At 47.7% G+C, this 115,343-nt stretch carries 104 protein-coding genes (1 of these 104 only partly in view); 37 read left to right on the top strand and 67 right to left on the bottom strand.

All coding sequences use genetic code 11. From position 1 onward, the window contains the following. From OM95_RS01655 to OM95_RS01645, 3 genes are all read right to left on the bottom strand, one after another. Positions 1-893: the 5' portion of a hypothetical protein gene (locus OM95_RS01655; RefSeq protein ID WP_041869565.1), read on the bottom strand. The gene continues 34 nt to the left of window position 1, outside the view; only the first 893 of its 927 coding nucleotides appear in the window; the start codon lies at positions 891-893; the stop codon falls past the left edge of the window. A gap of 1 nt (position 894) precedes the next feature. Continuing rightward, entirely contained in the window at positions 895-1,710 is an 816-nt protein-coding gene (locus OM95_RS01650) for a TIGR02147 family protein (RefSeq protein ID WP_291515434.1), read from the bottom strand. A 320-nt stretch (positions 1,711-2,030) separates the two neighbouring features. Next, positions 2,031-2,558, bottom strand: a complete 528-nt coding sequence (locus tag OM95_RS01645; protein ID WP_041869561.1) for a hypothetical protein — start codon at positions 2,556-2,558, stop codon at positions 2,031-2,033. Positions 2,559-2,874: 316 nt separating this feature from the next. Here OM95_RS01645 and OM95_RS16995 point away from each other — a divergent pair, with 316 nt between their 5' ends. After that, on the top strand, positions 2,875-4,731 hold the full coding sequence (locus tag OM95_RS16995) for a methyl-accepting chemotaxis protein (RefSeq protein ID WP_291515433.1): 1,857 nt from the start codon (positions 2,875-2,877) through the stop codon (positions 4,729-4,731). A gap of 15 nt (positions 4,732-4,746) precedes the next feature. Here the strand turns inward: OM95_RS16995 and OM95_RS01635 are convergent, their stop codons facing one another. Next, complete coding sequence (locus tag OM95_RS01635) at positions 4,747-5,631, bottom strand: vWA domain-containing protein (protein WP_291515432.1); 885 nt, start codon at positions 5,629-5,631, stop codon at positions 4,747-4,749. 345 nt (positions 5,632-5,976) lie between these two features. On the opposite strand from OM95_RS01635, the gene OM95_RS01630 reads away from it, so the two are divergent. Beyond that, complete coding sequence (locus OM95_RS01630; RefSeq protein ID WP_291515431.1) at positions 5,977-7,524, top strand: hypothetical protein; 1,548 nt, start codon at positions 5,977-5,979, stop codon at positions 7,522-7,524. Between the two features lie 70 nt (positions 7,525-7,594). On the opposite strand, the gene OM95_RS01625 is transcribed toward OM95_RS01630, so the two are convergent. From OM95_RS01625 to OM95_RS01605, 5 genes are all read right to left on the bottom strand, one after another. Then, on the bottom strand, positions 7,595-8,620 hold the full coding sequence (locus OM95_RS01625) for a cytochrome-c peroxidase (protein WP_041869555.1): 1,026 nt from the start codon (positions 8,618-8,620) through the stop codon (positions 7,595-7,597). A 99-nt stretch (positions 8,621-8,719) separates the two neighbouring features. Next, complete coding sequence (locus OM95_RS16990) at positions 8,720-15,628, bottom strand: Ig-like domain-containing protein (protein ID WP_291515430.1); 6,909 nt, start codon at positions 15,626-15,628, stop codon at positions 8,720-8,722. 192 nt (positions 15,629-15,820) lie between these two features. Next, positions 15,821-16,150, bottom strand: coding sequence for a KH domain-containing protein (locus OM95_RS01615; RefSeq protein ID WP_041869553.1), 330 nt, complete (start codon positions 16,148-16,150; stop codon positions 15,821-15,823). A 123-nt stretch (positions 16,151-16,273) separates the two neighbouring features. Continuing rightward, positions 16,274-17,095, bottom strand: coding sequence for a TIGR02147 family protein (locus OM95_RS01610; protein ID WP_041869552.1), 822 nt, complete (start codon positions 17,093-17,095; stop codon positions 16,274-16,276). Continuing rightward, positions 17,095-17,745, bottom strand: a complete 651-nt coding sequence (locus tag OM95_RS01605; protein ID WP_041869549.1) for a hypothetical protein — start codon at positions 17,743-17,745, stop codon at positions 17,095-17,097. The genes OM95_RS01610 and OM95_RS01605 overlap by 1 nt, the downstream gene beginning before the upstream one ends. Before the next feature lie 350 nt (positions 17,746-18,095). Between OM95_RS01605 and ileS the strand changes: the two genes are divergently transcribed. The 4 genes from ileS (at position 18,096) to OM95_RS01585 (ending at position 24,317) form a co-directional block, all read left to right on the top strand. Further along, on the top strand, positions 18,096-21,272 hold the full coding sequence (ileS, locus tag OM95_RS01600) for an isoleucine--tRNA ligase (protein WP_041869546.1): 3,177 nt from the start codon (positions 18,096-18,098) through the stop codon (positions 21,270-21,272). Further along, positions 21,272-22,009, top strand: coding sequence for a tRNA (N6-threonylcarbamoyladenosine(37)-N6)-methyltransferase TrmO (tsaA, locus tag OM95_RS01595; protein ID WP_041869544.1), 738 nt, complete (start codon positions 21,272-21,274; stop codon positions 22,007-22,009). The genes ileS and tsaA overlap by 1 nt, the downstream gene beginning before the upstream one ends. 190 nt (positions 22,010-22,199) lie before the next feature. Then, positions 22,200-23,213: a hypothetical protein gene (locus OM95_RS01590; RefSeq protein WP_291515429.1), complete on the top strand. Its 1,014-nt coding sequence runs from the start codon at positions 22,200-22,202 to the stop codon at positions 23,211-23,213. A 9-nt stretch (positions 23,214-23,222) separates the two neighbouring features. Further along, positions 23,223-24,317, top strand: coding sequence for a DUF2914 domain-containing protein (locus OM95_RS01585; protein WP_041869538.1), 1,095 nt, complete (start codon positions 23,223-23,225; stop codon positions 24,315-24,317). Here OM95_RS01585 and OM95_RS01580 read toward each other — a convergent pair. The 5 genes from OM95_RS01580 to OM95_RS16980 form a co-directional block, all read right to left on the bottom strand. Next, a complete protein-coding gene (locus tag OM95_RS01580; protein ID WP_041869535.1) occupies positions 24,314-24,592 on the bottom strand; it encodes a PilZ domain-containing protein in 279 nt (92 codons plus the stop codon). The genes OM95_RS01585 and OM95_RS01580 overlap by 4 nt on opposite strands. 91 nt (positions 24,593-24,683) lie before the next feature. Then, positions 24,684-25,109, bottom strand: a complete 426-nt coding sequence (locus OM95_RS01575; protein ID WP_041869532.1) for a hypothetical protein — start codon at positions 25,107-25,109, stop codon at positions 24,684-24,686. Continuing rightward, a complete protein-coding gene (locus OM95_RS16985; protein ID WP_291515428.1) occupies positions 25,109-25,858 on the bottom strand; it encodes a 3D domain-containing protein in 750 nt (249 codons plus the stop codon). The genes OM95_RS01575 and OM95_RS16985 overlap by 1 nt, the downstream gene beginning before the upstream one ends. A gap of 133 nt (positions 25,859-25,991) precedes the next feature. Beyond that, positions 25,992-27,269, bottom strand: a complete 1,278-nt coding sequence (locus OM95_RS01565; protein ID WP_041869530.1) for an aminotransferase class I/II-fold pyridoxal phosphate-dependent enzyme — start codon at positions 27,267-27,269, stop codon at positions 25,992-25,994. Between the two features lie 72 nt (positions 27,270-27,341). Continuing rightward, positions 27,342-27,896, bottom strand: a complete 555-nt coding sequence (locus OM95_RS16980; protein WP_291515427.1) for a HutD family protein — start codon at positions 27,894-27,896, stop codon at positions 27,342-27,344. A gap of 164 nt (positions 27,897-28,060) precedes the next feature. On the opposite strand from OM95_RS16980, the gene OM95_RS01555 reads away from it, so the two are divergent. Together OM95_RS01555 and OM95_RS01550 are read left to right on the top strand one after the other, a co-directional pair. Continuing rightward, positions 28,061-28,597, top strand: a complete 537-nt coding sequence (locus tag OM95_RS01555) for a TetR/AcrR family transcriptional regulator (RefSeq protein ID WP_041869528.1) — start codon at positions 28,061-28,063, stop codon at positions 28,595-28,597. A gap of 204 nt (positions 28,598-28,801) precedes the next feature. Further along, the gene (locus tag OM95_RS01550) at positions 28,802-29,149 is read left to right on the top strand and encodes an RNA-binding protein (protein ID WP_041869525.1); all 348 of its coding nucleotides are present in this window, start codon (positions 28,802-28,804) and stop codon (positions 29,147-29,149) included. Between the two features lie 51 nt (positions 29,150-29,200). On the opposite strand, the gene OM95_RS01545 is transcribed toward OM95_RS01550, so the two are convergent. After that, positions 29,201-29,440: a hypothetical protein gene (locus tag OM95_RS01545; RefSeq protein WP_041869523.1), complete on the bottom strand. Its 240-nt coding sequence runs from the start codon at positions 29,438-29,440 to the stop codon at positions 29,201-29,203. A gap of 119 nt (positions 29,441-29,559) precedes the next feature. Here OM95_RS01545 and OM95_RS01540 point away from each other — a divergent pair, with 119 nt between their 5' ends. The 3 genes from OM95_RS01540 (at position 29,560) to OM95_RS01530 (ending at position 31,996) form a co-directional block, all read left to right on the top strand. Continuing rightward, a complete protein-coding gene (locus OM95_RS01540) occupies positions 29,560-30,762 on the top strand; it encodes a tetracycline resistance MFS efflux pump (RefSeq protein WP_041869830.1) in 1,203 nt (400 codons plus the stop codon). Positions 30,763-30,877: 115 nt separating this feature from the next. Continuing rightward, positions 30,878-31,495, top strand: coding sequence for a hemolysin III family protein (locus OM95_RS01535; protein WP_041869522.1), 618 nt, complete (start codon positions 30,878-30,880; stop codon positions 31,493-31,495). A gap of 75 nt (positions 31,496-31,570) precedes the next feature. Then, on the top strand, positions 31,571-31,996 hold the full coding sequence (locus tag OM95_RS01530) for a hypothetical protein (protein ID WP_041869519.1): 426 nt from the start codon (positions 31,571-31,573) through the stop codon (positions 31,994-31,996). On the opposite strand, the gene OM95_RS01525 is transcribed toward OM95_RS01530, so the two are convergent. Both OM95_RS01525 and OM95_RS01520 read right to left on the bottom strand, forming a co-directional pair. Continuing rightward, on the bottom strand, positions 31,993-32,517 hold the full coding sequence (locus OM95_RS01525; RefSeq protein ID WP_041869516.1) for a cytochrome b/b6 domain-containing protein: 525 nt from the start codon (positions 32,515-32,517) through the stop codon (positions 31,993-31,995). The two genes, OM95_RS01530 and OM95_RS01525, sit on opposite strands and share 4 nt — an antisense overlap. Before the next feature lie 23 nt (positions 32,518-32,540). Continuing rightward, positions 32,541-32,801 (bottom strand): PepSY domain-containing protein, encoded by a 261-nt coding sequence (locus OM95_RS01520; RefSeq protein ID WP_291515426.1) that lies wholly within the window; start codon positions 32,799-32,801, stop codon positions 32,541-32,543. A 161-nt stretch (positions 32,802-32,962) separates the two neighbouring features. Here OM95_RS01520 and OM95_RS01515 point away from each other — a divergent pair, with 161 nt between their 5' ends. Beyond that, entirely contained in the window at positions 32,963-33,559 is a 597-nt protein-coding gene (locus tag OM95_RS01515) for a CoA pyrophosphatase (RefSeq protein ID WP_291515425.1), read from the top strand. Positions 33,560-33,974: 415 nt separating this feature from the next. On the opposite strand, the gene OM95_RS01510 is transcribed toward OM95_RS01515, so the two are convergent. Together OM95_RS01510 and OM95_RS01505 are read right to left on the bottom strand one after the other, a co-directional pair. Further along, positions 33,975-34,925, bottom strand: a complete 951-nt coding sequence (locus tag OM95_RS01510) for a hypothetical protein (RefSeq protein WP_041869507.1) — start codon at positions 34,923-34,925, stop codon at positions 33,975-33,977. Positions 34,926-35,015: 90 nt separating this feature from the next. Further along, the gene (locus OM95_RS01505; RefSeq protein WP_041869505.1) at positions 35,016-35,861 is read right to left on the bottom strand and encodes an NAD(P)H-hydrate dehydratase; all 846 of its coding nucleotides are present in this window, start codon (positions 35,859-35,861) and stop codon (positions 35,016-35,018) included. Between the two features lie 26 nt (positions 35,862-35,887). Here OM95_RS01505 and map point away from each other — a divergent pair, with 26 nt between their 5' ends. From map to OM95_RS01490, 3 genes are all read left to right on the top strand, one after another. Next, positions 35,888-36,643, top strand: coding sequence for a type I methionyl aminopeptidase (gene map / locus OM95_RS01500; protein WP_041869502.1), 756 nt, complete (start codon positions 35,888-35,890; stop codon positions 36,641-36,643). 249 nt (positions 36,644-36,892) lie between these two features. After that, positions 36,893-37,288 carry a hypothetical protein gene (locus OM95_RS01495; RefSeq protein ID WP_041869499.1) on the top strand — a complete coding sequence of 132 codons (396 nt, stop codon included), beginning with the start codon at positions 36,893-36,895 and terminating at the stop codon, positions 37,286-37,288. Positions 37,289-37,482: 194 nt separating this feature from the next. Further along, a complete protein-coding gene (locus OM95_RS01490) occupies positions 37,483-37,995 on the top strand; it encodes a MarR family transcriptional regulator (RefSeq protein WP_041869496.1) in 513 nt (170 codons plus the stop codon). Between the two features lie 59 nt (positions 37,996-38,054). Here the strand turns inward: OM95_RS01490 and OM95_RS01485 are convergent, their stop codons facing one another. Further along, on the bottom strand, positions 38,055-39,266 hold the full coding sequence (locus OM95_RS01485; RefSeq protein WP_041869493.1) for a hypothetical protein: 1,212 nt from the start codon (positions 39,264-39,266) through the stop codon (positions 38,055-38,057). Positions 39,267-39,466: 200 nt separating this feature from the next. On the opposite strand from OM95_RS01485, the gene OM95_RS01480 reads away from it, so the two are divergent. The 3 genes from OM95_RS01480 to OM95_RS01470 are packed head-to-tail and all read left to right on the top strand — an operon-like array spanning position 39,467 to position 41,381. Beyond that, positions 39,467-39,769, top strand: coding sequence for a hypothetical protein (locus tag OM95_RS01480; RefSeq protein ID WP_041869490.1), 303 nt, complete (start codon positions 39,467-39,469; stop codon positions 39,767-39,769). Between the two features lie 53 nt (positions 39,770-39,822). Then, positions 39,823-40,722 carry an SAM-dependent methyltransferase gene (locus OM95_RS01475; RefSeq protein WP_041869828.1) on the top strand — a complete coding sequence of 300 codons (900 nt, stop codon included), beginning with the start codon at positions 39,823-39,825 and terminating at the stop codon, positions 40,720-40,722. Continuing rightward, a complete protein-coding gene (locus tag OM95_RS01470) occupies positions 40,698-41,381 on the top strand; it encodes a PilZ domain-containing protein (RefSeq protein WP_041869488.1) in 684 nt (227 codons plus the stop codon). Before OM95_RS01475 ends, OM95_RS01470 begins: the two co-directional genes overlap by 25 nt. Before the next feature lie 2 nt (positions 41,382-41,383). Here OM95_RS01470 and OM95_RS01465 read toward each other — a convergent pair whose 3' ends face one another. Continuing rightward, on the bottom strand, positions 41,384-42,157 hold the full coding sequence (locus OM95_RS01465; protein ID WP_291515424.1) for a hypothetical protein: 774 nt from the start codon (positions 42,155-42,157) through the stop codon (positions 41,384-41,386). An 85-nt stretch (positions 42,158-42,242) separates the two neighbouring features. Here OM95_RS01465 and OM95_RS01460 point away from each other — a divergent pair, with 85 nt between their 5' ends. After that, positions 42,243-42,902, top strand: coding sequence for a hypothetical protein (locus OM95_RS01460; RefSeq protein ID WP_041869487.1), 660 nt, complete (start codon positions 42,243-42,245; stop codon positions 42,900-42,902). Here OM95_RS01460 and smpB read toward each other — a convergent pair. Genes smpB through pal form a run of 6 tightly spaced genes read right to left on the bottom strand, consistent with a single transcriptional unit; the run spans position 42,847 to position 46,672 of the window. After that, the gene (smpB, locus tag OM95_RS01455; protein ID WP_041869486.1) at positions 42,847-43,299 is read right to left on the bottom strand and encodes an SsrA-binding protein SmpB; all 453 of its coding nucleotides are present in this window, start codon (positions 43,297-43,299) and stop codon (positions 42,847-42,849) included. The genes OM95_RS01460 and smpB overlap by 56 nt on opposite strands. Continuing rightward, entirely contained in the window at positions 43,296-44,123 is an 828-nt protein-coding gene (rsmA, locus tag OM95_RS01450; RefSeq protein ID WP_041869484.1) for a 16S rRNA (adenine(1518)-N(6)/adenine(1519)-N(6))-dimethyltransferase RsmA, read from the bottom strand. The genes smpB and rsmA overlap by 4 nt, the downstream gene beginning before the upstream one ends. Further along, positions 44,120-45,157 (bottom strand): tRNA (adenosine(37)-N6)-threonylcarbamoyltransferase complex transferase subunit TsaD, encoded by a 1,038-nt coding sequence (gene tsaD / locus OM95_RS01445; RefSeq protein ID WP_041869481.1) that lies wholly within the window; start codon positions 45,155-45,157, stop codon positions 44,120-44,122. The genes rsmA and tsaD overlap by 4 nt, the downstream gene beginning before the upstream one ends. Positions 45,158-45,160: 3 nt before the next feature. After that, positions 45,161-45,835 (bottom strand): tetratricopeptide repeat protein, encoded by a 675-nt coding sequence (locus tag OM95_RS01440; RefSeq protein WP_041869478.1) that lies wholly within the window; start codon positions 45,833-45,835, stop codon positions 45,161-45,163. Beyond that, positions 45,832-46,143, bottom strand: a complete 312-nt coding sequence (locus OM95_RS01435; RefSeq protein ID WP_041869476.1) for a DUF4398 domain-containing protein — start codon at positions 46,141-46,143, stop codon at positions 45,832-45,834. The genes OM95_RS01440 and OM95_RS01435 overlap by 4 nt, the downstream gene beginning before the upstream one ends. Before the next feature lie 22 nt (positions 46,144-46,165). Beyond that, the gene (gene pal / locus OM95_RS01430) at positions 46,166-46,672 is read right to left on the bottom strand and encodes a peptidoglycan-associated lipoprotein Pal (protein WP_041869473.1); all 507 of its coding nucleotides are present in this window, start codon (positions 46,670-46,672) and stop codon (positions 46,166-46,168) included. 120 nt (positions 46,673-46,792) lie between these two features. Between pal and OM95_RS01425 the strand changes: the two genes are divergently transcribed. Together OM95_RS01425 and OM95_RS01420 are read left to right on the top strand one after the other, a co-directional pair. Then, positions 46,793-49,735 (top strand): PD40 domain-containing protein, encoded by a 2,943-nt coding sequence (locus tag OM95_RS01425; RefSeq protein WP_041869470.1) that lies wholly within the window; start codon positions 46,793-46,795, stop codon positions 49,733-49,735. Positions 49,736-49,940: 205 nt separating this feature from the next. Beyond that, the gene (locus OM95_RS01420) at positions 49,941-50,453 is read left to right on the top strand and encodes a hypothetical protein (protein ID WP_041869467.1); all 513 of its coding nucleotides are present in this window, start codon (positions 49,941-49,943) and stop codon (positions 50,451-50,453) included. Between the two features lie 45 nt (positions 50,454-50,498). On the opposite strand, the gene OM95_RS16975 is transcribed toward OM95_RS01420, so the two are convergent. The 4 genes from OM95_RS16975 to OM95_RS01400 form a co-directional block, all read right to left on the bottom strand. Next, complete coding sequence (locus tag OM95_RS16975) at positions 50,499-58,238, bottom strand: hypothetical protein (RefSeq protein WP_291515423.1); 7,740 nt, start codon at positions 58,236-58,238, stop codon at positions 50,499-50,501. Between the two features lie 120 nt (positions 58,239-58,358). Continuing rightward, on the bottom strand, positions 58,359-58,796 hold the full coding sequence (locus OM95_RS01410) for an SRPBCC domain-containing protein (protein ID WP_041869464.1): 438 nt from the start codon (positions 58,794-58,796) through the stop codon (positions 58,359-58,361). A 59-nt stretch (positions 58,797-58,855) separates the two neighbouring features. Further along, the gene (locus tag OM95_RS01405) at positions 58,856-59,080 is read right to left on the bottom strand and encodes a hypothetical protein (protein WP_291515422.1); all 225 of its coding nucleotides are present in this window, start codon (positions 59,078-59,080) and stop codon (positions 58,856-58,858) included. Between the two features lie 21 nt (positions 59,081-59,101). Beyond that, on the bottom strand, positions 59,102-60,040 hold the full coding sequence (locus OM95_RS01400; RefSeq protein ID WP_041869460.1) for a DUF2802 domain-containing protein: 939 nt from the start codon (positions 60,038-60,040) through the stop codon (positions 59,102-59,104). Positions 60,041-60,198: 158 nt separating this feature from the next. Between OM95_RS01400 and OM95_RS01395 the strand changes: the two genes are divergently transcribed. Further along, entirely contained in the window at positions 60,199-61,410 is a 1,212-nt protein-coding gene (locus OM95_RS01395; protein ID WP_041869458.1) for a hypothetical protein, read from the top strand. 50 nt (positions 61,411-61,460) lie between these two features. Here the strand turns inward: OM95_RS01395 and OM95_RS01390 are convergent, their stop codons facing one another. The 15 genes from OM95_RS01390 to OM95_RS01320 all read right to left on the bottom strand — a co-directional run bounded on the left by OM95_RS01390 (position 61,461) and on the right by OM95_RS01320 (position 75,514). Beyond that, positions 61,461-62,663, bottom strand: a complete 1,203-nt coding sequence (locus OM95_RS01390; protein ID WP_041869456.1) for a pyridoxal phosphate-dependent aminotransferase — start codon at positions 62,661-62,663, stop codon at positions 61,461-61,463. Between the two features lie 14 nt (positions 62,664-62,677). Then, entirely contained in the window at positions 62,678-63,160 is a 483-nt protein-coding gene (coaD, locus tag OM95_RS01385; RefSeq protein WP_041869455.1) for a pantetheine-phosphate adenylyltransferase, read from the bottom strand. After that, positions 63,153-63,728, bottom strand: coding sequence for a 16S rRNA (guanine(966)-N(2))-methyltransferase RsmD (rsmD, locus tag OM95_RS01380; RefSeq protein ID WP_041869454.1), 576 nt, complete (start codon positions 63,726-63,728; stop codon positions 63,153-63,155). Before rsmD ends, coaD begins: the two co-directional genes overlap by 8 nt. Then, positions 63,725-64,078, bottom strand: a complete 354-nt coding sequence (locus tag OM95_RS01375; RefSeq protein WP_041869452.1) for a response regulator — start codon at positions 64,076-64,078, stop codon at positions 63,725-63,727. The genes rsmD and OM95_RS01375 overlap by 4 nt, the downstream gene beginning before the upstream one ends. Before the next feature lie 3 nt (positions 64,079-64,081). Further along, on the bottom strand, positions 64,082-66,004 hold the full coding sequence (locus OM95_RS01370) for an ATP-binding protein (RefSeq protein WP_041869450.1): 1,923 nt from the start codon (positions 66,002-66,004) through the stop codon (positions 64,082-64,084). A gap of 34 nt (positions 66,005-66,038) precedes the next feature. After that, complete coding sequence (locus OM95_RS01365; protein ID WP_041869448.1) at positions 66,039-66,722, bottom strand: hypothetical protein; 684 nt, start codon at positions 66,720-66,722, stop codon at positions 66,039-66,041. Next, positions 66,709-68,175: a glycosyltransferase family 9 protein gene (locus OM95_RS01360; RefSeq protein WP_291515421.1), complete on the bottom strand. Its 1,467-nt coding sequence runs from the start codon at positions 68,173-68,175 to the stop codon at positions 66,709-66,711. Before OM95_RS01360 ends, OM95_RS01365 begins: the two co-directional genes overlap by 14 nt. A gap of 56 nt (positions 68,176-68,231) precedes the next feature. After that, the gene (locus OM95_RS01355; RefSeq protein WP_041869446.1) at positions 68,232-69,806 is read right to left on the bottom strand and encodes a glycosyltransferase family 9 protein; all 1,575 of its coding nucleotides are present in this window, start codon (positions 69,804-69,806) and stop codon (positions 68,232-68,234) included. Continuing rightward, the gene (locus tag OM95_RS01350; protein ID WP_041869444.1) at positions 69,806-70,417 is read right to left on the bottom strand and encodes a hypothetical protein; all 612 of its coding nucleotides are present in this window, start codon (positions 70,415-70,417) and stop codon (positions 69,806-69,808) included. Before OM95_RS01350 ends, OM95_RS01355 begins: the two co-directional genes overlap by 1 nt. A gap of 2 nt (positions 70,418-70,419) precedes the next feature. After that, entirely contained in the window at positions 70,420-71,469 is a 1,050-nt protein-coding gene (locus OM95_RS01345; RefSeq protein WP_041869442.1) for a tetratricopeptide repeat protein, read from the bottom strand. A gap of 145 nt (positions 71,470-71,614) precedes the next feature. Further along, positions 71,615-72,040, bottom strand: coding sequence for a hypothetical protein (locus OM95_RS01340; protein WP_041869440.1), 426 nt, complete (start codon positions 72,038-72,040; stop codon positions 71,615-71,617). A gap of 19 nt (positions 72,041-72,059) precedes the next feature. Further along, the gene (gene fliS, locus OM95_RS01335) at positions 72,060-72,455 is read right to left on the bottom strand and encodes a flagellar export chaperone FliS (protein ID WP_041869438.1); all 396 of its coding nucleotides are present in this window, start codon (positions 72,453-72,455) and stop codon (positions 72,060-72,062) included. Between the two features lie 38 nt (positions 72,456-72,493). After that, entirely contained in the window at positions 72,494-73,861 is a 1,368-nt protein-coding gene (fliD, locus tag OM95_RS01330; protein ID WP_041869436.1) for a flagellar filament capping protein FliD, read from the bottom strand. Between the two features lie 172 nt (positions 73,862-74,033). After that, complete coding sequence (locus tag OM95_RS01325) at positions 74,034-74,408, bottom strand: flagellar protein FlaG (RefSeq protein ID WP_041869434.1); 375 nt, start codon at positions 74,406-74,408, stop codon at positions 74,034-74,036. Between the two features lie 59 nt (positions 74,409-74,467). Continuing rightward, positions 74,468-75,514, bottom strand: a complete 1,047-nt coding sequence (locus tag OM95_RS01320) for a hypothetical protein (protein WP_041869433.1) — start codon at positions 75,512-75,514, stop codon at positions 74,468-74,470. 167 nt (positions 75,515-75,681) lie between these two features. Here OM95_RS01320 and OM95_RS16970 point away from each other — a divergent pair, with 167 nt between their 5' ends. Beyond that, a complete protein-coding gene (locus tag OM95_RS16970) occupies positions 75,682-75,837 on the top strand; it encodes a hypothetical protein (protein WP_291515420.1) in 156 nt (51 codons plus the stop codon). Positions 75,838-75,891: 54 nt separating this feature from the next. Continuing rightward, positions 75,892-77,100, top strand: a complete 1,209-nt coding sequence (locus tag OM95_RS01315; protein ID WP_041869431.1) for a PQQ-dependent sugar dehydrogenase — start codon at positions 75,892-75,894, stop codon at positions 77,098-77,100. Between the two features lie 140 nt (positions 77,101-77,240). On the opposite strand, the gene OM95_RS01310 is transcribed toward OM95_RS01315, so the two are convergent. Beyond that, entirely contained in the window at positions 77,241-78,074 is an 834-nt protein-coding gene (locus OM95_RS01310) for a flagellin (protein ID WP_041869429.1), read from the bottom strand. A 403-nt stretch (positions 78,075-78,477) separates the two neighbouring features. Here OM95_RS01310 and OM95_RS01305 point away from each other — a divergent pair, with 403 nt between their 5' ends. Next, complete coding sequence (locus OM95_RS01305) at positions 78,478-79,116, top strand: transposase (protein ID WP_041869428.1); 639 nt, start codon at positions 78,478-78,480, stop codon at positions 79,114-79,116. A 172-nt stretch (positions 79,117-79,288) separates the two neighbouring features. Here the strand turns inward: OM95_RS01305 and OM95_RS01300 are convergent, their stop codons facing one another. Beyond that, complete coding sequence (locus OM95_RS01300) at positions 79,289-80,113, bottom strand: flagellin (RefSeq protein WP_041869426.1); 825 nt, start codon at positions 80,111-80,113, stop codon at positions 79,289-79,291. Positions 80,114-80,583: 470 nt separating this feature from the next. Next, entirely contained in the window at positions 80,584-81,537 is a 954-nt protein-coding gene (locus tag OM95_RS01295) for an N-acetylmuramoyl-L-alanine amidase-like domain-containing protein (protein ID WP_041869424.1), read from the bottom strand. Between the two features lie 455 nt (positions 81,538-81,992). On the opposite strand from OM95_RS01295, the gene OM95_RS01290 reads away from it, so the two are divergent. The 3 genes from OM95_RS01290 to OM95_RS01280 all read left to right on the top strand — a co-directional run bounded on the left by OM95_RS01290 (position 81,993) and on the right by OM95_RS01280 (position 85,713). Next, positions 81,993-83,150, top strand: coding sequence for a hypothetical protein (locus tag OM95_RS01290; RefSeq protein WP_041869422.1), 1,158 nt, complete (start codon positions 81,993-81,995; stop codon positions 83,148-83,150). A gap of 193 nt (positions 83,151-83,343) precedes the next feature. Next, on the top strand, positions 83,344-84,327 hold the full coding sequence (locus OM95_RS01285) for a hypothetical protein (RefSeq protein WP_041869420.1): 984 nt from the start codon (positions 83,344-83,346) through the stop codon (positions 84,325-84,327). A gap of 132 nt (positions 84,328-84,459) precedes the next feature. Then, on the top strand, positions 84,460-85,713 hold the full coding sequence (locus tag OM95_RS01280; RefSeq protein WP_041869418.1) for a hypothetical protein: 1,254 nt from the start codon (positions 84,460-84,462) through the stop codon (positions 85,711-85,713). Here the strand turns inward: OM95_RS01280 and OM95_RS01275 are convergent. Further along, complete coding sequence (locus tag OM95_RS01275) at positions 85,694-86,731, bottom strand: alpha/beta hydrolase (protein ID WP_041869820.1); 1,038 nt, start codon at positions 86,729-86,731, stop codon at positions 85,694-85,696. The genes OM95_RS01280 and OM95_RS01275 overlap by 20 nt on opposite strands. A gap of 97 nt (positions 86,732-86,828) precedes the next feature. Then, complete coding sequence (locus OM95_RS01270; RefSeq protein WP_041869416.1) at positions 86,829-87,542, bottom strand: 3D domain-containing protein; 714 nt, start codon at positions 87,540-87,542, stop codon at positions 86,829-86,831. 267 nt (positions 87,543-87,809) lie between these two features. On the opposite strand from OM95_RS01270, the gene OM95_RS01265 reads away from it, so the two are divergent. Then, complete coding sequence (locus OM95_RS01265; RefSeq protein WP_041869817.1) at positions 87,810-90,518, top strand: ATP-binding protein; 2,709 nt, start codon at positions 87,810-87,812, stop codon at positions 90,516-90,518. Here the strand turns inward: OM95_RS01265 and OM95_RS01260 are convergent. From OM95_RS01260 to OM95_RS01235, 6 genes are read right to left on the bottom strand one after another with little or no spacing between them, the layout of a single operon-like run. Then, entirely contained in the window at positions 90,515-91,150 is a 636-nt protein-coding gene (locus OM95_RS01260; protein WP_041869414.1) for an ATP-binding cassette domain-containing protein, read from the bottom strand. The two genes, OM95_RS01265 and OM95_RS01260, sit on opposite strands and share 4 nt — an antisense overlap. After that, entirely contained in the window at positions 91,122-92,585 is a 1,464-nt protein-coding gene (locus OM95_RS01255) for an ABC transporter permease subunit (protein WP_041869412.1), read from the bottom strand. Before OM95_RS01255 ends, OM95_RS01260 begins: the two co-directional genes overlap by 29 nt. Further along, entirely contained in the window at positions 92,582-93,622 is a 1,041-nt protein-coding gene (locus OM95_RS01250) for a thiamine ABC transporter substrate-binding protein (RefSeq protein ID WP_041869410.1), read from the bottom strand. The genes OM95_RS01255 and OM95_RS01250 overlap by 4 nt, the downstream gene beginning before the upstream one ends. Before the next feature lies 1 nt (position 93,623). Continuing rightward, a complete protein-coding gene (locus tag OM95_RS01245) occupies positions 93,624-94,106 on the bottom strand; it encodes a DoxX family membrane protein (protein ID WP_041869408.1) in 483 nt (160 codons plus the stop codon). A gap of 14 nt (positions 94,107-94,120) precedes the next feature. Further along, positions 94,121-94,780 carry an endonuclease III gene (gene nth, locus OM95_RS01240; RefSeq protein ID WP_041869814.1) on the bottom strand — a complete coding sequence of 220 codons (660 nt, stop codon included), beginning with the start codon at positions 94,778-94,780 and terminating at the stop codon, positions 94,121-94,123. A gap of 34 nt (positions 94,781-94,814) precedes the next feature. Next, positions 94,815-95,051 (bottom strand): ferredoxin, encoded by a 237-nt coding sequence (locus OM95_RS01235; protein ID WP_041869406.1) that lies wholly within the window; start codon positions 95,049-95,051, stop codon positions 94,815-94,817. A gap of 156 nt (positions 95,052-95,207) precedes the next feature. Between OM95_RS01235 and OM95_RS01230 the strand changes: the two genes are divergently transcribed. From OM95_RS01230 to OM95_RS01210, 5 genes are all read left to right on the top strand, one after another. Then, complete coding sequence (locus OM95_RS01230; protein WP_041869404.1) at positions 95,208-96,299, top strand: GNAT family N-acetyltransferase; 1,092 nt, start codon at positions 95,208-95,210, stop codon at positions 96,297-96,299. Continuing rightward, on the top strand, positions 96,296-97,165 hold the full coding sequence (locus tag OM95_RS01225; RefSeq protein ID WP_041869811.1) for a hypothetical protein: 870 nt from the start codon (positions 96,296-96,298) through the stop codon (positions 97,163-97,165). The genes OM95_RS01230 and OM95_RS01225 overlap by 4 nt, the downstream gene beginning before the upstream one ends. An 86-nt stretch (positions 97,166-97,251) precedes the next feature. Then, on the top strand, positions 97,252-97,905 hold the full coding sequence (elbB, locus tag OM95_RS01220; protein WP_041869402.1) for an isoprenoid biosynthesis glyoxalase ElbB: 654 nt from the start codon (positions 97,252-97,254) through the stop codon (positions 97,903-97,905). Beyond that, positions 97,850-99,016, top strand: coding sequence for a D-alanine--D-alanine ligase family protein (locus OM95_RS01215; RefSeq protein ID WP_291515418.1), 1,167 nt, complete (start codon positions 97,850-97,852; stop codon positions 99,014-99,016). The genes elbB and OM95_RS01215 overlap by 56 nt, the downstream gene beginning before the upstream one ends. Positions 99,017-99,134: 118 nt before the next feature. Continuing rightward, a complete protein-coding gene (locus OM95_RS01210) occupies positions 99,135-101,132 on the top strand; it encodes a response regulator (RefSeq protein WP_041869400.1) in 1,998 nt (665 codons plus the stop codon). A 1-nt stretch (position 101,133) separates the two neighbouring features. Here the strand turns inward: OM95_RS01210 and OM95_RS01205 are convergent, their stop codons facing one another. After that, complete coding sequence (locus OM95_RS01205) at positions 101,134-102,042, bottom strand: hypothetical protein (protein ID WP_291515417.1); 909 nt, start codon at positions 102,040-102,042, stop codon at positions 101,134-101,136. Between the two features lie 181 nt (positions 102,043-102,223). Between OM95_RS01205 and OM95_RS01200 the strand changes: the two genes are divergently transcribed. Then, entirely contained in the window at positions 102,224-102,430 is a 207-nt protein-coding gene (locus OM95_RS01200; RefSeq protein WP_041869397.1) for a hypothetical protein, read from the top strand. Between the two features lie 49 nt (positions 102,431-102,479). Here OM95_RS01200 and OM95_RS01195 read toward each other — a convergent pair whose 3' ends face one another. The 9 genes from OM95_RS01195 to OM95_RS01155 form a co-directional block, all read right to left on the bottom strand. Beyond that, the gene (locus OM95_RS01195) at positions 102,480-103,859 is read right to left on the bottom strand and encodes an aldehyde dehydrogenase family protein (RefSeq protein ID WP_041869396.1); all 1,380 of its coding nucleotides are present in this window, start codon (positions 103,857-103,859) and stop codon (positions 102,480-102,482) included. Positions 103,860-103,868: 9 nt separating this feature from the next. Further along, complete coding sequence (locus OM95_RS01190) at positions 103,869-105,434, bottom strand: chemotaxis protein CheB (protein WP_041869394.1); 1,566 nt, start codon at positions 105,432-105,434, stop codon at positions 103,869-103,871. Beyond that, a complete protein-coding gene (locus tag OM95_RS01185; RefSeq protein ID WP_041869392.1) occupies positions 105,431-106,195 on the bottom strand; it encodes a chemotaxis protein CheW in 765 nt (254 codons plus the stop codon). Before OM95_RS01185 ends, OM95_RS01190 begins: the two co-directional genes overlap by 4 nt. Next, positions 106,192-107,934: an ATP-binding protein gene (locus OM95_RS01180; protein WP_041869390.1), complete on the bottom strand. Its 1,743-nt coding sequence runs from the start codon at positions 107,932-107,934 to the stop codon at positions 106,192-106,194. Before OM95_RS01180 ends, OM95_RS01185 begins: the two co-directional genes overlap by 4 nt. Positions 107,935-108,305: 371 nt before the next feature. Beyond that, positions 108,306-109,817: a di-heme oxidoredictase family protein gene (locus OM95_RS01175; protein ID WP_041869808.1), complete on the bottom strand. Its 1,512-nt coding sequence runs from the start codon at positions 109,815-109,817 to the stop codon at positions 108,306-108,308. Between the two features lie 11 nt (positions 109,818-109,828). Beyond that, complete coding sequence (locus tag OM95_RS01170) at positions 109,829-110,914, bottom strand: imelysin family protein (protein WP_041869388.1); 1,086 nt, start codon at positions 110,912-110,914, stop codon at positions 109,829-109,831. Positions 110,915-110,926: 12 nt separating this feature from the next. Next, the gene (locus OM95_RS01165; protein WP_041869386.1) at positions 110,927-112,303 is read right to left on the bottom strand and encodes a hypothetical protein; all 1,377 of its coding nucleotides are present in this window, start codon (positions 112,301-112,303) and stop codon (positions 110,927-110,929) included. 154 nt (positions 112,304-112,457) lie between these two features. Continuing rightward, positions 112,458-112,700, bottom strand: coding sequence for a DUF1653 domain-containing protein (locus OM95_RS01160; RefSeq protein WP_041869384.1), 243 nt, complete (start codon positions 112,698-112,700; stop codon positions 112,458-112,460). A gap of 4 nt (positions 112,701-112,704) precedes the next feature. After that, positions 112,705-113,106, bottom strand: a complete 402-nt coding sequence (locus OM95_RS01155) for an HIT family protein (protein ID WP_041869382.1) — start codon at positions 113,104-113,106, stop codon at positions 112,705-112,707. Between the two features lie 121 nt (positions 113,107-113,227). Between OM95_RS01155 and OM95_RS01150 the strand changes: the two genes are divergently transcribed. Continuing rightward, positions 113,228-113,905: a response regulator transcription factor gene (locus OM95_RS01150; protein WP_041869380.1), complete on the top strand. Its 678-nt coding sequence runs from the start codon at positions 113,228-113,230 to the stop codon at positions 113,903-113,905. Then, the gene (locus OM95_RS01145; RefSeq protein ID WP_041869378.1) at positions 113,902-115,308 is read left to right on the top strand and encodes a HAMP domain-containing sensor histidine kinase; all 1,407 of its coding nucleotides are present in this window, start codon (positions 113,902-113,904) and stop codon (positions 115,306-115,308) included. Before OM95_RS01150 ends, OM95_RS01145 begins: the two co-directional genes overlap by 4 nt. The last annotated feature ends 35 nt before the right edge of the window (positions 115,309-115,343 follow it).

Genomic DNA, 115,343 nt, shown 5'->3' with positions numbered 1-115,343 from the left:
CCCATAGGCTCGAGAGTTTTTTCATCGACACTTAGAATGATCGTTCTTTCGTCCATGTAGCCGTCGCTGCTTTGATTGTCCACGCATCTCACGATGCGTTCATCACGAGTCACAGATTTATATCCCAACTCACAACTAACTTTTGCTGTGGAACTTCTAAATCCGTTCACAACATCCATAGTGCTTTGCTGGCGATCAGCGGCAGTGGTTTCTTTGAGTTCTTTCGTGTAGTTTTCTAGTATTGAGATGGTCTCTTGAACATCCACAATAGCTGAACCCTCGCGATCATAGCTTACAGGACGAGTGAAGCCCATTGCGGTCGCCTTTACCAATTTCAATAAGCGATTGTCCTGTGGTGAAGGCAGGCGACTCACTTGGGAAGTAATCATATTCAAATAGATTGGCAGCAATTTACTAACTTCTTCCTTTGAAAGCTTACGATCAAAAATCTCACCACGGTAGTTCACTTTACCGAAACCGACTTTTTCAATCGTTGAAGTTGAAAGGTCATACTTCTGATCAGCGACACCGGCGATCCCGAAGTATTCATGCAAAACCAGGATGGCTTTTTTATCCAAATCACCTTTTCCCGCCCAAGCGATGCGGTTAAAGACGATCCTTTTAGCCGAAGGCGTGTTGATCGCATCTTTATCCATGCCATCTAAAGTTAATTTCTTTGTCGTCGACTCAACTCGCGTTTCATCAACAGCTTTAGCCAATGTATTAAGATCAAACTTAAGAAGGCCTCGGTGCTCCCCCAAAGTTTTAACAAGTTGTTGGCCGATGCCCACAAACTCAATGGCATCCATATCACCGCCGTTTTTCACAACACGGGGCCCAGCAAATGAAACTTGAGAGGCTAAAAGCAACAATCCTATTGCGACGTACTTCATTTTATTTCTCCTTTTTATCAAGACGATAAAATTGAACAGCTAATTGATAGACAGAATTTCTTTTCTTTTTGGTTTGCGCGTAAAAGCGATCTGCGAAGGCTTGCTGGAAATCGCGGATCATCTTTTTCGCTTCTTGCATTTCTTTTTCAGGAAACGCCAAGGTCATGTTGATGAATTCACGGTCATTCACAGCATCGTTGAACAATGATTGCTCAGCCCGTTTCATCACCTGCGCGTGGAAGTTCTTAATCTCTTGCGAAGGAACATCTTCCTCCGTCGTCGACTCTTCCGTTAATGCACGATACTTGCCTTTGGAAAACTCAATTAACCCTGCACGGGTTAAGTTATCTAGGGCATTTTTGATCACAACAACATTCAGTCCCAACTTCTCTGCAAACCAAATCGGTTTATGAATGCAGTGATCTAGTTCCAAAAGCTCCAAGATCGCTAAGCAGTACCAGTTCTGAACGGCGACAAAGGCCTCGGCTGCGATCTTTTTTTGACGATTCGCGCGGTTTGACATTTGCTCGATCTTTTTCAAAGATTCTTCTCTGCGTCCCGGACTGCGCGAGTGTTGTGAAGTCACACTCAACAGGAACTCTTCCTTTTCATAAAGGGTGAAGCCCAAGCGCGTGGCAATATCTCCTGCCTTTTGCTCGGAGATTCCTCTTTTCATGTTCAAGAGCAATGACAAAGCTGCAGGGCTTACCCCCAGGTCTCTGGCAAAGGCTCTTAAGGAATAGCCGCTATTACGGGAAGCTCGTTCTTCGAACTCTTCTTTCAAGATCTGAATATGGAGCGGATATGTCGTCGTCATGGGAGTTAAATACCGAGAAACCGCTCCCATTTCAATGGCTCAGCAAACAACTTGTTTACCAAGAGTTCGGCTCAGTAAATTTCCAGTATTATTTACCCAAATCCCCCTGATAAAATGCAGATAGCGCAAGAGCAAAAACTCTTTTAGTCAAAAGAAACGATCATAGATTCCTCCGATTCGGGAATCTAACTCAAAGTTTCTTCTGCTGTGAATGCAGCAAATGGCGGCAGAAGTGCGGATAGAACTCTTACACTTCTGCTTTCGCCAATCAAGATTCGGTGATCAATACTATCTACCCGCAGAAATCAACCGGGACATCTCTACATGAGCTCAAGATTTACACAATCAACATCGTACTCTGAAAGGGACTTCAGCACATGAATACGGGCGCGGACGGCGGTTTTCTTATTCGGGCTCAATGTTAAAAAATAGTCGTATCGGATAGAGCCTACTGAGTGGCTTCCACCAAAAATCTGATTATAAAGTACAGAAGTTTCATCTCCGTAGATCTCATCACCAGAGGTTGTCCCATTCACATTCATCGCACAAGTGCGAACTTGCGGATACTCGGGACGATGATAATTCGTCACTCGCGAATCGACCGTAAGAATGTCTTTAGGCAAATCTTCTCTGACGGAATTGAACTGGAAATCAATTTTTTGGCAATGAAGACCCTTCTGAGGAAGAGGCTGTGCATCCCTGATAGTGACATAACAAATTCTTCCCGTGGGATGTTCATTGTATGTTTCTTTTCCGACGTATACCTGCCCAGGCTTGATATTTGATGTCTCGGCCATGGCCTGAAAGAAGCCAAGACAACTCATTAAAATAATTGCTAACACTTTCATTAATCCTCCCATTTAAGTGCCAATCCAACTACCTCAATTTCGAACCGCTGGCGACGCTTTCTATGGGCGTGCAACATCATACTGCACCCTTTGAAGTCATGACTTGGTCTGAATCGAGGAAACAAAGTTTTTCATAAGGCCAGGATTATTTATGCGGCTAGGATGCTCTCCACATTTAGGGGGAATCAATTTGGTCCAAAAATAAGAAGAACATTTATTTTTTTCGTCAATAACGCCGGGGGTGGGTTTTAACCATTTCTTGATTTTTTGTAATGTTGGCACTCCAGAATCAAAGATTTATGCCGATAAATTTAACATGAAGAAGAAGCTAAGTCTGAAACTCCAGTTAATTGTCTCTTTCTCAGTCATCTCTCTGATTATCACCGGTCTAGGTGCCGTGATCAGCTTTAGATTTTCGTCAAAAATTCTTGACGACCTAACGTTGCAGAACCTGCAAAACCAGCTCGAAAGTTCCGAGTCCGCTATTCATGTCTCAATTAGCGACGCCTTGGAAAGACAAGAAACCCTGGTTTCTTATTGGTCGCCCAAGATCAAAAAGGATCTGCATATTTCCAGTGAGACTTATAAAGATCTTATTGAAAACCAGGTCACTCATGAAAAGAAAGAGGCATCGATTCCCCTTTTCACTTATAAAGGTTTGCCATTGCATAGAAACCCCGAGTTGGCCCTGCAGTTAGCAGAACAATCAGGTCAAGCCGTCAGCATTATGGCTTTGGTCCCCGACGGACTTCTGCGTGTCGCGACCAGTGTGAAAAGAAAAGATGGAACTCTTTCATCGGGAACCTACATTCCCAGCGATTCGCCAGTCGTGAAAGCAATCAGCAAAGGTGAAAAGTTCAGTGGGCGCGCCTTAGTGGCCGGTCATTGGTATATTACAACCTACGAACCCATTACGGAAAACGGCAAAGTGATGGGTGCCTTCTTTATGGGGCAACCAGAAACTTTCTCTCCTAAAATTATGGCTTATCTTAAAGCGCAGAAGCTTTTAAAGACGGGCTACTTCTACATCATGGATTCAAAAGCCACGCTCGTGATGCATCCGACGATCGAAGGTCAGAATCTTTATGACAAAACAGACCTTGATGGTAAGCATGTTTTCCGTGACGTCATCGCTCAGAAACAGGGCTTGATGAGATACCGATGGATGAATGATGAAACAAAATCGCCGCAAAATAAATTTGCAGTTTTCCACTACTATCCTGAGATGGATTGGATCGTCGCTGCGAGTGTCAACGAAGACGAGGTTCAGGAAGCGACCACGGGCCTAAGAACATTTATGATCTTTCTAAATATCGGTGCTCTTTTACTGATGCTAGCGTGCTCATGGTTCTTCGGAAATAAAATCGCCAAGAAACTTTCTTACATCGGCCGGTCTCTGCATGAATCGACCGAAGAAGTTCAGTCCGCCATCGAACAACTGGCAACAGCAAGCACGGAGCTATCCGAATCAGCGACTAATTCCGCAGCCTCATTAGAAGAAACTGTGGCCTCTTTGGAGGAAATCAGCGCGATGGTGAAACACAACTCTGAAAATGCCAAAGTCGGCGCCGAGCTTTCTGCCAATGCCTGTGAGATCGCACAACAGGGTGAAGCCGAATTGAAGAAACTATTCCTTGAGATCAAGGAAATGGGCGCCTCTTCGAAAAAAATCAAAGAGATCACGGATGTTATTGATGACATCGCCTTTCAAACAAATTTGTTAGCCCTGAACGCGGCGGTGGAAGCAGCTCGTGCCGGAGAACAAGGTAAAGGGTTCGCCGTCGTGGCCGAAGCGGTTCGCAGCCTGGCACAACGAAGTGCCCAATCGGCCCAAGAAATTTCGAAGCTGATCAACCTGAGTGTTGAACAAATCGAACGCAGTTCGCAAGTAGCCGACAGCTCGGGTGACGCCTTATCAAAAATCGTTTCTTCGATCCAAAAGGTCTCGGAAATCAATAACGATATTGCGGCCGGCAGTCAGGAACAATTTGCCGGCGTTGAGCAAATCAATAAAGCCATGGGGCAACTGGACCAATCCTCTCAAGCCAATGCCGCTGCCGCCGAAGAAATCGCGGCGACGGGAGAAACTATCAAAGGCCAGAACAATAATGTGGGCGGCAAAGTTGTAGAATTAAAACAATATATCGAGGGCGAAAGAAAGCGCGCCGCCTAAGAGCAAGAACACCTTTTATTCGGGTGCCGTCGAGTAACTTACTTCGACCATAGCGCCCGGACTTAAAATCACCTCGTTTGAAATAATAAGAACATTGGCTTCCCAAGAATAATCCGTGGCCGCAAGAATCTGACTGTCCACGGTCACGGATGTGACTTCAGCGATTCCCGGAGCTTTTAAGACAAAACGATGTTCAATCTGCGCAATAGATTTATCCAAAAGATCAGCAAAATTGGCAGACCAATCTTCGTTACAAATATTGTAGGCTTTTCCTTTCGTCAAAGAGGCCAAGCTCGTATAAACCGATCCTGTCGCCGACTGACAGGGACTGACGGACGCTCCCATTCCGACGAATGAGGAAACCATCACCTGCGAAGTCGGCCATTGCGTCATGCTTAAAAGAGAACTCAAAAATGAATTCGCCGATAGATTGGAATTATCATCTGTCACAAAAACAATCACCTTTTGAGAATCGACCCGGAAGAACTCTTTGAGCTCCGTCGCCGACAGAGCCGAAAGTAAAAGGGCAGGGCCATTTTTCGATCCGACCGAAGTCGTTATCTGTCGATAGTAAGACGAGGGAAGATCATTGGGTAAAGTGGCTCCGTGGGTCCCCGTCCCACTTAACAATAAAAATCGAAAGTCAGCTTTGTCATCGAGTTGCTCCAGGAACGAAGACAAATTTGAACGGACTTGGGCGGCATTGTCAGCCATAGACCCTGAGTTGTCGATCACCCAGATCATGTCCAAAGCGGAGTTTTCGCTGGAGTTGACGGTAAAAACCTCGGTTGCAAGATTCGTTGAAACCGCCCCCTCCTCACGAAATGCCACACTTCGCGAACAGTTTTGAAACGCCCCTATACAAATCAACGCAAGCAAAATGGCCGTGGATCTTTTCATACCTTCACGCCTCACTTCGAAATGAGTCTTCACATTGTTTTTTTTGAAGCCGTTACGAATGCAACTCGTGCAGGTGGGATATAAAGATGAGTTACGATGTGAGTAACTTTTCGGTTGTGGAAAAATATTCTGAATAGCGACAAGCCAGATTCCATGAGTGCCCATTCAAAGAACGCTCTGGCGTCCCCAAGAACTTCTAAATTCTCAGTTCAAGACATACGCATGAGAGTGACTGACTTCGTCACTTTTTTACGAGTTCGTCACACTCCCTCTTATCAGCTTATCGTCATGTTCAGCCTACAAGGCACGTTTTTGGATAATACTTAGTTACCAACGGAGTAAGATATGAACTTACGCAAATACTTAATAGCTCTAACAATTGGCCTGAATACTGTATTCCTTTTTGCTCCACCGTGGGCGCAGGCATCCTCTTTAACTTGCGGTTCTGTCTTCGTCTCTGACGCCAGACCCTTTGCCAATATCGAAAAATTCGAGCAGCTCTATACCAAGGGGCGTGGACTTGATACTTACAAGAGGGCAATGGGCCCGGAGTTTTCTAAATCTGTGGATCGGGTTCTACAAAAAGAAAACTCGCATTGGTTCGACTCGGGAGCTGGTCACGCTTTCGCCGTCAGACAGGCTTTAGAAAGCCCGACGACTCATGCCACGTTTCAGGCTACTGTTGTTGCCTATGAAACTTCCGCACAATCCAGTGGACGCCTTAAAGTCCACGAAGGTCGCTTTCTTGAGAATATCGCTGACCGAGAAATTCCAAAGAGTGATTTGATCACCGATGTCTTCGGTCCTTTGGCATACTCCGGTCGTCCCGATATCGTTCTTCAGAAGTACCTGAACAATCTAAAGCCTGATGGCGAGATCTATCTTTTCTTTGGTGCCCGCCATGAAATCTATGGTCAATACAACACCGTTCTTAGTGCTAATGGCCGAATGATGACTTTGACCGACTGGATCGGAAATATTCCAGGCCTGAAGGCAGAGCTACGTCGCGAGCAGAAAGAAGATGACGGAACTCTTTACGAACAATGGACTATGCGAATTGTAAAAGAACGAAGCGATGTCAAAATTCCGGAAGTGGAAATGATTCATTTCAAAGAGGGTGCTCCTCCGCAAATGACCTTTAAAGAATTGGATAATAAAGGCGTCTCGAATCTTGCCGCTTTGGAAGCTCAAGCGCGTGAGACCGTAAGAAAAAATGGCGAAGCAGTCAGTGCGACGACGTTTCTCAATTCATTTAGAAGTGGCGAGATTTCTCACCCACTTCTTAGCAGTATCAAGGGACTTAAAAATCAGGAAGCCTGGCTGAATGTGACCGCGATGGGCGGTAAAGTTTTAGAACAGATCAAAGCCAAAGACTTTGACTATTCAGACCGATCCGTCTTCGTGGGCCTTTCGCAAAAATTCATCGCCTGGAGAAGTAAAGGTATAAATCCGGAAAGATTCAGCTATATCACAGGCCTTACGACCACTGGCGCAAATCTGAGTCAGAAGAATATCAAATTGATCACGGACTTCCAGGGTGACTTTATGACTTCTTACACTCCTGACAAGGTCTTGAAACGTTATGTGGATCTTTTAGCCGACAAAGGGACGATTTATATTTACACAGGCCAAGAATATGGCGGCTTCGGCCGACGATCCGTTGTCAGAACAAAAAATGGGCAAGAAATCAATCTGCGCGCTTGGTTGAGCACCCTGCCAGGTCTAAAAGGTAAAATGAGACGTGGTGGCTACCACTGGGCTGGTGGAGAATGGTCCTTCGTTGAGATTTCCATTAAAGATCGTGAAGCAGTACAAATCCCTGAATTAAAATTTCTGGGTATTGGCGAAGCCACAAAAGATGGAGTTGCCGCCGCCTATTTCCAAGAGATGTAATTATAAAACAAGAAGGCCAACCCTGCGGTCGGCCTTCTTGTTTTCTTCTTTAAATTTTCAACTCAACTTATCAAGGTGTTAAAGTCGTCGCGTCCGTGCTCGGTAAAATCGGCATGGTTTGCACAGGTCTTTCACCCGTCAGTGTTTTCAAAAACGCAACAATGCTTTGCACTTCTTTCTTCGACAAATCTTTATTCAACTGTGTTTTTGCCATCACTCTAACAGCCTCATCCAAATGCGCCACGGAACCGTTATGGAAGTAGGGTGCCGTTAAGGCAATATTTCGTAAGGTTGGAACACGCCATAAATGTTTGTCCTCGTCTTTTTTGGTAACGTCGAAGCGACCCATATCTTTCATCAAATCATACTTTGTATCGTAAGCACTGCCCGGGAAAGTCGGGAATTTCATATAGAAACCCGTTCCGATAGGAAGTGTCGGGCCCGCGAAGTTCGCGCCCGAGTGGCACGCAAAACAGCCGGTGGTCTTCATCAACTCAAAGCCCTTGATTTCCTCTTCACGCAAGGCCTTTTTATCGCCTTTGATATACAGGTCAAAGCGCGCATTCGGAGTAATCAAAGTGCGTTCATAGGCAGCAATAGCCTTCACAACATTGTCGATGTCGATTTTGCTATTTTTACCGAAAGCCTTGTCGAAAAGTGCTTTATAACCAGGAATATTTTTAATACGTGAAATCACCAAATTGTGATCCGTCATTGCCATTTCAACCGGATTCGTCAAAGGTCCTTTGGCCTGTTCTTCCAAAGAAGCTGCGCGACCATCCCAGAACTGCACGGACATAAAGGCAGAGTTCCACACTGTAGGCGCCGATCTGCCTCCCAGCTTTGCTCCGACTCCAGCAGAAAATGACCTATTGTCATCGCCACCCGCCATCACGTTGTGGCAGCTATTGCACGAAATCGTTCCGTCTTTGGAAAGTCGTGGATCGAAATATAAAGTCTTTCCCAAAAGAATTTTTTCCTCAGTCACAGTCGCACCAGCGGGCGCCGGCACCTTTTCGGGCAAAGCCTCTTGCGCAAAAGAGGAAGAAACATAAACAGAAAATAAAAGCGTCGAAAAAAGAAGTGATGTTTTCATGGCCCTGAGATTAACTTACCTAAAACCTAAATGACAAAACCGTCGTATCGCGTCTGGACCCGCCATGCAAAAATACACCCCGGGATGGGCGCACCAAAATTAATCTTTAAATTGAACTCCCGTCGAATTACCTCCAGTGCTTGTGTCACCCCAAGTGATGACTGATCCATCCGACTTTATTGCCGCGAAGGCCCTATCACCACCGCACACATTTATGACCCGAGAGTTCGCAGCTGTCACAGATGCTGGCGCATTGTCGCCTCCCGCGCCACTTCGGCCCCAAGCAACAACAGAGCCGTCTGTTTTAAGGGCCGCAAATGCGGCGCCCGTGGTTGTGCCGGCAGTTGAAAACACAGTCGTAACTCCCGAGTTCGCGGATGTCACGGTCGCGGGAGCATCACCACCGTCACCAGTGCCCCCCCAAGTGACTAAAGAACCATCCGACTTCAAAGCCGCGAAGGCTTTTCTGTTGCTAAATATTTCTCGAACACCTGAATTTGCAGCCGTGACAGAAGCCGGCGTGGTCGCGCCAGGACTTCCGGATCCATCACTCCACCAAGTGACGACCGAGCCGTCTGTTTTTAGTGCTGCAAAACCACCAGGCGATGCATACACCGTCCCGACATTGGCGTTCGCTGCCGTCACACTAACGGGAGCAGATCCACCATAAACAGATTCTCCCCAACTCACGACCGATCCGTCGGCCTTGCGTGCCGTGAAGGCCCAACCTAAATTTGGATTGGAAATAATCTCGATCACTCCAGAATTTGCTGCCGTAACACTTGCTGGGGCCGAGCCCCCAAATGAACTCATCCCCCAAGCGACAACGGATCCATCAGACTTCAAAGCCGCAAAAGCACTCGCGGCCGCATAGACTTTTTTAACATTTGAGTTGGCTGCAGTGACTGATACAGGTGCGTTACCTCCGTTACCACTACTTCCCCAAGCCACAACTGAGCCATCGGACTTTAAGGCCGCAAAAGCGTATTTAGCTGCCAAGATTTCCTTCACATTTGAATTGGCAGCCGTGACCGTTGTTGGAGGACTGTCTTCACCATTGTAACCGCCCCAAGCAACAACAGATCCATCACTCTTCAGCGCGGCAAAAGCATTATATCCACTCGCTAAATCCATAACGCCAGAGCCTGCGGCCGCAACACTCGCAGGAGCACTCGGGACATTTCCCCAGGATACAACCGAACCATCGGTCTTCAACGCGGAAAAACCGTTTTCATTTTTGTATATTTTTTTAACTCCGGAATTGGCTGCTGACACGGATGCTGGTTCCGAAGCACCGTAGGCGCTCTCTCCCCAAGCTACCACCGCACCATTTGTTTTTAAGGCCGCGAAGGCATAAGTTGATCCAAGAACAGAACGCACACTCGCTTTGGTACCGGCTAACTTGCTTGCCACCGAAGAAGAGTTTCCTCCGCCTCCGCCCCAAGTAATCACCGTCCCGTCTGCTTTGAGCGCGGCAAAAGCTTCGTTTGTTGAATAGACGGTAACCACTTGAGAGTTCGCCGCCGTTACAGAGGCCGGGGCCGAGCCTCCCTTTGTGCTATTTCCCCACGCAACGACGGAACCATCCGCCTTCAATGCGGCGAAAGCACTCCAATTCGAAAAAACATTTATCACTCCCGAATTTGCATCCGTCACCGCCGTCGGTGCACTTCCGCCTTCTGCAGAATTTCCCCACGCGACAACCGATCCATCGCTTTTGAGCGCGGCAAATGCGGTGAGTGTCGAAAAGATTTTGACGACACCAGAGTTTGCAGTAGTCACCGTCGAAGGAGCGTTGCCGCCGTTTGTGGCATCACCCCACGCAACGACAGAACCATCGGATTTTAATGCCGCAAAAGCACCGCTTCCCGATGAGTTACCCTTGTTCGCGTTCGCCGTGATTTCGATAACACCCGAATTAGCAGTGGTGACTGAGGCTGGCGCAGTTCCTCCAAATGAACTATTTCCCCAAGAAACAACAGAGCCGTCACTTTTTAGCGCTGCAAAGGCGCCATTGTTACCAATAATATCTTGCACCTTGGAATTCGCGGCAGTGACGGACGAAGGCGGAGAATTATTATTACCCCAAGCGACGACCGAGCCATCAGATTTAATAGCCGCAAAGGTGCTACCACTTCCAACAATTTTTCTAACTTTTGAATTTGCCGACGTAACACCAGAAGGAGCAGAACCGCCTCGGCCCGTTTCTCCCCAAGCCACCACCGAACCATCTGACTTCAAAGCGGCAAAGGCCCCAATGGTAGACGAAATTGAAATTACACCTGAATTAGGGTCTGTGATACTTGCCGGAACAGAGTCGCCGCCTCTACCGGACTCCCCCCAAGCAACGACGGAGCCATCACTTTTTAATGCCGCAAACGCACCGTCTGTCGAGAAGATCTTGATCACTCCTGAATTGACGGCAGTGACAGAAGCAGGTGCGTCTGCGCCGTAGAATGGATATCCCCAAGCGACGACTGACCCATCACTTTTCAAGGCGGCAAAAGCCATTGGCGCGGAATATATTTTTACAATATCAGAATTTTCAGCAGCGATGGCGGTCGGCGCCGTGCCCCCTGTATTCATCGTTCCCCAAGCAATCACCGAACCATCGGATCTTAGAGCCGCGAAGGCAGAATCATTTCCGACAATTTCTTTCACCTTATAGTACTTAGGCGGCATGTTAAACAAGCGAGAGGTCGTTCCACTATTCCCAGCTGCATCCGTATGGTTGGCAGAAATGGTGACAGTGTCTCCGGTTTGCCCCGTTAGATCGAAAGTCGCTGACCAGGAACCGCCACTGCATGTGACGGTGCCACTCGCGGCGGGAGAAAACGTAATTGTTCTGGAATTGTCCGAGCAAGTTCCGCTTGCGTAAAACGAGGTGTGCTCTCCATCACTCATCTGGTAGCCGACCGAGGGGTATGAAAATGAAACTGTCGGAGGTGTATTGTCGACTGTCGCCGCAATCGAGGGGCCGACTGCCGTCGCTGTATTGCCAGCAGTATCACTTGCTGTTCCAGACGCTACAGAAATTGTCAGTGAACCATTCCCTGAGCAGCCGGTTACGGTCACAACTCGCGTCGAACCAGAACCGTTTACAAACTTCGCACAGCCCGTAGTCGCGCCAGAGAGAGCAATATGCGTTGAAGTTAAAGAAATCGTATCAGCACCCGTATAAGTTATGTCCCACACAAAATTTGTGGTGCTCTTCCCAGCCACCGGAGAGGGCGAACTTATACTCAACGTCGGTGCCGAGTTATCCACAGTCACGTCCGCAGAAGGGCCTGCAGCCAGAGCTTGATTGCCAGCGTTGTCACTGGCGGAATTTGCAGCAATGGAAATATTCAGATTTCCGTTGCCAGTACATCCAGTGACCTTCACCGTGCGAGTGGTGCCCGATCCCGTCACAGATTTGGAACAACCGGTGGTTGTGCCAGCCAGTGTGACATTCGCTGCTGCCAAAGTGATCGTATCTGCACCCGCATAGGTCACGATCCAACTAAAATTGGCTGTACTTTTACCCAGAGTCGGCGTGGGCGTTCCAATCAACAAAGTTGGCGCCGTATTGTCAATGGTTGCAGAGCTCGATGAAACTCCGGCAAGCGAAAGATTTCCCAAAACATCCGCCGCAGATCCCGCCGCGACGGAAATTCCGATGTTGCCATTTCCAGAACATCCACTGACAGTCACAGTACGAGTGCCAAGACCTGATCCTGTCACTGCCGCCGAACAACCTGTGGTCGCAGTTCCCGTCAAAGTGATATCATCGGCCGTTAAGGTGACTGCCGAGGCGCCTGTGTAGGAAACCGTAAAAACAAAATTAGAAAGAACTGTACCTAATGTTGGCGTTGGCGAAGAAATACTCATCACCGGCCCCGTATTATCCACCGTGACTGCCGATGAAGGTCCCGCTGCCAAAGCCTGATTGCCTGCGGAATCCTGGGCGGTATTCGCCGCAACCGAAACCGTCAATGAGCCATCACCCGTACAACCTGTCACGGTGACAGTTCTAACCAAGCCCGCACCACTGATTGATTTTGCACATCCCGCCGTTGCACCATTCAGGGTAATATCGGAAGCTCCTATGGTGATCGTATCAGCGCCAACATAAGTCACATCCCAGGAAAAGCTTGTCGAGCTTTTGCCAGTTGTTGGAGTCGGCGATCCAAGACTCAAAGTGGGGATTGTATTATCAATTGTAACAGAGACCGAAGGTCCCGCGCTCAAGGCCTGATTGCCCGCCACATCTTGCGCCGTGTTTGCCGCTACGGAAATAGTCAGAGCGCCATTTCCGGTACAGCCGGTGACACTCACCGTTCGCACAGCCCCACTTCCGCTGACGCTTTTACTACAACCTGCGGTTGCTCCAGTAAGAGTGACATTCGCGCTGCTTAAGGAAATGCTATCCGCATTTGTGTAAGTAATATCCCAAGTGAAAGTCGTAGAACTTTTCCCCCTCGTAGGTGTCGGCGCAGAAATACTTAAAGTTGGAGCCGTATTATCCACCGTCACCGATGCAGAAGGTCCCGCTAAAGGCGCTTGATTTCCCGCAAGATCCGAGGCGGTGTTTGCGGCGACCGACAAAGTCAAAGCTCCATCGCCCGTACAACCGCTGGCGCTCACTGTCCGAGTCGTGGTTCCACTTCCTGAAACGGCTAACACGCAGCCCGTATTGGCCCCATTCAACGTCAGATCACCTATAGCTAAAGAAACTGCATCAGCGTCGGCATAAGTCACGACCCACGCAAAACTGGTCGAAGCCTTTCCCAAAATTGGAGAAGGCGCGCCAATACTGAGGGATGGGGCCACACGATCCACCTGGAAGGAAAGATAATTCGAAGCCTCGTTAGAAGTCCCAAAAGAGTTTTGCGCCACACCTGCAGAAATCTGAACACCCACCTCACCATCAGAAGAAGGAATCAAATCAAAACTGTAGCTACCGCCAGCACCGGAAAAATTTGCCACCGCGGCGTTAGTTAAAGCAAGATCTCCCACCACAAAGTTTGAAACAGAATCTGCGAAAGTTACGGTCACGGGAATTAAAGAAAGACTGTTATGAGTGCTGGCCGTCGAAGCCAACACTGAGGTTAAAGAAGAATTATCCACCTGAACACTGACCGAAGGCCCTACCGCAGGCGCTTGATTTCCAGCTGCATCCAAAGCCGAACCCGCCGCAATCGAAAGCGTCACCAGACCATCCGTGGAACAGTTTGTGATGGTCACCGTGTTCACATGGGTGCTGGTATTCTGAATTGACTTCGACGCACACCCCGCAGCGGCAGTGCCATTCAGAATTACATCGGCCGCCGACAATGAAATAGAATCTTCCCCGGAATAAGTGACTTCCCACTTAAATGAAGTGCCACTGTTCCCCGCCAAAGGGGTTGGCGTTCCTAACGTGATTGTGGGAGCAACATTATCTACAGTGACTGTCCCAGAGGGACCTGCTGCCAAAGACTTGTTTCCCAAACTATCCTGCGCGGACTCTGCCGCGATAGAAATTCCCAAAGAACCATTGCCGCTACAGTTGCTGACAGTCACTGTGCGCGAGGACGCCCCGGCCCCAGTCACAGCGATATCACATCCTGAGGTGCTGCCTTGCAGGCTCACATCCGCCGCACTTAAAGTGACAGTGCTAGCGCCTGTATAAGTCACGACCCACTGAAATGACGTAGAACTATTTCCCACCGAAGGAGTTGGCGTTGCGATACTTAAAGAAGGGCCCGTGTTGTCAATAGTTGCAAAGGCAGACGGTCCAGCTGCCAACGCCGCATTCCCCGCCGCATCGTGCGCGGAAGCCGCCGTCACGGAAATAGCGACCGTGCCATCGCCGGAACATCCCGTTAAAGTCACCGTTCGCATGGAATTTCCCGAGCCGCTGACTGCGGCGGAACATCCCGCCGTCGCCGTACCGGAAAGATTGATATCAGCAGAAGTTAAACTGACCGTATCGGCTCCAGAATAATTCACTGTCCAGACTAGCGAAGTTGCGCTGTTGCCAAGCGCAGGACTGGGCCCTGCGAAAGCCAATGTTGGCTCTGTATGATCCACTGTAAATTCCAGAATATTGGAAGCCGGATTCGCGGTGCCTAATGTGTTATGCACAACACCCGCATCTAAGAAAACACGAACCGTCCCCTCGCCTGTAGGAATTATATCAAAAGAATAGTTGTCATTAGCGCCTGTAAAGCCCGCGACTGTCGCATTTTCCAAAGTCAGATCCGAAGCATCGAAGTCCGTCACACTGGAAACAAAACTGACCGTCACCGGAATGCTGAAAAGATTATTGGTAGCGAGAGCTGTGCTCGCCAACGTTGGCGTGGGCGCAAAAGGATCATAGACAAAAGACAAAGTGTTCGAGGCAAAACTAAGGTTGTCGGCGGCATCCTTGGCCGCCCCCACTGGCAATGTGACTTCCACAAGTCCCGCCGTCGTCGCCATCAAAGTTGCGGTATAGACACTGCCCGCCCCGTTGAGCATAGTGATGACGCCATTGGTGACGGCAAAATCTAAAACGTTTAAATCAGTCACCGGCTCGCTGAAGACAATATCAAGGGTCGATGTAGCATGTAAAGTCAGCGGCACGGCTGAGGAGCTTAGAACCACGGAAGGTTGTGTACGATCGACATTAAAGACCATCTGCCCCTGCGGCACAACAGATTGCCCGGTGCTCGTTACTAGCGGAGCATTCACAAACTCGACGGCTACAAGTCCATCACCACTGGGGACCACTTCCAGTGTGCAGGTGGTGCCGGAAAAGGAAAAGTTCGCAATGCTTCCATTTGTAACGTGAAGATTGGAAATATCAAAATTTGCGACGGGTTCTGAAAATGTCACCTTGACCGGAATAGAGTTTGAATTCACAACCGCCGCGGCGGGCGAAGACATTTCCGCCTCGAAAGACTTTTGTGAATTCAGCATTTTTTGGATATCCAAACTTAGATTGCACGCAGAAAGTGTGACCACTAAAGCTGCATAAAACGTGAACCTCAAGAAGAACACCATGACGAACCTCCACAGAATAAATCGGAGGATTCCTCACTAGAATTGATGTGCTTTCGTTTTTTTTGCGGAATTCTAATCGACAGCCTACGGTCATCCAAACAAATGTTCTAAGCATGTGTTCGAATCTGAAGCGACCATCCCGCATCCCCGTCCTGGAGCGGAAAGCAGCCGCTGTACCTTTTTAAGAAAAACTTATTCAGCGCTCGCAGGATTCTGCGGATAAAACGGAATTTCAATAACCGCGCGAAATCCGTAGTTGTAACAAATAGGTGTTAGCAAGGCCCGCAGAGCTTCGATGTTGCGGCCCTTTTTACCCATCAGCCGCCCAATGACTTCTTGGGGACAGGCCACGCGGTAAACCGTTGTGCGCTCACCCAGTTCAATATTGATATCCATCTGAGTTGTGTTTCCCACAACCAGCTGCAAAGCCTCTAATAGAAACTGCCGGACACGCTCCCGCTCCACCTTAGAATCTTCGCTTTCGGGAAAATCCAGAACTACACTTCTTTTGATCACTTTCATAAGCTCCTCTTGTCAAATTCATCGCTCTTCAAATTGTCGCGACAAAACAGGAGCTTGATAAGAAGGGTCCTGCTTCTTTTCGCCAAAACTCAATCGACATATTTAAGCAGGACTCACAAAAAATTATTTCGGTGGAGCGGATTCGATGTGGGCTTTTTCCAAAGGAAAGAGCTGGCAATTCAAGGCGTACAATCGCCCCGCGCGATTCGCGCTGAACTGGGCGTTCAAGTTGCGACGGAAGTTTTTTAAGGTTTCTTTGATTTCCTGAATGTCGGCCGCTGCCAACATAAAATTCAGTGACGAATAGTCGCGCTCGTCGACCGGCACGACTTCTATCGCCTGCGTGGCCTTTGCCAACATCTGTCGATGATACATGCGAATACCTTCCGAGATTTTATCCGTGGTTGTCGCCACAAATTTACCCAAGGGAAGCAAACGACCATTCTGATTTTCGATCATCTTCAGACGAATCAGAAGCTCAAAAGATTCCGACACCTGAGACGCTTCAATAGCTAACAAACGAGCATAAAACTCTGGCTCCGAACGTTCGTGGGCGCAAACTAAATTGAAAACCGCGAAGTGCCACCAGTTCGAAATAACGGCAAACTCGTCCTCGGCAAGAACTCGGTCCGGCCCTTCTTTGATCTTTTTTAGCTTGGCACGCGCCATTCTTTTCACGGCATAGGATCGACCGTGCTCGGACTCGACCAGAGTCAGGAATAAATCCGACTCGCGATCTGTCAAGTTGAGCATTGGCGCGATCTTTCTTGCATAACCCAAAGACAGTCCGGAACGTCGATTCAAAATATCTGACAGGCGAGTCGCAGGAAGTTGTAACTCTTTTGAAAAAGAGCGCAAAGAATATCTGACGTCCGTTTCACAGCGACGACGAAACTCGCGCAGAATCAAATCTCTGTAGTCCGTACGTTCGGCAACCTCAGACATTACTGTTCCTCCTGATAGTTGCAGGGCAGTCCCGCCGCAGCAAGGCTCGTACAAAACTCCTCTTCAGAAAGAGACATAAATTGTTTCGAATTGATCAAGGCATTAAGATAGCGAACACCGCGTGAGTCCTTCGCACCATACCGCAAAGCTTCGCTGTAAATCACCTCATGTAAAATGGCGGCAAAACGATTCACCTCGTCCAGGCGCTGCCATAGAGTCATATCGACGATGTACTTGAAGTCGCCGGGAAACTGCGGTTTCAACTGGATGATCATTTGTTCGATCTCGCAACCCTTGGGCAGCACCACTTCATTGCTGTCTTTCACATCGGGAAGATGCACGCCTAAAAGAAAGTTAGCCTGTTTGGAAAATTCAGCATATGCCCGTCGGTAAGCTTGCGCTCGCAGTGCCGAAAGCTGCTCAAGCTTCGCAAAAATCGCCTCGGCCCGATCAGCCTGTTTGGAAAACTCATAAGAAACTTCGTGGCGACGAAGCACCCGTCCTTCATAAAGATCGAAAAGTTGAACATACGGCTTAATATGTTTGTAACAGACAACCGCATCCCCACCATTACCGACTTCCGTTGAGCGCGCCAAAGAAACTTCTGCAGCCCCAAGAATCAAAAGAATTGCCAGAATCCCACGTTCCACGGTCCCCTCCCGTTTGCGTAAATGCATTACTTTCCATCAGTTTTAAAAAGTAAAGAAAAAGCGCCCTTGTCGAGTTAGATTCTATGAGCACCCAACAACACTGCGTCAGGAAGATCCCTGAAATGGGCTGCCAGAGCGGCTTTGCTGGACTTACTTAAGTAGGATTCGCTTGGCAAAATTGGCCCGCCTTCAGGGGCTGAAAGTTTCATTTGCAGCTTTTCTTGCGCCGAATTGTTTCAGCAAAGAGGCCCTGATGTGGAATGCGCCGCATTAAGCCTTTGGTTTTAGGCTCGAAAGAGGGCCTGAAAAAGATGCATCTAACAGTGAAACCTGATAGATATTGAGGACCTATGACAAATGCCAATACGACCCGTACAGCCCCCTATAATTCCGTAAAACCCGATGTGAACCTTTCTAAACAGGAAGAATCCATTTTAGATTTCTGGGATCAGGAAAAGATTTTCGCGAAGTCTTTAGATCCTAAGGGAAAGAAGACTTACAGCTTTTATGATGGTCCTCCTTTTGCGACGGGCCTGCCTCACTATGGTCACTTGCTTGCCGGTGTTTTGAAAGACGTCGTTCCTCGTTACTGGACGATGAAGGGTTACACAGTGCCGCGCCGTTTTGGCTGGGATTGCCACGGTCTGCCTGTTGAGTATGAAATCAACAAAGCTCACAAAATTGAAAGTCGTAAAGACGTTTTTAAAATGGGTGTGGCTAACTATAACAACGCCTGCCGCGGTATTGTGAAAAGATATTCTGAAGAGTGGAAGACCACTGTTCGCCGCGTAGGTCGTTGGGTGGATATGGAAAATCCTTACTTCACGATGGATGTGTCCTTCATGGAGAGCGTCTGGTGGGTCTTCCAACAGCTTTTCGAAAAAGGTCTGATCTACGAAGGCTACAAAGTCGTTCCGTACTCTGTGGGTATTTCGACTTCGCTTTCAAACTTTGAAGCCAATCAGAATTATAAAATGGTTCAAGACCCGGCGATTACGGTGATGTTCAAACTTATCAATCAACCAGATACAGCCGTTTTAGCCTGGACGACGACACCCTGGACATTGCCTTCCAACTTAGCATTGGCCGTGGGTCTGGATATCGACTATGTCAAAGTTCAAGAGAAGTCTTCGGGTCGTAAATTAATTCTGGCGCAAGCTCTTCTTCCTTCCGTCTTCAAAAAGCCGGACGAGGAAGTCGAAGTGCTGCACATGATGAAGGGCAAAGACCTGGTTGACCTGACCTATGAACCGTTGTTCCCATTCTTCGGCGATCGCGCGGACAAAGGGGCTTTCCGTATTATCTCTTCGGACCATGTCACGACTGACAGTGGTACCGGTGTAGTTCACATGGCTCCGGCCTTTGGTGAAGAGGACTACTATGCTTGTTCTAAAGCGGGCATCCCTCTGGTGAATCCCGTGGATGACGACGGTATGTTCACGAACGAAGTTCCCGACTATGCCGGAAAACGCGTGAAAGAAGCCGACAAGGATATCATCGCGGATTTGAAAAAACGCGGAAATCTTTTCAAGCAAGACACGATTCAACATAGCTACCCTTACTGCTACCGCTCTGACACTCCGCTGATCTATCGGGCGGTGTCTTCGTGGTTTGTGGCCGTCGAAAAAATCAAAGAGAACCTGGTTGCGAACAACAAAAACACCTCGTGGGTTCCGGATCACCTTCGTGACGGTCGTTTCGGAAACTGGCTTGAAAATGCCCGCGACTGGGCAATTTCGCGCAACCGTTTCTGGGGAACACCATTGCCTCTTTGGCGAAACAAAGAAGGTGAAGTGATCTGTGTTGGTTCACGTGAAGAGCTTGAAAGACTCTCTGGAAAAAAAGTCAGCGATCTGCATATCGAGTTCGTCGACGAAATCGAAATTCCTTCACCCACGGGTAAATCACCTTTAAAGCGTGTGGATGGAGTTTTGGATTGCTGGTTTGAATCCGGTTCGATGCCGTACGCGCAATGGGGCTTCCCGAATGCCAACGTCGAAGAATTCAAAAAAGCCTTCCCGGCGCAATTCATCGCCGAAGGTTTGGATCAAACTCGCGGTTGGTTCTATACCCTGTCTGTGATCGGCACAGCCTTGTTCAATCAGGCCCCTTTCCAAAACGTGGTGGTGAATGGACTGGTGTTGGCTGAAGACGGGCGCAAGATGTCCAAGAGTCTTCGTAACTATCCAGATCCGATGGAGGTCCTGAATCAGCACGGCGCGGATGCCCTTCGCCTGTATCTGATTGATTCTCCGGTCGTGAAAGCGCAAGAGCTGAAGTTCTCTGAAAAAGGTGTTTACGATGTGGTTCGTAAGATCCTTCTGCGATGGTGGAATTCTTATTCCTTCTTCGCAAACTACGCGAACATTGATGGCTTCGTGCCGAAAGGTGATGCGAAAAAATCGCCGAACATCCTGGACCAGTGGGTTCTTTCCCGCTTGAATGGCTTGATTGCAAACACCCATAAAGAAATGGACGCTTATCGCTTGTACAATGTGGTGCCTCACCTTCTTCAGTTCATTGAAGATTTGACGAACACGTACATCCGCTTTAACCGCAGCCATTTCTGGCAAGACGGAATGCCCGAAGAAAAGCGTTTCGCTTACGAAACTTTGCACGAAGTTCTTGTGACCCTGGCTCGTTTGATGGCGCCGTTTGCTCCATTCATGTCTGAAACGACTTACAAAAACTTGGCACAAGTACTTCCGAATAAAAAAGAGTCCGTCCACTTGGAAAGCTTCCCTGAGGCGGATCTTTCTTTGCTTCGTCCCGAGCTGGAAGAGGCCGTAAAAGCGATGGACGTGCTAGTGACATTGGGACGCAATCACCGCGAAAAAATCCAGGTGAAAGCGAAAATTCCTTTGCGCGAAATCCGCATCATCCACAGAAGCGCAAAAGTTTTGGAAACCTTGAAACGCTTTGAGCCTTATTTCATCGATGAATTGAACTTCCGCAAAGTAAACTACGATGCCAATGAAGATCAGTTCGTTCAGATCACCGCGAAGGCCAACTTCCCGGTTCTGGGAAAACGCCTGGGACCTAAGATGAAAGCGGTGGGCGCCGCCATTCAAAAACTGCAATTGCAGGATTTATTGAAGCTGGAAAATGGTGAAACGATCACGGTGGAAGGCGAAGCGATTCAGCTTTCTGATGTTGAAATTCGTCGCGCGCCTAAAGGCGACAACGCGAATCTTTCGGTTCATCAGGTTGTTTCGATCGAAGTGGATCCGACAGTGACTCCAGAGCAGGAACGTGAAGGCCTGGCTCGCGAGATCATGCGTAAGATCCAAGTGGCTCGTAAAACTGCGGACTTCCAGATGGATGATAAAATCACTTTGGATATCGCTTGTGCGGGACCGCTTCTTGAAGCTTTGCACGCTCACAAAGAAATGATCGTTTCTGAAACTTTGACGAAGAATTTGAATGTTTTGGATTTAAGTGCCGAGCCGAAAGGCGTGCACACTGAAACTTCAGACATCGACGGCGAAGTGATCAAAATCGGCGTCACGGCCCTGCCTCGTTCGTAATGAAAAAACACGGCGAGGCTTTCGAATTCGCAGCTATTGGTCACGTCAGGACTCCGTTCAAAGACAAGTTCGGAGTTCCTCGTCAGCCGGGCCTGGCTGCGGAAGCCAAAGGGGTCATCAAACTTCTTCCTGATCCCGATTTAAAAACCGCACTCAAAAGTCTAGATGAATTCAGTCATCTTTGGATCGTTTTTGTTTTTCATGAACATGGTGGAAAAAATTGGAAGCCCAGCATTCGCCCTCCGCGACTGGGAGGCAATCGCAAGGTGGGTGTCTTGGCATCACGTTCGCCTCACCGTCCGAATCCAATTGGGCTGTCAGCGGTCAGCATCGAAAAAATTGATTTAGAGGCTGCAGGCGGTCCTGAAATTCACGTTGGCAGCGTGGATCTTATTGATGGTACTCCTGTTCTGGATATCAAGCCCTATATTCCTTATGCAGATTCAATTCCCGACGCCAATGCGGGATGGGCCTCAGAACCGATTCCTCGTTTTGCCGTGCACTTTACCAGTGAAGCTGAAGCGGAAATTGAAAAACGAGACCCCAACGGAGAAAAAAATCTGCGCAGTCTTATCGTCAGTATTTTGGAACTAGATCCGCGCCCGGCATTTCAAAAACGTCAGAACCCTGTTTCTGATCGCGAAACCTGGGGACGACGCTACGGCTTCTATGTTCTGGAACACGATGTAAAATATGAAATTCAAGACGGCCACTTCCTGGTTTACAATTTAGAATAGCAGCGCCGCCCTTTTTACAAAAATTTGCGTCATTGTGCCTCATTTTAGGTAAAAACCTGTTACTATCCGAGGCATGAAAAAGCTTTGTTTATTGTTTTTCGTATTGAGCGCTTGCGCCAGCAAACCGCCTTTAACAAAACCAAAGAAATTCACCTCGGGCCCTTGCCAGCAAAGTTTCTCAGAAGGGGCTTTGGAACCATCTGACCTTCAACTCAATCGAATCAGCACCTTGTTCGAAATGGCTTGTTTTAACGAGGTGATCGTCCTTGGTTCCTACATTCGCTCTCACCATCGCGATAAGTTTTATAGCGTCACCACTGAAATCGCGGAACTGGCCACGCCGGAAGGCACTCTCACAGAATACATTTTAGAGTCCTATGAAAGATCTTATCTCAGCCTGCTCATTGCCATGAGCTATCTGAATCTGAATGACGAAGAAGCCGCGATGGTGGAACTGCGCCGAAGCATGGTGGATGAACAGGCGCACCTTTATAATCACGGCAATGATCCCGTCATCACCGCTCTTCATGCAACTTTATGGACACGCTTTGATCCGCAAGTGGCTCGGCCTTACTGGAAACGACTGAGTGAAGACAAACGAGTTTCTGCCGCGATTGTGAAATTCGCGCAACAGCGTTTATCCGAGATCGACAGCGGCCCGACCTCCCCAAATCGTGCCTGGAAAGTTTATGGCACAGGCACACTGCCAGGCTTGATTTGGAAGGCCGATTTTTTGAAACGGGAAAAAGGGCCTTATAAAATATCCGTGTCCAGCGGTTTCCCCAAAGCCTGTGCCACCGCCAACTCTCTTTTAATTCCGACGTCATCTTGGACGGACAAAATCGCGCGACGTTATGAAGCCGACTATCATCCGATTCTGTACACCAAAAGTCTTTTACGCATTCCCTTCGGCGTCACCTATGGAGTCTTGGGTGTCAGCGCCGGAGTGGCTGTCGGCGTATCAGGCTGCGCGTTGGCCAGCTATATCCGCTCTGGAGATTTGTGTAGCGCTTCTTTGCAAGGTGGTGGTCACATCATCATGGCATCGGGCGACCTTGTCGAGTACACCTTGGGGCCAGATTTAAGACATTGGCGAAAAGTTCCCAGCGCCTTCTACATCGTCGATGAATCCGCTGTCGGAACAGAACAATGCCTTAGCCGGCGCGAAAAAGAAAACATGGTTCTTCGCAGCCTCTCACGTTAAGGTGTAAGCATGACAGCATTCAAAGAGCGTCTTTATAAGCTGTATCAGGATCACGAAGTCAAAATCGACAGCGCCTTCTTTCTGGGCGGTTTCTTTTTTGATCTTTTCACTTTGGCTGAGATCGACAACCTTTTTGGAATCAGTCAGCAGATTGTGTATCTGCTGGTTCTAGGTGCTATTTTACGCTGGGATTTTTTAGCGACGCAAAATCTGCTGCAAGTTCCAAAGCGCCTAGAGAAAATCTGGGATTATCGTCAACTGGTGGTTCACTTCCTGTTAGGAAGTCTTTTAAGCGTTTACTCACTCTTCTTTATCAAAAGTGCCTCTTTATTTTCATCCCTGATCTTTATCGTTCTGTTGTTAGCCGTGATGGTCGCCAATGAACTGCAGCGCATTCGTAAAGGGGATATTTCTCTGAAAGTCGCCCTTTTTGTTATCTGTGTTTTTTCCTTCTTTTCCATGACGGTCCCGGTTCTTTTAGGCTTCGTCGGGGTCGTACCCTTTTTACTTTCGCTTACGCTGACCGGACTTTTTATGTACGGCTTTTTTGTTTCCTTAAGAGCGCAAGTCACGAACCAAGACTATCTGCAAAAACGCCTGTTGCTTCCCAGCGGAAGCATCATCGCCTTGTTTCTGGTTTTTTATTTCCTGGGCTGGATTCCGCCGGTGCCTTTATCCATTCAAAGTATCGGTGTTTATCATCGTGTGGAAAAAGCCGAAGGTCAGTATGTGGCTTCCTATGAGACCCCGTCCTGGAAGTTCTGGCATCACGGCGATCAAAATTTCGTTGCTGAACCCGGTGATACCGTCTTCATCTTTGCACAGATATTTTCACCCGCTCGTTTCAGCGACTCCGTGATTCTGCACTGGTATTTCCTGGACCCTCAAGCCGGATGGCAAACGACGGACAAAATTCCCATGAGCATTACGGGAGGTCGAAAAACGGGCTACCGAGGATTTTCCTCAAAACAGAATTATTCAGAAGGTCGATGGCGCGTCAGTGTCGAAACCACCGACGGCCGAGAGATCGGGCGGATTTATTTCAACGTCACCAAAGTCGCTGAAAACAATCCAAAGCGAATTTTCTTTAAGGAAGTCTTTTAAAGATTTTCTAAAAACTCAATGCCGATTTTCATCAAGGTTGTGTCCAAGGGCTCGATCCACACTACGCGTGCCGACATCGGATCCAGGCGCCCCACTTTCACTTTGATAGTCTGATTTTGAACCAGATCGGGACTTGCCTTTACCACCAAGGCACATCCGGTGAAGGACTCGTTCAAAATAATTCCCACCGCCGTCGGATCGAAAGTATCTTCGTCTAAGTAGTCGATAAGAGCATGATCTAATGGATCTGGTTGAAAACGTACGGCTCGGCTCATGAGACCTCCAACACTGTCAGTCTATCTGCAAATGCAAAGACAGGCAAAGATCCGCCGTTTTGGATGAAGACTTTGTAATTTGGCAGCGCGATTACTTCTCCGCAGGCCCGTTTTCTTTCTTCGTGTCTAAATCTGACACAGGGGCACGAGGTGAACCCATCTCAAGAGCGGCAATACGTACATCCGCAATCTCTTCACAAGTTTTTTCCATCTCTTTATCCTGACAAGCCACATAGAGTTTGCGGCGCAACGTATTCCAGGAAGGCGTCCAATCCGCCGCTTCTTTCAACTCATGCAGAGTCACTTTTTCAAGACCTGAAAGCTTTTTAAATTCCTGAACAAGCTTTTCAAGATAGAACTTCTTCTGCTCTTCGCGCAGATCACGAAATTCCTCAAAAGAAGACATCCAAAAAGGCGCCGCTGACATATCAATATCAGCGTCCTTCTCTTTCGCCTCGGCTATTCCCAAAGACATCACACTAGCTATGACAATTAGAATGAAAACAGATTTACGCATTATTGTATTCCTGCACGGACTGCGGTGGGTTCAACGGAAGCATACATCACTTTGCTTTGTTCGACAGCCTCGCTGACGGCATCTTCAATGGCAACGAGCGCATTTTCGTAATTAGGCGCACTTCGGCGAACAACCTCGAACTGCTTTCGACTGGCACAGTCGCGGGCATCAACCATTTGCATATCCGGACTGCCTAAAGTTCCAAAGGCGTTGTGGTCATTATTCATTTCAAAGCCACCTGTGAAAATATCGAAACGGTTCGAACCGCGAATGGCCCCGCCGGTATCGTGAACAATGAAATAACCGGGGTGTCGCATGGTTTTACCGTTGGGAAGGGTGATAATTTTCCCTTTCAGTGAAGGCATTTGAATGATGTCGCCCATGCTATAGTGGCGTGGGTCTGCTGCAACGGAAATAAATGGAATCAAACATTTGCCGCTGGCGCCAATGGCTGTGTCACAATTATCCATTTTTACGATCTTACCCGTATAAGTCAGGATACGTCCACCTGACAAAGTTCCCGAGCCCTGCATGCGCACTTCTTTTTTAAAAGCCGCGCAAGGAGTTGGCGTTGAACAATAGTCTTTGATGTGCGGAACGAAGTAGGTCGTCGTTGTCGCGATATTACGTGCACACAACTGCGCATTGCTGGCGTTGGCAGCGATGATTACGGCGCCTAAAGCAAAAATCTGCGCCGTCGTTTTTAGACCACTTCTTTTTTTATTTTCAAACCCGCTCTGTTTTTTCATACAAACACTAAGAGCAAGAGTGAGACCAACTCAGGAACACTTTATGGCACTTGATCGTCAGAGACTTGGACACTGTCTGTCAGCTTCAACACTTTCTCAGAATGACACTTCTTAAAGTGAGACGCCATTTCGTTTAAATCCTTTTAAGCGCCTCGGTCAGATCGTTAATAATATCCTGCGCGTTCTCTAAACCAATGCTTAAACGAATAGAGCGGGGATCAATACCGCTTTCCCCACGTTTTTCATTCGGAATAGCCGAATGGGTCATAAAGCCGGGAACTTCAATCAATGTCTTCGTCAGGCCCAGGCTCACGGCCAGCGTGATGGCATAAGAGTTCTTCGCGATATCATCCACGAACTTCTGGCACTTTTTCATATCACCTTTCAGTTGAAAGGAAATCATCGTTCCCGGTGCGAATTGCGCCTCCGGTGATTTCAGATATTTTTTGGCCAGCTTATACTGCGGATGGCTTTTAAGTCCCGGATAGGTCACGCTAGCCACTTTGGGATGCTTCTCTAGAAATTGGGCAATCTTCATTGCCGTGGCCTGTTGCTGTTCAAAACGAATGGCTTGAGTCGAGATGCCGTAAACCAGAATATGCCACGCGGAATAGGGATGAATGATCGCACCGAAATCTTTGCGCGCTACCCGCAACATACTTTCAAAGGATTTGGGAGCAATCACAGCGCCGCCCATTTCCGTACCGAAGCCGGAAATATTCTTCGTCAAACTTTGAATAACGAAATCAATACCCCACTCTAAAGGACGCAACGCCCAGGGGGTTGCGAAGGTGTTGTCGACAACGGTGTAAATCTGCTCGTCCTTATTTCTTTTCTTGTTCGCGGCCTTCACCAGACCGACGATTCTTTCCAGGTCCGCAATTTCCAGAATAGGATTGGACACGGTTTCAAAATAGACGACCCGCGTTTTTTTATCCGCCAACAATTTTGTCAAAGCGCCTGAATCATTGATATCCAACAAAGAGTTTTCAATCCCCAATCGCGGCAACCAATTCGTGATGAGACTGTAGGTACACCCGTATAAGGTTTTATGGGCAACAATGCGCTCACCACTTTTCAGTAAAGACATGAAGGTCGAAGCAATCGCGCCCATGCCGCTTCCGAATGTAACCGCGCATTCCCCTTTTTCCAAAAGCGCCAGTTGGTCTTCCAGCATCTTCGTGGTTGGCTCTTCCAAACGATCATAGATCCAGATGGGTTTCCCAGATTCCGTTTGCGCACCAAAGGTACTGAATCCCTCGGCTCCGCGCGAAAGAGATTCCAAGCGGAAAGTCGTCGATGCCGTCATCGGCGGAATCAAATGGTGAGAAAATTCCCACGAACTGGATTGAAATTCACCGTGAATCGCTTGGGTTCGCGGAGACGTGGTCTTTTTGCTGGGCTTTTTCATAAGTCCTCACTTGCTTTATGGACGTGTACTAGAGCACATGATCTGAAGATTGGGAAGTGCAGAGCGACCGCATCAGTGTGGCCTTACCACAATATGAAAATACGGAGTGCCCACCTTCCCCGAAAGCTTCACCGTCTGTGCGCCATCCACCCGCACAGTATCACCTTCCTCCAAAAGATTTTGGCCCACCGCCATACTGCCAGAAGCGCAGAAGAAATAGTGAATCCCCGACTCCAAGGTGATCGCCGTCACCTCTTTCGTGAATTCCTGCGAGGTCATATCGACCGAAACCTTGCCGCGACGATAGACAATCCCCAAATCCAGCACCTCGCCATCTTGCAGAACACCCTGCATTTCGGAATCACCGGAAAACTTATACGGCGTCAAAGGAGGCAATGCGTGTTCATTCAACTTCAGGCCTTTCCCCTTCCAGACCGCCAACAAACGGTCACAATTTTCGAACTTCGAGAACGGCGCCGAAGCCGCGACCTTGGCGGAACTCAGACGCCACAAAAAATCTCCGTCGGGAAAATTTGCTGACTCAGGATAAATATCAATCTGAGAAGTTTCTCCCATCCCGTTTTTCCAAGGCATGATTTTATAGTCCGCTTTTCTTAACATTTTCATGGCTTCAGTCCTTTTCCCAACTCCAACACGTCACTGAATTTCTCGCAAGAAGCGCGCATGCAGCAATCCGTTAAACTGTCAGATTTCAATTCTTAAAATTTTTGCAATTTTTCACTTGCTCAGAATTTTAATTTATGAACTAATTAGTACATGAATGGAGATTCATGGCAAGACCGAAGGATTTCGCAAGACGCGAAGAAATTCTCAAGGCAACTCTGAAGGTGTTTCGCAAACACGGCGCCTGGGACTTATCACTGAACGAAGTGGCCCGCCAACTTCACACCACAACTCGCATGCTGGTCCATCACTTCGGCACAAAAGAAAATTTGATTAATGAATGTAAAAGGCGACTCGAACCACGGTTGCACAAAGATCTTTCCAGCGCCCCTCCCCTAAAAAACTGGAAAGCTTTAGTGTGTCAGGCGTGGCATTCCTCTTTGCAAAACTCAAATAAGGACGATCGTCGCTTGAGTTTGATTTCCACTTTGCAGAATCCCCGCAAGGCGCCTCAGGCGCGTGAAAATGAACAGATCATCGACTCCCTCCGCGAACTTCTCCCCTCCCGCATGAAGAAGTTCGCGGAGGATGTATTTATCTATGCCCTGGGGTTGGACCTGTATGTCCTGGGTGGGGGCAGCCTGGATAGGGCCCTTTTGAACCTAAAAACCTACCTCAAGAACCTTGAAAATAAGGCCGCATAGGACCTGCCCAAAGTCTAGGATCGAATATAGAGGATCTGAGGCGCAATATTTTCGATTTTCCCATCATTTTTTATTTTGTTCCTCTTTCCTCTTTCATTTTAATGCGGGTCAGGCTACAAACAGTTTCAGCAATTATCGGTCTTCTTTAGTGTGAAAAGCATGGTGCTCATTCCCTTAAGAGTCCCCCATCCTACGGAGGAAATAATGGGCAAAAAATTGTACGTCGGAAATCTTTCTTATTCACTAGATGATCAATCATTGGGCGACATCTTCGCGCAATTCGGAACAGTTGAATCTGCTCGCATCATCACTGATCGCGAAACAGGTCGCAGCAAAGGTTTCGGTTTTGTTGAAATGGCTTCTGACGAAGACGCTCAAACAGCAATCGAAAAATTGAACGGTTCTGAACAAGGTGGCCGTAACATGAACGTAAGCGAAGCTAAACCAATGGCTCCTCGTGAAAATCGTGGTGGCGGTTTCGGTGGCGGTCGCGGTAACTCTCGCGGCGGCGGCTTCGGCGGCGGCGATCGCGGTGGTCGTTCTCGTTACTAATTTTTCTTTAAATTAAGAAAAGCAAAAAGGGGATCGCAAGATCCCCTTTTTTTATTCCGCTGACACCAACCGAACCCGAATTGTCTCTTCCGTCGGCTCGCGGGCTGATTGAATCTTTTCTATTCTATCGTTATAAGCGATAGACACCTGGACATTCTGAATAGATTGTAAAAGCTTTCGATGAATCCTCTTTTCTTGTTGAGTGGTCTCAGCCACCAAACCGTTAAAGTTTTTAACTTCTGCAAAAGAGATCGATCCGGTTAAAGTTATCAAAGCTATTAAGAAGCGCATCCTTGCCCTCCCGTTCTTACCTATAAGACTCACCCCTCTAGCCCGTCGGTTAAATAATTTAAAAGGCCTATAAAAATCTTGTGCTGACAAAAGATGAGCCCTTTCGTAGCCTCATTTTCATGACGAAATCGAAAGCAGGCCTCCTCTTTATTTTTATTACCGTGACTTTGGACATGATCGGCGTGGGGCTAGTGATCCCCTCTCTTCCCGATATTATGAGACGCTTCGTTTCCAGTGAAACTTCAGTCTCTGAGTATTTCGGTTACTTTATCTCTCTTTATGCTCTGATGCAGTTTGTGGCGTCGCCTCTTTTGGGGGCTCTGTCCGATCGCTTCGGTCGTCGCTCTGTTCTTCTGGTTTCACTATTTGTCGCGGGTATTGACTATATTTTAATGGCGTATGCTCCGACCCTTGAAATTTTATTTGTCGGGCGCGTCCTGGCCGGACTGACCGGCGCCAATATCACCGTGGCCATGGCCTATATCGCGGACGTCAGTGATGACTCTAATCGCTCTGCCAACTTCGGCATGATCGGTGCGGCATTTGGTTTGGGTTTTATTATCGGCCCGGCAATCGGCGGACTCTTGGGCCACTATGGGGCGCATTATCCCTTCTTGGTCGCGGCGGGAATGAATCTTCTGAACTTCCTCTTCGGTCTTTTCATTTTGCCAGAATCCTTACCCCAAGAAATGCGACGTAAGCTGGTGCTGCAAAAAACCAATCCTCTCAGTTCGCTTTCCAAAATCTTTCAAGCCAAACATTTGTTGGCCCTGTTGATTGTCTACTTTTGCTTTCAACTGGCCGGTCAAACACATCCGTCCATTTGGACCTTGTACACGGAAACGCGCTTTGGCTGGACCACCTCTGAGGTCGGATTGTCATTGGCGCTGGTGGGAGTTCTTTCCGCCATTTCGCAAGGCTGGCTGACTCGCCTGCTTATTCCTAAAATAGGAGAGCGCCGCACCGTCGTCTGGGGAACAGTGGGTTTTGGTGTGGCCTGTCTCTTTTATGGAATCGCGACGCAAGGCTGGATGATGTATGCAATTTTGATTGCCTCGTCTGTTTTCTGGGTCTGCGGCCCAGCCCTGCAATCCTTGGTGACCCATAATACACCCCCACAGGAGCAAGGCGAGCTGCAAGGCACATTGGTTAGTTTGACCAGTCTTGCCGCGATCATCAATCCTCTTGTAACCACAAAACTTTTTTCAATCTTTACGGCCGATAAAACAGGAATCTATATTCCTGGCGCCCCGTACTTTTTCGCGGCCGCGGTGTGTTTGGTTGCGTGGATCGTGCTTCTTAAGGACAAACAACCGACTTAAAATGATGGAAGCTCAATTCTTAATGAGCTTCCATTTTACTTTTTTTTCGTCGTAATTTTTTGTAATTCCGACTTTCTTAGAAAACTGTGATACGCTGGATTTACTGGGGGTTCGTATCTATCACGGCGAACGTTTCAACAGTATCACACACCTTGTAGGTGCCGCCTTATCAGTGGCGGGCACTTCTGTGCTTGTCACCTTGGCAAGCATTCATGGTGACGTGTGGAAAATCGTTGGCACAAGTGTGTATGGCGGCATGTTGGTTTTTCTTTATACGATCTCGACGCTTTACCACAGCATGCAAGGCCGCACGAAAAAAGTTCTTCAGAAGCTGGATCATATCGCCATCTACTTGTTGATTGCGGGAACATACACTCCCTTCACACTTATCACATTGCGAGGCCCTTGGGGCTGGTGGCTCTTTGGCATCAATTGGACGCTGGCCGCTCTAGGCATTCTTTACGAACTCACGCTCGCTCATCGAACTCGAACGCCATCGATGATTATTTATGTCGTGATGGGTTGGCTGATCGTCGTCGCACTCGAACCTTTGACGGCGGCTCTATCAACATCAGCGATGGTGTGGTTGACCTTGGGAGGCTTGCTGTACACAGGAGGCATTGTCTTTTTTCTTTTCGATGAAAAGGTGAAGCACTTCCATGGCATTTGGCATCTCTTTGTTCTTGCTGGAAGTGCTTGTCAATATTTCTGCATTCTTTTTTATCTAATTTAAGTGTCAGTTTGACTCCGAAAATCTTGGCACTTTCTTTGAAATAGATCCCTCTTTGTAAACCTTTGGAGGGAATAAATGAAAACACTAACCACCGTTTTAATGATCACGCTTTTTACTGCCAACGCATTTGCCGCAGGCATCTTTGACTGGGTAAAACCGAATCGCCCAGGACGTCCTGGCCCTTACGAGCCAACCCGTCCCAATATCACCTGTTCAGCCACGGATAATGGTTGGGAAGAACATTGGGGTGGCCACGGGAATTGTCGTGAGTGTTTGGCCAAGCACGGCAACTGTGTTGAAACTTGTAAATCCAGCTTTTACACCTGCACGGCCGAAGGAACGGATTATCGCGGCTACCGTATGACGATGCAAGGTCGCGGTCCTGATCGCTATAGCTCAGAACGAGATGCTATCTATCAATGTCAATATCGCTACAACAACTGCCGCATTGTTAGCTGCAATGAAACTTCAGAGACCGTATCTCGTCGCGACTGCCGTTAATCCTGTTTTTTATAACCATGCACCATGCTGGCCACGAGATTCTGCTTCTCGTGGTAGCTGGCTAAAAGAACGCCAGCGACATGCATCGCCACTCCGGCCATCATGACGTTGGCGATAATTTCATGCAGCTGCTCGACCCACTCTTCGCCAAAATAAGCATCAGTTCCCATCATGAATCCAGTAATCCCCAGGCCGATCACACAAGACATCAGAAACAACATCACCCATCCGGCTATGGGATTGTGACTCAAATAGGCTTTTCTATTTTTGTAGTCGCGAAGGTAATGAAAAACCGCAACGGGTCCAACAAGCCAATTTTTAAACCTTACGTGTGGACTACCAATAAATCCCCAAATAATGCGGGCTGTGACAAAGCCGGCGGCAACATAGCCAATCACTTCATGCACTGTGTCCCCTTCTTCAGTGATGAAGTAATTCAAGAAAATACAAAGGACCAGAGTCCAATGAAAAACTCGCACAAAAAGATCCCAAACATAGACTCTTTTTTCGCCGCTGTTCATTTCTGGTCCTTTCTTAGAGCGAACTACTTTTTGTTTTCTTTAACGATAGAACCATCAACCGGGTTGAAATAGATTTCAACTTTCGCACCCGCTTTATCCCAACCGTAGATTTCGTAGCAGTTACCCGCAACTTTAAAAACTTTAATTTTGTAGCCCTGAGACAAAATCATTTCTTTCATTTTGGCTTCTGGCATCCATTTGTCTTTTGCTTCTTTTGTGCACTCCGGTGCGGCAAAAGAAATGGAACCCGCCAACAATACGACCATTGCTAATAGAGCTTTCATTTGAATCCTCCTAATGTTTAGTAATTAGACCTTTTGTTTCATCAAAACATCAAGGCCTTGTCCAGAGTCTAGAGTCCTCCTCGTCCGCCCTGAAAACAAGATGAAAATGGAAGATTCTGATTCGTCTCGTGATATGCTGATCTAAGAGAAGGACTATAACTTTGAAAGACATACTCTACTCCCTTTTCCAAACTCAGACTCCCGTGGATCTTGAGTCCAAATTAACTCGACACGCATGCGTTGCGGCGATTTTACGCGGCCCTTCTTATGAGCAGTTAGAAATTGCCTTTATCCAAAGGGCTTTTCATCCCGAAGATCGCTGGGCAGGACATATCGCCTTCCCCGGCGGCATTCGCGAAACTTATGACAAAACAGATTTAGATGCGGCTTTGCGTGAAACCAAAGAAGAAGTGGGTGTCGACCTGAATGCAAACGAACTATTAGGGCGCCTTGATGACGTTCAAGCGCGAAAATCCGGCACCATGCTGGATTTCTACATTCGTCCTTTCGTCTTTTATACGAATCGGGACTTTGCGCTGACTTTGGATGCTTCGGAAGTGGCCGACTTTTTCTGGATACCCGTTAAAGAAATTCAGAATCCGCAAAGACAAACCCACTATAAGACCAGACGTGAAAATGGATTGGATCATCATTTACCCGCGGTTTATTTGGATCGAGACCCTCCCCTCTGGGGGCTGACCTACATGATGGTGATCGACCTTTTGAATCGCTTGCGCAGCTTAGGTCCGCACAACTAGAAATAAAAAAACCAGAATCCCTTGTCGATTCTGGTTTCACCAATTTCACCTTTCATTAACCTTTCAAGGTGGACCTGTCTCCCTGTGTAGAGACAATTCACGAATCTCCTGACTAAGAATATATTCGTGACGTACTACTTTGGATTTCGCCATTCAAGGCTCCTTTCATTCAAGGTAGTAAGCTTATCGGCTGGACCTTTGTAGAGTTGAGGGTGTTTTTTAAATTTTTTTAAAAAACCCGGCGATTCTTGGATTGAAACAAGAAATCATGTTTAAACTTCGGGCAGTGTTTAGAAAATCGCCAGCCTATTTTCGATTTTTTATTTTTGATACAAGGAATGGCCGCAGAAATTGCACAAAAAAGGGAACCCCTGGGGGTTCCTTTTGGTGCGATGTCTTGAAAAAAAGCAGATCGCTACAGAATCGAAAAGACCGTCGAAAAGCTGACTGTTGTGGATTCGGTTCTTAGATCCTTCGGATAGAAGTTTAAGAAAGTCGAAAGATAGATGTCTCGAGTAAAGGCATACCCAGCACCAAGGCGCTGACTTGTTGTTCTGTTCAACATCGCAAATTGATCTTCGCGAGCGCGGGGGTTGGTAAAGCCAACGGCTACAGACGTGTACATATTGAACTTATCCGTAACATTGTACTTCACTTGCGGATACCAACCTAGATAGTAGCGGCCGGCAGTGCGGTCTTTCTTTTCATAGTCACGATTGTACAGGAAGTAGCTCAAGCTCGCATCCATACCCACCGCAAATCCTGAAGCACCGATGTTATAGACAAGCGAGTTGTCGTAACTCAAAGTCGCGTATTGTCCGACATCAAGATACTCTTGAACCGTCGTCACAGACACACCATAAGAGTTTCTCATTTGTACATTGCCCAGGCGCGTGTTGCGGTCATAACTGACAAAAGGTGTTTTGATGTCCGTGCGTTCAGAGCCATGGAACGGAGTTAAAGCACTGACTCCGGTCCCCATGCTGATGGCACTCTTACTATCAAGACGGTAACGACCACTGATAGATCCGCCTAAAGACGTATCATTATTACCGATGGAGCCATCTGGATTGGGTTGTTTTTTGTTAGAAAGATCACCGATCGGGGGACCGTAATAAGACAAAGCAAACTTCAGGGAATATCTGGAAAGAGATCCCGAATCCGCTTTCAAACGTGAATCCGTGATGTCTTTATCATCTTCGAATTTTTTATTTTTCAGAACACTGTCCATTTTCAGCGTGGACCCTTGAGTCACGACTTCCGAAGTTGAAGTTGCTGATGTTGTCGAAAGTGTCGTTGTTGACGTTTGTGCCTGGGCCGCGAAAGACCAAGTCACAAGAGTGGCGAGCAAAAGCCCTCGATTCATGAAAATCTCCCCTGTTTGCGGCCGTTTGTACCTAGGAGACCGCAAAAAGGAAAGACAAGCTTGTGTCAGCAGCGGCACTGAGAACTTTTTTCATTTACCCCGAAGAATCCTGAACACAGATGGGATATATTCGATTACATCCGAGGCCATCATAGAAAGTAGGTCTTTTTTGCGCGAAGCCCAAAGATTGGCTGTCGCGCCGTGAATATAAACACCGAGCACGGCCGCCTGGGTGGCGGTCAGACCCTGAGCGCGCAAGGCCGTTAAGATCCCCGCAAGAACATCCCCCGTACCGGCTTTGGCTAAAGCCGCATTGCCAGTTTTATTGGTGTAAATTCGGCGGGCGTTCGCAATCAAAGTATGATCTCCCTTTAAGATGACGACACATTGAAAAAGCTGTTGGGCTTTTTTAACGGCCGCAGAGCGATCTGCATTGATCGCCTCCGCACTGATCTTCAGGCAGCGTGCCAGTTCACCCACATGAGGTGTGACAATCCAGGAGGCTGGCAAGGGAAACAGATTTTCATTCGCACATACAGTCAGGGCGTCTGCATCCAGAATAACTTTTTCATATTTCTTTCTTTTTAGCTCTTGAATTACTTGAGCGGTAAAAGCATTCACCCCAAATCCCGGACCGACCAAAATCGCATCGAAGCTCAATTGGTCCCAGGATTTTTTATTAAGATCGCACAAAAGAAAATCGGGATTTTCCAAAGATGACACCGCGATATTTTTTTGCGCCAAGATGACGTAACCGCTGCCTGCGCGTAAAGCGGCCTTGGCGGCCAGAACACCGGCGCCAGGATAGTCGGCACTTCCTGCCAAGATCAGACTGCGCCCGCGAGTGGCCTTGTTATCAGAAGTTGAGATCTTTGGTAAAAGTTTCTGAGCTCCGTGTTTCTTAAGAATATATGCCCGCGCAGTAGATTTTTTCATCAGGATCAGTGTATAACCAGCTTTGCATGATCGTAAAGACGGAAGCAGATCTCGAAGGTCTAAAAAAAATCGGCAAAGTAGTGGCAAACTGCCTACAGCACATGGCGCGCTCCATGGAGCCGGGCATGACCACCAAAGAACTGGATGATCTGGGCGGAAAGTTCTTGGAATTTCATGGAGCACGTTCGGGCCCCATGTTGGTTTACAATTTTCCAGGCTATAACTGCATCAGTCTGAACCACGAAGTCGCTCACGGCGTTCCATCGCACAAAAAAATTCAAAAAGGCGATTTGATCAATATCGATGTTTCGGCAGAACTCAATGGTTACTATGCTGATAATGGGGGCTCGTTTATAGTGCCTCCGGGGAAAGCCGAGGATCAAAGACTGCTGGATGTCACTCGTCAAGCATTGGATGCCGCCATCAGTGTTGTCAAAGCGAACACGCCGATCAACATGATTGGCTACCAGATTGAAAAAGTGGCTAAGGAAAATGGCTACACCGTTATTGAAAATCTGGGAAGTCATGGTGTGGGCCGCAGTCTGCATGAAGAACCCAAATTTATCGCGGGCTTTCACGACAAAAACGATAAACGAAAGTTGAAAGAAGGGCATGTCATTACCATTGAACCCTTTGTCTCTACCGGGGCTCGCTTCGTCGATGAAGAACCTGACCACTGGACGCTGGTGGCAGGACGCGAGCACCGCACCGCTCAGTTTGAACACAGCATGGTTGTGCTTAAGGACCGAGCTCTCATTCTGACTTTACCTGATCCTGTCTAAATACAGTCCCACGCTCTTTGCCCGCTCTCTGCTTCCTGCATAGAATTCTCTCAAGGTGCAGATTCAGGGAGGTGTTATGCCCTACGAAGTTTCTTTATCATTCTCGATTTTACTTCTCTGGGTGACCCATCAAGCCATCATGTGGACGATAGGTGCGTTAAAATCTGAATTCTTATAGACACACTGCCAAAGTCCTTGAGCTTCGCTGAAAAGGTGAAAGGCTAACGAAGTCTATTTATGGAGGGATTTATGAAATTATTTTTTGTTGTGGCTTCAATGCTTTTGGCTTTTTCGGCTCAGGCAAACGATCGCAAGATCGGCAATGTGATCGCGGTGGAAAGAGACATTCATGATGTCAATGCGACTTGTTTGAAAAACATTTCTGGCGACACCAGCAAACCACAAAGCTTTTTTTCTTGCGGCATCAAATACATCGCTGAAGGTGAAATTCCCGTAAGCAAAGGTCGCGCATTCAAATTGGTTGATGAATCCTGCCAAGTGTACGGCGAAACAATCAATGGAGTTTTGTTGATCACGTTCGGCACAGCGAAGGGTTCTTCTACATTCGAAGCCTCTCGTGCTTGTTTGGCGCGTTCTTTGGCGACGAAAGATTCTGTAAAAGTTGTGGTTTACACTCTCGAGTAAGTCCTCAAAGACTTGCAAAGTTCATAAAAGGAAGGACCTACCTCCTTCCTTTTTTTTTGCCCTCTTCTCATTTAGCTTTCGTCTACGTTGAATTTGTCTCATCTATGACTTTTGTGCGTCCTTTCCCTTGCGCTTTATTAGACCCCTAATTAAACTACTAAGGCCGCTAAACCTAAACTGGATCGGAGAACTGCATGGCAAAACTCTTCTTTACTGAGATTCCGACTCGGGAAGAACTTGAAAAGTCGGCGAGGCCTCTTTATCCCGACATGGATCCCCTGACGTTGTACTCGCACATCCTTTTGCGCAAAGTAACGACTGAAATGGAAATCAACCTCGATAGCTTTTTCTCCCGTTACAATCTTTCCTCTGGACGTTTTACGCTGATGATTCTGCTGCACAGAGCTTCCCAAGGCTTGATGCCTTCGGAACTCGCCCAAAAAGTGGGAGTTACGCAAGCGACGATTTCAGGATTGATCAACAGTCTAGAGAAAGTTGAAATCGTTAAAAGAACGACGCATGAAAAAGACGGACGTTCTTTCGTGATTCTTTTGACTGACAAAGGTCGCGCGCTCTGCGACGAAATCGTGCCACTTTATCACGAACGCATCACACAATTTTGGAGTGAGTTCAATGAAAGTGAAAAGAATCAGATCAACGGATTCACAGAAAGAATGATCCGCAGCATCCCCAAATTGGGCCAATAAATAAAAAACCCTGATGCAAACATCAGGGTTTTTCGTTTAACGTTTCCCAAGTTTCTATCTTAGTATTCACCCGTCAAAGCACAGTTCAAAATCGTCTCTGTCGTGTAGCCTGAAGTATTTTGGAATGGACCAAAGTGGTTGTAAGAACGACCCACGGCCATGTGCGGGCTTACGCAACGCTCGGCTGGTGCTTTTAGTTTGCCGTTAGAGTTGACGTTGTAAGGGTGTGTATTCGCCGCCTTCGTTGTATTCACTTGCACCGCAAAAGATCCTGTCACTTTTGCCGCCGCACAGAACGAGTTGAAGGTTTGCAGTGAACTTCCCAACACACGGATCAATTCAGCCTGACTGGCCTTTTGCGAGATGCCGCATTTTGGATAAAGCGCGTTCCATTCACGAATACAAGCCTGGACATTTCCACCTGCATCCGGAGTGAATTGAAAAAGACCAATATTCAATCTTGATTCCGCCGGTTGATAAGGGTCTTCATAGAAGTTCACACCTGCGGGACGACGATAACCTGACGGAGCATATTTAGCCGCCACGTTCTGAGACTTCGTAGTATCCGCGGTCGTCAACGACTCCATGTAAGATAAACACATCATAAACTTAGACCACAATTTCGAGGCTTTCACATAGCCGTCGCGATTGCCCGCCAAAGCTTCCCGACGATAAGAGTTCATGCGATCGGCAAACTCATTAATTTTTTTAATAGTGGCTGCACCAGGAACATTTTTACCGTTCAAAGTCGTATTCAAAGTGGCAGAAGTGACGTTACACAAAGGATGCGAAATCAAACTATTAGGCAGGTAAGTATTCACATCGCTGTTCAATCCAAAATACGAAGCCACATAGCCTAATTGCGCTTTGGACGGTTGCATCTTCAATTCCACCGCATAAGAAATACGATCTGCGAAACGATCATTCTGGTCCAGATTGGAATCGCACAGATCCGAAGCGTGAGCCTGCTGTGCATTTCGCGTGGGAATCAGTTCACGATAGTTTTTATAGTTCGTATCAACCACAGACCCTACGGGGTAAGAGACCTCCGCAAAAACATCGAAGCCTTCGGGAGTGATCGAGTCCGTGACCGCCGCAGGCTCACGAACCACAGGCGGTGTCGGCGTAGGATTGTTAGGTGTTGTTGCTGGAGGATTGGTGGTGCCGCCTGTATCGACCGGTTTTTTGGCCATCGCCAAAGCCGTGCTAGAGAAAAGTGTTGTTGCTACCAGTGCTGCCAAGATGTTCGTATTGATTTTTTGTGTTTTCATACCTCCTAGATCGGAGCTAGGTCCTAGGACTTAAGGGACCCTGGACTTTACCTGGACCATTTTTCCTGGATGAAGGGGAAGTTCAATAAACTGAAAAATTATTGTTCAGTCACGCTTGGACAATGGTCCGTAAGAATGGTTTAAGCTCTTTTTCTGAAACGCCGATATGAGAAAGGAAACAAAACAAGAGGAGTTTCAAAATGAGTCAAACCTATGATGTACCAAGTCTCTATAACTTTTTATTGCACACGCCCGAGGCTGGTCTCAGAAAAATGCTCGTTGATAACAAGCCCATGACAGAGGCTCACTTCAACCTGATGTTGAAAGTCGTCCGTGCCTGCGACGAAACTCAGTTTACCGAACACTTTACAAAGCAGGATTTTCCCAAAGTAAAAATGGGTCCTGCCGAAGTTAAACTCAAAGAGAAGTTCTGGAACGATTGCATGACAACCTGGAACAGTCGTGGACTTCTGACTCCAGCTGTGGCATCTAAAGCGGCATAAACCGGCGCGCCGAAGATGTGAGCGGGCCCAAGCCCGCACAACTGGATTTATTGATGATCGCTTACTTAACCACTGAACAATTTCTGCCAGAGCTTCTTGAGGAACTTAAAAACGTTCGTTCCGTTCATGGAAGCCTGGTACTGACTGAGGGGCCCTTGCAGAATTCTGTCTGGGCCCAAAATATTTGGTTAAATCCCGAAATCATTTCCTTTGAATCTATCACCCAAGCTGCCAAGGCTTTAAAAAGCCTGGGGAAGCTGTGGGCACCCTACACCTTCGACAATCATCGTCGCGCGCAACTGATTCAAGATCAGCTTATAAAGCTGAAACCCCGGATCATGGATTTCCGCGGACCTTTGCCCGAAGAAAATCTGGGCGCTTGGACCTTGATAGATAAAAATACGCTTCTGGCTTCCAGCAAAACCAACTCTCCCTTTCCTTTGGGAGAAGTGCAGTTCCACGAAGACAAAAAGAATCCGCCGTCCCGTGCTTACTTGAAACTGTGGGAGCTTTTCACTGTCTACGGTGTGATTCCCCAACCAGGCCAGAAAGTCGTGGACTTTGGCAGTTGCCCCGGCGGGTGGACCTGGGTGCTACAGCAAATTGGTTGTGATGTGATCAGCATCGACCGAGCACCGCTAGAGCCCCATATCGCACGACTCCCCCGCATTCATTTTATGAAAACCAATGCCTTTACGGTCAAGCCCGAGGACATTGGGGCCATTGATTGGTTTTTTTCAGACATTATTTGTTATCCCGAAAAACTGTTAGAGCTTGTGCAGATGTGGCAGAGTTCAGGACTATGCTCGAACTTCGTTTGCACGATAAAATTCCAAGGTAAGACGGACTTTGCAACACTCAAAAAGTTTCAGTCCATGGAAAATGCGCGTGTACAGCACCTTTATCACAACAAGCACGAGGTCACCGTATGGATAAAGACATCTTCACCCTAGTCGGACGCGAAGAAGAAAAGCTCAAGCTCTGGAAAGATCTGGCGCAAGCCAAGGGCGAACTTCTGTGTAAGGGTCAAGAAGACTCGATCTGTAAACTGCGTGTGATTTTTTTCAATACGAAAACCAACTGCCTGGAATGCACAGTGGAATCCACCACGAAATTAAAATCCCAAGAGGAATACTTAGGACACTTCTTTCTTGGCGGTGAAAAATATTATTTCCAAGGTTTCGCGCAAATTCATCAGGACAAAGTCGTGGTTCCGATTGCTGACGAACTCTATCATCTTCAACGTCGTCAAAACTATCGCGTGCGCATTCCCGAGGGTTACCAGGCCTTTTACAACATTATTCTAGTCAATGAACAGCCGCAAAAGATCATCGGTCAACTGGCAGACTTGAGCAGCCAGGGATGCCGGGTGATCTACCGCATGGACGCCCCACTGATGAAACTGGGCGATAAAGTAACAGGCCATTTGGTGATCGGGAAAAGACCGCCGGTTGAAATCCAGGGGCTCGTTCGTCACATCAAAGTAGATGAAGGCAATAAAGTCATTCAAACCTTTGGTATCGAGTTCACGCCTTTAGCGACCATGATTGAAAACAAGCTTTTCGCTCTGACCATGGAAATTCACAAAGAGGTTTTCAAAAGACCATCTTAGTTTTATTGCCCCAAACCCGTGGGCTCTAAAACAGTAGGATCTTTTTGACGGATTGATTCGTATTCCTGATCGATATTCTTTTGCAGTTGTTTTCGCTTTTCTTCCGTCTGCTTCTTCATATCCGCCTGCGCTTTTTTATTTTCGTCATGGCGTTTCGTATAATCACGGTGAAGCTGATTGAACTCATCCGTTTTTGCACGGGCATAATCTTCGAAGTTCTTTCGTTTGTCGCGCATGTCTGCTTCAAACTCATCCCGTTGTTCCTTTTGTTTCGAATAGAAATCTTTTCTTTCCCCGTCTAAGTCTTCAAAGAACTCTTTACGCTCGTCCGAAGTCACCTTCTTTTTGGAAAATGCCTTGCGGGCTTCGGCTTGTTTTTTGGTGAATTCGTCGCGTTCTTTCTTCTGGGTTTTGTTGAACTCTTCTCGCGCCTTGGTCATGTCTTTATTAAAAAGTTCGCGCTTTTTATTGATGATCGAGGAAAACCGCGAGCGGACCTCCGACGGCGATCGCGAAAGATCAGACATCAACTGATCCATGAAAGCCTTTTCATCATTTTCTTTTTGTCGTTCTGGCGGAATATCTTTGCGTAATTTTTCAAAAGCGTCCCGGTCGGCCTTCAAAGAATACTTTTCATCGACCAAGGTCGTGTCTCGATCTGGACGTGTCGTCGGCTCATCCAAAGCCCAGATTTTTTCAGCACCAAAGACCACTACAGATGTCAGGCACACAGCTAAAATCGAGCGGCGCATTGTATCTTGAACCGACAAAGGCATGAAAACTCCTCTTTATTTCCGCAAATGTATATTTTTGAGAATAATTGGACTCTTTTGAAAACACAACAGGCCGATAAGAGGTCATATGTTATACGGACGAAGAGTTATCGAACCCCAACGCGTGCCCCACGGACAAGGTCCTCGCCGCTTTATTCTGAATAAAAGCTTTCAGTATAAATACTGTTGGTACATGGTGACCGCTGTTGCGGGTGGCGCGATTCTTTTTCTTCTTCCCGCTTACTATTTCATCGTTCAAAACTATGATCTGTTCAAAAGTCTTGCCTATGATACTCATCCCTATCTGGTGGAGCATCTAGAGCGCGAAGTCACCTGGTTGAAAATATTTTTAGCCGCAAGCTTCCTGTTTTTGATGGGAGTGACTCTGTTTTTAGGTATTCGCATGACCAAAAATCTGCTGTCCCCTTTGGTGACGATGGAAAGACACATGCACCAACTGATGTTGGGACAATGGCATATTCCTGACTATCATTTACCGGAAGAAGACGACTACCGAGATCTGGCGATGACCTACGACTATTTCTATCGCGCTTTGAAAGCAAACACCGAAACCGAATTGAAACTTTTAGAAAAACTCAGTATCGACCCGCAAAACCGGGAAGCCTACGCAGCCTGGAAACATTTGCTGGCCGAAAAGCGCGCCCGTCTGGGAATTCGCGAAGAGTTTATTACTAACGATTCCGTCTTAGACTTGACCGAATTTGATCAGAAACGTCGCGTTTCTTAATCGCCTCACGCTTGTCGTGAGTCTTTTTACCCTTCACCAGGGCAATTTCCAGTTTCGCGCGGCCGTTTTTAAAATAAATTTTAAGCGGCACACAAGAATAACCTTTTTCTTTAAGAGCTCCAAAAATCTCGTCCAGCTCTTTGCGATTCAAAAGAAGTTTACGCAGGCGTTCTGGCGCGTGATTGTTATAACTGGAGGCCTTGTATTCGGCAATGTGTGCATTCTGCAAGAAAGCCTCGTCACCGCGGAATGAAATGTACGAGTCCTTAAGCTGAACATCTTTATTGCGCAGGGACTTCACCTCGCTGCCCATAAGCTGTAAACCCGCCTCGTAGGTTTCTACGATCGTGTAATCAAACCGGGCTTTTTTGTTTTCCTGGATAATCAAAATGCTCATGCTTCAAATCCAAAGTGCTTGTACAGCGTTACGAACTGCGCGGGGCTAAGCTCTTCCGCGCGGGCCGTTTCAGTGAAACCCATCGCGGTGATCCAGCCCACCAGTTGCTCTTCAGTTAGCTTCTTTTGACTTAAAAGACCAGACAAATTTTTCTTTAAAAGCTTCCGGCGCTGGGCAAAGGCGGCTTTGACGAAACTTAAGAACGCCTGGCGATTTTTCACGTCACTTGGCAAACGCGAAAAACAAAGCACCCGGCTAGCAACCCTTGGTGGCGGAGAAAAATCGCGCGGTCCCGCCTCTGTCACCATTTCGGTTTTCCAGAAGACCTGCGCGATCACACTTAAAAGTCCGTAATGCTCAGACTTCGCTATTGCGCGAATTCTTTGCGCCACTTCCTTTTGAAACATCAAAACCATGTGCTCCACACCTTTTTCTTCCAGCGAGCGCTCAATGACGATACTAGAGGAAATCTGGTAAGGAAGATTGCTGACGAAAACGATTTTTTTATGCGAATAAAAGCGTGACCAATCCAGCTTCAAAGCATCTTCTTCAAGAACAGTTTGGCCCTGGTTGCGCCAATAGTCTGCGATCACACGGTCCAACTCGATCAATGTTAAAGGGATATTCATCTGTCGCAGGAAATAGGTCAAGGCCCCTGGTCCAGGTCCGACTTCGATCAGTTCTTCGGGCTGAAATTCTTTAACCTGATTGATAATGCGTTCGATGACGACATCACTGACTAAAAAGTTCTGACCCAAGGATCTTTTGGCAAGAATACCTAATTCTTGCAACGTCTGCTCTAATCGTTCGCGTGATTGACTCATCTAAAATCCGTTGTCAAAACTTGAGGCGATGGCCCCAGGTCAATACTTGAAAATTCTCCGGCATTCATGCGTAAAACGCCCGCATAACCGATCATCGCAGCATTGTCGGTGCAATAGCGAATCGGCGGCACAACCAAAGTTAAACCTTTTTTTGCCGCCCATTCTTCCGCACGGGCACGCAGGCGGGAGTTGGCACTCACGCCACCTGTTAGAATCACCCGTTGAGATCTAAAAATCTTTGCCGCGCGATCAAGTTTGGCAATCAGGACGTCGACAATGGCTTCTTGAAAAGAGGCACACAAGTCGGGCAATTGTTCTTGCACCAGTTCGGGCCCTAATTGTTCCAGCATGCGTTGGCCCGAGGACTTCAATCCGGAAAAACTCATATCAAATGTATCGTCGTGAATCATGCTGCGGGGAAATTCAAAGGCATGGGGATTGCCGGTCTTCGCCATCTGATCAATGCGCACGCCTCCGGGGAATCCCAAACCGGCCATCTTGGCGAACTTGTCAAAGCACTCGCCAGCGGCATCATCTTTGGTTGCGCCCAACACACGATAGTCCCCCAAACCCTTTATCTGATAAAGACTGGTGTGCCCCCCACTAATAGCAAGGCCCACATAAGGATAACCGAAATCTTCTGGTGGCGCATAATGAGCGTCTCGCAAAAAGGGCGCCAGAAGGTGTCCTTCCAGATGATTCACGCCTAAAAAAGGCAAATTCTTCGCCTGGGCCAAAGATTTCGCAGTGACCAGTCCCACAATCAAAGCGCCAATCAAACCGGGACGATTCGTGACGGCAATGCCCTGCACATCTTTCCAGGACATGCCGGCTTTTTTAAAGGCTTCTTCAATTAATGGGATCAAGGCGATGGAGTGATTGCGGGCGGCAATTTCCGGAACAATACCGCCATAAATTTCGTGCTCTAAATCCTGAGAAGCGGCAACCACGGAATGAACCCACCCCGTGCGATCTACAATCGCCACCGAGGTATCATCACAACTGGTTTCTATGGCTAATACACGTTCAATCACGGATTACTTTTTTAAACCCTTCAAGCGAGTTTTCGAACGACGAGCCTCGTCCGACTTTGGAAACTTGCTGACGACTTCGTCGTAGAAAGTCTTCGCTTCTTCTTTCATACCCAACTCTTGAAAAGACACACCGATTTTATAAGTGGCCTCTGCAAATTTAGATCCTTTCGGATTGTCATCGCGGTATTTTTGATAATTCAAAATGGCTTGTTTCCAGTCCTTCTTGTTAAAGAACTCTTCGCCCACTTCGTAAACATTTTTCCTGGATTGTTTCGCCACTTTTTCAGCCTGACCGGCCAGGCGATCCGCCTTCAAAGACTGAATCTCAGCATTCAAAGTGAAAATGTCTTTCTCCATTTTCGTGAGGGCCTCTTGCAGAAGAATCACTTTTTGATTTAGATCCTGATTCTGTTGCTGAGTATTTTTCATGGCATTTTCGATGCCGGAATTGTTCTGGCCAACACGGTTCTCAACGACATCAACCCGACCATTCAGGCTGCGCATTTGTTCTTCGATATCGGCAAAACGGCTGGCGACATCGGCATTGCTTCTTTGCAAGGTGGTTACCTGCTGTTGCATGACCTGGCGCTGTTCGGTTTCACGCACTTCATTGCGCGTCTTCAAACACCCTGTCAGAAAAAGAGGCGTAACAACAAGAGCCATCAGGACTTTTTTCATAGAACATCTCCTGTTCTTTGACGAATCAATCGTGCGGAGTTTTCTGCTTTTTCGGCGGAAACCCGAGCGCGCACAAACTGTTCTTTAGCTTTCGAATAATCTCGATCTTCAAAATAGATACGGCCTTTGCGATAAGCTTCTTCAGCTTGATGCCAATAACCCGGAGAATGGCGGGCCGCTTGAACAGAACGAGCCGCATCTAATGCAGCTCGTGCGAGGGAATAATCCTCAATGGGTGCAGGGACTGTTTGACAGCTGACAATCACCGTTAAAAGTAGAACTCCGATGAAAAGTCTCTGTAGTCTCACTGCACACCTTTCTTAATTTAAATTACTGAGCAGGAACAAAGTTCGCGCGGCGATTTTTTGCCCAAGCTGCTTCAGTATCACCCATATCCAATGGCTTTTCTTTGCCGTAGCTGATAACGCTCAAACGGTCACCAGGGATACCCAAGCTTATCATATAAGCTTTGACAGCGTTAGCGCGTCTTTCACCCAAAGCCACATTGTACTCGATTGTACCACGGCTGTCACAGTGACCTTCGATTTGAACTTTCACGCCCGCATTAGATTTCATCCACTCAACGTTAGATGCGATCACTTTTTTTGCAGATGCATCCAAGCTGGACTTATCGTAGCCGAAATGAACTGTTTCAAGACCTGCGATTTTGCCAGAGTCAGAACCCATTGGATCATAACTCAATGGTGTAGAATCGATAGCCGTTGACTGGCCACCTGCGGGTAGAGTTTCAATGGATTGATCCGATTGAGTTTGTTTACCTTTACAACCAGCAACCAAAGCGCAGGCAACAAGACCAAGAGCTAATTTACGAAACATGATGTCCTCCTATGAAGATCCAATAGTTATCATTAGATAAAAACTTTAATTTATAGCGGCTCATTGTCAAACCTTAGATTTCCTAAATGATATTGTGTTGCTCTACGGCTAAGAGACTATATGTACCGACAACATGTTTTACTTCTACTGCTCTCGATCATTTCGCTTTTTTCGCCTCTTTCAAGAGCACAACTTGAAGTTCCACCGGATATTCAGTGGAAAACTTTGAAGACACCTCATTTTGAAGTGATCTTTAATGCCAAGCAGCAGGACCTTGGTCTTCTTTATGCTGAAAAGCTTGAGAAGGCCTACGCCGAACTTCGCTCTTACTTTCACTCGCTGCCCGAAAAAACCATCGTCATTATAAACGACAAAACGGATGTCACAAATGGATATGCCACTCGCATTCCTTATCCTCACATTATGGCCTATCCAGTCTTACCCGGTCCGGAAGAGAGCCTTGCTGACACGGGCGACTGGGCTTTTGAACTTCTTGCCCACGAATACACTCACATTCTGAATTTTGAACCCGCCAACGGAATCATGAAGCCTTTGCGTTTTGTCTTCGGAAACATCATCGCCCCGAACATTCTTTTGCCCACATGGTGGAAAGAAGGCGTCGCTGTCGAAATGGAAACCCGCCTCGGCAACCACGGGCGTCTGCGGTCTTTCTATCAAGATGCGACAATTCGCGCGATGGTGGAAGATCAAACCTTTCATTCTTACGATATCGCGGAAGTGAACGAGGTCATTCCCACCTGGCCAGAGGGCATGCGTCCTTATCTTTTTGGCTCGCTGATGTGGAGTCAGATGTTTTCCGAAAAGGGCCTGCACATTGCAAAAGATTTGAACGAAAGACAGGGCGGCCGTGTCCCGTATTTTATTGAGACCCCCGCGAAGGAAATTTTGGGCATGAATTACACCGCCCAGTACAACGACATGCTGAACGAAGTCGCCGTGCGCGCGCAAAATCAGTTGAAAACGATCCGCGAAGTTAAAGTCACCAACGTCATCATTCCCAAAAATACTTTCATCTCGGTCACCGCTCCCAGCATTTCCCCCGATGGAAAACACTTGGCCGTGGTCACGGAAGACGACGCCAATTCGCGCGCCATTAAAATCATCACCCGTGAAACCGCCGCACAAAGTTTCCTGGATGCCAAAAGCGCCGACACCGTCGAAAAGTTCAATCAGGATTTCACTCCGTCCGCGCAGCAGGATGGACCGCCCACTGGCAGCATCCAGCGCATCAGTTGGTTCCCGAACTCCGCAAAAATTGTTTACGATAAAATTGACTATGTGAACCGCATTGAACGCTATTCCGATTTGCACACCTATGATCTGAACACCAAAAAGGCAGAACGCCTGACCACGCATCTGCGCGGTCGCGAGCCTGCGGTTTCGCCCGACGGAAAGGCCATTGTCTTTGTAAAACTGGAGGGCGGGAAAACTCATCTGGGTGTTTTGCGAGAACAGGATGGCTCCTGGACAGAGCAGACGGTCTATTCCCCCGATTTTCAGCAAAGAATTTCCTATCCACTGTTTTGGAATGAAGACGTCCTGCTTTTTTCTTTGCGCAAAGTCGATGGCTCTGAACACCTTTACAGCCACTCCCTTTCGACGCAAAAGACGGACGTTCTTTTTCCACAATACAAAAATGTGCGCTTCGCCAAGAAGACCCCGGAAGGCCTTTTATTCACCTCGGGAAATAGCGGAGTTTTAAATCTTTATTTGGCAGATCCTAGCTTAAAAACCGCGCGCCCTATCACCAACACCCTGACGGCTTTCTTCACCGCCGACTACGATCCGCTTAGCAAAGATCTTTTTGCCACACACATGACCTCACAAGGTCCCAAGGTCGTGGCGATTCCCGCTAGCGAATGGCAGAACACGCCCTCGCAAATTCCGGAAGTCAACGGTCTGATGGCCGATCGTTATCCTCCGATTGCGCCGAATGAAAAAAGTCTGGAAGAAGCGCGGGCCGCCCTAAGCCAGTCTTCGTTACAGGACTACTCGCCGTATGGCTACCTGTGGCCTCAGTACTGGATGCCATTCGTTTCGGGTTCTTCCAGCGAAACTGGCATCATTCTAACTGCGCAAACCTCGGGATTTGATCCATTAAAAAAGCACAGTTACACCCTAATCGGATCGTGGGATACGGGGCTGAACCGCGGAAGTCTTCTCGGAACTTATTTAAATCAGACAACGGCTCTGCCCTGGACGACGTTAGCCTACAAGCGCAGTTCTTATCTGGGCACCGTTACAAACGAACTGAATGACTACGGTCTGGCGGCGGCTCTTCTGCCAAGCATGTTCTGGATTTCGAAATACACCAATCTGCAAATTGGCTGGCAATACTTAGAGCGCGAGACCACCACGACAGAGACCAAACGCACAGGCCCCTACGTGATGCTCAGTCACGCCAATTACTCCAAAGCCGGAGCACAGATTTCTCCTGAAACCGGAGGTGGTGCTTATCTGGGGGCCTATGATTACCTAGAACAAGAAGGCTACCTTAGCCATTCGCAATTTTTAGCAGGCGGAGAAGTTTATCTGTCTCGATATCTGCCCAAACATCATGCACTGATGTTAAGAACCAATGCGGCCTACACTCCTGAGAAAGTCTCCGCCATCTATGGTGTTTCCACCGAACCGTTGGTGTTTATCCCTGACAGTCCTTTACCTCAGTATATTTTGCGCGGTTATAAACGTGGACAGCTCTTCGGTAAAAACATGTGGGTCGTAAACGCCGAGTATCGTTTGCCGGTGCTTGATTTTTATCGGGGCTCGGGCACAGATCCTCTGTTCCTGCGTCGTCTTTCCGCAGCCATTATCGCTGATGGCGCCGCCGCGGATGGTCTGTTCGTGAACGACATCAGATCCATTTATGAATCCGTGGACATGAAACGCTGGTTTTGGAGCTCGGGCTTAGAACTGAAACTTGAAACTACTTTGGGTTATGTCATCCCCGTCAGCCTGGTGGTCGGTTACTATATGGCCTTCAACACGCCTTCGGGTCCTGAAGGCGTCATTGGCAGTGCTTTACAAATCACGGGTTTTTAACCTCTTCAGAGCTTTGGGGAGTCGTACAAATGAGTGCTGAAGCCCCATCGCCCTCTCAGGATCCCCCTCCTCTGGGCGATGGGAGTCCCCCTTTCGCGCTGAGCCAAACTTACCAGTCTTGACAAAGACACAGGCCCTCGAAATTATTAAAGTAATCGACAACTAGCGGCGAGGATGCTGCGACATGCTGTCACCGGGAGGGTTCATGGAAAAAATCAGCTGGATTAAAGAACTTGTGAAAGCTGAACAACAAATGGAAGAGTCTGGCCTCGTGGATATGAGCTTCGGATTTGATTCAGAAAAAATTCTGATCAACGAAAGCATTCAATTTCTGCTTGAGCTAAAAACTGAATTTGTTGATGCCTCAACCTCTTTCAATGAATTAAAGCCTTCCGCACTAGGCCGTATCAAAATCTACGGCATCGCCAAGACCCACGCGGACTTCATGCTTTTCCGCAATGGCTTTAAGATGATTTTCTCTTTAAAAGCGCCAGGACAGATCAGCATCCGCTTCAACTTCATCGGTACGAATTACATTCCAACGCCTGGATCTACCGAAGCGCAACAGACGGCCACAAACGTGATGGATGAACATATCGTTGAAGCCAAATGGGGTGCCTTCGGCGAGCTGGTGTGGATGTATCAAGGTTTGCCGGTCAAACTTGAGTACATGGTTCGCCACTATCTGACTTTGTTCATCAAAGAAAGCTCCAAGTAATTTACTAACTGCCCTATCCAGACTCATGGATCAGTTTTTAGCAATTTAGTTCGGTGCCAGCGATGGCACCGGCATATCCGCAACCGTTCCATCCCCCACCTGCGAACTTTCATTAGCGCCCCAACAATAAGCCACATGCCGTCGCATCGCGCACGTGTGAGAACCTCCCGCAGAGACATCTGTCATACCCGAAATCGCAGAGACAACTGCAGGAACATCCTGATCCGGTCCCGTGCCCACACCTAACTGACTGCGATCGTTTCGTCCCCAACAGCGCACCTGTTGATTTTTAATGGCACATGTATGTTCGTCTCCGGCAGAAACAGTCGTCACGCTGGATCCCAAAGAAACCACGGGCGTCGGCTCAAAACGCGCCGTCTGGGAACTGTCACCGATCTGACCGTACGAGTTGCCACCCCAACAATAAGCAGCGCCATTCATCACGCCACAGGTGTGGCCCTTACCTGCCGAGATATCAGATACATTTGTCGAAAAATCTAAAACGGCGGTCGGTACATATTGAGTCGTGCTGGTGCCGTCACCAAGGCGGCCATTGCCGTTGTTGCCCCAACAATATCCCTGTCCCCCACTGAGGCCACAGGTATGAAGCTCACCGACAGAAATGGCGGTCAAGCCATTAAGAGAACCGACCGTCACGGGCGTTAAGCTAGCTGTGGCTGTGCCATTGCCCAGTTGACCGTAGTTGTTTTGCCCCCAACATTTTCCCACGGCTCCCTGAATTGCACAGGCATGCGTTTTCCCCGCTGAAATCGCCGTGATATTGCTTCCCAACCCTGTGGGGGTCACAGCCACCGTCGACGCCACTGTCGAGTTATTGCCAAGCTGTCCCGCACTGTTGCTGCCCCAACAGTAAGCCGCTCCTAACTTCACGGCACAAGTGAAAGAGTCCCCCGCTTCCAAAGCAGAAACATCCGCCGTCAGGCCTCCGACAGCCACGGGAACCAGACGGTCTGTGGAGGTGCCATCACCCAGTTGACCAAAAGTATTTTTACCCCAGCATTTGACCGCGCCATCTCGCAGAAGACAGGTGTGATTTTTTCCCGCCGCCATTTTGGTGATTCCACTGGCGATGGTATTGGGTTCCAGGAACAGAGGAACTTCGGTCGGCGTGGATTGACTTCCTGTCCAACCGTTCCCCAACTGACCGTAATCGTTTCGTCCCGAACCGAAGATAATTCCATCTTTGATAAACATCGTGAAATTCACATCACCAAAACTTGACGGCAAAGACACTGCCGTCACATTGGCAGCATAGATAGATTTAGGCGAGGAACTGCTGGTCGTCGTACCATCGCCCAACTGGCCATAGTTGTTATAACCCCAACACTTCGCAGCTCCACCTGTTTGCAGCGCACAGGTTGCTCCATATTGTCCATCACTGACAACGATATCGGTGACATTGTTGGTAAGCCCGATGACTTGCGCTGGGTTCAATTGCGAAGTCACTGTTCCATCACCTATTTGGCCATAACCATTATATCCCCAGCACCATGCACCGCCATTCTGGATGGCACAGGTATAACCGTAGTTCCCTCGGCCCGCGACGACGACTTTTTGCACGCCACTAGCCATTCCGGTCACATTGCGTGGCGTATCGTAATCCGTCGTATTACCAACACCCAACTGACCATTGGTGTTTTTACCCCAGCACTTCAATCCGCCATTCACCACGGCACAGGTATGACCATACTGTCCCGCAGTTGCGATCTGAGTTACACCAGCAGTCAGATCCAAAACTTGAGTCGGAGTACTTCTACTAGTTGTCGTGTCATCGCCTAATTGTCCGTAACCATTGTAACCCCAACAGAAGGCCGCACCGTTTTTAAGACCGCAGGTATAACCGACAGAAGCATCTGAAGATAAAGAAAGCTGTGTCACTCCGGCAGTGAAACCCACCACCTGAGTCGGAATATTTTTTGTCACGGTCGTGCCATCACCAATTTGTCCGTAACCATTGTAGCCCCAGCAGAACGCCGAGCCAGATTGAATTGCGCAAGCCCAATCATAATCAGGTCCGCCTTGTTTTATATATATTTTTTCAACATTCGCGGTCAGGCCCTGAACTTGCGTAGGCAGATAGCGCGTGGTGGTTGTGCCATCGCCCAACTGGCCATAGGCATTGTACCCCCAACACTTCATCGCACCATTGTGAATTGCGCAGGTATTGTATCTTCCCAAAACAACATCGGTGACTCCCGAAGACAATCCCACAACTGGTGTCGGAGCATAACGATTGACCGCGCTTCCGTCACCGAGTTGACCATAGTCGTTGTAACCCCAACACTTAAGGCCGCCATCCTGAATCGCACAGGCATGCACAGAACCCTGTACTACTTTTGTAATTGTCGAGCGTCCCGCATAATCAAGAGCCACGTTTTTCACTGGAGAAGTCCGATTGGTCGATGAGCCATCACCAATTTGACCGTAGTTATTATAACCCCAGCAGCGTAAAATACCGCGACGAGTGGCGCACACGGTGTAGCTATCACCCGCGCCAGCACCAAGCAGATCGACTCCATCAGCCATGTTGTCAACTTGGATTGGAAAAGAGGTGTTTGCGGTGGTCGTATCACCTATCTGTCCATAATTGTTGTAACCCCAGCAACGCAATTCTCCATTCATAATCGCACAAGAAGAACTGTAGTAAGCTTGAATCTGGGTCACATTTTGAGTCATGCCAAAAACCTGCACCGGTGTCGCCCGCGTGGTGGTCGTGCCGTCTCCGACTTGTCCTGAGCCATTGTATCCCCAACATTTCGCGGCTCCTTTGTGAACGGCGCAAGTGGTTCCATAGTAACCGCCATTCATCGAAAGATCCGTCACACCTTCGGTTAAGCCCGCGACTTGAACTGGAATACTTCGGGAAGCAGAGGCCCCATCACCCAGTTGACCATAACCACCGTAACCCCAACACTTCATGGCCCCCTTTTGCAGAGCGCACGAAAATCCAACATGTCCATAGGTGGAATTGTAAATTGAGGACACCCGAACCCTGGTGACATTGGCGTCTAAACCAACGACCGTTGTTGGATTACTCCGCGTCGTCGTCGTGCCATCACCTAACTGAGAAAAAGCATTATAGCCCCAACATTTCGCCGCGCCATTATGAACGGCACAGCCATGACCCGCGTAACCGTCAAAGGATAAATCTGTCACCCCACTGGTAAGCCCCATGACCTGCACGGGGACCAAAGAGTTTGTCGTCGTGCCGTCGCCCAATTGACCCGACCCATTGTATCCCCAGCACTTCACTCCGCCATTTTGAATCACGCAGGTATTCAGATAGCCGACAGCAACCTGACTAACACCGGTTTGCAAACCCGGAGGATAATAAGGACGCGTTCGTGTCGTCGTAGTCCCATCACCGATTTGGCCATAATCATTTCTTCCCCAACAAGCCAAACTTTCGCCAATCACAACACAAGTATGTTGGGCGCTAGCAACCGACCGAATCTGTTTGGCCAGATTGTTGGGAATGACGGTGTCATTGTCCTTGATCGTGAGAGTATAGGTGCCAATGGGGCCACTCACAACTCCGCCAGGTGCAGTTCCTAAATTTATAACCACGGTTTTGTCAGTTTCCACCAGCGGATCGTCATAAACCGAAAAGCTAATAAATCCTTCGGTAAGATAAGCCGGAATAGTCATGTTTCCCGCCGCCAGATCATGATCCACAGGATTGCTTGCGGTTCCCGAGACCGTAAAAGGAATCACCGTGTCCACATTGCGCGCTTTTGACAAGCGGACCGAGACCTTCACCAAACCCACACCTTCATCGACTGTCAATGCGGCAATTCCGAAGCTCATCTCGGGGTCGGTTGTTGTATTTAGATGCTGATAAGTAATCAGTGCCGTACAAGCCGATGTATTTCCTGCGGCATCTTGCGTCTGGGCATAGATATTCGTCGTGGAATTGACCGCGACGGAAACCAGAATTCCTGAACTGCTAAACTGAGATCGCGATCCCGAACCCATCAAACTGCCGCAGGTAGAATCAGAATAAAGAGAAATATTTTTAACATCCGCATCGCTGACCCCCGTGATAAAAGGAGTCAACGAAGTGCCCGGTGATGCAGGAGTTGTGGCTCCTCCCGACGGGGCATTCGGCGCCACCGTATCCAAAGTCACCACATTTGAATCAATGCGCGAACTGACGTTCCCTGCAGCATTTCTTAACCACAAAGATAAAGTCTTCGCATTATTCGTTCCCGTGACAGTGTAGGTCGAAGGTAAAGGGAATGAATTCCATGAACAGCTGCCTACTGTCGTTGAATTTTCCTGAAGGCAGTAGTGAGTGGGAACGCCGACGGTGCCACCAAAATAAAGACCGAAGACAGGAGAATTTGTTGGCGTGGCAGAAGAAATTGCAAAGGATGAAATCGAAGGAGCAACATTGTTGTGCTCGTAGACAAAAGCGGTCGCGGTACAGCTAGAGGCATTTCCCGCGGCATCCAGAGCTTTGGCATAAATCTGATTCACTGTATTGGAAAGAAGATTCACCGTGACACCTACGCCGACAAACTGAGCTCGTGTTCCTGAACCCAGCGAAGCACTGCAACCCGCATCCGCGAAAAATTGCACCGTTTGCGTATCGGCGGACGCCGTTCCTGAAAGTGCCGGAGCAAATGTGGCATTCGAAGGCGATACTGGGTTTGAAGCTGTAATCACCGGCACCGTTGGCGCGACATTATCTACGCTCCACCCCGCAGAAGAGCGCACCAGCGAATTGCCTGCATTATCCGTCACCCGCACATTGACGTAATATGTCCCACCATGGGCCAGAGCCAGCGCCGACTCCTGCACAGAGGAAGTGCTTAACAATGTCCAAGGCAGAATATCTGTCTGTGCTGCCGCTGATCCCGAGGAGTTTGCTGACCCCAGGGCATATTCGTATTTGGCAATTCCCGAGGCGTCCGTGGCATTCATCTGCACCGTGATCGAAGGAGAATCCGTTAATGAGGAAGACAAAGCAGCATGCGTGATAGATCCACTCCAAGCAGGCACGATCCCATCATGACGATACTGGGTTAAGAACGTACAGGGCGAAGTCGCCGAAGAAGCATCGACACCTTTGGCAAAAAGAAGCGTGTTCGTATTGGCTGCCACAGTCACCGAAGAACCCGCACCAGTAAAGACAGCTTTGGCATCCGTTTTTAGCAATGTCGAACAAGAGGCGTCTGAATAGATATTCACAGTTGCCACGTCTGCCGACGTCCATCCCACTAAAGAAACAGCTGATAAATTTCCGGGCGAAGAAGGACTGACGGAAATAAGTCCCAAAGACAAACTGCCCCCACCCGAACCTGCCGAATGCGTATAGTTGGTTAAAAGATTGCAGGAAGACGAATTGCCAGCGGCATCAAAGGCCTTTGCATAGATGCTTGTCGTTGCGCTCATAGCCACGGCTGTGACCACGCCTGAACTTACAAACTGCGCCCGAGAGCCTGACCCAATAGCGCTTGCACAAGAGCTGTCAGAATAGAGTTGCACAGTGTGCACATCCGCATCCGCAGATCCCGAAACAAACGGTGTTAATGAAGATCCCGGCGACGCGGGGCTGGTCGTGCCTGCAGAAACACTGTTTGGAGCCACCGTATCTAAAGTGATGGAATTGGAATCGAAACGAGCGCTGATATTGCCAGCGGCATCTTGTAACCACAAAGAAAGTGTCTTAGCGCCATTGACCGCACCCACCGTGAAGTTTGTCGGCAAAGGAAGAGTGTTCCAGACACACGAACCTAAATTCGTTGAATTTTCCAAAAGACAGTAAGAGTTGGGAACGCCGCCGGTTCCCCCGAAAGAAAGTTGGTAAACGGAGCTATTCGTGGGGTTTAGGGAACTGATTGAGAACGAAGAGACTGTCGGGGCAATATTGTCATGCTCAAAACTGAAAGCGCTGGACGAACAGACGGATTCATTTCCCGCGGCATCCAGAGCCTTGGCATAAATGGAACTTGCAGAATTTGGCGTCAGAGTGACGCTAATACCTGTGGAAACAAACTGCGCGCGGGTTCCTGACCCGATTAAGCCGGTACAAGAGGAATTGTTATACAGACGAACCGTTTCGGTGTCGGCTGTCGCCGTACCGATGACAGCCGGAGAAAACGTATCCTTCGAAGGTGAAAGGGGATCTGATGACGCAAGAACCGGCGCCGCACTTGGCGCCACGGTGTCGGCAATCCAACCACTCGAAGACCGCACTGCCGAAACATTTCCTGCAACGTCAGTCACCCGCACATTAACGAAGTATTGAGTTCCCGAGGACAACGTCAGTCCCGTCGGCTGCAATGTCGAAGAACTGAATTCCGTCCAACCCAAAACATTTTGTTGGGTCAACGCCGCCCCGGAAAAGTTTGTCGTCCCTACTGCATATTCATAGCGTTGCACGCCACTTGCGTCGGTGGCATTCATCTGGACTGTGATCACTGGCGCTACGCTCAAAGAAGAATAAGAGCCCGCGTGTGTGATCGTGCCCGTCCATGCAGGACTCACACTGTCGTTACGGTACTGAGTAAGAAACGTACAAGGCGAAGCAGAAGACGAGGCATCGATCCCTTTGGCGAAGATCATTGTGTTGGCATTCGCCGAGACTGTCAGACTGCTGCCCGCGCCAACAAAGGTCGACTTCGGATCGGTCTTCAATAACGTCGAACAACTTGAGTCTGAGTAGAACTGAACGTTGGCCACATCTGTCGAAGCCCATCCGACCAACACGGGCGCCGTGGAAGATCCAGGCGATGTGGGTGCGATGGAAATAAGTCCCAACGACAGACTGCCGCCACCCGCTGGGGCTGCAGCGTGTGTATATGTTGCAAAGGAATTACAACCTGAAACGTTTCCTGCGAAGTCATAAGTTTTAGAGAAGATCTGCGTGGTGGCATTCGCGGTCACATTGATCTGAATACCTATAGCTTCGAAAACAGTTTTTGTGCCATAACCAATTCCCTGACTGCAGGCACTGTCTGAAAATAGCGCGATGTTTGCGGTATCAAGATCGGCTGTACCACGCAAAAAGGGCGTCAAAGAGGCAGAACCAGAGACAGGATTTAAAATCGGCGATGAAGGCACGCCTGGCGCCACGGTATCGAGAATCACCGTGTTACTTCCGACGCGAGGACTGATATTGCCGGCACCATCTTTCAGCCAAGCCGATAACGTTTTTCCACCCTGCGTGCCCGACATTAAAAAAGTTCCCGACAAAGGGAAGCTTTGCCAGGTACAGGCCTCGGGATCAGTGTTGTTTTCCAAAAGACACCATTGCGTGGGAGATCCCACATACGATCCCCAGCTTAAACTGGCAGCAACCGTATTTGTGGGCGAGGCATTTTGAATGTTCAATCCTAAAAGCAAAAGATCGCCGCTACCGATAGATCCAACATGCGTGTAGTTGGTCAGAAAAGAACACGGGGATGACAAACCCGTACTGCTAAACCCCTGGACGTAAATACTTGTGGTGGAATTGGGAATTACCGAGACAGGAACGCCGCTGGAAACAAAAACAGGACGAATGCCGCCGCCTATCGAAACCGTGCAGTTCGCATCTGAATAAAGCGCCACCATGAGTGTCGCATCATCCGCCGTCCCTTTTACTAAAGGTGTGAGCGAACTTCCGGGGCTTGCTGGCTGCGTTGAAATAAAACCTGGCTTCGAGGGCGCCGTGCTTGTCCCTGTGATCTTATCAACAGGGCCCAAGACGGATTCCACTCCCCCACAACCAATTACATTCAAACCTAAGAACGTCCAAAAAATGAATATACGGTTCATGTATATACTATCGGACGCTAGTTTTCCTTGCTTAAGTGACTCAGAAACAGATTCGCAGATGAGAGTAAATTAATTCGAGTTGACGATTACATTTTAGTAAAGACAGACTTGGCCGCGAGTTTAATGCGGCCCTGCCTCAATATATTTTTTCAACTCTTTCAGGTGAATGTCCCAAACCACATCGAACTCTTTTTGCAAAGCTTCGCGCTGCATGTCGGGAAAATGTTCCCAGCCATAGTGTTGAAGAGTGACCGTGCGTTCTTCACCTTTGTCTTCGATCTTCAGCATACACTCGGTTTCCCATTCGGGACGCCATTCGTGTTCGTGCCAGGTAAAAACAATGTCATGATTTTCCCGGGAATAAACGACTCGGCCCGAGGCCAAATGTTTCTGTCCTTCGCTATCAACCCAAGGTTCCTGAAAAATCCCGCCGATATCAGGCTGAAGAATCACGCCTTCGTTCCACCACTGAGAGAGTTCATTCTTCTTGGTAAGGGCTCGCCAGATTTCTTCGCGGGGAGCTTTAAGGGCGATTGTCTTTTCAATCTTCGTGACCATGGACACCTCTCTTCCTTACTTCTAGGATAAGGGAGGCGCTGTCAGAAGCTCTAGGTAAATTAGACCACTCGTTGAAATCGCATATTCTTGGCGTCGAATATTTGAAATTGCAGAGGATGAGTACTGATAATTTGTAATTTGATGGGATCGCCTTTTTTTAAAGGCAGACCGGTGTGATTGCCAACGAGTAAAAGTTCGCCTTGAAAATTGCACAGGGTCTCTTTCGCAGAGGTGACCTCTTCCACGATCGCGTGAAGAATCTGATCTTTCTGCAAAGAGTTCAAAAATCCCCGGGATGCCAAAGGCTAGCCCAAATCTTTCGTCATATCCAGGCGACGAAACTCTACCGGGCGAATAACATTGTCTTTTTTTCCTCCGGTTGTTGCGGTTGGGGCCGGCGCTGGCGTGACCACTGCTTGCGGTTTCGAGGCCGCTGTCGGTGCGACCGGTGTTCGCTTCTCGCTTAAGAAAGTTTGCGCAATATTCTGAGTAACATTGAATAAAGCCGAAACATTGTTCGCAGTTTGCTGAGCCGCTGTTTCTTTTTCTGCCACTTCAACACAAGCGGCCTTAAAAGCTTCGCCCAGTTTTTTCAAGGCTTCATTGTCGGACTTGGGAACCTCAAAGACATTGCTCATATCGTGAGCTGAATCTCTTTGCAGGGGATTCATGAAGGACATATTGTCAACGTCGCTCAGGCTAGAGCTCGTTTCGTCTTCAACCTCGCCTTGCGCCCATTCAGGAAGACTGTCTTCGCAGAACATCAGTTGATCGCGATTTACGTTAGCAATGAATTCTATTTCCCCGCGAGACAACTCGGGAACTTGTGCGGCAATATCGTCGATGCTGTGCCCCTGATGCGCCAAGCGTGCCGCTTTGACGTATTTAATGGTGTTTTTGCGTTCAAGGATTTCATTATGAGGTATACGGTCTTGGAAAATCTTCGCGACTTCCAGACTCTTCTGCATGCTTTGTTCAATCTTTGCCAGTTGTTTGTCAGACGCCTGAATCTTGGTTTGGATGTCTTTGACTTTTTGTTCGAGCAAAGCCGTCAACTGATTCACTTGCGTTTCGGTGCGGTCCGAAAGATCTTCTAAAACCGCGATTTTGCTTTGTAATAACTGCAAACCCTTGCTGAGTCGGGGATCATCTTTAGGAGGACGATTTAAACGCACCCACAAACCAACAACACCTGCTAATAGAATCAAATTCACAAGTACTTGTAGTAAGAACCAGAAACTCACTAGGCCTCCCCGCCGAACATTAATTAAATTCTAAACTGCCGAAGGTCTGTCTCACAATGAGACCTAGGTCTCGATTGTACCAAAGCAGGACCTGGACTTCGGCCAGCTTTGGTACACAAAACCTCGTGTGTTATTCTGCAACAAAGGGGAGCGTGGATATGATGCTCAAATTATCTAAGGGGTTGGTGTGGGCCTCTTTGGCGGCGGCGCTGTCTTTGACAGCTTGTGGACCTGTTCAATTTTCTACTAAGTCAGCCGGCGAAGTTGATGACAGCAATATCGATCCTGGCCCGGTTCCCGGTGGTGCCATTCGCGAAGTCAATTATTCAAACACCGTGATCGCCACCGACAACAAGCTCGATATTATTTTAGTTGTTGATGATTCCAACTCCATGCTGCCGGACAACCAAAAGCTGGCGGAAAACCTTGCGCCCTTCGTAACTAAACTTCAGAATTCCAATATCGATTGGCAGATGTGCGCAACGGTGACTCGGGAACTTCCCGTCTCTTCCACACAGACGGCCTGGGGTGCTTCTATCTACTGGCAAAGTTCCTCCACTCCTTCCACCACTTTGGGAATGGTCTTGAAAAAAGGAACTTCCGATCTTTCACAAATTTTCACCAATACTATTAACTACATCAACGCCGGCTGGGTCGGCTCTGATGACGAACGTGCGATCAAGGCCATGTGGCGCCATGTTTACAACGGAGACCTTCGTTTTTCTCCAAATAACGGCTGCTACCGCGCCGACTCGGCCGTAGCCTATATCATCATCTCTGACGAAGATGAACGCAGTGTCGGTGGAGACGCGTCTCAACAAGTCTACACCGGGGAACTTAAAGCTCTTGAAAGCGAAGACAGACCCGACATTTTTGTTCAATCGTTCCGCGACACCTTTGGTGCAGACCGACGCTTCACTGTAAACTCAATCATCGTGAAGCCCGGCGATAGCACCTGCAAATCTTCTCAGGATGCCGGGGGTGCGAAGTCTCACTACGGTTTCAAATATGCCGAGCTGTCTGAAATGACCGGCGGTGGTATTGGTTCCATTTGTGAGTCTGACTTCTCGACAAACTTAAATCTTTTCCTGGATCGCATTCAGGATTCTTTAAGCTCTGTTCCTTTAGAATGTGCCCCTGTGAATGGAAACATCACAGTGACCATCACACCTTCCGTGGGCCCGGTTTCATCCCGTATTGAAGGTATGAACCTGGTGTTCGATACACCGGTGCCTGCAGGCCGCACGATTGACTTGAAATATGCCTGCCCTGACGACGGCCGCAGCCCAAGCTCAGCGACAAAAGCGACTCCGCTGGCAGACCAGGGCTTCTTCGCAAAGATTATTACCTTCTTCAAAAATTTATTCTAAGGCTAACTTAGATTTATCGAGGTCTACGGGCGCGCTTAATGTAAGGCGCCTTAGACCAACTGACCGACAAAATCTTTCATTCTACCGACAGCGCGCTTCATCGTGTCTTCAGACACCGCAAAACTTAAGCGCATAAAACCTTCTGTGCCGCACTCGGCACCCGGCACCGTCGCCACGAAAAACTTTTCCAACAAGATATCACAAAAATCTTTAGAGGTTCTGACCACCCGATCCTGATAGGTTTTGCCAAGACAATTACGGATGTCGACCCAGAAATAGAATGCACCTTGAGGCTCAGCAACTTTGAATTGTTCCACTGCCTGAAGCTCTTTCATGCCAGCGACTTTCCGAGAGATCAATTTTTCAACAACCCCATGAATGTCAGATTCACTAGTACGCAATCCCGCCAAAAGCGCGTGTTGTGAGATACTCGACGGTGACCCCGTTGACTGACTTTGATAATCGGCCATGGCCGTAATCAGCTTTTCAGGTCCTGCCGCCCAACCAATCCGCCATCCTGTCATCGAGTAGGCTTTCGAACCACCGTTGACTAAAACAGTGCGTTCGCGCAGATCGGGAGCGACTGAAAGAATATGTGGCGCCACTTTGCTGCCGTCGAAAACCAGACGGTTGTAAATATCATCCGAGATAATAGCGACTTGAGGATGCTTGCGCAAAACCTCCGCCAAAGCTTTCAATTCGTCAGCCGTATAGGACAATCCTGTCGGATTGCTGGGAGAGCAGAATAAAAAAGCCCGCGTCTTAAGGTTGATGGCTTGTTCCAGTTTTTCAGGCGTGATTTTGAAATTCTCCATCTCGCCGCATTCCACGATATGAGGAACGCCGTCAGCCAATTCAATCATCGTCGGATAACTGACCCAGTAAGGAGTCGCGACAATGACTTCATCTCCGGGGGAACAAAGCATCTGCAAAGCCGCGAAGATGATATACTTCGCGCCGGAAGCCACTGTGATTTCTTTAGGCGAATACTCAAATCCAAGTTCGCTTTTCATTTTTTCGCAAATGGCTTTACGCAGTTCAAGAGTGCCATTGGCAGGAGTGTACTTTGTTATACCTTTTTGAATAGCTTCAATACCCGCCTCAGAGGGGGCTTTGAAAGTGGGCCAATCGGGCTCTCCTACCGTCAGGGAAATCACATCATGGCCTAGCGAAGCTAGTTCTCTGGCCTTGGCAACCAGGAATAAAGTAGGAGACGTCTTTAAGTTTTGTGCTCTTTTAGATAGTTGAAGCAAAGCCCACTCCTTTTTTATTTTCTAATTTTTTTCTCTAAGGCCTCAATCACCACGTCCGGCACCAGGCCTTTCAAGGCACCGCCATTGGCGGCAACCTCTTTCACTCCCCGAGAAGAGATGTAATAGTACTCAGGGCTAGCGAACACCAACAGGGTCTCGATTTCCGGAGCCAGCTTTTTATTCATGTTTGCCATGGTCATCTCATACTCAAAATCCACCACGGCGCGAAGACCCCGCACAATAATCTGAGCTTTGGCTTTTTTCATGTAGTCGACCGTCAAACCGCCGAAAATATCGACCTTCACATTCTTCGCATGAGACAAAGATTTTTCAATCAGGTCTTTACGTTCTTCTGCGGTGAACATAGAAGATTTTTGTGAGGACTGCGCTACCAAGACAATCACCTGATCGTAGACGGCCGCAATACGATTGATAATATCCACGTGGCCCATCGTAATCGGATCAAAACTTCCTGGGTAAACTGCAATCTTACTCATTCACTTCTTCCTTCAGGGCTGCCTCATGACAAAACATATTGAGGTATTTGTCGCCATAATCCTTTTGATCGTAACGCACTAAAGCCCCATAACGTTCTTCCATGCGTTCTTTTTTTTCCGATTCTATCGCCATAATGGTGTGTTCGGCAAAGCCCGCGCTGACACTAGCCGCTTCCATGACAGAATGAGCCATTTTTTCTGTGAACGGAGGATCGGCCAAAATAATATCAAAGGGCTCGCCCTGATACGATTTCAAAAAGGCCACCACATCCATATTGATAATTTTGTATTCCGAGGCAGGGACTCGCAGTTTTTCCAGGTTTTGGCGCGTGATCGCTAAAGATTTTGGATTCTTTTCCACGAAAGTGCAGAATTTAGCGTCGCGAGACAGGGCCTCAATGCCTAGATTTCCTGTGCCACAAAACAAATCAGTCACGTTCGCACCTTCAATTTGAAACTGAATCTTATTAAAGAGTGTCTCTTTCACGCGATCGGTGGTGGGGCGAATATGGTCGGCCTTGAAGGCCACAAGTTGATGACCGCGATACTTGCCGGAAATAATTCTCATACTAACAGGTCCTCCGCCATCTTCACGACGGCGAAAATATCTTCAAAAGGTTTAGGCACAAACAGGTTGGCACCCATTTGCTGGGCCGTTTGCATGTTATGCTCGCCCGAAAATGCCGACATCAGAATAACTTTTGCTTTATTCGCAGAGCCGATTTCTTTCAGAACCTCGGGCCCTGTCATTCCCGGCATTAACACATCCAAAAAAACTAAATCAGGTTCCCAATTTTTCCAGGATTGCAATCCTTCATGACCGTTGGTCGCTTCCAGAACCTCAAAGCCTTTGCTTTTTAAAGCGCGGCTCAGCGAGCGACGGACTAAAGCTTCATCATCTACGATCAGAATCTTCAACGCTTACTCCGAATCCTTGCGGGGCAGCTCGATAGTAAAACAGCTCCCATGAGGTTCGACGTTTCGGAACTGAATTGTGCCGCCAAATTTTTCAATGATGGACTTAGACATACTTAACCCAAGACCGGTTCCGTGTCCTTCTTTTTTTGTCGTAAAGAAGGGCTCAAAGATGCGCCGTTGAATATCCAGAGGAATCCCGGGCCCGGTGTCTTCAATCTCGATAAAGACATGATTTTTTTCAGAGCGCGTTGCAACCCTTAAGCGCCCTGGGTCTTTCATCGCCTGACAGGCATTATTGATAAGATTAAACACCACCTGTTGTAAAAGATGGGGTTCCACATAAACCGTCTGCCCCAGCGTCTGCAAATCCACCTCTAGACGGTGGGTGCGTAGCGCTGATTTCAACATCGGCAACGTTCTTTCGATCACCTCGTCCACGCTGATAAACTCAGACGGCTGATCTTCGCCTTTTGAAAAGTCCAAAAGATTTTTGATAATACGTTGGGACCTTGCCGTGGCTTTTTCAATTTCGACAAGATCCGCATGCAGATGCCCTTCTTTCGGAGCTTCCTGTAACAAAACCTGAGTCAACGCCCTTAAGCCCGTCAAAGGATTGTTGAGTTCATGCGCGATATTTCCCGCGAGCATGCCGATGGCCCCCATCTTCTCGTTCTGCAGCATGCGCAGATAAAGCTCACGCGACTGAGTGATATCCACGTATTGATTGACGACATTTGTCGGACGAGTTCCCTGATCCAAGAGGACGGGGTAACTGTGGACTTGATAGATACGACCGTCCACTTGAATCTGACCGCCTTGCGAATGACCTTCTTTCATGGCCTGCGGCAAGGGACAGCCCTCACAAGGTGTTTTCCGATGCGCAAAGCTTTCATAACACTTATGTTGCAAAAATCTGTCTGAAAACTTTCTGTTGGCACGTACGACGTTGTAATCAACATCGACAATGGCAATCGGATCGCGCATGCCATCGAAAGTTTTTTCCCAACGATAAGAAAAGCTGGAAAGCTGATTTTCCAGAAGCACACGGTCCAACGCCATACTTAAAGGGCGCATACGATCGCTCATAAAATCAATAAAAGGACCCATCTCTTTATCAGATAAAGAGTTCTCAATACACAAAATCGCCTCGCCCTCGCCACCGACAAAATGACTGGTCAGTCGCAATTCTAAAGGGACGACATAAGCTTTAATGAACGGGCGCCCAAAGTGATTGGCAAAATAGCGAATCAGTTCGGCGCTGGGCACCTGCGGGACTTTGGGAAATTCGTATTGAGATAAAGACTCCGTCTGAGTGAAGTGACCCAATTGAAAGCTTAGAAAGAAGGTCTTAGCCCCACCCAAACGATAAGCCAAAATGGGATCGCCCATTTTATGAAACTTGCGCAACTCCTTACGCAGAATTCCTAAAATGTCTTCAAAAGACGTTTGCGTCGCCAGGTCCTTGATAAATCGCACCAACTGACGTTCCCTGTTCAGTTTTTCCGATTCTTCCCGGTGCGACATCTCGATATATTGCGTGCGCTCTTCGACCATCCCCTCTAAAGAGTGGGTCAAGGCTTCCAACTGTTTGTTTTGATGAGAGGATTCTCTTAATAAGAGCGAGCGAGACAGATACATGGAATGCTTCTGTAAAGCGCTTTCCAATTGTCCCCAAATCTCGCGTTCCGAAAGAGGCCAGCGCATGAATCGATAGACTTGGGCCTTATTAATTCCCTCGCGCACTTCACTTTCACTAAGATCTTCAGCAATCAACAGGCGTGGCGCCATGGGTTGATAAAGACGGGCCTGAACCAAAAACTCAAGGCTGTCATCGCTGGCGCTATTCTGGACTAAGATCGAGGAAAACTTCTGCGTTTTTAAAAGAGACAAGGCCTCAGAACAAGAGGCCTTGAAAACAATCTCCACTTCCCTTTTTTGAAAGGGAAAGAAGTGAGGCAGTCTAATTGGCGAGACGTTTCCGACCCACAGGATGGGATCCAGTTTGTTCGGAATGGATATGAGATCCTGTGTATTCGCCATTCAGTGACTTCTCCAACACTCGCAAATGATCTAACCACATTTGCAGAACATTGTTCAAATCATACTCTAGGACGTCGGCTAAAAGAACAAAATCCTTATTTTCTAATGCGCGAAGCGCCTGCAAAACGGTGTTCTTGCTGGCCTGTTCCGCTTTAAACCAATCCACTGGACTGGACACCAGAAACTGATCGCCCATCATCTCCTTAACGCTCAAGGTACTGTCGATCAGAAATTCACAATTTTGCACCAAATCATGGATTGGCTTCAACAGCCCACTCAAACCTTGCACCCGCATTCTTTTCGCCAGATTTTCGGTCTTCTGCATCAGCTCTGGCAAGGCTTCGATCCATCCCTTCAAAACGATGGCGGTCAAATCGCGGCTGTTTTCAGTTAAGTACTCTAAGGTTTCAATTTGTTCCAAAGGCACAGTGGCAAAGCGCGCTTCTTCACTTTCATTGATTTCAAGACCGTTCACAATGTAACGGCAAACGACCTGATTGGTCGAGCGCAGATCGTTTTCAATGTCGGTAAAAACTTTCCCTAAAACGATATTCTCTTTATAAAAGTCACGTAAATCCTGTCCAGACACCTTAAAGCGTTCCATCGCAGACCTCCTCCACTTTCTCTTCTTGCTCAAGAAGAGCTTCTTGAGGAACGTAAACATGAATATGGCGAGCCAATCTTTCATGCACATCTAAGGCTGCGGTACAAATCTCCTCTAAAGTGCCGGGACCAACGCGAACCTTTTCCGCTTGATACCAGCTAATAAGAGGACTCAGCTCGGGCACCATTCGGCTAATACTTTCAATAACTTCTTCGGAACGATCTAAGAAAGGTCCGATATTTTGCAAACCTTTCTCGGGAATCAGGGCTATCTGCTCCATCGCGAACTTATTGATATCCGCTAATTGCGTCGCGCCCTGAAGAATTTCCATGCGATCCGCCAAAGGATAAGAGGCGCCTAAATAAAGAGCTTGAACCAAATCCCATTGGAAACGTTCGCTAGCGGCTTCGTTCTTTTCGTAGCTTACAAGCCCTGCCGCGCGCGTGATCAACTCGGGCGCCACCTGTCCTTGCAGAAGTCCGGTAATACACTCACCCACTCTGTTCGCATCCACCTTGTGGCCTTTTTCGACTCGATAGATGAATCCCAAGGTCGACTTCGGCCCCGTCTCCCAGTAATTGACATCCCCGATGCTCACGTTGAACGTCGGCGTGTCCGTCAAAGAGGCCATATGAATCGGCGCACTGTCGCAACCAATTAACAACTCGGCGTCTTGAAGGATCGCAAAGATATCAGAAATCTTTGTCAGTCCTACCAGATTAACAAATTCGTTTTCAATGGCATGCGCTTGAATCTCTTCTGCCAAAGCGGCTTCGCCCGCAGCTCCGATCAAAACCACCGGAATCTTCGTGGCCGCCACCGGCTTAAGAAGCTGCGCCCATTCTTCCGGAGAAAGCGACTTGTGTTTTTCACTCGCCCCCACATGCACCACTAAATAAGTTTCGGGAAGTGGCGTCGCGAAGTTCTCAATCTGAGGGGCCGCGAAGTCCGCCTCGATGTATTCTAAATTTAACATGGAAGCGATTACGTCCACTACATGCACACGGTTCGGCTTGTCGGTCCCCACCTGGGCATAGAAGTAAGCACTCACCTCATCAGCCAGACACAGAGTCCCGTCACTATAGCGCGTGTACCCTGTGACGGTGGTCGTCGGCCCCGTCACTGCGTGTGTCAGATAACTCGAAACCGGCGAAAAAGTCAGATTAATGACCCAATCGTAGTGCTCGTCACGAAGAGCATCCACTGATTCATTCAAGGTTGCCAAAGCCGCTTCGGTATCAGCATCTTCTTGAATCAGCGGAGCCAAAATCGCGCTGACCGGCAAGGAAAGATGCTTATCAATAGCCGTCAGTCCTTCGACGGCGCCCTCGAAGCGCGGCCGAGTCAGAAAATGAATCTCAGCTTTAGGATGCGCACGACGAAGAGCGCGCATCGCTGGCCACGACATATAGATATCGCCAAGTCTAGCGAGTTGTATGACGAGTATTTTCATTTTTCACTTGTTCCTTAATAAGTTCTTTTAACAACTGAACTCTTTCGGCTTCCTGGTTATAACTCTGCGTTTTGAGGATTTGGCTGTAGGCCTTTTCCAATCTCTTCAAAGCCACCGATAGATAGTTGTCCAATTCCTTTTGCATAGTATGCCCCTTCCATAGAGATCGTTTGCAAATGACGAGTGAATGATTCGCGAATACTCAATAGCTCTTCAACATCTTGTAACGCCGCCGCAACACGGTCATAGATTTGCACAGGCTGATTGAATCGAGACAGCAACGCTTCCACAAAAACCTGGAAGTAGCCGACCTCATCTTTCTTTGACTTCAGAATTTCTTGCGCACATAGAATCAGATCCGCGATATCTGAAGTTTGAAAACTTCGCTTTATCGCAAGCTCTTCCCGCGTCGGCAAAACCTCATTGGCTTTTTCAAGCCAGCGACGATAGTCTGCCGTCCGTTCATTCCAGGCCGGTAGTGCCGCCTTTAAACTTTCTAATGGATGATGGTTTAAAAACTGGGCCACGGCCGAAGCGTAAAAAGGTTCCACCTGAGCGTTGGCTTTATCCAAATATAAAGTCCAAACGGCTTTTTCTAAAGAAAGCTGTAGATTTCTTTGCGCCATTTTTTCACCACTCAGTTGATCCCACACCGCGCCAAACACCTGTTCGACTGAAACATCCTCAGCACAAAGATGACTAGGCTGAGGGCAGGCCTGTGAATGCGCACAGGGCGCGCACGCAACTTGAGTTTGAATGACCACGGCACGAGATGAATACGCCGCTGTTTTAGCGGGATCGCTGCTGCCAATCGCAATTTCCACAATAGGCGTGCCGAGCTGGGCCGCCATGTGTTTGATACTTGTGTCCCCGGAAATTAGCAGGGCCGCGTTCTGTAAATGTTTGCGTGCTTCGGGAAGATCGCAAATAAGCAGATCCTTTTCAGGAAACACTTCCAAAAGCGTGTCCCGCTCAAAAGCAGCCCCTAAAACCATGACTTCATAATCGACGAGTGAAATCTCAATCGTTCGTTTCAACTGCTGAAATCTATCCAAACCCCAGTTCTTCTTTTGATCACTGGTCAGACATTGAAGCAGCACAAGCTTGCTTTTTCTGGCAGGTGTTAAGTTCTGCATTTCGATCGGAATGTCGAAGGCTTTCCCTAACAGCTCCACGTAATGGAACAGGGACTTCTGGGTCCCGGAAAAACGATCATTGAAGTAGCGCAGCCAACGATTGGACAGGCCTTGAAAGCGACCCTCTTGCTGGTAAAGGCCTCTTTTGTCAGGCACGTTCAAAGTGCCCATCAAATACGCACTGAGCTTATTATGGGTCAGATTGATGACCTGATCAAAGCCTTCGCTGTTAAGGCTTTCCACAAATTTTTCCACTTGCTGATAAGACCAAAGAATATTGCAAGAGGCGTCACCCAAACTTTTTTGCAAAGCCTCGCGCTCAAAGTAAATATACTCATCAACAACGCCGTCCAGAATTTTTTCAACGTTCGCGAACTGACGATTCAAAAGCAGATGAATCTCGGCGTCAGGATTCTTCTCGCGCAACCCTTTAAGCAAGGGTGCTTGTTGAATGATATCGCCCAATCTTAACAGCGACAGCACTAATATTTTCATTATTTCACCAATTCACCGAGTAGACGGAAAATCTGCTTTTTATTTTCAGGCATCACCGACGCTTCCACTACGGGCACCAGGTCCTTTAGGGAAAGAAGTTTGTTCTGCTCCAAATACAAAGCTTTGATATTGATATTAAATTCTTCAAAATGATATTTCACGGATTCAACCGAGCGTCCCGTCAATGCAGCAAAAACCTCGGAAAAGAATTGCGTATTTTGCCCCCAACATTCGTTGAAGGAAAGGACGTAAGAACGACTGCTCAGGATTTCCTGAAAGAAATCCGCTTTATAAATATCTTGCACGTTCTGCACCACCGCGATTTCAATGCGGTCCTGCAGCTCCGGAAATTGTGAACGAAAAACAGGAATCAACGATTCTCGCGACTCGACCACGGTGATTTTAAGAGTTGGGTCGAGGTCCGCCAACGCGGCAATATGAAATCCTGAGCCCAGGCCGACAACCACGACATGCGAAGTGGGAATTGCGCCTAAAGAGTACACCCACTTCAAGGCTTCACCACGCGGATCGCGCAAGGACGCCAAAGCTTCACCGGATTCAAAGGCCACCAAAGTCGATTCATGATTTTCAGAAAATGTAATCATCGACATAACTAAGCCACCTTTTGAGAGTGAAGAATCTTCTTTTTCAGTTCGCGGACCTCTTTGTGATCGGGATTCCACAACAGAACTCTCTCCATCTCAATCAAGGCCTTATCGACCTGCCCTGCCGAGCAGAACAGATTGATCAACACCAAGGACATGTCTTCATCTTCCTCGACAGAGGCCAGATACGATTGCAAAGCTTCAATAGCTTTTTGCAGCTTACCATCGCGCAAACCCCAGTTAGCCGCCAAATGAACCGCCGTTCTATTTTGCGGATTGATATCCAAAGCCGACTCTATGTTTGCCCAAGCCAGATCACTATCACCGAACTGGTTGTGGACCATTGCCAACCCGACCCAAGCTTTGTCATTTTCGGGATTGATCTCGACGGCTTTGCGGAAACAATACAAAGACTTGTCGAAGTCATTTCGTTGTACTTCCAATGTTCCGAAGTTCACCAGAAGAATGTCGCTCTGCGAATTCATCGTATAAGCTTTATTATAGTATTCTTCGGCCGCATCAAAGTCGCCTTGTCGGACAAAGATGTTACCCATGTTTTTATAGACCTCGAACAGATAGTCGTTTTCTTCTGTCAAGATGGCCAAAGCTTCGAAATACTTATCTAGTGCTTCCTGATCGCGGCCCACCTTATAAAGCATCGTGGCGTAGCGACACATATTTTCGAAGTTGTAGTCAACTTGCGCCAAGGTCTTACGCGCAACCAAAGCTTCGTCCAGGCGAGACGTTGTCTCCAGGCAAGATGCCAAAAGTTGAAGTGTCGCTGGATTCTTCGAATCCACGTTGCTCGCCTGACGCAGAAGATTCATCGCCAAAGAATATTCTTTGTGCTTCATCAAGAGACGGGCATTTTGGATGAACTTAGCAACACGAGGATCCTGAACAGGAGCTTCTTTCTCTGTCTGTGACTCGGCTTCAAATTCTGAGATAGCTTGTTGTGGGTCAAAATAGATTTTGCCGGACTCTTTAACAGGACTTTCGGCATTTGCATTAATTCCAGATAAATCACTGGACTTTTGAACGATCTGATTTTCCAACATCTGAATAGGTCTCCTCGGGAAAATAGTAGGAGCAACACAGATGCCAAAGCTTTATTTCACTTTTATGAGATTTGAGGCAAGTTCGGCGGGGAGATTTGACTCTTTGCCTGAACTTGCCGTCATGATTTTGTCAGGAAATATTTTCCTAGACCTCTTCGTTCAAGCGATTATTGAAAGTCTTGCTCTTATAACCACCCACCGCTTTGCGAGACCGTCGCACTTCTTGAAGCTCACGGATGATCGAGTTCTTCGCCATCTCAATGCAAGCCAAGACTTGGATATCCTGTTCGATTATGCGGGCAACATATTCATCCTTGATTGCCAACGCCTCTTTCACTTCGCGACGCTCACCTTCCGTGATGCCGTTTTGCTGTGCTTCTTCGTCGTGCACTTTTTCGATTTGTGCGTCGACGTATTTTAGAACTTCAAGAATTCTTTCGCGAGTCTGATAAAAGTGCTCCAAGTTATCAAACTGCCCTTGGGCAAAGTTCGCCAACTCCACTTCATTCAGTGAATAGAACTTCTCGAGGTAGTGATTCTTTTCGTTCAGCAACGTGATAATCCTAGTCATGTCCCCTCCGTGGGAATTTTTAGCCTGCTTTTTCTGTTTCTTTCTTCAATTTTTCAACGGCCTGCACCCAGCCATCATAAAGCGTGTTTAACAGCTTTAAGTTGGCCTTCAAGGGTTCCACATCCCCCGAGATGTTGGCTTTGGTATACTGTTCCATCATGAACATATAGAGCTGTTCTAACTGAACCGCGACGTCGCCGCCGACCTTGTGATCCAAGGTGTTGTTCAATTCCATGATAATATCGAACGCCCGCCCGATATTCATACCCCGGTCCGCAATCTTTTTTTCCTCAATGGCTTTGATTGCCAGCTTTGTGAATTTGATCGCTCCTTCATAAAGCATCAAAAGAATCTTCTCGCGACTGGCACTTTGCACCGAGGTCGTTTTATATTTTTGGTACGCGTTCTTGTTCATAGTCCCTCACACCCTCAACTCTAAAAAGTTCCGAACCTTTAACCCGCTTTCGGAGCCATCGCGGCGAAACGAGCCTGTTGCGCCTGCATGTCCGACATCTTCGATTCCAGGTCCGCGAATTTACGTCGCAGACTTTCCTCTTTTCGCTCCAACTGACGTTCCTTGGTTTCAATCCGTCCGTTGACCTGATTGATCCGGTCCTGCAAACCCTTTTTACGATTTGCAATAGTTCCAAACTGACCGTTCATTAAGTTTCCGATCTCTCGCTTCACCGTCGACACAAATCCCGTGCTAAAGCCGTCTCCCCTAAAGAAAGCCGCCACCCCTTGAGGATTCGCATTCAACACTTTGTTGAATTTGTCCTGATTGAAGTTCAAGGTACCGTTTCTATTAAACTCAATCCCCAACTCACCCACACGACGAATCGGTGTCTCTACACCCATTGTCGGATTCAGAATCACTCGGCGCAGTGAGTTCTCGATCGAACGAAGCATCCCATCACCGCCCAAAGGACCCAGTTTGGGATTCTTGCCGTCACCCGCCTGCAACTTGCTCTGCTTTTGGATGAAGTCCAAAGCACCGTTATAAGCCTCAACGAAACTTTTGATTTTACCGCTGATGACTTCCAGATTTTCTTTTACACTCATGCGAATTTCGCGTCCCGGGGCCGCCGACTTGAAATCCAAAGTCACACCCGGAATTAAATCCGTGGACTTATTATCAGGAAGCTCAATTTCAAATCCGTCGACTTTCACCTTGGCATTCTGGGCCGGGCGGGATTGGTCGAAATACATGTCCTGGTCACCGTCCAAAAGATAAATCTTCGGAAAGGCCACCTGATTGTCTTTTCCTGTTGAAAGACCGGAAATCAAAAGTTTAAAAGGATTTTCCGCGTCCTTTCGATCTTCCAACACTTGCGCCTTCAATCCGACATTGGCGGCGTTGATTTGCTTCACCACGCCTTCCAATGTTGAGTTAGCGCCATTAATGTAAACTTCCTTCACTCCTTCCGGAGTATCGAACTTGATATAACCCACGCCGATCTGGGTTTCGTTCTTATCGGGAAATCCATTTGAAATAGCCGCCGGCTTTTGCGCCAATTGCACCACTTCAATGGAGTAGTCCCCGGGGATCGCCGAGTTCGGGTCGACTTGCCCCTCAATCACATTCGGATCACCGCTGACAAATTTCTTGTCGATGAAACCGCTTGTGGAAGTCAGCTCTCCCAGATTTTTTGTGATGTCGCTGACTTTGGTTTCCAAATCAGTGACAAGCTTCAACTTGTCTTCCTGCTTGGTCTTCTGCACTTCCATTTGTTTCACGGGAATACGCTCAGCTTCCATAAGCTGATCAACGATATTTGGTGGTAAGCCAGAGGCCATCCCTGTAAAGCGTATTCCTGCCATGAATTCATTGTGTCAAAGTGAGGCAAGAATCGTGAGTCAATTAAATGTCTCTCGAAAGGGCCAGTGCAGAGGATTTCCGGGCTGTATTGAATTTTATCCCGCAGGGATTTTGACAGAGGGGCGTTTCTCTGGACGTCTATCTAGGAAGCATTTGCTGCGAAAGCAAAAATAATTAAGCAGATCGCTTTAGTAACTGTCCTCGAGGAGAGTTGTCCGAGGGTAAAGTCCACAATTCAAGTTCGGGAATTCGGCGAATCACGGCGCCCAGGTTGTCTTTCACGACAACGAAGCGTCCTTTTTCATCGGCATCCAACTCAACAGTCCACTTGTGTTCCTTCATCGCCGGCAGACTGCGCAAATGCTCCATCGCTTTCTCAAGCTGTTCTTCTGTCATGGGTTCGCGCTGTTCTTGATTGCCGGAATAGGTTTCTTGGCCGTTGGCATCGCGATCATTGGTTTGATCCGACTTAATAGCCTGCCCGATCCGTTCGACATTGCGAACTTCATTATTGGGCAGAATATTCGAAATCATTCCTTTGATATTCATACGAGCTTTATATCGGATTTTCTGAATGAGAACTTGAATTTCGACACCTTGGTCGAGGGCTATTTCATATACACAACACTATACAAAGACTCTTTCAGTTCTTCTTTCGTGACCCAGATATTACCCTTTTCACACCGCTTGTGAAATTTTTCGTAATAGATACTGCAGTCACTGCCCCATGTATTGCGAATGAGATAGTGGCATTTCCCGCCGACTTTCTTTCGAGCCGCAATAACACTGGAGTGATCGGCATGTTTGGCATCTTCACCTTCTTCAGGTGCCATCAGCGTGTAAGCATTGTAGCCAATGCCTGCCACCCGACCGTTCTCTAATGCATGATCAATGGTTTCGAAGAGTTTTTTTGCGCCCTGCTCTTTCGTGATTTCGCCTTTCTTGATACGTGTCTCGTATTCTTCCAGGCTGTCTCCGTATTTGGTCATAATCGGAACAAGTGGCACGGGCCACGGCTTTCGCTGGCATTTTCGGTCGCGCTCTTCTTCATAAATATTCGTGATCGCTACCGCAAAAGGATCGACCACCGCCGAAGTGAAATCCGCCTGCGTCTGAAACAGATCACAATTATTCTTCTTCACGTGCGCCTGGTTGCGCTTCTTATGAAGCTTCATGATCTCGTCAAAGAAGCGCGTTTGATTTGATTCGGTGGATGGGAAGTTTTTCTCGCTGCACATGCCTTTAGTATTTGCCAGAATGATGGCGGCATCTTCTTGGCCGCCCGTATCCATCAAACCTTCTTTTTTAAGGATGTGCTGCGGATCGTATTTTCCCGCGGCCTCAAGACGAACACTTTGCAACCGAGTGTATATTTCCGGATTGTCCTGAAGGTACTGCTTAATTTCGGGTCGGTTCGAATCTTCAAGCTTATAAGGGTCCGCCAAAATAAACGTGGAAGCGATATCTGTTGCAGAAACCCGCGTCTTCACACGCTGAGAAATAAGATCCGCCGACGTGTAGGCAAAACACCAACTTAAGTCCCCTTGGTCACGATTCGGTCCCAACTCTTTGCGATAGTCTATGGACGAACAATTCTCATCCGCGTGAGCTTGCGACATAAAAAGAAAAAAAGCGACGATCCAGAAGATTTTCATGACTGCTGACTTATCGGAGTAAGGCGGGGGTATCTTAATATTCCGTAAACCAACAGCGCATCTCATTCTGAGACAGCCCAAAAGCTGTGATTGCGCAAACACCTCTCTTCGACGTTCTTCAGACATCATCCCTGTGCCACAATCGAAGCAAAAAAAATGGAGGTTCTATGGGAAGCAAGGGCAGATCACCCCAAGCGGATGACGTTAAACAAGAAGAAGCCGCCAAAAATGGCGAAGGTATTGTCAGTCGCGGCCCTGGTCCCCGCTCAACCAGTAAGATTTCAACAAAGTCCTTACCTGCAAACCGGAAGCGGGATAAGTAAGTTCGATTTTTTACACATTCAATTTCATTTTTCTATCTATTAAGAGGGTGATCGATGTTTAAAAATAGAATCCTAATAGCTTATGTCATCTTACAATCCGCTTGTGCCAACGGAAGCTCCAATACGAATGAAAAATCTCAAGGATCCTGGCGCGAGCCAACTCTCGTGCAAACCCCTTTTATGACCGGACTGCAAAATCCCTGGGACCTGGCGTTTCTTCCCGATGGAACTCTTTTCTTCACTGAAAAATGTCGCGGACTTTCTGTTCGTAAGACTGACGGAACGGTTATTCGCCTGTTCGGCACTGCGGGCTCTGCCGTCATCGCGAATGATTTGTTTTGCGAGGGCCAATCCGGAATGGCGGGCGTTGCGCTTGATCCTCAGTTTTCACTGAATCGGCTGATCTACGTCTATATGGCTTCAAATCTTTCCAACCCTCGAACCAACAGGGTCATCAAATTGACTGTCGCGAATGACTTGTCAACCGTCTCTGATCGCAATGACATTGTTACCGACATTTCTTACAAGAACGTCGCAAATACCTGGGGTGGCGCGGGTTCCCACAGCGGCGGCCGCATTCGCTTCGATCGCGACGGTTTGCTCTATATCACAACGGGAGACAATCACAATGGGCCACTTCCCCAAGACCTGACCAGGCTCGGTGGAAAAGTTTTAAGGGTGACCACAGATGGCGCCGGTGCGCCGAACAACAACACACCTTCGGGAGGTGACCCACGCATTTTTACGTTCGGTCATCGCAATGTTCAGGGACTGACATTTCATCCTGTGACCGGGCAGGCATTTATTGCCGAACACGGTCCCAACCATAGCGATGAAATCACACGCCTGATTCCCGGCGGAAACGGTGGCTGGGACCCGCAGCCCGAACCCGGCGTCACCTGCGCTGACAACTATTGCGGCTATACTTCGAATAAACCCAGTGGATTGCCGACGCCCATGACTGACATCATAAAATTCCCCAATGCAATGCGACCGATCGTAGTTTACGCCGACTCACAAGGCATGGGACCGGCCACTTTCCTCACCGGATCAAAGTGGCTGGCATGGGAAGGAACTCTTGCCGTGGGCATGATGGCCGCACGAAGACTGGATATTTTTTATTTGAACAGTTCTGGAGAACGTGAAGCCATGACCACGGCAATACTGCCATCCGCACGCATGCGTTCTTTGGTGACCGGGCCCGAGGATAATCTTTATATTGCGACAGATGAAGGACAAATTTGGAAAGTGGAACCACAATAAATGACTCTGAACAAATACAAAAAGCCTTCTTTGCAAGGCCTGTTAGTACCCCAAGGAAGCTGTAACGCTTCCTTGGGTAGGTTGGTACCGGGAGGGAACGGAGGTGCCCTCCCAGATCAAACTTTATATTCTTATATTAATTAACCGATCAATCTCAATGCTGAGTTAGGCATCGCATTCGCTTGTGCCAACACCGCCGTGTTCGCCTGCAAGAGTACTGAGTTACGAGTTGACTCAGCAGTTGCCGCAGCTACGTCAGTGTCGCGGATACGAGAGTTCGCAGCAGAGATGTTCTCATGTTGCACACCCAAGTTATCAACAGTGGATTGCAAGCGGTTTTGAAGGGCACCCAGATTTGCTCGGTAACCATTCACTTGAGATTGAGCTTTATCCACCAACTCAAGAGCATCTTGCGCACCCGCCTTAGAAGAGAAGTCGAAACCATCAATTCCAAGAGCCGAGATTGTAGAGTCAGTTTCACCAGCATTGAACGAGATTCTATCTGCGTCTTCACTGTTGTTGATACCGACTTGGAAGTCAAATTTATCACCAGAACCATCAAGAAGTTTTGTAGTTCCGAATTTAGTTGTTTGCGTAATACGTTGAGCTTCAGCTTTTAATTGTTGAACCTCTTTATCAAGGAAGCCACGCTCGACATCACCAACCGTGTCAGATGAAGCCTGAACACCCAACTCTCTCATACGAGTCAAGATGTTAGAAATTTCACTCAAGCCACCCTCTGCAGTTTGCACCATTGAGATACCATCGTTGGCGTTACGGCCTGCTTGGCTCAATGATCTGATTTGCGATTTCAAGTTTTCACTGATCGCCAATCCCGCAGCGTCATCTGCCGCTTTGTTGATACGTGATCCAGAAGACAATTGCTCCATGGATTTACCGATTGAACGCTGAGAAGTAACCATAGTTCTCTGTGCGTTGATCGCTGATACGTTAGTAGAAATTCTCATTCCCATTTGGGACCCCCATTAATTGCGGCAGCCTTATACCTACTTAGGCTTACCTGTTGTACACGTTAGTGACTTTACTTTTGTCGAGTTCCTCTGCTAACGATTCTCTTCAGGCAGTCACTCCATCCGAGTCTCTCGAGTACTTCGACTTAAGTTCCGTCGTTGCTTCTGACATACCTTTCGGCGAGGTCTGTGAAGGCTTTAGTCGCGTCCAGCAAAACTAGACCATCATCCAGAAAAACCTAGACCAACATCCTGAAACCAAGCCCAAAATCCAAGAAAATCCCCAACCAAAGTCCAGCAAAAGGTGCCAGGGGATTTTTCCCAACCGACCTGCGTCCAACGCTTAGGGCTATTTTCAATCTCATTCCTTCTAAGATCTGCACGGTCATTGCTTCAGACCAAAGGCATGGGCAGAAACAACTTTATATGTCAGACCGAATTCCCCTATCACATCACCGCAAGATGTATAAATCGCGAATGGTTCGGGGTCGAAAAAGAAGAAGTTTGGAAGGCCATGTGCAGACAGCTGCACTTTATACACTTAGCCTTCGGGATTCGGATTCACGCCTTCGTACTGATGACGAATCATTTCCATCTCATTGCTCGCGCACCCGAGCAGAATTTGAGCGAAGCCATGCAATTTTTTATGGGCGAGACCGGCAAAGATTTAAGAGATTTAAGCGATCGCATCAATCGAACATACGGCTCTCGTTTTCACCGCACCTATATTTCGAGTCCTCTTTACTTCCTTCACGCATATAAATATGTGTACCGAAATCCAGTCGAGGCCGGATTGTGCACGAAGGTTGAGGACTACGAGTTCTCGACATTGAAAGGTTTATTGGGAGAGCAGAAAATAGAGATTCCTATTCTAGACGATAGCAACTGGGAAACTTTGGAATCTAGGAGGGAAACTTTGCAGTGGCTCAATGCCACGCCTGAAAAAAAGAATTGGGAAGCGGTCAGGAAAGCCTTGAAAAAGCACACATTCAAACTGGCTCGGGAGAACTGCCGACTTTCGAATTTGGAAAATGACGCCCTCTAGTTGGAAAAAGTCCCCTGGCACCTTTTAAAATCCCTGGGAGCGGGTGCTCCCAGGGTGGGCTTAAGACACGAGAGGTATATGTGGGCGACCCCTCATTCTCGAATGAGACCCTATCCCAGTAAGGCCCCATCCGATATTCGTAGTTTACGAAAATTGTTTTCTTAATTTTTTATTATACTAGTTTCATTGCTACGTTCGGTAATTGGTTGGCTTGCGCCAAAACCGATACCGCCGTGTTTTGCAGGATACTTGCTGATGCCATCTCGGCTGTTTCCTTCGCCACGTCAGTGTCGCGGATACGAGAGTTGGCGGCAGACAAGTTTTCGTAAGAAACGTCGAGGTTGCTTACTGATGACTCCAATCGAGATTGCATCGCACCGAAACTCGCGCGCAGTGAACCGACTTTTTGAATCGCTTCATCGACAGACTGCAGAGTATCGCGGGCTCCCGACTTATCCGAAACATCAATACCACTGATCCCCAAAGAACTGGTTGTCGCGTTAGCATCGAAGTCGAAGGCTATGATATTTTCTTCTCCTCCATAGGCCCCGACGTGGAATTCTAATTTCCCGCCCGAACCATCAAGAAGTTTGGTATTACCGAAAGTAGTGGTTTTTGCGATACGGTCAGCTTCTTGAACCAACTGCTGGGCCTCATTGTTGAGAAACCCGCGCTCCGTATCACCGACAGTGTCTGAGGCCGCTTGTACTCCGAGTTCACGGAGACGAATCAAGATATTAGAAACTTCGCTCAGTCCACCCTCACCCACTTGTGAGAATGAAATCGCGTTGTTCGCGTTGTTGCGCGCTTGCGCAATACCTTTCAACTGTCCTTTAAAGTTTTCTGAGATTGCCAAACCGGCAGCGTCGTCGGCGGCATTGACGATGCGTGAACCCGACGCCAGAGCCTGCGCTGAGTGTTCCGCTCGTTTTTGTTGCTTGGTTAGCACACGTTGTGCTGCGATTGATGCAGTATTTGTTGCGATTCTTAAGCCCATGAGAACCTCCTAAGGGATTGAGACCTCGCACGCTGATTTTTTGGAATTATTCATGGACCTAGGCAGCACCACTTGCCATCAGAACATTCTTGAATCCCACCAACGTACGTCGATCGATTTTGTTTTCTTTCAACTCACAAAATAAAAATTAAAAATGGTTGGAGGGTTCCCCGGAATCAGGGTGACTGACCTGATTGTCGAGGAACCGAGCCATCAGAGAGGTTTTAGCCTTTTGGGAACTCTTGCGAGTCTTGAGAGGGTCCTTTTCTGAAGCACCAACGTGTACGAGAAACTCTTCGGACCATGGTCCAGGAAACTTTAGGGCGAAGGTCTAGGAATTTTTAAAGAGGATGTCTTAATTATTGATTTTACTTGATATTAAGGACCAAAAAATTTTACGACTAAGGTCCAGGCGAAGCCCGACCAAAGAATTGAATGCGAGCTTCTTTTAAGCATTATGTTACGAGATTTCAAAGGCGTAAATCATTCATCTGAAGTATATTCAGGCCCGCAAAAGTAGCGTCGCCAAAATTATTTCTGACGTAGTCTAACAAAGGAATTTCGACAACAAATTGCGAACCCCGTTTGAAGCTTGCATGGCGAAAAATGATTTGGCCGTTTCGTTCGAAGAACACCCCCTGGTGAGAGATATCAAGGGCAGTACCAATGGCCTCTTTCACTTTCCAGTTGGCACGTACGATATTAATGACTCCTGCTTTCGGAAAATATCGAAGCAACTGTGGGTTCGCCAACAACGTCTTTTTATCAATGAACGGTAGGCGCACTTTTTCATTTGCGAAATTTTTTGTTTGCGTGCGGATGTATTCAATTTTCTTTTGAAACTGATCGGTGGCCTTAACCATCTCGGGGGCCTGACGGAAAAACCACGTGCTTTTCTCAATCAGGGTCGTCAATGTGGAAGTCTGTTCGGCTCCCACATCCGCAGTGATATCTCGAAGTACCCCCAATCTTTCTGCATTAGGAGTCCAATCAACACTCGTAAAGTGATTTCGCTTAAAAAGACTGACCTCGCCATTCAAATAGCGAACCTGAGATAATATTTTTTTAAAGGCCTCTTCGGAGGTGGCCAAAGACAAGGCGACGACGGTTTCCACATAGGTCGTGCAATCAAAAGCATCAAATCGGTAAAGGGGATCGTTATCAAAAGCCGAAGTGCTGCCTTCACCCAGGGCTCCTCCCAAATAGGGCTTTCCCAGAAAAAGAGATGAGTAAAAATCCACGCGCTCGCTCAGGGACTTCGCAAAAACGTCATTCTGACTTGCCCGCGAAAAAATTCGCTGCAAATCACTTTCCGCCTCCTGCTCGATCAAAGCCGACGAACGAACGGAAACCTGGGCGAACCCCGTGGGGCTCACCAAAGTGGCGACGAGTATAAGAACCAGTGGCGAAAAAGCAGACTTCATAACAAACGTCCTAAATGGTTTAATTTCCCTCAAAGCAAAATTCAACGCAGCCTCATGTGCAATACAATCCACTGTATGTGTGTATCGTTTTGACACGACGACATTTCACGACAGAAAGCTTTCATGTGACTAACAATTTTCAGCCACCGTAAAATCATAGGCTCCACATTTAGCGAGTCACCTTTTTATTAGCGAATATAGGGCCTCTCGGGTCGACCATAAAAGGCATGAAATCTGTAGGTCACTTGATATGAAAAATCCGATCGACTTATACAAGCGACGGCCTTTCACAGAACGAGGTAAATCATCCTATGAATGCAAAGTTGAATCGGATACGAACAGGGGCTCTCACTTCACTCATCGTACTTAGCTTGGCGACGCCAGTGACGTTCGGACAAACAAAATCACAATCTAAGGCTAGCGAGAATCTGACAGTCTCTACGCAGAAGCGTAAAATGGAGACGCTGCTCGAACAGCGCAGTGGGACTTCTTTTTGGTGTGACTTCAACGATCGGGCCTGTGTTTCTCTTTATGAGGCCCTTCTTGAAAACGATTGGGAAACCTGGAGTGACATTCGCAAATCAGACCCCAATCATTTCGCCCATGCCTATGAAGCTATTGTTTTAACGTCGTTCAAAAAGCGTATTGTCAATTCGCCTCAGCAGCGCATTTTTCAATTTTCAGACGCAGCCTTCAAAGATGTTCGAGGAACTGCTCTAGGAGTTACGTTACTCCTAGGTGTGCAACCTCTCCTGCCTAGTAAACCCGGAAAGAAGAATTCACGACAGTGGCCACCTCCCTCTGGACCGCTTCTTTGTGAGCGCCAAGCCGACTTTTTTGATCAGCTTTTCGAGCAAGACGAACTGCGCATCACTGTTGCCATGGGATACATTGACGAAATGTCAGGTGCTGGTCATGCGCTGGGTTGGGCTGCGGTTCCTTATCATTACGGGAATTCGGTTTCGCTTCATTCAAGGTATCTTAATTCTTTTGCGCAACTGGGATTTGAAGTTCGCAGTCAAAGCGTCGGAAAAACCGTTTTTACGCGCAAAACGCTTCATCGAGGAAAGCCAAAGAATGTCGTGGTCACCCTCCTCAATCCTAACACGGTTTGCCCCGGAGAAGATCCAACACAGAATATTTGGGAGCGATTGGAGTCGTCTCTTTGCGAGGAGCAAAAAACACTTATTCAAAATACCAAAACTGACTTCGAAGCCGCCCTTAAGAATGATCAAGTCGTGGTCTACAACGGTCATTCTCGCAGCGGGCGCGGTCCTGACTTCGGCCCATTTTCAATGGGGCAACGCTTGGATTTACCGAATGTTTTGGAAGAAGTCCCGGCGTCGTCTTTAAAGGTCTTCGCCCACCTAGGATGTAAAAGCGACGAGTATCATTTGGACGATTTGATGAGCTATCGCGAAAATCATCCGCAAGGCTCATTTCTGTTCATGCGCAACGACGGCGCTCCGACTTTCCATGACTCATTCGCAGCAACAGAGGCTTTGGTAAGAGGCCTGTTAGATGAGCGCTGTTTTGATCAAATCGAAACGATCTCAAACACGCTGATCTTAGGTGGGTTCTGGCCTAATAAAGTGATCCTGACACCTCTTTAATCTACAAGATGCAGACAAGGGCCCTTGGGGCCCTGACCCAAGAAATGCTTTGTCTATACCTTCTTTCCCCACTCAAAATCACTAAAATCCAACTCATAAATTAAAGTAATTGCTCTATTTATTTTTGAGTGAATTTGATTGACTGAAAATCGCATTCGCGAGTTTTATGCGGGCATTCAACAGGAGAATCGTTATGAACAAAACGTTTTGTCTGGGACTTATTCTTTTTGCTTCGCTCTTTTCAATCGGCAGTTTTGCACAAACTGAAGCTGCGAGCACCTCGACGGCGACAGCACCCAAACCCCCGTCTGTGTTTCTGACATACAGCTATTACAAATATGACCTACAAGGCACGAACAACGCGAACACGCGCATCTATGGCTTCGATGCTTCGACGGTGGACTTGAACATGGTGACAGCAACCTGGCTTTACAGCCCCCAATGGACCTTGCTGGCGCTTGTTCCTCATATCAAAAATATGGTCGAGACCAAATACGAACCCATTCCCGGCGGCCTGAATTTCAAAACACGCGACTACACAGAAGGTCTTGGAGATATTCGCTTGATGGGTATGACCGCCTTGCATGCGGAACAGTCTCATCTTGTTCTTGGCGATGTCAGCGTCACTCTTCCGACAGGAAGCATTGACGAAACATTCACGTCGAATCCTTCGCAAACGGCCGCTTACAACATGCAACTGGGTTCGGGCACACCCGATCTCATTCTGGGGGCCACTTACTCTAATACTCTGACTCAATGGGTTCACTCGGTACGCGGGCAAATCACAGTTCGTGGAGGCAGAAATGCCAAAGGCTGGGCACTGGGCAATGAATTTCTCACACAAGTTTCCAGCAAGTATCGCGTGGCCTCTTATTTTGAAGCTGGAGTCGTCGGGAATTATAAAGCCCGTGATGCGGTTCAAGGCCGTGATAACGGTTATGAGCTGAATAACAACTGGAACAACGTCGCCCATGGCGATGGCCACCAGTACTATCATGCTCCACAAATTAACTGGGATACCGAGTTGGTTGCCAAGCTTTCCACACCAACACCGTTTTATGGTGTCATCGGCGCGCTAGAAGGCGGTCTTTCATTCTACAGAGACGCCATCAACAAGGATGACATTCGTTTAGACATGCCTTACTGGGTTTCGGCTTCCGTTACCGGCAGCTTCTAATCGGATATAAACGCTTTAGGATGCCTCGCCTTGGCCCCCTCTGAAAGAATAACAAGGCCCGAGTTCACTGAGTTGACGGGGCCTTAGGCCTCACTTAAAAAAGGGCCTCCGATGACAACAGGAGGTCCTTGTATGAAGTCCCTGGCGTTTCTCTTGGTTCTGCTCTCAGCGCATTCCGCTGCAGCCGCTGTTTTTTCTCCCAGTTCCGTTGAAGTCAAATTTACCTACAGTACAGAATTCATGACAACAGACGGCTCTGATGCCGTGACCTTGGCCGATCTTCACGCCCAGCACTTGTTCGGTTACATGCAATCACCGACGATGGTGACTTTCTATAAAATCAACTCCGACACGCCCGGTATTGGCGCCCCCCGATTTCCGTTGGCTTACGAGATTTTGAAAAATCGTAAGTCCGCGGGAGTTCGCACCATCGCCTATAAAGTTACGGGTGTGCTGCTGCTGAATAAAAACACCGCAAAGAAACTTTTGGATGAAGGTGTCTGGAAAATCACGATGCCCAGTGACCTTGATAACTTCTACGAAGAAAAATGCACCGACGAACACTACAACAGCTTCGGCGACTTCTGGTACTTTTACGACCCCTTCCGTGAAGGCTGCGAATTCCTTCGTCAAGCGCCCATGGCAAGATCCGTAAACATTAAGATCGCCGCTTTCAAGAATGCACCGGCAGACACGAGCGCCTCTTTGGATAAGCTGCGTGACGACAATGGCAATGGCGATCTGTTCGAAATCACCACTATTAACGGTTACGCCGACAGCGCCAAAGATCCCGAAGATGCAGGGCGCATGGCTTTTGAAGAGTTGAACACCTGGTTACGCCAAAGTGGCTTCAATGAAAAGATTGTGGCCCGCTACCAAAATCGTCCTATTCATCAGTTTACGAAGACCTTAAAAAGATCTGATGGTTCAGAAGTTCAAGTGCGCATCACCCGACTTCTGGCAGAGACAGCGGTCGCCAGTAAAAATGTGACCTTTGCAAAATTCTTCAAGCACTCTGTGGAAAATGCCGACGTTGTCATCTACGCCGGTCACTCGGGTTTGGGGGGCAATTTAGACATCGCATCTTTAGAGGAAAAAGCCGGTGGCTTCGAGTTCCAAACCCGCAAACATCAAATCTTCTTCTTTGATGGGTGCTCCAGCTATTCGTACTACTTGACCATGTTCGAGGAGAGAAAATCCAAAGGGAAAATCGATATTTTAACCAATGGTCTTTCCAGCTATTTTGGGTATGAAACACCTGTTCATAAAGTTCTTTTTAAACACCTTCTGCAGGTCAACAGCTCGCCCACATGGGGCGAGATCCTGAGAGATATGGAAAGACCTTTGGGCGGCATGACCTTCATGCTCAACGTTGGTTCTCTTTAATCCAGGCTTCCAGAGCGCTGCGGTCTTTCCATTCAATGGAGTCGACGGACTTCGCAGTGCTCACCACCGCAAACTGTGTCTGAGCTTTGCGCGGTTGTCGCAGCAGAAGGCCTAGAGTCGCGGCATAGGCCGTGGGGTTTTCCGTCGGTAAAACATGTCCCACGTTTTGCACCAAAATCACACGCAGCGGTTTTCCTGAGGCCAGATAGTTTTTCAAAACTTGCACTTGGTTTTTCAGGCGCTCAGGATTTTCTTGCTCCGCAATAACGAAGTCGCGAGTTCTTTCTTCGGTGTTAAAATTCCACTCTGCAAAATTAAAGTCTTCGGCAGCCCGGGCAATTGTAACATAGCCCTTCTTAATATCGCTGACACGCGGGCTTTCCCCATAGAAGTCTTTATCCGCAGATAAGTTTTTATCAACTGTGTTGCTCCAGTGCGTGGTGTACGCCTGATCGCGGAATTGGCGAATCCAAAAGGGAGCCATAAACGGGTTTAACTTAAACCAGGACTCCCACAGCTCCGCCGTTTTTGCAGCGTTCGGATCGCTTTCCGTCGGTACGACCAAGGGCACTGTCTCGATAATGTGGGGGAACTCTTGGTCATTAAGATAAGCGCCGATAGATGAAGTGTAAGATAAAGTCACCGGCACCGCTTTTTTTATACCCAACGCATGAACCAGTTCGGTGATATCCTTGGCAAAATCTGCAGAGCGAATCGAGTTCGTCATAGAGAAATAAGGGATTTCTGTTTTTTTCAAACCCTCAATAGAGCGCGGATGGGCCGGCAAAGAGGGAAGAAGTAAATTCCATCCCTGCTTAATCAAAATTCTGACGGACGTGTCGTTTGAAGAAAGACCGCGATTGACCCCCGGTAAAAGAATCAGAGTCGGTGCAGTAGGTGTATTCTCGATGTGTTCAAAGGCGATCATTTTGCCTGGGCCTAGTGGCAGATGGCGAATCTCGGCGAAAGAAGACGAAGACAGCAACAAAACAGCAAAAGCCAGAATCCAGGTTTTCATATTTGTTCCTTTTAAAAGTGGGTTCTTTTGGGCCATGCTTAGCACTGCCTTTTTTTGAATGCAAAAGGATTGTCCAGAGCTAAAACTCTAAACAACTTTAGCGAAGTCCTTCGGCCAAAACAGAGGGCCTTAGGCCGGGAAAGTGACGTCGTTCACGGGTGGCTTGGGCTTCTTCCGCCGTAGCCTCTCGATAGTCGAATCGGTTTTTCGTATCGCCAAAGCCTAAAACAGCCAAAGTGTTTTCTTTTGCAAGGTGGTTGTAAAATCCGGTAAAGAAGTCAAACCGTCCCCGCCCCGTAATCGCGCCACCCGAATCACGCACAATCACAAAGCCGTCATGAATCTCACCATTTGGCAAAACCGCGCTGACAAGGCGAGGGACAAAAATGACATCCCCGACTTTGTGATAACTCAGATCTGCTGCCACCGAAAAATAGGGATCCAAGCAATCGCCGTAAGAGCCGTAGCCGAAAGGACACGTCGACAAATCCACTTCCACGAAACGAGGAACTCCCTCAATGGTTGAATGATAGTTATAGGAAGTTGTAACTCCGTCGGTCTGAACAAAACACGAGCCTTGCATCAGACACTGTTTGTAGTCCGCCTCGCACAAAGCCGTCAGCTTCGCGTCCTGAGGAGTCACCACGTCCCGCATCTGCGACGGACTGCACTTGTTGTTCGCTTGAACGATAGTTGGTTTGTAGTAAATGGACGGTGTGAGGCCAAATCCATCGGAAGATTTTGAAACAGCACAAGAGACAAGGAAAAGTGGAAGCAACAATAGTGCGACTATAGACTGGGAATATCTCATACGCCAAGGGCCTCCGTGTGGCCCTATTTATATCAAAAAATAGCTTAATTGGCCGAGCTGCTGTCGAAAATACATAGCTCCTCTGCAAAGCCTTCATGTCTGTCAAAAAAGTAATCAGAGAAGGGCGGGAGTGGCGCTGTTCAGGTAACAAAAATAGCTCTTAGATGGGCGCAGAAAAAGGGCCTGTTTTCGCATTGATAGACAACAACTCATTGCCCACCGAAAGTGGATAAGCTATCAATGAAAAACAAGGGTAAAAAAGGGTTCATGACTTTACGTTTAAGGATTTTTTTATTCAACCTCATCTCGGTCTTTCTGGCGACGTTCGTTGTAGCTCTGATTGGTCTGAAAATCGTAGAGTCCACGGTGATCGACAGCACCTATGAGCGACTTACGCAAATCCGTATTAGTAAAACAACGGCTATTGAAAACTATTTCCGCGATCTGCAAACGGCCATCAATCTGATTTCGTCCCACGAGCAGACAGATGATCTGATGTTGACGACGAATATGGAGGCCTATCCGGACTTCCGTCGTCTGCTGGATAACTACGTTCTGGATTTTAACATCTATGACATGGCCTTGGTAAATCCCAAAGGCGTGATCGTCTATACCACCCGCAAAGATATTGAGGATGGAACTTCCGTACTGACCGGGGACTCCACTGCGAACAAATTGAAGGACTTGTTTCAGTGGGGTATGAAAGCGCAGGAGGGCTCGACCCTGTTCCTGGATTTTGATAAAGACGCGGTCAGCCCCAATTCTGCAACCGGCTTTGTCGCCGCCCCTATTTTTCGTAAAAATGCCGTCGTCGGCGTCTTAATGCTGAAGATTTCCATTTCAGAAATTGATCGAATCACCAGCGATAACTTTGCCTGGGCGACGCATGGAATGGGACAGACGGGAGAAACTCTGATTTACGGTGAAGACTGGAGTCTTCGCAACACCGGTCGTTTCCGCGTCGAAGGTGGCCAGAACACACAGAACTCGGAAGCCGAAATTCTATCTTCCAACCGTGGTGATGAAGATATCAAAAAAATTGAAAACCTCAGCGAGGTCCGCGAACTCGGTACAGACTATCGCGGTCAAAAGGTCATTCGTTCCATCGGTAAGATCTATTTACCAAATGGCGAGCTTTGGTACATTCAAACCAAGATCGATGAAAGCGAAGCCTTTGCCGTTCTTGACCGCATTGCGATTGCCTCCAGTGCGGCTGCCGTCTTGATTTTTATATTGTTCTTCTTTGCGACCTTCGCGGCGACCGGAAAAGTGGTGGAACCTATACAGCTTTTGACCGATCGTCTAGAAAAGCTGGGAACCAGCAATCTGACCCAAAAAATCAATTACAACTCGAAAGACGAAATCGGTCTTCTGGTCAGCAAATACAATCAATTGGCGGATCGCTTGGAAACGACGACCGTCTCTAAAGAGTTTCTGGACAGCGTAATTCAATCGATCAAGGCTTTTCTTTTCATTGTTCGAGTAAGTCACCACGATGACTGGCGGCAAAGCACTTATGTGGTATCTCAAGCCAATGAAGCAGCGATGAATCTTCTGGGAATCACGCAAAGTCAGTTGTCTCACCTCGATCTTAAAACTGTGGTGCACGCTCAACCCGAATTCAGCAATTACAACTGGCTTTTGCACACTCGTCACAGTATCGAAGCTGAAATCGTGAATCGCGACGAAGAGCGGATTCCCATTCTGATGAACTGGGCTGCCCTTCCCGGTCGTACCGGACGAGATCTGACTTTCGTGTTTGTGTGCACGGACATCACCGATCGAATCACCGCGGAAAACGCCTTGATCGAAGCCCGCGAAGCCGCAGTCAAAGCATCGCAAGCCAAGTCAGAATTCCTAGCTCGTATGAGCCATGAAATTCGCACACCGCTAAATGCGATCATCGGCATCACTGATATTCTGGCCGAATCTGATCTTAAGCCAGAACAAGAGCAGTTGGTTCGGGTCTGCGCCAATGCGGGCGAAAACCTGCTGGCACTCATTAACGATATCCTGGATATCTCTAAAATCGAAGCGCGTGAAGTGCGCTTGGAAAAGATCGCCTTCGATCTGGATTCGACAACAAATAATATCTGCGACATTTTGAAACAAAAGGCGGCGGAAAAAAATCTACGCTTCAACTTGCTGATGAATTTGGATAATTCGGGACCACATCTTATGATCGGCGATCCCACCCGTCTAAGACAGATCCTTTTCAACTTAATAGGAAATGCTATTAAATTCACCCAACAGGGTGAAATCACCGTCACACTGGATTTTGATGATGCCTCAAAAAAGTTTGTGCGCTTTGGTATCCGCGATACAGGAACCGGCATTCCTATGGATAAGCAACATCTGCTTTTTCAAAATTTTGTGCAGGCCGACAGTTCCATCACGCGCAAATTTGGCGGCAGCGGTCTGGGACTGACGATTTCAAAAAATCTTGTCGAGCTGATGGGCGGACGGATCTGGTTTGAAAGTGAAGAAGGGGTTGGCAGCGCGTTCTATTTTACCCTTCCCTATGTTCCCGCCGAACCGGGAACTGAAGTCGCCCATTCTGAGGATGCGCCTTCACCGGTTATTGAAGCAAAAAAGATCTCGCGAAACTCCCGCATTCTTGTCGTCGATGATACCGAAGACAATCGCTTTTTACTTCTGACTTACTTAAAAAAGCTTCCTTTTGAGGTGGTTCAGGCCGAAAACGGTCAGCAGGCAGTTGAAAGAGTGTTCTCAGAACCCTTTGATCTTATCCTGATGGATATTCAAATGCCGGTGATGGACGGATATGCCGCCACCCGAAAAATTCGCCAGTGGGAAATCGACACTCATCGCAAGCCCATTCCTATTATCGCCGTCAGTGCCAATGCCATGGCGGAAGACATCCAAAAGTCATTGGATGCGGGCTGCACCGAGCATGTGACAAAACCAATCAAAAAGTCTCATCTAATCGAAATGATTCAACGCTATACAGTTTAATTTTGAATTTGTCCGCCGCGAATTTTCGTTACTTTATTCGCAAGAACTTCCATATCCCGAGGATCATGTGTAACCAATAAAGTTGGAATTTTTTCTGTCTCAATGACTCGCTTTAGTAATTTACGACTTTCTTCGCGCAATTCCTGATCCAAAGCTGAAAAAGGTTCGTCCAAAAGCAAAAGGCGCGGTTCACCGATAATCGCCCGAGCAATGGCGACACGTTGCTTTTCCCCACCGGAAAGCACCGAGGCTTTTCTTTGTAGAAAGTTTTCCATCTGCATGATCTCGCTCAATTCTTTCATCCGAGCCGTCACGACTTTGGGATCAACTTTTCGCGCTCGGGCAGCGAATAGAATATTTTCTTGCGCGGTTAGATGCGGAAAAAGATCCAGGGTTTGAAAAACCACGCCCAAACGCTTTTCCGGCGTTCTTAGTTTCGCAAGATCAACACCCTGGAAATTCCATTTCAATCCGGGGCATTCCTCCAATCCTAGAAGAATGCGAAAGACCGAAGTTTTTCCTGAACCTGAAGGCCCCCATAAAACCGTGACTCCTTCATCCAGGATTTCCCAACGATCAATATCTAACTTAAAGTCGCCATAATCACGGTGCAAATTTTCGACGTAGGACACGACTTCCTCCCACACAAACTAAGAAACAAAAAAAACCAGCAACAACAATCAGACTGCTAAGCACAATGGCCTGGTTCAAGCGATAGCCCGACATCAGAGTCTCGGTCATCATTGCGATACTTAAATCCCGATGCGCCAGAATCCTTGAAACGGCAAAATCTCCGCAAGCCCAGACCGAGGCAATTCCCGCAAGCAAACCTGCGCGCGCTGACAACTGCGGAAAGAGAATCTCTTTGAAAATCTGAGTTCGCGAAGCCCCCATGGCATAAGCCACAGTTATTTGCGACTGAAGAGAATGAAGCTCGCCATCCCAGCCCATGCGGAACAGGCTGTTTAAGCTTAATAGAGTTAACGCAACTGGAATTTTAATAAATGGATAAAGACCTTCGTTGGGCCCCAGCAAGAGCAAACTAAAACAAGCCAGCGAAGTGGAGGGTGCTACATAGCCGTTCAAAAACTTCTCAAACCAAGCCTTGGGCCAACAATAAGCAATCAACATCAACCCAGCATAACAAAGAATCCCGACTGTAAGTCCCAGAATCACGCTGCCTAAGAAATTCCAAAATAATGCGGACTGCAGCTCGTAAAAATTGGTGATTAACGCAAGTCCCTCCACGAAGCCCTGCAGATATCCAAAAAGATAAAGGAATGAAAGGCCCGCGATCACGAACACACCACTGTAAGTTTTGATGAGGTCCAGATTGGCTTCGCGGGCAATGACAGCCCCTTTTCCGCGGCTGGCGATAAAAGAGAAGGCAAAAATAAATGTCGATTGCAGAAAAGCTAAAAGAACCGCGTCTCCCCAATTGCTGGACAGACGAATCTTTTCGTAGATCAGAACTTCCACCGTCGTGCCCTTCCCACCACCGACGACCAGTGGAACCGCGAAACTTCCAAAGCATACAACGAAAATAAAAAGCCCCAACAACCATAGATCTTTTTTAAGAAAGGGAAAAAGGCCTCTGGTTAGAAATTGCCAGCGCCCAGCGCCTTCCACATAAGCAAGTTCAATCATTCCACCCATTTTGTTTTCAATAATTCCTGCAAGTAAAACAGCAACCAATCCAAAGTTCATCAAGGTGTGAATAAGAACAATGCCTGCCACGCCCATAGGAAAAGGATCGACCAGATTCAGGGTGGCAAGTAGAATGAATATCGGTGGTAAAAAATTGGGAAGCAGACACAAGATTTCAAAGACAAAGCGAGCTTTTTTGTAAGGCCCGGTGCTTAACGACAACAGGCCCAAGCTCACCCAAAAACCGAGCATCAAAGAAAATACGGCAGAAAAGAAGGCCTGAACAAAGCTGTTCTTGAAAGCCCATAACAATTCACCTAAATCAGGAATTCCCGTAATACGAAATTGCGTAAGCAAAAAAAGAAACGGAAAAAGCAGAAAAAGAACTACGCCAAGGCGAAGCGCACGACTCAAGCTCAATTGAGTTCGCTCCTGCGAATTTCAGTCCAGCGTTTCAGCAAACGATCGACTTCTGATGAAGACAAGATCTCCACTTGATCCAAGGTCTTAACATTGACCAACGGCGCAAACGCCGTGTCTTCCATGACTCCCTTCATAACCGGGAACATATAGTTCTTTTCCATGATGATGCGCTGGCCATCTTGAGAAAGCATCAGGTTGACGAATTTTTCCGCCAAATCACAATGCCGACAGAAATCCGGAATACCCACGAACTCAAACTGCACCGGCAACGGTTCGTTGAATGGAAGCGCAATATAGTCACTCTTTTTTTCTTCCACTTCGTGATACAAAGGCGACGTCACGTAAGAATAAACCAGCTTGGTCTGCTTATTCGTAAAAAGGCCATAAGCTGTCGACCAGGTCGGTGAAAAACTATGCACCTGCCCCATCAACTTCTGAAGAAATTTAAACCCTTCTTCTTCCCCTTTGGAGCGAATCACCCAATACAGAAACTGCAGCCCCGGAGAACTTGTCCGAGGGTCCTGTAAAGCAATGCGCTTTGCAAGTTCCGGCGCTAACAGATCATCCAGACTGGCGGGCAAACGGGCCAACTCATCTTTGCGGGCAATGAAAGTCAACGCTCCCCAATCATATGGTACAAAGAAGCTGTTAGCCAAAGCGGGACGAACAGAGTCATACACATCCAACTGTCCTAGGCTGAGTTTGCGCCAAGGCTGCTCGGCCACGGCTTTGGAAAGATCAAACTGATCTAAACCCACCACCAGATCCGCACCTAAACTTTCGCCCTCGATTTTCAGACGTTGTAAAAGGATGCCGGAATCACTGCCTTCGATAAATTCCACTTTGCATTTGCATGTTTTTTCGAAGGCCTCTTTTAACAGAGGTCCAGGGCCCCAACGCCCCGTGAAAGAGGCATAACCAAAAACTCGCAAAGTTGGCAGAGAACTTGCGCTTCCGCTCTGATCGGTTTTATTCAGTACGGCCAAGAACAGACCCAAAAAAATCACAGCCAGGAAAAAAATAAAATGTTTCACACTACCACCATAATCCGCGGCGACGTTTGAAGAAGTAATAGTCAAAGCCCAGACAACGACCCGCGCCGACCCAAGCTAAAATCAAGTGGATAGCCAGAAAGGTTTTATAAAGATCTTCAGAGGCAGGCCCTGAAATGAACAGCATCGTCACACAAAGTAGCACACCCAAAAAAGCCACCGGGCGCACCACGTAGCCAATGATGTAGGAGATCGCCACCGCGAACTCCAGCCCTAAGATGATGAAGGCGACCGTCTGCCAGTTGGGAATCATTTGGCTGCTGGCGAAAATTTTAAACCAATTCGGAGCATGACTTGCCGGAAGCCATTCTGCCATTTGATCAGCGATGCGCGGGCGAGTTAAAAAATCGCCGCGATACTTGGTCATGGCTTGCTCCAAATAGTAATAACCCAAGAAAATTCTTAAGAAAGAAATCGGTAAAAGATGGCCTACGTATTTAACGCTCTCAAAAAATGCAACCAACATGAAGACATTGTGAACTAGACACCCTTCTTAGGGCAAGTCTCCTCAAGAAAGCAATGACTGCAATCGGGTTTTCTCGCCTTACAGATAGCTCGACCATGCGAGATCATGTAGTGAGAGAACATCACCCAATCTTCCTCGGGAACATGTTTCACCAATTCTTTTTCAATCAACACGGCGTTGTCAGTCTGAGTCCAACCCAAACGATAAGACAACCGCGTCACATGCGTATCCACGACGATACCACTGGCTATCCCAAAAGCATTCCCGAGCACAACATTGGCAGTTTTACGACCCACGCCGGGAAGCTCGACCAAAGCCTCAAGATTTTGCGGAATTTCAGAGTTATGTTTCTCAACCAACCGGATTGCCGCTTGCTTCAAATTACTAGCTTTGTTTTTAAAAAAGCCAGTAGATCGAATAAGTTGCTCAAGGTCTTCCAAAGGGGCCTTGGCCATTTTTTGCGGTGTCGGATACTTTTTAAAGAGGGCCGGTGTGACCATGTTTACGCGTTCATCGGTACACTGGGCCGAAAGAACCGTCGCCACTAAAAGCTCAAAAGGGTTGGTGAAATTAAGAGCACAGTGGGCGTCTGGATAATACCTTTTAAAAAGCTTTAAAGTGTCTAAAAGAGGAGCCGCTTTCTTTGCAGAAGCTTTCTTCTTGGCAGCCGGCATCTTGGAGGTTTTCGCCGGCTTTTTGGCAGTCTTTTTACTGGTCACCGTCGTTACCGATAGCTTCTACGGGACAACCTTCCATCGCCTCTTTGCAAAGAGCTTCCTCTTCGGGAGTTTCAGGTTGTTTGCTCACAAAAGCATGACCATCTTCTTCGTGCATAGAGAAATTCTTAGGAGCCGTCAGGACGCACGCATCGCAGGCAATGCAGGACTGATCTACGAACATTTTGCCGGGTTTATTATCTTTCCATTGCTGACTCTTATCGGCCATGAGGTCTCCTAAATATGCGACCTTAATATAAAACTTTTGACCTTGATGTCAAACCCCCTTCCCGACTTGGGTCGCATTTTTCACGACGTCCTTTGTTGAATGCTGGGGTCTGGGCCTATTTACAGATATTCTAGAGGAGAAATTAAAGGAGAGTTCATGGAAGGACCTCGTTCGCCGTCAGAAAACGAATTGCCTCGTGTTTTGGATTTTTTAAACAAAAAGCTGCGTAATGAAGCCTCCTGGTCGATTGCTGCGGAATATCCCACGGCTTTTGCCCCTAACAACTTGCACAATATGCGCATAATTGCTGACGAGGATCAGGTTCTTTCGCATGCGGTATTGAAACCTCTTATTATTAAGTCGCCGCATGTGATCTTTAAAGTGGGTGCCATTGGTTCTGTGGTCACCGACGACAATCACCGGGGGCAGGGCTATAGCACCCAGGTTATTTCAGACTGCTTAAAATCTGCCACCGAACAATCCTGTGATATTGCGATCCTTTGGACAGATCTCTTTGATTTTTACCGCCGCATGGGGTTCGAACTTGCCGGAAGCGAAATCAGCTTCGTTATTGAAGACAGCTTCGATGTGGCTCCGAACAACCTGCGTTTTTCCACCGATTCGAAAGTCTCTCCGGATGCGATTTATCGACTCTACTCTTCACACTCTGTGAACTCCGTGCGCACGATCGAAGAAACTCGAAAGTTCCTGTCTATCCCGCAAACAAAAGTTTACACAGCGTGGGAAAGTAACGGCCAACTGGCCGCCTATGCGATTGAAGGCAAAGGTGTCGATCTTGGTGGTTATATCCACGAATGGGGCGGCTCTGTCTCGAAACTCATGGCTTTGTTCAGCTTTATCCGGGCGCAAAAAAACCAGCCTTATACAATCATCTGCCCTCGTCATGCGACAAACTTGATTCAGCAACTGCAACAAAAACCTGTGACGATGAATCAAGGATTTTTGGGCATGATCAAACTTGTGAATTTCGATCAATTGTCCGCCAAAATAAAACGCGCCTTTCGCGCCGAAGGTGTCGCGGACATCGTTTTGGAAAAACATCCCGAACATTTTGTCTTCGGCATTGGTCAGGATCTTTATACTATTAAAAATGAAACAGACATGGTTCGTCTTCTTTTCGGCCCGGTGGACTATGGTGCTCTAGGTATTTTCAAAAATGAAACCGTCGAAAAGTTTCAAAAGGTACTACCACTAAACCTATGGATTTGGGGTTGGGATTCAATATGATTTCTTGGAAAAACGCACTCCTGACACTGCTGCTTCTGAGCAGTGTCGTCTCCTGTATTAAAGAACCGATCGAAGAAACTGAAGCTCCGGCCAGTCTAGCAGAGGTTCAGGACTCTTTGGCGACCGCCTGGGGCCAGGCCGATCCCTTGACGATGGAAAAGAATGACTTTCTTTTTCAAGAGACCGAGCAGACTTTAGAGACCAATCCGCAACCATTTTATGTTCTGCAAGAAGCTATCACCATCACCAATAAAGAAGAAAAAGCGGATGAGTGGCTGTATACCTACGCTTACCAAAGCAAAGCTTATAAAGGTGATCAAGAAGGTGCGGAATCCACGCGCGAAGATCATCGTAGCGTGGCGAAATCCGATGCCTCGCTGGCGAATGCGCAAAGAGTAATGAGCTACCAACCGTCATTAAAAACGATGGCTGACGACAACCAAATGGTTTTGGGGTTTGAACGCCTGTATGGCTTGGCGTATGCCTGTGAAAAATCCGCCGCTTTGGACAAATACTGCAAAGAAGAATTAAAGGTCGATAGCTGCGAAATCACCTGCTCGAATTTGAAACTGGAAGAAGAGATGCGTCCCGTCCCTGATTTGATCAAGGCACAACCCAACTGTGGCGGTTTTGCAAACTGCGCTATCAAATCTAAAAAAGTCAGTTTCAATTGGACAATCGCATTGAAGCGCGGCGAAAGCGTCGAAAAACAAAAGGTCAATTACTGGGTCACGTTAAGTCCCGACATGCCCTTCTTTTCACGAATGCAAGAGTACTGCTATCGCCAGCTTTTCCCACTTCAAAGCCAAAAAGTTTTGGTGACAACTTGTACAAAATTAAAAAACTTTAAAAGAGGAACGCCTTAAGGCACACAGTCCTAATCAACCTCGATTCATTGCCAAGAGTTCCAAATGACAGTACTCTAAAGCCTCCTTTACAGGAGGTTTTTTATATGAAAAAGATCGCCGTAGTTCTTTCCGGATGCGGATATCTCGATGGCAGCGAAATCACTGAAGCTGTCAGTTTACTTATCGCTTTAAACCAAGCTGGCGCTGAAGTCTTTTGTTTTGCTCCCGATATCGAAATCCCGGCGACGGATCATCTGGCAGGAAAACCTTCCGGCGAAACACGTCGACTTCTTAACGAAGCCGCCCGTATTGCCAGAGGAAATGTGCAAAGCCTGGATAAACTTCAATCCAAAGACTTCGACGCGCTAGCCTTTCCCGGAGGATATGGTGCCGCCAAGAATCTGTGCAACTGGGCCGAAAAAGGCGCCAAGTGCGAGGTCAATCCTGACGTCAAACGTGTGATCACAGAATTTCACGCTGCCAGCAAACCTATTGGTGCTATCTGCATTGCCCCGGTGTTATTGGCGCGCGTCTTGGGCGATAAAAAGATCACCATCACGATCGGCGATGATCAAGAAACAGCTGCGGAAATTCAAAAGACCGGAGCTCTTCACGAAGAATGTCCTGTTGATGATTACATCACAGATCGCGAAGGAAAAATCGTCACAACCCCGGCCTACATGTACGATCAAGCAAAACCGAATGAAGTCTTTAAAGGCATCTTTGGGCTTGCGCATGAACTCGTCGAGTGGGCTTAAAACAGAATTGGATGCTAATATGAAGAAAACAGTCGCACTTATTTTTGGCGGAAAATCAGCGGAGCACGAAGTCTCTCTTCGTTCAGCGAAGAACGTGGCGGATGCTCTTGATAAAGATAAGTTCACTCCGATTCTGGTAGGCTTAAGCAAAGAAGGCAGTTGGTATCGTTTTCCCAACATGTCGTTATTTGCCCAGACAACAAAAATTGTCGATTCAGCTCTTCCCGTTGACGCGGAACCTGTTGCCTTGATTTCTTTCCAGGGAAAACCCGTCCTTTATTCTTTAAAAGACCATTCGAAAACTGCCATTGATGTGGCCTTCCCAATTATGCATGGAACCATGGGCGAAGACGGTACAATTCAAGGTCTTTTTAAAATGGTACAAGTTCCCTTTGTCGGCTGCGGCGTCTGGTCATCTGCGGCGGGCATGGACAAAGAAGTGATGAAGCGCTTGTTCGTGGCCGCGCAAATTCCGAATGCGCGATATATGTTGCTGACTCCCTACCAAAAGAACGATTACAACGAAATTGTCACCCGACTTGGAAGTCCTTTCTTTATCAAACCTGCGAATGCGGGTTCTTCCGTCGGCGTTCATAAAATCAAATCCGCCGCCGACTTTGATACAAAATTAAAAGATGCCTTTCAGTTCGATACCAAAGTGCTGGCTGAAGAGTTCATTCAAGGCCGCGAGATTGAATGCTCCGTGATGGGCCACAATCATGCGCCGGAGGCTTCTTTACCTGGCGAAATTATTCCGCAGCACGAATTTTATTCTTATGAAGCCAAGTACATTGATGACAATGGCGCTCTTTTAAAAATTCCTGCTGAGATTTCCAGTAACACCTTAAGTCAATTACAGACACTTGCGAAGAAGACCTATCAAGCGATGGGTTGCGATGGTCTGACTCGCGTTGATTTCTTCTTGAAATCCAATGGGGAATTGTTTGTGAATGAAATCAACACGATTCCGGGTTTTACGAAAATTTCGATGTATCCGAAAATGTGGGAAGCCACAGGCGTTTCTTACAAAGATTTGATTACAAAACTGATTCATTTCGGTCTTGAAAAACACGAATCCGAACAAAAACTGAAAACATCTTATCTAGATTAAGTCGCTGCAATTTTTCTGACCAAAAGACCTTCACTTTGAGGGTCTTTTGACCTAACGTCTTGCCGCTAAAAAAGTCTTTTTTTGTTTACTCCGCCAAGAAAATTCCGATAAGTACGCCATGGGACTGAGACGCTTTTGGCAATACATGTCGGTATCGAACAAACTTTACGCTGTCATCGGCGTCATGGCTTTGTTGATCGCTTTAGAACTTTTCTCTTTATATTTTGCGATGAACACCCTTTCTTCTGTGCGCAGCTTTGTGACAGGCGAAAGCCTTTGGTCAAAAGCGCAGAAGGACGCGGTCATCAGCCTGCATAAATATGCCCGGACCCGCGACGCCAAATTCTATCTAGCGTTCCGAGAGAATTTGCAGATTCCTCTGGGTGACAGCAAAGCCCGTCGCGCTTTGGAACAAGAGCCTCCCGATTTGCAAGGGGCCTTCGACGGCTTTTCTCAAGGTAAAATTCATACCGATGATATTCCAGGAGTCATCAACTTGATGAACTTCCGCAGCTTTCATTACGTCAAGGAAGCAGTTCGCATCTGGCGGGAAGGCGATGATCTGACAAACGAGTTGATCGCCTATGGCGAAAACCTTCACGAGCTTATTCAAAAGAACGCTCCCCCACAGCAGGTCATTCAGACACTGAATACGATAGATGAACTGAACGATCGATTGACTGTCCTTGAAGGCAACTTTTCCTATACATTAGGTGAAGGTTCACGCTGGCTGGAAGAGGTTTTATTGATCACCCTGATCCTTGCCGTCCTGATTGTTGAAGGAACGGGCTTGGCACTGACTATTACCTTCAGCCGCAACCTTTCAAAAGGCCTGAAAGAAATCAACTCGGCCGCCAAAAAGATCGGGGAAGGTCAGTTTAATGTGGAGGTTCCTGTCCGTTCCAGGGACGAACTGGGACAGCTTGCCGAATCTCTTAATAAGATGGCATTCGATTTACGCAGCAGTATCGGCGAAAGACGCCAGGCCGAGCAGGCCAGTCAGTTGAAAAGTCTTTTTCTGGCGAATATGAGTCATGAAATCAGAACTCCCTTAGCCGCTATCATCGGGTTTTCTGAGTTACTTAAAGACACGAATCTTTCCGAAACCGAAAGACACCAATATCTCGATGTCATTCAACGAACCGGAGAAAATCTGACTCGTATCATCAACGATATTTTAGATCTTTCGAAGGTGGAAGCCGGGCATCTTGAAATTGAAAGAAGTTCTTTCTCTCTTTCACACCTTCTGGATGACATTCACGTTCTGATGGTGGCTAGGGCCCATGGCAAGCCTTTACATATTGAATTCAACCGTCGCGGAATCGTGCCCGACACAGTTACGACGGATCCCCTTCGTCTTCGTCAGGTCCTGACGAACATTTTGGGGAATGCGATCAAGTTCACGGATCAGGGCTACGTTCGCATGACCTATGAAGTCTCAGGAAATAGTTTGGTTTTTACAATTAAAGATACCGGTGTGGGAATCTCGGGTGAAAAACGCTCTTTATTATTCCAACCCTTCAGCCAAGTTGATAACTCTATTTCAAGAAAATACGAAGGCACGGGTTTGGGACTTGTTTTGTCCCGTCGCCTGGCCGAGATGATGGGAGGCACCGTCAACTTGGAAGAAAGCCAGGTCGGCAAAGGCAGTACCTTTATTATCCGCATTGCCTTAGAGCCCTCGGCTCCGTCCCAGAAAGGCTTCCAGCTTCCAAAAAAAGACTTTATCAACAATAAACAACTGTCGGAAACTTCCATTTTGTTAGTGGACGATGTTGAAGACAACCGTCTATTGATTCAAAGAATGCTCAGTAAGCGTGGCGCGAAACTCACCTTGGCCACCAATGGCGAAGAAGGACTTCATAAGGCTTTGAACGAAAACTACGATATTATTCTGATGGACATCCAGATGCCGATTATGGATGGCTATACGGCCACTAAAAAATTGCGCCAGGCAGGATATAAAAAACCGATCATCGCACTCACGGCTCACGCTATGAAAGATGATCGGGAAAGATGTCTGGAGGCAGGCTGCACGGACTATTTGACCAAGCCCGTGCATGTGGAAGCATTAGTTCAGACGATTTTAAGTCATTCATTCATCGAAGAAATTTAGTTTAAAAACAGTGGCTGCCTTTGGCGTCAATGGAGCAAAACGCTTCCTGAACTCCGTCCAATCCTTGTGGGCCCCGATCGCCCTGCGGCCCCCGAGGACCTTGATGCCCCGCCCCTTCTCGTGGATTTTTGCGATACGAATGCCCGCCATCGCCGCCTTCTCCACCAAGTCCGCCTGGACCGCCATCACCTCCCGGGCCGACGATTCTATAAATTTGCGGTTGGAATACATCGTTAGCCTTCACTTCAAGGGACAGTGTTCCCGTATTTCCCCCACTCCCGCCTTGCCCTCCTGGATAGCCCTTCAAGCCGGGATTCCCGGGTCCCGAGTAACAAAACTCTTCTTTGCGAAGCGATAAGCATTTGATTTTATCCGCATCCACACCCCTGGTTCCTTTCAAAGCGGTATCGGGATCAGGACCGGCAAGTCCAAGGCCTCCTTTTTCTCCACGAAGAGTGATAGTCATAAAACCGCTGGCATTTTTTGCAGCGATATAGATATGTCCTCCATGACGTCCATTGTGCCCTTGCGGAGCCACTGCTTGTTCAGGAAAAGTCGCCACTTGTCCATTGTCAGAAACCAACTCATCCAACTGCAAAGTCAACTTGTGGCCCATCGTAAATAATCGTCCACTTGAAGTGAAAGTCAGCTTTCTAAAGCGAAACGAGTACGCTTCACTCTGGCGCGAAAGCTCCTCCGCTCTTCCCTGATTCTGCAATTCGTCGGCACTCAGGAATTGGCCTTGATAAAGATAAAGGTCTTCGGCAATCGTCAGATCTTCGTATTCGGGGACAGCCACGGCTTCCTGGATTTCAGGAGCAGCCCCTGGCTCTTTATCCTTGACCTCAACGCAACCCCATAGAGGAACAAGCAGCACGACCAACAGCACTTTAAAAATTTTATGTTTCATCTTTGTATCTCCTTCCGCCATTCGCTCTTCAAGAATGAATGCAGAAAGAAACGGGTCTTAGCGCAGCATTTCAGCCGAAGTCCGGACGTTGGCCTGTGAACAGCTTTTGCAGTGATTGAGATTTGCTCCAGGATGGAGCCTTTGCCCGTACGTAAGCGAAGAACTCGAAGGACGAGACAACATGGAATACAGCAAGATCAATTATTTTGAAAAAACAGACACTCCGAAACATCGTGAGTTTATAATTTCCCAAAACAATTGCATACTTTGCGGTACCGTTCTGGAACTAAAACACATCGCCGATCGTGCCACGGATGAAATCAAGGAAGAAGCCTTCTGCCCGCATTGCGAAGTGAAAACTCGCAACAAAACCCATGTTTTAAACTGAGGGGTTTGTCAATTTTCTAACACCTGATTTCGTCAAGAGTCTGACGAAATCAGAGGCCCGCCAATTTTTTTACATCCGAATAAAACGACCCGTTCCATGACATGTCGAGATTACCAAAGCTCGACTGCTTATGTCCAAAGACCACCGGCGCCTCGCCAGGTGTCCAGGAGTTAAGCCACACATGGGCGGCGTCCAAGGATGACGCCACCTTCAACGCTTTTTCTGTCGGCCCCCAGATCACCGCCGAGTGGGCGAGATAAGAGGTATTCGCCCATTTTTGTATCTCGTGCTGATACTTCACAGGGGTCACCAAGAGAAGAGGCCCATGCAATTCATCTTGCTGAAGAAGACTGCAATGAGGCAGATCGAGCATCACTGTCGGCCTATAAAAATAGCCCGCTTCTTCCGCCGGTCCTCCCACAAAAATTTTTCCGTGTTCGCCAACACCACTTTGAATCTTTTGATCAATGTTGCGCACTGAGGCTTCCGAAATCAAAGGTGTCCAGGTCTCACTTCCCCGCGGATCTTTTAGGGGTCTGAGAGTCGTTAGATAGTCTTTCAAGGCAGTTAGAAATTCAGGAGCTAAAGACTCGAGCACAAACAACTGGGACACATTCCAGCACATCTGCCCCTGTCCCATAAGGAACGGACGCAGAATTTCTGGAAGAAGACTTTTGAAATCTGTTTCCGCCAACACGGCAGAAGGATTCTTGGCACCGCCACTCAATTGAAGCTTTTTAAACTGAGGCAATGCGACTTTTGCAATCGCTTCGATTGTTGAAGTTTTTCCCGCCGCCGTCACAGCGCGAATGCTGGGATGACCTGCAATCACTTGCGCCACTTCAGCACTTCCCTGCAAGATGTTTACAACACCGGCTGGGATCCGAGATTTCTGTAAACACTCGCCCAGAATCTTCGCTGTGATCGGAGACTGTTCCGATACTTTAACGACAACCACATTTCCTGCAGCCAATGCCGGAGCCATTCTTTCCACGATCAAACGCAATGAACAACACCAGGATGTGATGATGCCGACGATCCCAGAAGGTTGATAGCGTATCTGGGAGTCTTGAGCAGGGCGCACATCTTCGGCAATATCACGCAAGACTCGCACGGCGACTTCGACACTGTTTTTTAAAACGAAAGAGTGCGGAAGCCCCTGATGAAGCGCTTCTTCATAAGCAATTTGATCCGCGTCGTTCTGCAAAGCTTGCGCGAGGGAATTTAATAAATCCGCTCGTTGTTCCGTCGTCGTGTCTTTAAAACCCAGAGCCGCCTTCTTTGCGACCTGCAACGCCTTGACGACGTCCATGGCGTCCGATGATGACACCGAAGCTAAAAGCTGACCAGTAAAGGGATTGAATTTAGAAAATGTGGATTTACTTTCAGCAGGGACGAACTCCCCGCCGATAAAGTTCGAAAGTTCCAAAGATGAATCCTAGTATAAGTTTTGGTTTCGATACTGCATCAGATGATGCGCTAACATATCTGATTTAAGTATCTCATCCGCCACACCTAGTTCAATGGCTTTTTGAGGAGCATAAGGGAATTGAGCTTCCTCAGGGTGCTGCACCACAGTGGCACCACCTTTTTTTTGCACTTCGGTAAGACCTTCGACGCCATCTCCACCGAAACCTCCCAATAAAACCGCATAGACGCCTTTGTTATAAGCTGCCGCCGCAGATTGGAAAAGAACATTGGCCGAAGGTAGTTGGGAAGCAACGGGCGCACCTTTTTGAATATTAAGCACCGGGCCACTGACTCCGGTTTGAAGTTTTCCATGATGTTCAGCAGGAATGAAATACACATGTCCCATTCGTAAAAATTCTCCGTCCTTAGCCAGAACGGGAGTGACTTTGGAACCTTGTTTCAACTTGCTGATAAAAGCAGTGGCAAAGTTAGCGACAGTACTGCACGCCACCACAACAGGCGGTGTATCCGCTGCCAGATTCTTAACGAATTTCTCAACGGCGTCGGCACTGCCGGCATTTCCACCCAAAACCACCACTTTCAACTCCGCCGATCTGCGCACGGACATTTTCATGGGTGTCGTCGCCTTGGTATCGATCACCGGCGGCAGGTCCTTCAAGCGTTTTAGCACATTCACTGAAGCTGCAGCCCGCACTTTATCAACCAACATCGCCGCCAAGTCCTTCAAAACCGCGGGATCAAATTGTGAAGGTTTGTGCACAAACTCCACCGCGCCTAATTCTAAAGATTTGAGTGCGGCTTCTCCTGTACTGGCTAAAGAGGACACCATCACTACCGGAATTGGATGATGCTTCATGAGCTTTTCTAAAAACATCACACCCGACATCTTGGGCATTTCAATATCCAAGGTCACAACGTCCGGCTTTTTGCTTAAAATCATTTCGCGAGCCTGGTAGGGATCTGCGGCAGAACCGACGACTTCCAAACCACTTTTCGTGAAAATATTCGTAAACAGAGTCCGCACCGTGGCCGAGTCATCAACAACAAGAACTTTCACATTTCTCGCTACAGACAAGGGTTTGAAGCCCGACACATCCACAGGTTTATCCACAGATCCCGTATCGCGGGGTGAATTGTGAATCACTTCGAACGTGGAAGTATTCATCTTGATTGTGCGAGCTGATTCGCCCGCAACATTTCTTTCAACAATCGGAATATTGAATTCGCGCAGCAATTGTTCCGCTATTTCAATATTGCGTTTCCCAATGCCATCACCAAGCTGAGAGACGCTAATAACATTGCCACCCCCATAGATCTTAGCCTGCATTTTACCGCGGTTAGCCCCCAAGCGAACGCATTCCTCGATAAGCTGAGGAATGGCGAAACTGGCATAACGGCTGTTACGACTTTCTTCAGGCAATCCTTCCGGCAACAGATAGTGATTGAGGCCGCCAATTTTCGTCGACGGATCGTAAATAGCCACAGCTACACAAGAGCCCAACAATGTTGAGATCACGGTTTCTTCTTTAAAGGCCGCCAATTTTCCAGGGAACAAATAATGGGTATTCATCATGCCACCAGTTTTTCAAGATCCAGAATCATGATGCTCTTCGTGCCTTTAATAAAAAATTGTGAAACAAAGGCCGTCTGAATTACAGAGGAATGGCTTTCCACATTCTGCAGTTCAGATTCTTTCAAGCTCATCAAGTCATCGGTTTCAGTCACCTGCAAGGAAAAGCGAACGCCCTGATGTTCGCAGATAACATAAAAAGTGTTTTTAATATCCGTTTGTTTAAATCCGTGATCCTGGAAGCTGATGACTGGCACCGCTTCGCCACGGAAAGGGATCACCCCCATCAAACCTTCTTTTCTATCCGGTAGGGGAAAAAGAGGAATTTGACTGCTGATCTCAACCACATTCAAAAGAGGAATCGCGAATTCATGCCTGCCCCATTTGCAGTGAAGCAGTTGCACTTCCTGTCGTAGTTCCACTTCAAGAGCAAAACGCACCAGATAGTCCGAAGAATCAGACTTTTCCTGCGACAAAGCTTCGGCATAAGCTTTCAAAGTTTTTAGGGCACGAATCAGTTCACGGGGTTCCTTGAAGTTTTGCGTACGCTCTTCAAATTGTTCTAACCACTGGGAAAAGTATTGGAACTCGTTGGTTTTTGCATCCACCGCCCAGGCCCGGGCTTGTTCCGCAACTTCACCACGAATGCGTCGTAAGGTCGAATCGTCGGTTAAGTCAATGAACTTGTCAGTCTCTTTGCAGACACTGTCCAAGAAGTAAGCTTTCAGTTCGGCCGTAAAATCATCACTAAAAAAATCACTCATGCGGCCTCCTTCATGCTTTCAAGCTGGAATAAAAGCTGAATCATTCTTTCCGGATCGACAATGTAGGTCACTTTTTCGTCAGCCAGAATCGATACGCCTTTGAAACCTTTTTGTTCGCCGACAATTCTGCCAAAGCCTTTTACCACAAGATCCGTTTGCGCTTCGATACGATCTACCAAAAGAGCAAAGACCGCGTCTTTCAGCCGAATAAATACAGCTGAAGAAGATCGAACTGTTTCTTCGCTGGCACTGACCTGATGATGTAAAACTTCTGAATAGTTTAAAAGAGGCACAGTCAGTCCACTAAATTGACAGAATCTAAGGCGATCCACCGTGGTCATTTGTAGTTCCCGACACGAACTGATATGTGCCACTGAGGTCAAAGGCACGGCCAAACGATAGTCGCCCCAGGCACATAATAAAGCGCTTTCCACCATGATGTGCTGAGGCACCGGAATTTCCAGGCGAAAGGCGGCCCCCTGTCCCGGTTGATTGTCGATGTGAATTTTTCCCTGGTACTTTTCGACAATGGCCAGAACAATGTCCATGCCGACCCCCCGTCCGGAGATGGTGGTGACTTTGTCCTTCGTAGAAAATCCAGCATTGAAAATAAATTTATAAATCTGCTCATCACTCAACTGTGAAACTTCAGATTCAGAAACAAGACCGTTTTTTAAAGCGCGTTGAAGAATGCGCTCTTTATCCAGACCTTTTCCGTCATCTTTAAATGACAGGTGAATCGTATTGCTCTTTTCAGAAATATCCAGAATCAAATTGCCTATAGGGGATTTCCCCTGGAGGGCACGCTCGAATTGATCTTCGATACCATGATCGATCGAGTTTCGCGCAATATGCACCAAGGCTTCATAAAGATCCTGGCCCAATCCTTTATCGATCATCAAATCACTGCCCAGCATCTCCAGTTGAACGTTTTTATTCAGTTCGGTAGAGGCCTGACGAACCAGCAACTGCAGAGCTTTAAAGCTGTCCGCTGCTTTTTCTTTACGCACACTTTGGACCTGATTTTGAAACTGATCGCTGATCTTGTTAAGATTCTGAGAGAAATCAGATTGGCGTCTTTCGAACAGGTCTGGTTGCAAACGGAAGTTCACCGTCTGATTCATCATGTGGAAGAAATTTTTAAGAACCAGAAGCTCACCCGACAGACGCAAAAACTCATTCAACTGATTGAGTGAAAGCCAAACACCTTGCTCTTCCGAACTCAACGTCGCGACCGGGCGAGATTTGTTATTTTTGGAGTTAGCAGAACCCACTTCACTGGCCAGATCAAAACTGCCATAACTGGCAATAAGTTCGATAGCCTCGCTCAGTTCCTCGGGATAGAGTTCGCTTTTATTTCGCAGACTTTGCGCCAGAACTTTCATGATGCGAGAACTCTTAAGGAATAGATCGATACACTCTTTGGTCACCGTGTGATGGTCGCGCTTGATGCGGGTTAAAAGAGCTTCGAATTCATGCGCCAGTGAACCCAGCAACTGTCCACCAGGAACGGCGCCGACACTGCCTTTGATTGTATGGACTTTTCTGAAAAGAACATTGATCTGGTCTAAGTCCGAAGGGTTGTCTTCAAGCTTCAGAATTTGATTGTCGAGTTCTTCTAAAATCTCTTTGGATTCTTCAAAGAAAACGCGAGAGACTTCTTCAACTTGCGCGAAGTCGATCAGAACAACAGTGTCGTCCTGTCCTGGAAATCCGTTAGCATTATTTTCGTCAGACATTGGTTGAAGTTCCCACTTTCGCAGCTGTGAAGTCTTACGAATTTATCGGAATATTCAGTATTTAAGTTAGGATTCCCAGGAAGATTTTTGAAACTGTTACCCAGAAAACATAATGAAGGAAAGCTCGGAAAAAGAAAGAGCGACTCTTACGAGTCGCTCAGGTTTAAGAATTCTTGCGAATCCTAGGCGAAGATCCTGGGGTTTCTAAGAAACCGCCACCTCCGCCTTGGTTATGTCACATATATTAACCATAAGCACCACCTCCTTACCAGCCCCAATAGAAGCTTGATATCGATGGTACACTACACAGATCGAAAACTTCCACTATGTACTGGTCCAGTTTTACGGAACCAGTCATTATGAAACATTTTTTAAAGTGAACGAATGAACTGAATCAAAGCGGAGCGATCCGCTTTGGGAAGATGGATGAATTTGTTTTTGGAATACTCGCCTTCCCCACCATGCCACAGAATTGCTTCCTCAATGGTTCGTGCCCGTCCATCATGCAAAAATCCCGCACGGGGGTTGATGGTTTGTGTATGGCCAAGCCCCCATAAAGGACGTGTCTTCCACTGCCGTCCATTAGCATCGAAGTCCTGACGTCCGTCGGCCAACCCTTCACCCATATCGTGCAAAAGCATATCCGTGAAGGGATAGATTTTTTGGTTGCTGAAAGCTGCAATTTTATGAGGTCCCGTCACAAAGCTCGGCTGATGACAGCTGGTACAACTGACTTGATGAAAAATCTGCGCGCCCCGAACCACCTCGGCTTCGGTCACATTTCTGCGAGACGGCACCGCCAAAGTTTGAGAGTAAAAAACCAAATCATTCGCCACCTGATCGCTGGCCTCCAAAGGCGATGGCACCTTCGGATTTTGCACAAAGGATTCAAATAGCGCCGTACCGAAGATGCTTTCCATGGGAAAAGCATAATTGGTCACACCGATATCGCCCCGTAAAGCACCTAACGATTGGTGAAAGACAGAAGGTGTATTGTTTTTCAATCCAAAACGTCCCATCGAAACAGGACGAGCTTCTTGCTGCATGGATTTTTCAATATCGAACACCCAGTTCACGGTTCCTTTCACGCCTTCTGCAGAAAGATCCCGGGCCGCCAAAGCCAGGATATCGGATTCACGGATTGCTTCCAAAAGTCCCAAGCCGATCATAGGAGTACCCATGCGCGGACTGGTTTTGACATCTTTTTCGTACAGACGACTTTTCACTTCGCCGGTCACAGAGTCGAAATATTCATCGTAGGCATCGGTGATTTTAAAAACCGGCTTACGCAGTTGTACCGAAGTTCCATCGGGATAAGTAAATACACTTTTATCATACTTCATCCAAACCTGGGCTTGTCCCACGCCAGGCAGATCTTTACGAACCCCCATAGAGCCTAGATGAAAAAGTTGATCAGAAAAACCGGGCACCGGCACGGGGGCTCCCCAATGAGTCTCGGCTGTCTTAGGACGTTGGCTGCCATCTTCGATACTAATCCGCAAAAAAACTGATTCATTTTGACGAAGCTGAACCCATTCTTGTCCGGGCATAAGGACCGGCAAAGCGCCGCGACCATCCTTAGAGTGGCAGGCATTACAGCTTGTATTATTGAAGACCGGCCCAAGACCGTGATCAAAACGACCGGCGTCGTCGGAAAAATTTCGTTCAAAAAGAGCATCGCCGGTCAGATGACGTGCGATTTCTTCTTCAGTGAGATTCGCTGCAGGATTGCGAAAAGCCCGGATGGATTCTCCTCTTATCATGATTGTCGTATCACCACCGGATTTTATTGCATGAACATAATCCATATCGATTCCGGAAGCCGCATGAGCCATGCCTCCGACGATGATATTAAAAGCAGAAAGAACAATCCAGGCTTTCATGAGAATCTCCATTACATATCAAGTGTTGGCAGAACTTCGTTTTCCATTGTCGCGTGCAGAGCATTCAACGCATCGATTGCTTTTTGCGCGCGCGCGCGACCTTCATGAGTAAAGATCGCTTGACCGAAATCACCGCCGCCAGTTGGGCGAATCGCCTGAATCAACTGCATGCAATTCAAGATTTCATTTTCAACACGATTTGCCAGACCTGCATCCACTCTTTCTACCAGCGCCTTAATACCAGGGCCTTTAGAGCTTCTGTAGTGACCTGTGTAAATGCTGTAAACGGAACGGATGTTATTCGTGAAATCATTCAATGAATTCCAGGAAAACGGAGACTCTACCAATGCCATGTTCGCCGAGTTGATATCTGCACCCATCGGATCCGACATTTTGCCGTTCGCGACTTCGTCCAGAATACCCATCATACCTTGAACAAACTCTTCCATCACCGCACGGTCGGAAGAATAGAAGGGATTGTCAAATCCCGGCTGACTGATCACTGTTACATAGCCAGGAGCTGATGGATTTTCGGGATCATAGTTCTTTGTCCATGCGCTAGCCAGATAAGCCGCGTGCTCAGTCAACAAAGCCGATGTCGCTTTTAAGTATTCGAACTGTTTCGCCGTCAATGCGCCTACCGGCTTCGTATTGGCAGATTTACCATCACCGAATAAAAGATATTCAATAGTATGGAAGCCTTGAAGGTTGGTTCCCAGTGCACGGACAAAATCAGTAGTGATCGTGCGGTTGGATTTCAAAACAGAATCAAGATCCAGGATATTCAAAGGCCAAGTATCTAACAAAGGATCAATACCTAAAGAGTCCACGGGCCCGAACAAGAAAGCTTCTGAACTTTCCCAGGGCACACGTGTCGCACGCCAAGCCTCTTGGGCCGTTGCTAGATTTGCCTCGGTAGGGTTTGCTGCCAAAGCATTCACAGCCACATTCAACTTTGCGGCCTGTGAAGCCAGATCATTATAGGTCGCAAGAATCACATTATAAGAAACGTGATTGATGATTTCCTGATTCGTCGCCGCTTGCGCCATCGCACCAACGAAGGTCAAAGCTGCTGCCATGAGTTTCAAAGCTTTCATGAGCTTGTCTCCTTATTTGTTAAAACTGTCTATATCAAATCCAAATGCAATGTTTGCTTGATAAGTCTCGGGCAGACCGTCAAGCTCGGTCACTTCCGTTGCGTACTGCGCTTTTAAGAAGGCGCCCGTGTCAAAAAACCACATCAAACCACCCGAATTGCGAGTGACTTCGTAGCGTGGGTTTTTATTGATATTGCCTTCGACCTCGTCAAAGGTGTTTACATGTTCCCACTTCAGGAAAGGTGTCAGTCGAATCGAAGCAAAATCATAATAAACTTGCAGCGATTCCAAACGCGCCTTGTGTCCCAAAGGAGCAAAAGATTTCGGTTTAGCCAAACCACCTAAAGTCGCATTCGCCGCAGAAACCAGATTGGAGTTTTCCAAAGTACCTTGAATCATTTCACCGCTGAAACCGAAGCCTCCGATTTTATAACCACCCATCAAAGTCCACAGAGTCACTTCCGCGTCCTCTTTAAGTTTGTCGACTTTATAGCGATTTCCCGTTGTGTTTCCCGCATAGTAAGAAAGAGCAAAACCTTTTCCTTTGGCGACACTGCCCCACTCAAGACTGGCTAAGGTGGCCAAATCGTCAGCGTTGTTCGTTTCAAAGTGACGTTGGTAACCGCCCCCAATCCAGTTGTAGGTGCGGAAGAACTCAGAGTTCAACCCGCTGACAATTCCAAGACGTGCTGTGAAATCAGAAAATTTCTGTTCGACTTGTACGCCCATCTCAGTCCAGTTCAAAGGAATCATACGAGCTTCAAGGTCAGAAGCCAGAATGGATGCGTACATATGAGGCTTTGTTTGTACGGAGCCCAAGGCGATAAACAGAGGGAACTTACCCACGCGTAAAGCAGTGTCGGTCTTTTTCCAGGTTTTTTTATAATAAAGCTCAGGCAGGACGACTTCACCGCCCTTTTCGATTTCTTGTTCGAACTCGCCGAACTCTTCAAAAGGGTCAAATTCGATCACTGTCCCGACGCCCCCGTGTTCGATTTCAATTTCGAATTCGATTTTGGAACTTTCTGAAAGAATGTACTCTCCTTCAAAAGCGATTTCTGCCAGGTCCATTTCACGACGAGTGATCGGCGTCAGATTTTGCACAGTTTTAAAAGTCTCGCGCTGTCCAAATACCATGTAGCCATAAGATTTGAACTCGAACTTAGGATAAGTCTTTTCATCAGAAGCTTTTGCTATTGACGTAGAAACCGCAGCCTCGTGCTCTTCGTCGTCCTCGTCCTCAGTTAACGCCTGTGTCGTCACAGATGAAGTGGCGGGAGCTTGAATCTCGGCCGTCGGAGTTGCGGTTGTGGCGGTCGCTGCCCCGGTTGAGTCTTGGGCGTTTGCGATACTAGAAAATACAAAAATTGATAGTAACAAGCGTTTCATGAATACTGCTTCTCCGTGAGGATCCGGTTTTAGAGAAGCAGCATGTAAAGGTCAAAAGAGCGACCCAATTTTGTTTCCAAGTGAGAACGACCTGATATCCAACTGAAAACTTAATGATAAGATCCACCGGAGATGGTGGAACGCCCTGAATTTATTACTTAAATAGGAACTTAAAGCGTGGAACTTTCTCGCCACCAACCTCGACGATCTCTGACCACATGACGGCGGGACGACACCACAATCGGCCGAGTGGATTGTCATAAAGAGCTTCGTACAATACGACATCCTCCAAACTTTCGCTGTGTTTGCCGACCCCAATCACGCGATACTGTTTTCCTTTATAGTGCTGGTAAATGGCGCCGGGAATAATATCTTGGTATTTATTCTGTTCTGTCATCGCTTTACTTCATTTCGTCAAGATGGGTGATAATGGCCGCTTGAATCTGCTTCATCTCTTCGTCGGAACGACGTTTCGCACGTTTAAAGTCTAAATCCGGAATCGACCAAGCTGGAATTAAATGCAAGTGATAGTGAGGCACCTCAAAACCGGCTACCATCTGACCGACGCGAGGGGCTCCTGATGCCTTCAAAATAGCCTTGCCAATTTTTTGCGAAACCTGATGTAGATGAGAATAGGTTTCCGCCGGAACTTCGGTCCAATGATTGATTTCCTCTTTGCAAATCACCAACGTATGACCCAAGTTCACCTGATCCAGCGCCAAGAAAGAAAGAATTTGGTCGTCTTCGTAAATCTTGTAGGAAGGAAGCTCACCTTGAATAATTTTAGTAAAAATTGAGGGCATATCGAATCTCCTGTCAGCGACGTTCTGTACTGAGACATTAGACCAGACTTCCACGATTCTTCAACATTTGCCGTAGAGAATAAGTCATGAGTTCACTCTATTGACATGGTAGGCTATCAATATGACAACGATATTTCTTTTAGAAGACGATCCTATTCTTGGAAAAGCAATCCAACTGCAACTGGAACTTCAAGCTTACAAAGTGGAATGGGCACAAAATCTGGGCGAGGCCAAAAAAAGAACGGCCATGACTTCGCCACCAGACCTCTTCATTCTCGATGTCAACCTGCCGGACGGCAACGGCTACGATTTTTGTCAATGGTTGCGGGCAGAAAAACTCCATACCCCTGTGATCTTTTTAACCGCCCGAACTGACGAAGAAAGTGTTGTGCGGGGTTTTGAGGAAGGTGCCAACGACTACGTCCGAAAGCCTTTTAGCCAAAAGGAGCTCAGCGTCCGCATCCGCAATCAACTTTCTGATACCAAAGCGAAATTAGATCTTGTTCGCTTCAACGGAGTAACCTTGATCAAAAATCAGCAAGTGCTCAAATATGGAGATTCTTTGATCAGTCTGAATCGTCGTGAATTCGAAATTCTTACGACATTCTTTGAACAACCTGAAACGATCGTCACGCGAGAGCAACTCATTGGTCGCCTGGCCTCGGGTGATGAAATTTATGATCGCACCGTCGACTCACACATCAGTCACATTCGCTCAAAGCTGACTCAAAATGGCGTCAAAGGTGTCAAAATTAATTCGGTCTATGGACAGGGATACCGGCTTGAGAAAGCTGTATGATAACTAAGCCCCTTTTTCGTAAGAACTTTTTTATTTTTGTTTCGATCATTTTAGTCTTCGTGATGGTGGCTTTCGCCAGTTCATGGATTCTGACAAGCTTCGAACGCGACCGGATGTTTTTGCGGCCAGCAGGAATGAACCGGGCTCTTCTGGATGCCTATGATAAAGATCCATTTAAAGCTCTTCCCCGACTGAACGACTTCGCTCAAAAAAATGACCTTGAGCCACACGACTTAATTAATGCCGACGGTATAAGTTTAACAACAGGCAAAAGAGTTCTTCCTGTCCCCTTAAGTTCCCAACAAAGGCGAGACCTGCACAAAGACCTTTCGGTTTCTTTAGGACCTTCAGAAGCGCGACGCATGCCTGGGCCTCCTCCTGACTTTGTCTCTGTGACAAATAAAGAAGGTGTATTTTTATATACCAAAATGGGCCACCCCCAAGACAAACCGCCCATGGGACCAATAGTCACTTTGATCGTGCTGGTGGCTTGTATTATTTTATCCATCGGCATCGCTCTTCTCTATCAATTTTCAAAATATCAAGAACGTTCGATCGAGGCGCTGCAAGTTTTGAATTCCCTCAGGGAAGGAAACCTTTCCGCCCGTCTGCCTGCACGCAAATTTGATGAATTGGCCCAATTAACCGATGCCTTCAATCAAATGGCGGGAGATTTAGAAAACATGGTCGAGCAATTGCGGAAAGCGGATCGTAGCCGTCGCGAGTTACTGCAGGATTTGGCTCACGATTTAAGAACGCCGCTGACCTCGTTGCGTTCCTTTCTTGAAACCTTACAGACCGCCAATCACCAGCTTTCAGAGGATAAAAGACAAGAGGTTCTATCGCTGAGTTTTTCAGAGGTGGAATACTTTGGAAAGTTAGTTGAGGATCTGCTTTTTTTGGCACAAATCACCGAACCAAGATATTCAATGAGTGCCGAAGTAGTGAATCTTGATGCCCGTGTGCGCGACCAAATAACGATTTTTAAACAGCGCTATCCAAGTCATCAATTTGAACTTCACAAGTCCGGCGAAAATTTTGAAATAAAAGGTTCTTCTCGTCTATTGGACCGGCTGCTGCGAAATGCATTTGAAAATTCCGCCTCTTTTGCTAAGTCCAAAGTAACAATCGAGTTGATCCAGCACGGCGCGGTTCTTCGCCTGAATCTTCTGGATGACGGGCCAGGATTCAGCAAAGAAGGTCTGGCGGCATTCGGTCACAAAAAATCCAGTCGCACGGTGATCTCGGGGGCCGACGAAAGCCAACGTATTTCCGTCGGTATTGGTTCTGTCATCATGAAAGAAATCGCCCAACTGCACGAGGGTGAACTTTCTGCGGAAAACCAGATGGCAGATCACCGCATTCTAGGCGCAAAAGTCTCATTTTCATTCGCCAGGTCCTAGCTCCACATTCGCTCCACACTTCTTCGTTAACCTAA

The sequence above is a fragment of the Bdellovibrio sp. ArHS genome, assembly GCF_000786105.1.
GTDB lineage: Bacteria > Bdellovibrionota > Bdellovibrionia > Bdellovibrionales > Bdellovibrionaceae > Bdellovibrio.
This window is presented reverse-complemented; position numbering and strand designations above follow the sequence as displayed.

What these genes read in the sequence shown, in the direction of transcription:
- OM95_RS01650 (WP_291515434.1), bottom strand. Translation starts at nt 1,710, where the DNA reads ATGACGACGACATATCCGCTCCATATTCAGATCTTGAAAGAAGAGTTC.
- OM95_RS01645 (WP_041869561.1), bottom strand. Translation starts at nt 2,558, where the DNA reads ATGAAAGTGTTAGCAATTATTTTAATGAGTTGTCTTGGCTTCTTTCAG.
- OM95_RS16995 (WP_291515433.1), top strand. Translation starts at nt 2,875, where the DNA reads ATGAAGAAGAAGCTAAGTCTGAAACTCCAGTTAATTGTCTCTTTCTCA.
- OM95_RS01635 (WP_291515432.1), bottom strand. Translation starts at nt 5,631, where the DNA reads ATGAAAAGATCCACGGCCATTTTGCTTGCGTTGATTTGTATAGGGGCG.
- OM95_RS01630 (WP_291515431.1), top strand. Translation starts at nt 5,977, where the DNA reads ATGAACTTACGCAAATACTTAATAGCTCTAACAATTGGCCTGAATACT.
- OM95_RS01625 (WP_041869555.1), bottom strand. Translation starts at nt 8,620, where the DNA reads ATGAAAACATCACTTCTTTTTTCGACGCTTTTATTTTCTGTTTATGTT.
- OM95_RS16990 (WP_291515430.1), bottom strand. Translation starts at nt 15,628, where the DNA reads ATGGTGTTCTTCTTGAGGTTCACGTTTTATGCAGCTTTAGTGGTCACA.
- OM95_RS01615 (WP_041869553.1), bottom strand. Translation starts at nt 16,150, where the DNA reads ATGAAAGTGATCAAAAGAAGTGTAGTTCTGGATTTTCCCGAAAGCGAA.
- OM95_RS01610 (WP_041869552.1), bottom strand. Translation starts at nt 17,095, where the DNA reads ATGTCTGAGGTTGCCGAACGTACGGACTACAGAGATTTGATTCTGCGC.
- ileS (WP_041869546.1), top strand. Translation starts at nt 18,096, where the DNA reads ATGACAAATGCCAATACGACCCGTACAGCCCCCTATAATTCCGTAAAA.
- tsaA (WP_041869544.1), top strand. Translation starts at nt 21,272, where the DNA reads ATGAAAAAACACGGCGAGGCTTTCGAATTCGCAGCTATTGGTCACGTC.
- OM95_RS01585 (WP_041869538.1), top strand. Translation starts at nt 23,223, where the DNA reads ATGACAGCATTCAAAGAGCGTCTTTATAAGCTGTATCAGGATCACGAA.
- OM95_RS01580 (WP_041869535.1), bottom strand. Translation starts at nt 24,592, where the DNA reads ATGAGCCGAGCCGTACGTTTTCAACCAGATCCATTAGATCATGCTCTT.
- OM95_RS01575 (WP_041869532.1), bottom strand. Translation starts at nt 25,109, where the DNA reads ATGCGTAAATCTGTTTTCATTCTAATTGTCATAGCTAGTGTGATGTCT.
- OM95_RS16985 (WP_291515428.1), bottom strand. Translation starts at nt 25,858, where the DNA reads ATGAAAAAACAGAGCGGGTTTGAAAATAAAAAAAGAAGTGGTCTAAAA.
- OM95_RS01565 (WP_041869530.1), bottom strand. Translation starts at nt 27,269, where the DNA reads ATGAAAAAGCCCAGCAAAAAGACCACGTCTCCGCGAACCCAAGCGATT.
- OM95_RS16980 (WP_291515427.1), bottom strand. Translation starts at nt 27,896, where the DNA reads ATGAAAATGTTAAGAAAAGCGGACTATAAAATCATGCCTTGGAAAAAC.
- OM95_RS01555 (WP_041869528.1), top strand. Translation starts at nt 28,061, where the DNA reads ATGGCAAGACCGAAGGATTTCGCAAGACGCGAAGAAATTCTCAAGGCA.
- OM95_RS01550 (WP_041869525.1), top strand. Translation starts at nt 28,802, where the DNA reads ATGGGCAAAAAATTGTACGTCGGAAATCTTTCTTATTCACTAGATGAT.
- OM95_RS01545 (WP_041869523.1), bottom strand. Translation starts at nt 29,440, where the DNA reads ATGCGCTTCTTAATAGCTTTGATAACTTTAACCGGATCGATCTCTTTT.
- OM95_RS01540 (WP_041869830.1), top strand. Translation starts at nt 29,560, where the DNA reads ATGACGAAATCGAAAGCAGGCCTCCTCTTTATTTTTATTACCGTGACT.
- OM95_RS01530 (WP_041869519.1), top strand. Translation starts at nt 31,571, where the DNA reads ATGAAAACACTAACCACCGTTTTAATGATCACGCTTTTTACTGCCAAC.
- OM95_RS01525 (WP_041869516.1), bottom strand. Translation starts at nt 32,517, where the DNA reads ATGAACAGCGGCGAAAAAAGAGTCTATGTTTGGGATCTTTTTGTGCGA.
- OM95_RS01520 (WP_291515426.1), bottom strand. Translation starts at nt 32,801, where the DNA reads ATGAAAGCTCTATTAGCAATGGTCGTATTGTTGGCGGGTTCCATTTCT.
- OM95_RS01510 (WP_041869507.1), bottom strand. Translation starts at nt 34,925, where the DNA reads ATGAATCGAGGGCTTTTGCTCGCCACTCTTGTGACTTGGTCTTTCGCG.
- OM95_RS01505 (WP_041869505.1), bottom strand. Translation starts at nt 35,861, where the DNA reads ATGAAAAAATCTACTGCGCGGGCATATATTCTTAAGAAACACGGAGCT.
- map (WP_041869502.1), top strand. Translation starts at nt 35,888, where the DNA reads ATGATCGTAAAGACGGAAGCAGATCTCGAAGGTCTAAAAAAAATCGGC.
- OM95_RS01495 (WP_041869499.1), top strand. Translation starts at nt 36,893, where the DNA reads ATGAAATTATTTTTTGTTGTGGCTTCAATGCTTTTGGCTTTTTCGGCT.
- OM95_RS01490 (WP_041869496.1), top strand. Translation starts at nt 37,483, where the DNA reads ATGGCAAAACTCTTCTTTACTGAGATTCCGACTCGGGAAGAACTTGAA.
- OM95_RS01485 (WP_041869493.1), bottom strand. Translation starts at nt 39,266, where the DNA reads ATGAAAACACAAAAAATCAATACGAACATCTTGGCAGCACTGGTAGCA.
- OM95_RS01480 (WP_041869490.1), top strand. Translation starts at nt 39,467, where the DNA reads ATGAGTCAAACCTATGATGTACCAAGTCTCTATAACTTTTTATTGCAC.
- OM95_RS01475 (WP_041869828.1), top strand. Translation starts at nt 39,823, where the DNA reads ATGATCGCTTACTTAACCACTGAACAATTTCTGCCAGAGCTTCTTGAG.
- OM95_RS01470 (WP_041869488.1), top strand. Translation starts at nt 40,698, where the DNA reads ATGGATAAAGACATCTTCACCCTAGTCGGACGCGAAGAAGAAAAGCTC.
- OM95_RS01465 (WP_291515424.1), bottom strand. Translation starts at nt 42,157, where the DNA reads ATGCCTTTGTCGGTTCAAGATACAATGCGCCGCTCGATTTTAGCTGTG.
- OM95_RS01460 (WP_041869487.1), top strand. Translation starts at nt 42,243, where the DNA reads ATGTTATACGGACGAAGAGTTATCGAACCCCAACGCGTGCCCCACGGA.
- smpB (WP_041869486.1), bottom strand. Translation starts at nt 43,299, where the DNA reads ATGAGCATTTTGATTATCCAGGAAAACAAAAAAGCCCGGTTTGATTAC.
- rsmA (WP_041869484.1), bottom strand. Translation starts at nt 44,123, where the DNA reads ATGAGTCAATCACGCGAACGATTAGAGCAGACGTTGCAAGAATTAGGT.
- OM95_RS01440 (WP_041869478.1), bottom strand. Translation starts at nt 45,835, where the DNA reads ATGAAAAAAGTCCTGATGGCTCTTGTTGTTACGCCTCTTTTTCTGACA.
- pal (WP_041869473.1), bottom strand. Translation starts at nt 46,672, where the DNA reads ATGTTTCGTAAATTAGCTCTTGGTCTTGTTGCCTGCGCTTTGGTTGCT.
- OM95_RS01425 (WP_041869470.1), top strand. Translation starts at nt 46,793, where the DNA reads ATGTACCGACAACATGTTTTACTTCTACTGCTCTCGATCATTTCGCTT.
- OM95_RS01420 (WP_041869467.1), top strand. Translation starts at nt 49,941, where the DNA reads ATGGAAAAAATCAGCTGGATTAAAGAACTTGTGAAAGCTGAACAACAA.
- OM95_RS16975 (WP_291515423.1), bottom strand. Translation starts at nt 58,238, where the DNA reads ATGAACCGTATATTCATTTTTTGGACGTTCTTAGGTTTGAATGTAATT.
- OM95_RS01410 (WP_041869464.1), bottom strand. Translation starts at nt 58,796, where the DNA reads ATGGTCACGAAGATTGAAAAGACAATCGCCCTTAAAGCTCCCCGCGAA.
- OM95_RS01395 (WP_041869458.1), top strand. Translation starts at nt 60,199, where the DNA reads ATGATGCTCAAATTATCTAAGGGGTTGGTGTGGGCCTCTTTGGCGGCG.
- coaD (WP_041869455.1), bottom strand. Translation starts at nt 63,160, where the DNA reads ATGAGTAAGATTGCAGTTTACCCAGGAAGTTTTGATCCGATTACGATG.
- rsmD (WP_041869454.1), bottom strand. Translation starts at nt 63,728, where the DNA reads ATGAGAATTATTTCCGGCAAGTATCGCGGTCATCAACTTGTGGCCTTC.
- OM95_RS01365 (WP_041869448.1), bottom strand. Translation starts at nt 66,722, where the DNA reads ATGGAACGCTTTAAGGTGTCTGGACAGGATTTACGTGACTTTTATAAA.
- OM95_RS01360 (WP_291515421.1), bottom strand. Translation starts at nt 68,175, where the DNA reads ATGAAAATACTCGTCATACAACTCGCTAGACTTGGCGATATCTATATG.
- OM95_RS01355 (WP_041869446.1), bottom strand. Translation starts at nt 69,806, where the DNA reads ATGAAAATATTAGTGCTGTCGCTGTTAAGATTGGGCGATATCATTCAA.
- OM95_RS01350 (WP_041869444.1), bottom strand. Translation starts at nt 70,417, where the DNA reads ATGTCGATGATTACATTTTCTGAAAATCATGAATCGACTTTGGTGGCC.
- OM95_RS01345 (WP_041869442.1), bottom strand. Translation starts at nt 71,469, where the DNA reads ATGTTGGAAAATCAGATCGTTCAAAAGTCCAGTGATTTATCTGGAATT.
- OM95_RS01340 (WP_041869440.1), bottom strand. Translation starts at nt 72,040, where the DNA reads ATGACTAGGATTATCACGTTGCTGAACGAAAAGAATCACTACCTCGAG.
- fliS (WP_041869438.1), bottom strand. Translation starts at nt 72,455, where the DNA reads ATGAACAAGAACGCGTACCAAAAATATAAAACGACCTCGGTGCAAAGT.
- fliD (WP_041869436.1), bottom strand. Translation starts at nt 73,861, where the DNA reads ATGGCAGGAATACGCTTTACAGGGATGGCCTCTGGCTTACCACCAAAT.
- OM95_RS01325 (WP_041869434.1), bottom strand. Translation starts at nt 74,408, where the DNA reads ATGAATATCAAAGGAATGATTTCGAATATTCTGCCCAATAATGAAGTT.
- OM95_RS01320 (WP_041869433.1), bottom strand. Translation starts at nt 75,514, where the DNA reads ATGAAAATCTTCTGGATCGTCGCTTTTTTTCTTTTTATGTCGCAAGCT.
- OM95_RS16970 (WP_291515420.1), top strand. Translation starts at nt 75,682, where the DNA reads ATGGGAAGCAAGGGCAGATCACCCCAAGCGGATGACGTTAAACAAGAA.
- OM95_RS01315 (WP_041869431.1), top strand. Translation starts at nt 75,892, where the DNA reads ATGTTTAAAAATAGAATCCTAATAGCTTATGTCATCTTACAATCCGCT.
- OM95_RS01310 (WP_041869429.1), bottom strand. Translation starts at nt 78,074, where the DNA reads ATGGGAATGAGAATTTCTACTAACGTATCAGCGATCAACGCACAGAGA.
- OM95_RS01305 (WP_041869428.1), top strand. Translation starts at nt 78,478, where the DNA reads ATGGGCAGAAACAACTTTATATGTCAGACCGAATTCCCCTATCACATC.
- OM95_RS01300 (WP_041869426.1), bottom strand. Translation starts at nt 80,113, where the DNA reads ATGGGCTTAAGAATCGCAACAAATACTGCATCAATCGCAGCACAACGT.
- OM95_RS01295 (WP_041869424.1), bottom strand. Translation starts at nt 81,537, where the DNA reads ATGAAGTCTGCTTTTTCGCCACTGGTTCTTATACTCGTCGCCACTTTG.
- OM95_RS01290 (WP_041869422.1), top strand. Translation starts at nt 81,993, where the DNA reads ATGGAGACGCTGCTCGAACAGCGCAGTGGGACTTCTTTTTGGTGTGAC.
- OM95_RS01285 (WP_041869420.1), top strand. Translation starts at nt 83,344, where the DNA reads ATGAACAAAACGTTTTGTCTGGGACTTATTCTTTTTGCTTCGCTCTTT.
- OM95_RS01280 (WP_041869418.1), top strand. Translation starts at nt 84,460, where the DNA reads ATGAAGTCCCTGGCGTTTCTCTTGGTTCTGCTCTCAGCGCATTCCGCT.
- OM95_RS01275 (WP_041869820.1), bottom strand. Translation starts at nt 86,731, where the DNA reads ATGAAAACCTGGATTCTGGCTTTTGCTGTTTTGTTGCTGTCTTCGTCT.
- OM95_RS01270 (WP_041869416.1), bottom strand. Translation starts at nt 87,542, where the DNA reads ATGAGATATTCCCAGTCTATAGTCGCACTATTGTTGCTTCCACTTTTC.
- OM95_RS01265 (WP_041869817.1), top strand. Translation starts at nt 87,810, where the DNA reads ATGACTTTACGTTTAAGGATTTTTTTATTCAACCTCATCTCGGTCTTT.
- OM95_RS01245 (WP_041869408.1), bottom strand. Translation starts at nt 94,106, where the DNA reads ATGTTGGTTGCATTTTTTGAGAGCGTTAAATACGTAGGCCATCTTTTA.
- nth (WP_041869814.1), bottom strand. Translation starts at nt 94,780, where the DNA reads ATGCCGGCTGCCAAGAAGAAAGCTTCTGCAAAGAAAGCGGCTCCTCTT.
- OM95_RS01235 (WP_041869406.1), bottom strand. Translation starts at nt 95,051, where the DNA reads ATGGCCGATAAGAGTCAGCAATGGAAAGATAATAAACCCGGCAAAATG.
- OM95_RS01230 (WP_041869404.1), top strand. Translation starts at nt 95,208, where the DNA reads ATGGAAGGACCTCGTTCGCCGTCAGAAAACGAATTGCCTCGTGTTTTG.
- OM95_RS01225 (WP_041869811.1), top strand. Translation starts at nt 96,296, where the DNA reads ATGATTTCTTGGAAAAACGCACTCCTGACACTGCTGCTTCTGAGCAGT.
- elbB (WP_041869402.1), top strand. Translation starts at nt 97,252, where the DNA reads ATGAAAAAGATCGCCGTAGTTCTTTCCGGATGCGGATATCTCGATGGC.
- OM95_RS01215 (WP_291515418.1), top strand. Translation starts at nt 97,850, where the DNA reads ATGAAGTCTTTAAAGGCATCTTTGGGCTTGCGCATGAACTCGTCGAGT.
- OM95_RS01210 (WP_041869400.1), top strand. Translation starts at nt 99,135, where the DNA reads ATGGGACTGAGACGCTTTTGGCAATACATGTCGGTATCGAACAAACTT.
- OM95_RS01205 (WP_291515417.1), bottom strand. Translation starts at nt 102,042, where the DNA reads ATGAAACATAAAATTTTTAAAGTGCTGTTGGTCGTGCTGCTTGTTCCT.
- OM95_RS01200 (WP_041869397.1), top strand. Translation starts at nt 102,224, where the DNA reads ATGGAATACAGCAAGATCAATTATTTTGAAAAAACAGACACTCCGAAA.
- OM95_RS01190 (WP_041869394.1), bottom strand. Translation starts at nt 105,434, where the DNA reads ATGATGAATACCCATTATTTGTTCCCTGGAAAATTGGCGGCCTTTAAA.
- OM95_RS01185 (WP_041869392.1), bottom strand. Translation starts at nt 106,195, where the DNA reads ATGAGTGATTTTTTTAGTGATGATTTTACGGCCGAACTGAAAGCTTAC.
- OM95_RS01180 (WP_041869390.1), bottom strand. Translation starts at nt 107,934, where the DNA reads ATGTCTGACGAAAATAATGCTAACGGATTTCCAGGACAGGACGACACT.
- OM95_RS01175 (WP_041869808.1), bottom strand. Translation starts at nt 109,817, where the DNA reads ATGAAAGCCTGGATTGTTCTTTCTGCTTTTAATATCATCGTCGGAGGC.
- OM95_RS01170 (WP_041869388.1), bottom strand. Translation starts at nt 110,914, where the DNA reads ATGAAAGCTTTGAAACTCATGGCAGCAGCTTTGACCTTCGTTGGTGCG.
- OM95_RS01165 (WP_041869386.1), bottom strand. Translation starts at nt 112,303, where the DNA reads ATGAAACGCTTGTTACTATCAATTTTTGTATTTTCTAGTATCGCAAAC.
- OM95_RS01160 (WP_041869384.1), bottom strand. Translation starts at nt 112,700, where the DNA reads ATGACAGAACAGAATAAATACCAAGATATTATTCCCGGCGCCATTTAC.
- OM95_RS01155 (WP_041869382.1), bottom strand. Translation starts at nt 113,106, where the DNA reads ATGCCCTCAATTTTTACTAAAATTATTCAAGGTGAGCTTCCTTCCTAC.
- OM95_RS01150 (WP_041869380.1), top strand. Translation starts at nt 113,228, where the DNA reads ATGACAACGATATTTCTTTTAGAAGACGATCCTATTCTTGGAAAAGCA.
- OM95_RS01145 (WP_041869378.1), top strand. Translation starts at nt 113,902, where the DNA reads ATGATAACTAAGCCCCTTTTTCGTAAGAACTTTTTTATTTTTGTTTCG.